The sequence below is a fragment of the Ligilactobacillus salivarius DSM 20555 = ATCC 11741 genome (assembly GCF_001435955.1).
GTDB classification, from domain to species: domain Bacteria; phylum Bacillota; class Bacilli; order Lactobacillales; family Lactobacillaceae; genus Ligilactobacillus; species Ligilactobacillus salivarius.
The window spans coordinates 1-115,343 of sequence record NZ_AYYT01000001.1 but is presented as its reverse complement, the minus strand read 5'-3'; the positions used below and the strand labels follow the sequence as shown (position 1 = coordinate 115,343).

The window sequence follows — 115,343 nt, the reverse complement described above, 5'->3', positions numbered from 1 at the left end:
AATTTGTTGTAAATGTGCCTCCATTTAGATGGGATATTAGCATTCCTGCAGATTTAATAGAAGAAGTAGCACGTATTTATGGTTATGATAATATTCCAGCTACTTTACCAGTAGGTCCAACTACTCCAGGACACTATACTTACGAACAACAAGTAATTCGTAATACACGCGCAATTCTTGAGGCTTCTGGATTAACACAAGCTATTTCTTATGGGCTTACAACTAAAGTTAAAGCTGAGAGATTTGCTTTTGAACCAGCAATGAAGTCAACAGAATTAGATTTCCCAATGAGTTCTGATCATACAACAGTTCGAATGAACCTAATTTCTGGATTATTAGATGATGTTTCATACAATAAGGCTAGAAAAGTTGAAAATGTAGCTCTCTACGAACAAGGGAGAGTATTCTTCAGAGATGAAGATTCAGAACGACCAAGAGAAGTGGAACATGTTGCTGCAGCTATGACTGGATTAATTGAAGATGCAACTTGGCATGATAAGAAACGTCCGGTTGACTTCTATGTAATTAAAGGAATTGTTCAAAATCTATTGGATAAAGTAGGGGTTGGTTCTAGAGTTGTTTATACAGCTACGGCAGAACATGAGGAAATGCATCCAGGACGTACAGCAAATATTTATATTGATGGTGAATTTATTGGATTTGTTGGTGAAGTTCATCCAACTTTAGCTAAAGAATACAATTTAGATAGAGTTTATGTATTTGAATTAGACTTACAAAAAGTTATGGAACTTTCTAAAGATCTTGAAGTTTATGAACCAGTATCTAAATTCCCTGCAATTAAGCGTGATATTGCTTTACTAGTTGCTGAAGATATTCAAAACAGTGATATCATTAAAACAATCAAAGAAAATGGCGGGGCTAACTTAGCATCTGTAAATATCTTTGATGTTTATGCTGGTGAAAAGATTGACTTAGGATTCAAGTCTTTAGCTTATACTTTAACTTTCGAAAATAAAGAACGTACATTAACGGATGATGAAGTAAATAAAGCATTTGATAAAGTAGTTAATAAATTACAAGAAAATTATAAAGCTGTAATTCGTTAAGATTAAGTACAGAGTGTCGTTGAATCAAGAATAGATTTGACGACATTTTTTGAGAGTTTAATAATAAGACAAAATTCTAAATATAGATGAAAAAACGTATTAATTTTAGTATAATCATTAAGTAAGACTGTATAGTCTAAGGAGGAAAAACCTTGAAAAATGATAATACGAATTATCCAAGCCGTTCTGAAAAATTGAAAAAGCAACGTGGAATAGTTGGTAAAATTGTTTCATGGATTGTTGGAATTTTAGTGGTATTAGTAGTTTTGATGGGAGTGATGGGATATCAGTATATTCATTCTTCTTTACAACCATTGAATGCTAATAGTACTAAAAAAGTAGAAGTGAAAATTCCAATAGGAAGTTCCAATAAGCAAATTGGAGATATTTTAGAGAAAAATAATATTATTAAGAGTGGTATTGTTTTTGATTATTATGTAAAGACTAACAAAGTAGGTAATTTCAAAGCTGGATATTATCAATTAAGTCCGTCAATGACTTTGGATGAAATTGCAAAGAAATTACAACAAGGTGGTCAAAGTAATCCCCATTCTAATGGTACAATTCTAATTAAAGAAGGTGCTAGCATAGATCAAGTTGCTGATGTAGTTCAAAAGAATACTAAGTTTAAAAAGCAAGACTTTCTAAAGCTAATGAATGATGCAAACTTTTTGAATGAGTTAAAGAACAAATATCCGCAATTGCTATCTTCTGCTGTTGATGCTAAAGATACAAGATATAAGTTGGAAGGATATTTGTATCCTGCAACGTATACAGTTGGAAAGCATGATAATTTGAAAGCAGTAGTTGAACAAATGGTAGCTAAGACTAATATGGAAATGAAACCATATTTTGATAAAATTTCAAAATCAAAATATTCAGTTCAACAAGTTTTAACATTGGCATCGCTAGTAGAAAAAGAATATGGTAGTGCTGATGATAGAGGTAAAATTGCTGGAGTATTTGAAAATCGTTTAGAACAAGATATGCCGTTACAATCTGATGTAGCTATCCATTATGCTTTAAATAACAGTAAATCAACTGTATCATATGATGATTTAGAAGTTGATTCTCCATATAATCTCTATAAAAATAAGGGATTAGGCCCAGGACCATTTAATAATCCAAGTATTGATTCTGTAAAGGCTGTTTTAAACCCTGTTGATAAAGACAAAGGATATTTATATTTCGTAGCGAATATTAAGACAAAGAAAGTATATTTCTCTAAGACATATGCTGAACATCAAAAGAATGTTAAAAAGTTGCAAAAAGCAAATGGATATGAAAATTAATTAGTAGAGGGAGAGAATAATAATGGCAAATAGGGAAAACAAACCAGTAATAATAGGTGTAACAGGTGGATCAGGTTCTGGTAAGACAACAGTTAGTCGAGCAATTTTTGAACAACTACATGGTCACTCATTATTGATGTTACAAGAAGATTCTTACTATAATGATCAAAGTGACATGCCTTTTGAAGAACGCATAAAAACAAACTATGATCATCCTAATGCATTTGATACTGAGTTGTTAGTTAAGCAATTAAAAGATTTATTAGATTGGAAAACCATTGAAAAACCTATTTATGATTATACAGAGCATACTAGAAGTTCAGAGGTTGAAAAGGTTGAGCCTAAGGAAGTAATCATTCTAGAAGGTATTCTAGTATTGAATGATCCAGCTTTGAGAGACTTGATGGATATTAAAATTTTTGTAGATACTGACGATGATATCCGTATTATCAGACGTATTCAAAGAGATATCGAAGAACGTGGTCGCTCATTGCAATCAGTTATTGATCAATATAAATCAACTGTAAAACCAATGTACCATCAATTTATCGAACCAACTAAGCGTTATGCTGATATTATTGTCCCTGAAGGTGGAGAAAACCAAGTTGCTATTGACTTGTTAGTTACTAAAGTTAGAGATATTTTAAGAAAACGAGAAAAATAATTTTGAGGTGAATAAAATGGCAGAAAAAACATTTCCTATGACTTTAGAAGGTAAAGAAAAATTAGAACAAGAATTAGAAGAATTACGTACTACTAAACGTGCAGAAATTATTGAACGTATTAAGATAGCTCGTTCATTCGGTGACTTATCTGAAAACTCAGAATATGAATCTGCAAAAGATGAACAAGCATTTATGGAAGCTAGAATTAAAGAAATTCAAAATATGCTAAACCATGCAGAAATTATCGACAATAAGTCAATTGATGAAAATGAAGTTGCAGTAGGTAAGACAGTTACATTCCAAGAAGATGATGATGAACCAGAAACATATCAAATCGTAGGTGCTGCAGAAGCAGATCCATTTGAAGGTAAAATTTCAAACGAATCTCCAATTGCAAGTGGTTTAATTGGACATAAGTTAGGCGATGTAGTATCCATCGACACACCAGGTGGAACTATGCAAGTAAAAATTATTGATGTTAAATAATAACAAGTAAAGAATTATGAAAATCATAGCCTCTATCAATTTTTAATAGATGGTTATGATTTTTATTTTATATAGAAAAAAATAAAGCCCAAGTATATCTTAATTAATATACTCTGGGCTTTATCACTTTTCTTATAGTAAGGAAAGTATCCAGCAAGAAATAACACTGACCAAAATACTAAGTGACATTAGAATTAAATTTTCTTTTACAGTACCGATACTTCTTTGAATGTTATGTATGAATAGTACTAAAAAGAATAAACTAGAAAATAGAAATAAAAAATAAATAAATTGTAAAGAAGCAAAATAAATTAATATACAAAATGATACTAATAAAATAATATTTCTAGCGTTTTTATACCAAGACAAACTTCCAAAAAAAGCTACCTGATATGAAAATGTAGGAGTCTGAGCCAAACTATTAATTTTTAGCAGTGTTATTAAGAGCCAAAAAATGTATAAAGCTAAGCCGAGAAATACCAAGTCTAGCCCTCCTTAATAAGTTATTAATTAGCTTCTGCAAATAATTTAGTTAATTTTTCCATGAATTCATCTAAAAACTTATCTTTGTTAACACCAATTGCGGCTTTACTTATAGGATTTGGGTTGTTTACTTTAGTTTCATCCCCAATTGTTCTTCCTGCATAAGGGCCTTCAGTATCAACCTTCATATCTAAAGCAAGTGTTGTAACTAAAGATGGTTCGACGGCTACACCTACAGCTAAAGGATCATGAAGAGCACAACCACCAAGGTGTGGACTTGTTACTTTATATGCGTCAATGTAGTAGTCGACGATATCAGCATATTTTTGACCAGCAAATGTACCTAAGTCACGCCATTTTTGAGTTTCTTTTGTAGTTAACAAGGTACGAGTTGTAACGTCTAAACCAACCATAGTAAGAGGAATACCACTTCTAAATACAAAATCTGCTGCTTCAGGATCTTGATTAATGTTAGCTTCAGTAACAGGGTTAACATTACCAGGAACTGTTAAAGCACCACCCATGAGTGTTACGCGACCAACTAAATTAATAATTTCAGGATCCTTTTTGATAGCTGCTGCTAGATTAGTTAATGGACCAGTTGGAACAATTAAAAGCTTTTTACCATATTTGTGAGCTGCTTCAATAAAGAAGTCAGGACCATTCATAGTTTCAACTTTTCTTTTAGCAGTAGGAATTTCAACTTCTCCAATACCATTTTTACCGTGGATTTGAGCACTAATTGGCATAACATCGAAATGATCAGTAGTTGATGAATGAGATAGTCCTTGATAAACAGGAACTTCAGTATGTCCCAACATTTCAAGTAAATCTAAACTATTTTGTACACCTTGTTCAACTAAGATATTTCCGTATGATCCAACAATACCAATTAAGTCACTTTCAGGTGTTGCTAAAGCATATGCGATTGCTAGTGCATCATCAATACCGGTATCTAAATCTAAAATCATTTTATATTCAGCCATAAATAAGACTCCTTAAATATTTATTATGTTAATATTCGTTTTATTGTTATATTATATCATTTTTATACTTCATAATACTATGCTTAATTACAGGTTTTGTAAGGAAAATAAAGGAAATTAAAATTTAAAAACGAAAATTAATAGTAAAAATAAGAAAAATATAGAGATAAAGCTTAGTAAAATACGAATAATACAATAAAAGTTGGATAATGATAATATTATAATGTATTATAGAAAGTAAATATAAATAGGGTATGGGGGAAGTAAAATTGGTAGAAGCAGCGGATTTAAATTCTTTCTTAAAAGAAACAGTGAAAACACTAGATTTTGACGGTGATATATTCGTTAATTGGAATAAGAAAGATAGACAATTTGAAATAGAACTAACTTTTTATGCTGAAAATAAAGAGGCAGCTTTATTAACTGATACTTTAGGTGTGGAGTCAACTGAGCCAGTAGTTACTTTTGTAGATGAAATATTAATCTATGATAAAAATCGTGAGAAAAATTTTGATGCAGATGACTATTTGGTATGTTTGCCTTATGATGGTAAGAATGGTTGGTCTTTAGCAGAAGCAAAAGCCTTTGTATCATATTTACAAATAGTATTGGATAATGGTGAGTCAGATTTATTAGATTTCCTAACAGATGATGAAAAAGAAATTTTTGAATTGGTCTGGTCTGAAGATGAGTATAAAAAGATTATTGATTCAAATATGCTAAGTTTACCTAATCCAAATAATAGGATTAAATACCCTAAGTTTTAGAAAGGATGAGCTGACGTTGGAATGGAACGAGTTAAATGTAACTACAACTAATGAAGCAATTGACGCAGTAGTTAACATATTAATGGAAAATGGTGCTGGTGGCGTTCAAATTGATGATAGTGAAGGCTTAGAAAAAGTAAAGGTAATTACTTATTTTCCTAGTAAATTAGGCTTAGTTGAATTAATTCCAGAATTAGAAGAAAAGATAAAGAAATTAAATAACTTTGGTCTGAATCCAGGAGAAGCCAAAGTGTCATTGACTAATTTACAAGATGATGCTTGGGTAGATTTATGGAAGAAATATTATCATCCGGTTAGATTGACTAAGTATCTAACAATTGTACCAAGCTGGGAAGAATATCAAAAAGAACAAGAAGATGAGATCTTAATAAGACTAGATCCAGGTAGAGCATTTGGAACAGGTACACATCCTACTACTCAACTGGCTTTACAGGCATTGGAAACATCTGTACGAGGTAATGAGAGTATGATTGATGTAGGAACAGGATCTGGTGTCTTAAGTATAGCAGCAAGACATTTTGGTGTTGATAAGGTATATGCTTATGATATTGATGATAATGCTGTCACAGCTGCTAAAGAAAATTTTGCACTAAATCCAGTTAGCAATAATATTGAAATTAAACCTAATAATTTATTAGAAGGTGTACATAAGAATGTAGATTTAATAGTAGCTAATATTCTAGCAGAAATTATAGTTCCATTAATTCCTCAAGCTAAGTCAAATCTTAAAGATGGTGGTATCTTCATTACATCTGGTATTATAAATGATAAGAAAGAATTAATCTTAACAGAATTAGAACAAAATGGTTTTGTTGTAGATGAAATTTTGAATAAAAAAGATTGGTACTCAATTATTGCACATAAACCAGTTAAGGGGGATATTTAATGCAACGATATTTTGCTGATTCTAAGATTACAACTGAATATCAACTCACACCGGAAATTTATAAACATGCAATTAAGGTTTTGAGAATGAAAGTTGGAGATATTTTTGAATTAGTTGATGATGTAGAAGTTGTTCATAAGATGGAAATTACAAAAATTGAAGATGGAAAAGCAAAAGCAACTTCAGTCGAGGTTATTCCGTCAGATGTAGAACTTCCAGCAGATGTTACTATCGCTTGTGGAATATCTAAAAATGATAAAGCTGATTGGATAGTACAAAAGGGTACTGAAATGGGTGCTACTAAATTTATCTTTTTTGTAGGTGATTATTCTGTTGCAAAATGGGATAAAAAAAGAAGTAGCAAGAAAGTACAAAGGTTACAAAAAATTGCAAGAAGTGCAGCTGAACAGTCTCATAGGACGAAAATTCCTGAAGTAACTTTTGTAGAAAAGTTGAAAGATATAGATTTTGAAAAAAATGATGCTAGAATTGTTGCATATGAAGAATCAGCTAAAAAAGGTGAAAGTGGAAACTTGTTTAAGATTTTAAATAAGAAACCTAGCAATATCATTGCTATTTTTGGTCCTGAAGGTGGAATTTCTCCAAAAGAGATAGAATTTTTAGAAGCAAATAGTTTTATTTTAGCTGGTTTAGGTCCAAGAATTATGCGAGCAGAAACTGCACCATTATATTTTTTAGCAAGTTTATCATTTGCTTTGGAGTTAAGTTGAGATTAGTTGAAAAAATTATTGGGTGTTGAGGTGAGATTTATGAAAAAAGAAACAATTTGGTCAGCTCAAGATGTAATTGATATGTGCAAAGGGTACATGAATGAAAATCATGTTAAATTTGTTGAAAAAGCGTGTGAATTTGCCACTTATGTTCATAGTGAGCAAGTTAGAAAATCTGGTGAACCTTATATAATCCATCCAATTCAAGTTGCCGGAATTTTAGCAAACTTAAAAATGGATCCAGAAACTGTTAGTGCTGGTTTCTTACACGATGTTGTTGAAGACACAAAGGTTACACTAGGAGATATTGGTGAATTATTTGGAAAAGATGTAGAAGTTATTGTAGATGGTGTAACAAAGTTAAGTAAAATAAGATATAAATCTCATCAAGAACAGTTAGCTGAAAATCATCGTAAATTATTGTTGGCGATGTCTAAAGATTTACGTGTAATTATTGTCAAACTAGCTGACAGGTTACATAATATGCGAACTTTGAGTCATTTAAGACCAGATAAGCAAAGAAGAATAGCAAATGAAACCCTTGAAATTTATGCTCCATTAGCTGATAGATTAGGTATTAGTACAATTAAATGGGAATTACAAGATATGTCTTTGCGTTATCTAAATCCTCAACAATATTATCGTATTGTACATTTGATGAACTCTAAACGTGAAGAAAGAGTTCATTATATTGATGAAGTGATTGTTGAAATTAAGAAAGCAATCGCAGAATTGAATATTGAATATGATATATATGGTAGACCTAAGCACATATATTCAATTTACCGAAAGATGAGAGATCAACATAAGCAATTCAGTCAAATATATGATCTTTCTGCAGTACGTGTAATTGTAAAGAGCATTAAAGATTGTTATGCAGTTTTAGGAGCTATCCATACTCGTTGGAAACCAATGCCAGGTCGTTTTAAAGACTATATTGCTATGCCTAAAGCTAATATGTATCAATCTTTGCATACAACAGTCATCGGCCCTAATGGTAGACCTTTTGAAGTTCAAATAAGAACTGAAGAAATGCATCGCGTGGCTGAATATGGTATTGCTGCACATTGGGCATATAAAGAAGGACGTAAAGATGCAGTTCCTCAAACAACTACTGGAACGAAATTGAACTTGTTTAAAGAAATTCTAGAATTACAAAAAGAGTCAAACGATGCTTCCGAATTTATGGAAAGTGTTAAAGGTGACTTGTTTAGTGATCGAGTTTATGTCTTTACTCCTAAAGGTGATGTATTTGAATTACCAAAAGGCTCAGGCCCATTGGATATGGCATATAGTATCCATACTGAAATTGGTGCTCATACAACTGGAGCAAAGGTCAATGGTAAGATTCGACCTCTTGACTATCAATTGAAGAACGGGGATATTGTAGACATTTTAACTTCACAAAATTCTGCAGGTCCTAGTCAAGACTGGTTAGATTTAGTACACACAAGCAAGGCTAGAAATAAAATTAAACACTTTTTCAAGAAACGCGATCGTGAAGAAAATATTGAAAAAGGTAGAGAAATACTAATTCAAGAATTAACCAATGCAGGATATAATGCTAAAGATGTTTTAATTGATAATATGGCTAAATGCTTAGAGAAAAAGCAATTTAAGAAAGCCGACGATTTGTATGCTTCCATTGGTTCTGGTGATACTGCACCAGTTGGAATTGTTAATATTTTAACAGCAGATCTTAGAAAGAAAGCCGACGATGATAGAAAACGCCAAGAAGAAAAGGCATTATTGGAAAATCATCAAGAAATTAATAATGATACAAAGGAAAATAAGAAGCCTAAGCAAGAAAGTGGTATCTTAATTGAAGGTATTGATAATTTACTTGTTAGATTAAGTCATTGTTGTAATCCAGTTCCAGGTGATGATATTGTTGGATATATTACTAAGGGTCGTGGAGTTTCTGTTCATCGAGTTGAATGTCCTAATGTGAAAGCAGCCGAAAGCCAAGGAACTAGATTAATAGATGTTTCTTGGAATATCTTACCTGACGATAGAGCTTACTATAATGCTGATTTAGAAGTTCAAGGATATAATAGAGATGGCTTGTTAAATGATATACTTCAAGCAATCAACAATAACACTAAGAGTCTGAATTCTGTAAATGGACGAATTGATCATAATAAGATGGCAAATATTTCTGCTACGATTGGTGTTAAAGATAAGGAACATCTCCAAAGAATTATTGATAGAATAAAGAATATTCCGGATGTTTATATGGTTAAACGTCCAATACATTAGAGGGTGTTGTTTAAATGAGAGTATTATTGCAAAGAGTAAAGCAAGCATCGGTTGAAATAGATGGAAACGTAAATGGTGAAATCGGACAAGGATTATTGTTATTAGTAGGTTTTACTGAAAATGATGGCGATAAGGAAATTGAATATTTAGCAAGAAAAGTTTTAAACGCTAGAATATTTAGTGATGCTGATGATAAGATGAATTTAAACTTACAGCAAGTATCAGGTAGTATTTTGTCTATTTCGCAATTTACTTTATATGCACAAACTCGTAAAGGAAACCGACCTAGCTTTACAAGAGCCCAAAATCCAGATATAGCTAGCAAGAATTATGATAAGTTTAACGAAAAGTTACGCGAATCAGGTGTACAAGTTGAAACTGGAATTTTTGGAGCTGATATGCAGGTATCATTAGTTAATGATGGACCTGTAACAATTATGTATGATACTGATGAGGAATAAGAGTATGGAGTATAAGAATTATTTTTGGGATTTTGATGGAACTTTATACAACAGCTATCCTGGTATGGTTCGAGCATTTGTAGAAACTTTGAAAACTCAAGAAATAGAGTTAGATAGTAAAGAAGTCTATAAAATTATGCGCGAAGCTTCTGTTAGAAAAGCTTTTAAGTTATATGGCGAAAATCTAGACATACCAAAGCTACGTCAAATGTATCATTCTTTTGAAGAACAATATCAAGATAAAATGCGTCTCTTTGATGATGCTGCAGATGTTTGTCGTAAGATAAAAGAAAATGGTGGTAGAAACTTTCTATTAACACATCGTGACAGTAGTGCCTTGAATATTTTAAAAAGAGATAATCTTTGGTCTTATTTTGATGATTTTGTAACTGCAGATAATGATTTTGCTCGTAAGCCAGATCCAGAATCTTTGTTATACTTGGTTAGTAAGTATAATTTAAAAGTTGAAGAATCAGTGATGGTTGGAGATAGAGAACTTGATATCGCAGCAGGCCATAATGCTGGAATGTCGGGAATTCTATTTGATCCGGATAAGCTACTTCATCAAGATTATAATGCAGATAGATTGGTATACAGTTTATCGGATATATTGAAGTAAATTAACTTGAGTCATATTACTTAGAGGTTATATGACTCATTTTTGATAGGAAAGGTGTAATCTACAATGTGGTTATATATACCGATGATTATTATTTTGATTATTGCAGACCAGGGTCTAAAGTTCTGGATTTCTGCAAATATTAAATTAGGAACCAGCCAAGTAATTTTACCTAATGTTTTAGCTTTAACAAATGTTAGAAATGATGGAGCTGCTTGGAGTGTTCTAAGTGGACAACAATGGTTCTTTACAGTCATTACAATAGTTGCTCTAGGTTTGATGGGATATTTCTTCTGGAAATTGAAAAATGATAATTTATATATGTTGGCAATTTCATTATTAATTGCTGGTACGTTGGGCAATTTTATTGATAGAATTCGTTTAGGTTACGTTGTTGATATGTTTGAAACATTATTTATGAATTTTCCAATTTTTAATGTAGCAGATATGTGTCTAACGTTTGGTGTAATTATAGTAATAATAGCATTAATAAAGGATGAAAAAGATGAGTGATTATAAAGTATTAGCAGATAAGACTGGTAGATTAGATAAAGTTGTTACTAATATTTTTACAGATTATACTCGATCTCAATTAAAAAAGATGATTGACGATGGAAATATCAAGGTAAATGGAGATGTGAAAAAAGCTAATTATAAAGTCAATTTAGGCGATGAAATAACTTTTGATAAGCCAGAAGTAAAGAAATTATCTTTAGAACCTGAAAATATTCCGTTAGATATTGTTTATGAAGATGATGATGTAATTGTTGTAAATAAGCCTCAAGGAATGGTTGTGCATCCATCTCCTGGACATTTTGAACATACTCTAGTAAATGCATTACTATACCATTCACCATTATCTACTATTAACGGTACTTATCGTCCAGGTATTGTTCATAGAATAGATAAGGATACTTCAGGATTATTGATGGTCGCTAAAAATGATATGGCACATCAAAGCTTAGCGAAGCAATTAAAAGATAAGACTAATACACGTGAGTATGTAGCTTTAGTTCACGGAAATATCAAAGAAGATAGTGGTACTATTGATGCACCGTTAGGAAGAAGTAAAGTTGATCGTAAGAAACAAGCAGTAGTTAAGGATGGAAGAAATGCAGTAACCCACTTTGAAGTTTTGAAACGTTATGGAGATTATACTTTAGTTAAATGTGTCTTAGAAACTGGACGAACACATCAGATTAGAGTTCATATGAAATATATAGGGCATCCTTTAGTTGGAGATCAATTGTATGGTCCAAGAAAGACATTAGGAAATAGTGGCCAATTTTTACATGCTGAGAAACTAGGCTTTATTCATCCAAGAACAAATGAATACTTAGAATTCACAGCACCACTACCAGAAAACTTCAAAAAGCTATTAGAATTGCTTGACAAACGGTAGCTTTTACAGTATCTTAGTTTAAGAAGAATAGAGTCCTTTAAACTAGTCCCGTGAGGCTGAAAAGGTATAATGCTTATTTAAGCTTATAGTGTATATTAATATAAAAATGAAATTAATACGCGGACTAGGACTAATTTGTTCTAGTCCTTTTATTTTTTCAGCTAAGCAATAGTTAATGGCTCGAATATTTAAGGAGGATGATTTTAATGGCAAAACAAATTTATGATTCAATGGCGATGAAGCGTGCGCTAACTAGAATGACTTATGAAATCATTGAAAAAAATAAAGGAATTGATGATTTAGTTCTAGTAGGGATCAAGACAAGAGGTGTTTATCTAGCACAAAGAATAGCTGATAGATTGAAACAATTGGAAAATGCTGAAGTTCCTGTTGGACAATTAGATATTACACTTTACCGTGATGATAGACATGATGCATCACTAGCACAAGATCCAGTAGTAAATGAAGCAGACTTAGGTTTTGATATTAAAGATAAACATGTAATTTTGGTCGATGATGTGTTATTTACAGGAAGAACAATTAGAGCTGCTTTAGATGCTTTAATGGATATTGGTAGACCTAAGAAGATCAATTTAGCTGTATTAGTAGATAGAGGACATCGTGAATTACCAATTAGAGCAGATTTTGTTGGTAAGAATATTCCAACTGCTATGGATGAACAAGTAGCAGTTTATGTAGACGAAGTTGATGGAAAAGATGGAATCGAATTAAAGAAACTATAAAATAAAGATATGAGGCTAATTTAATCATGAAAAACGAGAAATTCAGAAACCCTGAGGCAATTCTTGACGTTCAAGATAAACCAACTTTTCCTCAGTGGTTACTTCTATCAGTCCAACATTTATTTACAATGTTTGGTTCAACCGTTTTAGTACCTTTATTAATTGGTATGAATCCAAGTATCGCTTTGTTTAGTTCAGGGGTAGGTACTTTGGTATATATTCTTTGTACAAGAGCTAAGATTCCGGCATACTTAGGATCAAGTTTTGCCTTTATTATGACAATGCAGGCTTTGATGAAATCTGAAGGATATCCTGCAGTAGGTCAAGGTGCAATTGCAGCAGGTTTAGTTTATGTTATTGTTTCCTTGATTATAGGAAAGTTTGGTTCACAATGGGTAGATAAGGTTTTACCACCAGTTGTTGTAGGTCCTATCGTTATAGTTATTGGATTATCATTAGCTACAACTGCAGCTAACGATGCAATGTTCAATAATAACCATTATGATCTTAAATACTTTGGAGTAGCAATTTTCACTTTAGTTGCAACAATTATCTTTAACATGTTCTTACGTGGATTTTCAAGTATGATTCCGGTACTTTTAGGTATAATTGTAGGTTACATTTTCGCTGTTTTCATGGGAATTGTTGATTTATCTGGTGTGGCAGCAGCAAAATGGTTCTCTCTACCTGCATTTGACGTAATGTTTGTTAATTATGACTTTAAGTGGTATCCAGGAGCAATCATTGGAATGGCACCAATTGCCTTTGTTACTATGACTGAGCACATGGGACACGTTATGGTTTTGAATAAATTAACTAAGCGTAATTTCTTCAAGAATCCAGGATTACACCGTACATTGTTAGGTGACGGTTTATCTAGTGTAATTGCTGGTTTTGTTGGTGGTCCTCCAACAACATCTTACGGCGAAAACATTGGTGTGTTAGCTATGACAAAGATTCATAGTGTTTGGGTGCTTGCAGGAGCTGCTTTCTTCGCTATTTTATTCAGTTTCTGTGGTAAAATTGCTGCTTTGATTCAATCTATTCCAACTCCTGTAATTGGTGGTATTTCATTCCTATTATTCGGTATGATTGCTGCAAATGGATTACGAATTTTAGTTGATAATAAAATAAACTTTGAAGCAAAAAGAAATTTGATTATTACAGCTGTTATCTTGGTTGTCGGAATTGGTGGTACTTATTTGAAGTTAGGTAATTTCCAACTTACAAGTATTGCTTTATCAACAATCTTTGGAATTGTTTTAAACTTAATTTTACCAAAGAAAGCAGCTAGTGAAGCTGAACATGAGAAAAAGATAAGAATGGATATTTAACCTTTTTTATCGATACGCTATAATAATAGTTGTGAATAATATCATGTTGGGAGTGAGGCTTTTGAAACGATTACTTATTCTAGAAGATGGTAGTACATTTTTAGGAGAAGGTTTTGGTTCACAAATAAATTCAACTGGTGAGGTGGTATTAACCACTGCAATGACTGGTTATCAAAAGGTTGTCACATCCCCAACGTATGCAAATCAAATAATTGTTTTTACGACACCTGTACTGGGAACATATGGGACAAACATTGATGATTTAGAATCATTGCAACCAGTCTGTAAAGGTGTCGTTTGTCATACATACACTGATAGCATGAATGTGTCGAGTCCGCAGTCATTTTCAGATTACTTAAAGAATCAAGATATTCCTGGAATTTATGGCATTGATACACGAAAATTAGTAAGAATTTTATCAAAACATAATGGAATAACGAAAGGAAGTATTATTGATGCTGAAAACGATCTAGAACATGCTTTTGATCAATTACATGCAACTGTATTAACTGACCAATTAGTAGATATGGTTTCTACCAGTAAACCATATCCTAATCCTGATACCGGAAGAAATATAGTCTTAGTTGATTATGGAGTAAAACATAGTGTATTGCGTCAATTATCACGTATGAATTGCAATACAATTATTGTTCCATACACTGCGACATTTCAAGAAATTAAAAATCTTTGTCCGGATGGTGTGCTATTATCCAATGGACCTGGGAACCCATATACTTTAGAAGATTCATTTGAAACAATTAGACAAATTCAGGCTAATTATCCGACATTTGCAATAGGATTGGGACATCAATTATTGGCTATTGCAAATGGAGCTAAAGTAAAGGAATTACCACGTGCACATCGAGGATTGAATTTTCCAGTTATTGAAATTGCAACTGGTAGAATTATAACAGTTGCACAAAATCATAGTTACATAGTCGATGAAAGTTCCTTACCTAAAGATAACTTAATTGTAACTCACAAAGATTTAAATAGTGGGTGGATTGAAGGTATTAAGCATCGAAAATATCCAACTTTTTCTGTTCAATTTGAACCAGAAGGAGCTCCAGGTCCTAGTGATGGAACAGATGTATTCTATGATTTTATGCATTTAATTGACATAAGGAAGGATAAGATAAATGCTATTAGAGAGTCAAAATAAAAAAATTATTGTCTTAGGCTCATATAATAGTGGAGCTTTAAGTGCAATTTATACACTAAGCAAACAAGGATACAAACCGATTCTGGTTGCTCCTAGAATTAATGAAAGTCAGATGTCAGAACTATTAGATGAATTCTATAGTATGAAAATGACAGCTGATAATTTAGCAGACATAGTTACTAAAACTAGACCAGATGCTATTATTCCGATTTTTGGTGGGCAAACAGGAATAAATGCATGTATAAAGCTAGCAAAGGATGGTTTGCTAAGTGCCTTAAATGTGAAAATTTTAGGAACAGATTTAGCATCATTAAGTAGTATGTTTGATAGAGAAAAATTTAGTAATTTACTTAATGAGGAAAGAATTCCAACACCAATTTCTAAGAAAATAACAAATATAGAAGAAGCAATTGATTTTGCTAGTGAATATAATTATCCAGTAATTGTCAGAGCCTCAGCAACGACTAATAAACCTGGTGGAGATTTGTGTAATAATAGAAGAGAACTAATAGTTAATGTAAACCGTGCATTTGAAGAATCACCAATAAGTAATTGTTTGATAGAAGCAAGTGTAACTGGGTATAAGGAATTAGAATTAGAGGTTGTCAGGGATAGTTATGATAACTGTATCTTGGTTGGGGCATTTGAAAATATTGACGCTGTTGGGATACATTCAGCTGACTCAATGGTAGTAGCACCAATCCAAACATTAGATGATCAGGAATTTCAGAAGCTTCGAACTGTTTCATTGCGATTAGCAAGAATGTTTAATATAGTCGGAAGTTGCAATATTCGAATAGCGTTTGATTCATTGAGAGATACGTATTACATATTAGAAATGAACCCATCTTTTAACAGATCTTCAGTTTTGATCTCGGCGATTACAGCATATCCATTAGCTGATATTATTACTAAAATCTCACTTGGAATACGCTTAGATGCAATTAGAAGAACTGGATTTTCAAATCTTACAGCTGCTAGTGAACCAATAATGGATTATTTAGCCGTTAAGGTTCCAAATTGGTCCAAAGGTCAAGCTAAGAGATTAGGGACTAGAAGACAAGCAAAGGGACAAATAGTTGCTTTCGGTAGATCATTGGAAAGTGCACTAATGAAAGCTATTGAGTCAATGACTAACGAAAAAATTGATAGTATGCTAACCCAGTTTTTGAATATTGATGATTTTCAATTAGAAGAAAACTTAGTTCACCCTCAAGCAAATCGTTTATTCATAATTGCAGAAGCTTTTAGACGTGGATATACAATTGATGAAATTAGTGAGTTAACCAAGATTGATGCACAGTTCTTATATACAATATACAAATTAATTGATTTCATAGAAAATATAAAAAATGCTGAACCAAGTGAGAAAAGCATTCGACAAGCAAAGGAACTTGGAATCAGTGATAAAATGTTAGCTAAATTATGGAATATTCAGGTAGATAAAGTAGAACAAATTCGCAATGATTTGGCGATAAGACCAACATATAAGAAGATAGATGGAGTCGCAGGTACGCTAGATGCTAATGTGTCATACTTTTATGCAACATACGAAGAAGAGGATGAGTTGGAGAAAAGTAAAGCAGATATTTTACTAATTGATGGAATTGAAAGCTTATCCAATCGAAGTTTTGCCAATAATCAGCAACTATTGATATTAGCAAATTCTGGATTAGACGTAAGTTTAATTTCAAATTCTCCAGATACATTGGCTTTTAGTCTATCTTTGCCAATTACAACTTTCTTTGAACCGTTGTCATATGAAGTTATAACTGAAATTACAAGAAAATGTAATCCTGAAACTCTATGTCTGAAAAAACCAGAAGAATTATCTGAGGACTTAAAATCTGAATTAAACAATTTGAATATAAAAATAACAGAATGGAATTATACAGGAGGAAAATTATGAAATACGATAGACCAATAATAGCTTTGGATTTTCCGGATAAAGAGAAAACTTTTGAATTTTTGAAAAAGTTTCCTGAAGACGAAAAGTTATTTGTAAAAGTGGGGATGGAACTTTTCTATAGTGAAGGTTCTGATATGGTTAAAGAATTAATCAGTGAAGGACATGATGTATTTCTAGATTTGAAATTACATGATATTCCAAATACTGTTAAGCAAGCAATGAAAGTTATCGGAAAACTTGGTGTCAAACTTACAACAGTTCATATTTCTGGTGGTAGTGAAATGTTAATTGCTGCTAAAGAAGGATTGTTAGATGGAGCTAACGGTGATACTAATACTAAGATATTAGGTATTACACAATTAACTTCTACTGATGAAGAAATGGTAAAGAATGAACAAAAATTATCAATCTCACTTAAAGAAAGTGTAAAAAACTATGCTAAGATTGCTCAAAAATCTGGCCTAGATGGAGTTGTTTGTTCAGCAGAAGAATCTGATATGATCTATAAGTTAACAGGCGATGATTTCTTGAGAATAACTCCAGGAATTAGATTGGCAGGTGGCGATGTTGGTGATCAAAAACGTGTAATGACACCAGATGCTGCTGCACGTAATCATTCAAGTGGTATTGTTGTAGGACGTGCAATTACTAAAGCTGAAAATCCTTTAGATAGTTATAGATTAGTTACAAAATTATGGAGGGAAAAATAATGAAACAAGTAGCAAAAGATTTATTAAGTATTAAGGCTGTAACTTTATCACCAGAAGAACCTTTTACATGGGCAAGTGGAATTAAATCTCCAATCTATTGTGATAACAGATTAACGATTAGCTATCCAGAAGTAAGAAAGAGAATTGCTAAAGGAATTGCTGATATTATTAGAGAAAAATATCCAGAAACAGAAGTTATTGCAGGAACTGCAACTGCTGGTATTCCTCATGCTGCATGGATTGCTGAAGAATTAAATTTACCTATGATTTATGTACGTTCTAAGCCAAAGGATCATGGACGTGGGAAGCAAATTGAAGGTGTTTTAGCTGAAGGTCAAAAAGTAGTGTTAATTGACGATTTATTATCAACAGGTGGAAGTGTGTTAAAAGCAGTTGATGCAGCTAAAAACGAAGGTGCAGCTGTATTGGGAGTATGTGGTATTTTCAGTTATCAATTAGGTAAATTAGATGATAACTTTAAGGCATATAATTTATCATATGCTACATTGACAAATTATACAGAACTAATTGAAGTTGCAGAAGAAAATGACTACATTGAAGAAAAACAAAAAGAAATTTTGCATGCATGGAGAAAAGATCCTGAAAATTGGTTAAAATAATTATCAAATTCGCAAATAAAGGACTATATTTTTTTATATTTTAATGTATAATAAGGATAGGTATTAAATTATATGTTGATAAGTCCCGTATGGATTTGCGAAAGGATAATGATATGAAAACAAAACAAGAGAATATTTTTTCTTCTAAAACATTGAGTTATTTCTTGCAACTTGCTGAGACAATGAGTTACACACAAGCAGCTCAGATATTAGGGATTACCCAACCAGCACTTACTCAACAAATTAAAAAGTTAGAAAGAGCAGTAGGTGCACCATTATTTTACTCAGTAGGTAAGAAATTACATCTCTCTGATGCGGGTTACACAATGTTGGATGCTACACATCAAATTTATGAAACATTGAACCAGGCTACTGATGAGATACAAATGTCAACAAGTGCAACACAAGGCGAAATTAATATAGGTATTTTAGCTTCAATTGAAGATAGTGTTATTAGCCAGTTTGCTACAGCTTATTACCGTGAACATAATGGTATTAAGTTAACAACACATATGCTTACACGTAAGGAAATTTGGGAAAGATTAGAGAATAATACAATTGATTTGGCAGTTATGTATTTGCCTGATGAAAGTATTAAAAATTGGAAACCTTATGAATCTAAACGTATTTGCCAAGAAGATCTAATCTTTTTACATAACGATAATAAGATTAAACAAAAGAAAATTAATCTAAAAGATACGTTACAACATCCATGGGTTACATATCCACCTGAATATTATCTAAATGAAAGCATAAGTGAAGCCTATAAAAATGCAATGTTAGATGCACCAAATAGTGTTTCTTACTTTGCAACACCAGGTCAAATTTTTAATTTTGCAGCTCAAACTGGTGTATGTACTGCTTTGCCAATGTCATTTGTAGTAGCACATAATCAAGATGGTATTATGAAGCAAGCATTATTGGAACCAGGCATTAGCTTTGATTTGTCATTTGTCTTTAGAAAAGGAAAAGATCAAATACCAAGAATTTCTAATTTCTTAAAAGAGATTGACAATTATCTACGAGAAGAAGATTATATTAGTAGGTTAACAAAGATTAACAAAAAATAATTAAGTAACAAGGAGTTCTTTATTCATGAAAGAATTAGTTTTTGGACACAAGAATCCAGATACAGATGCTATTGTAGCAGCTAAAGCATACTCATATTTACAAAATAAATTAGGTGCTGATACTGAAGCAGTTGCTTTAGGCACACCTAACGAAGAAACAAAATTTGTGTTGGATTACTTCAAGGAAGAATATCCACGTGTAATTACAACTGCAAAAAATGAAGTAGAAGCTGTAATGTTAGTTGATCATAATGAAGCACAACAAAGTGTTGATGACATTAAGGAATTAACTGTAACACATGTTGTAGATCATCACCGTATTGCAAACTTTGAAACAGCTGCACCATTGTACTACCATGCAGAACCATTGGGATGCTCAAGTACTGTAATTTACAAAGAATTCAAAGCAAATAATGTAGAAGTTCCTGCTAAATTAGCTGGTTTAATGTTATCAGCTATCATTTCTGATACATTATTATTAAAATCACCAACAACAACTGATGAAGATGTTGCTGCTGTGAAAGAATTAGCTGAAATTGCAGGTGTAAACTATGAAGAATATGGTTTGGAAATGTTAAAAGCTGGAACAAACCTTTCAAGTAAAACAGAAGAAGAATTAATTTCTGCAGATGCTAAGTCATTTGAAATGGGTGGTAAGACAGTACGTGTAGACCAAGTTAACACAGTTGACTTAGATGAAGTATTTGCTAGAGAAGCTGCTTTGCGTGCAGCAATTGAAAAGCAAAATGCAGAAGAAGGCTACGACTTATTCTTATTAATGGTAACAAACATTTTAGATTCAAATACACGTTTATTAGTAGTAGGTGAACCTAAAGATGTAGTTGAAAAAGCATTCGATAAGAAGTTGGAAGACGACAAGATGGACTTACCAGGCGTAGTTTCACGTAAGAAACAAGTTGTTCCTCCATTGGAAGCTGCATTTTAATTAAATTAGATAAAATATATTTTTTAAAGTACCTTGTAGTTATTGGTTAGAGAGCTAATAGCTATAAGGTATTTTTTATTAGAATAAATTAATTGCAAATAAAGATATATCCTTATTGTAAGGGTTTAAATTACTTAAATATAGAGTTATAATTATATTGAAATAAATTGAATGGAGCGATGAAGTTGAGCCAAGAAAAAAGAATAGAGTTGATAAAACAACTTTTAGAAGAAAGACAAGAACTCTCAACTAGAGACATTATGACCGAATTTGGGGTTTCACAAGATACAGCTAGACGAGATATAGTGTTACTGACTAAAAAGGGAGAAGTTAAACGAACTCATGGGGGAATTTTACCTCTAGATTTTGGACGCAGTGTGCCTAATTACCAAAGTAGATTATCACGTTTTACTAAATCTAAAACAAAAATCGCAATGGAAGCAGGAAAATATTTTAAGCCACATCATGTATACTTTGTAGATTCATCTACTATTTTATTAAGGACATGTCAAAGTATTAATATGCCAGTAGCCATTGTAACTCACTCTTTAGACAATTGTATTGCATTGGCTGAGAACAGTAAGGTAACAGTTAAGATTTTGAGTGGTACTTTAAATCACGAAAATAGATATTTCTATTCTAATCTTGCAATGCAAGAATTGCATGATATTGCATTTGATACAGCATTTATTGCAGCATCTGGTATTGATGAAAATGGTGCTTATTTGTTAGATCAAGGCGATGCAGAGATTGTTGGTTTGGCAGTAAGTAGAGCTAGAAAAGTAATTTTAGTTGCTGAACATCAAAAATTTGTAAATAAGTCTTATTACAGAATTTGCCCACTAGACAAGATTTCAATGTTTATTACAGATAAGGCTCTTACTCCAGAACAAAGAGCAATGTTTACAGATAAAACAGAAATCATAGTTGCTAATTAAAAATAGTTTGTAATTATGGTATAATTTTTCTAATAATTCTATAAAGTTAGGTGATTTAATTGTCAAGAAGTTTTAACAGAGAAGTTGAGAAAATTGCTGTATCAGATATCCGCCAATTTGATTCAGATGTAAGTGGAATTCCGGGAATTATTAAGTTAACATTAGGAGAACCAGATTTTAATACGCCTGAACATGTAAAAAAAGCTGCAATTAAGGCAATTGAGGATAATAAATCTCACTATACTCCTAATGCTGGTTTTATGGAATTAAGAGAAGAAACAGCTAAGTATTTTAATAAAAAATATAATTTGAATTACAGTGGGACACAAGTTGTTACTACAGTTGGCGCAACTGAAGCTATTAATGCAAGTTTACAAGCTATTTTAAATCCAGATGATACTGTGTTAGTACCAACACCTATTTTTCCACTATATTTACCAATTAGTAATTTAAATCATGGTAATTATATTTTAATGGATACAAGTGAAGATAATTTTGTCTTGACTGCCGATAAATTACGCAAGGTTATTGCAGATAATAAGGATAAAAATATTAAATGCCTTGTTTTGAACTATCCTTCTAATCCAACAGGTGTTACATACAATAGAAAACAATTAGAAGAATTAGCAGAAGTGATTAAAGAAAATGATATTTGGGTATTAAGCGATGAAATTTATGCTGAATTAACATATACGGGCAAACACGTTTCTTTAGCTGAATTAATCCCTGATAATGTAATTTTAATTAGTGGATTATCCAAATCTCATGCGATGACAGGCTGGAGAATTGGCTTTATCTTAGGGCCTCAAGACTTTATTGATCAAGTAGTAAAATCTCATCAATACATGGTAACTGCACCTACTACTAATGCACAATATGCAGCATTAGAAGCTGTTACAAATGGCTTTGATGATGCAGTGCCTATGAAAGAAGAATATTTGAAGCGTAGAGATTTCATTATAGAAGAATTACAAAAAGTGGGCTTTGAAATTGCAAGTCCTGATGGTGCATTCTATATCTTTGCTAAAATTCCAGCTAATTGTCCTCAAAACTCATGGGACTTTGTTAGAGATTTGGCTAAAGAAGCTAAAGTAGCACTTATTCCGGGTGTATCTTTTGGACCAGGTGGAGAAGGATATGTAAGAATGAGCTATGCTGCAAGTATGGAAAACTTAGTAGAAGCCGTTAAAAGAATAAAAGATTACGTTCAAACTAGAAAGTAATACATCTATGTAATTTAGCCAGAGTGTGCTAAAATTAACTAGAACTTTTTTCTAGGAAGGTAGTTAATAATGACTAATAAAAAAGATGCCCCTATTGGAGTTTTTGACTCTGGTATGGGAGGAATTTCGGTATTACGTGAATTAGTTAAAATAATGCCGAATGAAGATTATATATTCTTTGGTGATTCTGCTAATGCACCTTATGGTATTAAGACGGTAGAAGAAGTCCAAAAATTATCATTTGAGAAAGTAGAGCATTTGCTATCATATAATTGTAAAGCAATTGTTGTGGCATGTAATACTGCTACGAGTGCGGCAATTAAGGAATTGAGAGCAGCATATCCGGATTTAATTATCGTTGGACTAGAGCCAGCTCTAAAGCCAGCAGTAGAACATAAAAAAGATTCTAAAGTAGGTGTTATGGCAACACCACTAACATTAAAAGAAAAGAAATTTAATGACTTGATGAATAAATATGTTACAAAGGCAGATATTCGAAAAATTCCTGCACCAGATTTAGTAGAGTTTATTGAATCAGGTGATGTGGATTCTCCTGAATTAGAAACATATTTACAAAAATTATTAAGTCCTTATAAAGATTCAGATTCCATTGTGCTTGGCTGCACACATTTTCCATTTGCCAAAAAGGTAATTCAAAAGATTATGGGCGATGATACGTTTATTGTTGATGGTGGAGAAGGTGCAGCTAGAGAAACTAAGCATTTATTGGAAAAGAGTAACTTACTAAGTGATAAGACAGAAAAGGGTTCTGTGAAGTTTGAAAATTCCAGAAATACTAAGGGAGAATTAGAACTTAGTCAGAAACTATTTAACTTGTAAAATAAAGATCGATTAGTGTAATTAATATAATTAACGCTAATCGATCTTTTAATTATTGTAACATTAAAGGGTTTACATTACTTTTATAAAATAAATATTACAAAAAGGTTTCATTATGTAGATAAATGAGTTACAATATACTTGTAAGATATTTATTAGAATTTATCCAATTATTAACAATCGTAATATACAGAATCGAGGGATGAGCTATGAAAAAAGTAATTTATTTAGGTATCACAATGTTAAGTGCAATGGTATTAGTGGGATGCAGTAATACAAGTAGTGCTCCTAACACAACTAGTCATTCGAGCAATGTAAAGACAGAAGTTAAGAGTAGTTCTACTAGCAAAAAAGAAAAGAAGATTACTGCTAAAGCAGTTGATGAAAGTAGCGTAGTAGCAGAAAGTTCTTCTGTAGATAGCAATAATAACAATAGTGTAAGTACAAATTCAAATGTTCAAACTGCTACTAATCAAGTTGCAAGTGCAAATAGTTCTGTAGCAAAAGAGAGCAGTAGTGTTGCTACTGGTAATACTAATGTTGCAGAAAATGCAGTAGCTCCAAGTGTAGCAACAGAATCTAGCCAAAAGGTACAAGAAGTAAATGAACAACTAACACCTGCTCAAATTGCTGCTTTGGCTGCTTACTATATGGGTAATGATGCTAATTCATTAACTGTTCATAATATGGGTAATTATAACGCTGTAAGTGGTACTGACGGTAAGTTGCTATTTGCTTATAGTGCAGATGGAAACAACTTAAAAGTTGGTGGCTTTGGTGATACTCCTTGGGACAGTGTTAATGCAAACGATGTAATGCAAAAGGCACAACAACAAGGTAATAAGGATTCAATTAACCAAGTTGCAAATAACACAACATTTGAAAAAGGTTATTAAATCTAAAATTTATGTAAAATAAAGTGCAATCAACTGAAAAGTGGTTGCATTTTTATTAATGTATGGTATGATAAAAACTGTTATGAGTTGAGTTTACTAAGTAGATGAGGTGCATTTTAATGGAAAATGTAAATCTTACACCTAAAGACATTGTTAATAAACATTTTAAACAAAAAATGCGTGGGTACGATTCAATTGAAGTTGATGAGTTCTTGGATGATGTTATTCAAGATTATGAAACTTATGCAAAAGAAAATCAACGTTTACAAATGGAAAATGATCGTTTATTGAAAAAGGTAGACGAATTAACTAAGCAAGTTGCGGTAGGTAAAACAGGAACAACTGCTAGACCTGCTTCTAATGCATCTACAAATATGGATATTCTTAAACGTCTATCCAATTTGGAACGACATGTTTTTGGTGCACAGCTTAACGATGATGTAAATCGTGGAAATCGATTTTAATTAATAAATTATATATGTAAATTTCTGGTAATCGCGGTCTATGTATATAGGCTGAGGAAAGTCCAAGCTTGCACAGGCTGAGATGCCTGTAGTGATCGTACTTGCTGAAAAAATAAGGCAAGGCACTGCTTTTAGTAGTGACGGCAGACAAAAGAGCTAAGGTTTCGGCTATGCTTGAGTAGTCTTGAAAAGTGCCACAGTGACGAAGTAATATAGGAAACTGTATTAGTGGAACGCGGTAAACCCTGCGAGCAGGTAACCCAAACTTTGGTAGGGGCGCTTCATGACGGAAATGAACTAATCATGGGGGCGAGTTTTTTAACTCGGAGATAGATGATTACCACCGATTCTAATTTTCCTGAATTAGATGACGTACAGAACGTGGCTTATAGAGATTTACATATCAGGGTGGCTAGGATATTAGGTAACTTCTATCCTAGCTTTTTTATTTTAGATAAATGTAAATTGAAAGGAATAAATTATGAACTTTAAATTAATTGCAACATGTGCTGCAGGTATAGAAAGTATCGTTGGTAACGAACTAAAGCATTTAGGTTATAAAGTGAATGTTGAAAATGGTCGAGTTAGATTTGATGGCGATGTAGCTGATATTGCTAAAACAAATCTATGGTTAAGAACAGCAGATAGAATAAAGATTGTAGTTGGTGAATTTACAGCTAAAACTTTTGAAGAGCTATTCCAAGGTGTTGAAGGTTTAAACTGGGAAGATTTTCTACCTTTAGATGCTGAATTTCCAGTAGCTGGTAAGTCTCAAAAATCTACTTTACATAATGTACCAAGTGTTCAAGCAATAACTAAAAAAGCAATTGTTACTAAAATGAGTACTGTCTATCATAGAAGAACTAAGTTACCTGAAACAGGGGCATTGTATCCAATTGAAGTGGCTATTAATAAGGACAAGGTCTTAATTACATTGGATACTACCGGTAGCAGTTTATTCAAACGTGGATACAGAGTAAATAAAGGTGGAGCCCCTCTAAAAGAAAATATGGCAGCTGCATTAGTTCTATTAGCTCGCTGGTATCCTGAAATGCCATTTGTAGATCCAGTATGTGGTTCTGGAACAATTCCAATTGAAGCTGCTTTGATTGGATGTAATATTGCACCTGGTTTGAAACGTAATTTTGCCTTTGAAGACTGGGATTGGGTTGATAAAGACATTATTAAACAAGCAAGAGAACAAGCACAAGCAGCAATCAAGAAAGATATTGATTTAGATATATCTGGATATGATATTGATGGAAGTATGATTGAAATTGCTAAAGAAAATGCTGTTCAAGCTGGAGTCCAAGATGTAGTTAACTTCAAGCAAATGGCAGTAAAAGACTTCAAAACAGATAAGATCAATGGTGTTATTGTAGCTAATCCGCCATATGGTGAGCGTTTAAGTGATAAAGAACATGTACATCAACTATATCAACAAATGGGTAAACTATACCAACCATTAACATCTTGGAGTAAGTACATTTTGACAAGTGACTTACAATTTGAACAATTTTATGGAACAAAAGCTACTAAACGTAGAAAATTATATAATGGTTCCTTACGTACAGATTTCTTCCAATACTGGGGAAAGAAGATAAGAAATTAATGCTCATGTAAAGCTTGAATAGCAAGTGTATGAGCCCCAGCGTTTTCTTTATCAGAAATCCAGTTATTTATGACAATTGGAAAATTTTCTTGAAGTGCTAATAGATCTGCTAGAGTTTGAGAATAACTTTTACTATATTGTTTTTCAAGACTATCAATTAAAATCTTGCTGTCAGAATAGAAAAAGACTAGATCTTCATCTGGAAAATTTTCAATAAGATAGTTAAAACCATGAATAGCGGCAATAAATTCTGCTTCGTGGTTATCAGTGGCAGAAATGTCATATTTTAATTGAGTTTGTTGCTGGTTCTTAACGATTAAGATTCCTGCAGCGAAAGTATGATTCTTTTGGTTTGTAGCAGCGTCTGTATATATTTTTAACATTATTATCAATCCTCGAGGTGTGTTTTATGAATAAGAAATATTTTTATCAACCAGATATTCCTGTATCAATATCTTGTTGGTCATTTACATTAATGATTTTGTTATTTTCTTTATTACTATGGTTAGAAATTACAGTCTTTCAAATTTGGACTGTTATTACTTTTATTATATTTGTACTAGTAGCGTTAATACAAGTGCTTTTACGAAAGGTAGAATTAAGTGATACAGAGCTCAGTTTTAGGGCAGTGATACCTTTTAATAACTTTAAAATAAAGAAAGTAGACATTAAAAAGATTGAAGTAAGAAAATATGGCTTGTTTATTAAAACTAAGTATCGGGATTACAGGTTGATAGTTTCAAAGAGATTTGTGGAAAATGCGTATAATAATATGGTTAAATAGGTGTATAATTCGTTATATACCTATTTTTATTTGCTGTAAAATATATTTTAGAAAAAAACAATGACAAAATCTTAATTATAGTATATACTTTAATTATTATTTGAAGGAGGAATCAGAAATTGAAAGATATTGAAATAGCACAAAAAAGTGAAATGTTACCAATAACTGAAGTTGCTCAAAAGGTGGGATTAACTGCTGATGAAATAGAACAATACGGTAAGTATAAAGCAAAAATCAGCTTACCTCTTTCTGCACGTGAACAAACAAAAAGAAAGTTGGTTTTAGTTACTGCAATTAACCCTACTCCAGCAGGTGAAGGTAAATCTACTGTAACAGTTGGTTTGGGCGATGCATTTAGTTTATTAAACAAAAAGGTAATGATTGCTTTACGTGAACCATCATTAGGACCTGTTATGGGAATGAAAGGTGGAGCTACTGGTGGTGGATATTCTCAAGTTGTTCCAATGGAAGATATAAACCTTCATTTTACAGGGGATATGCATGCATTAACAACTGCTAATAATACTTTAGCAGCTTTGATTGATAACCATATTTACCAAGGAAATAAATTAAACATCGATCAAAGACGTGTTATTTGGAAACGTGTATTAGATATTAATGATCGTGCATTACGTCATGTAGTAATCGGCTTAGGTGGAGCTACTCAAGGTATTCCAAGAGAAGATGGATTCGATATCACTGTAGCTTCAGAATTAATGGCTATTCTATGTCTTTCTAAAGATATTTCTGATTTAAAGAAACGTATCGGTCAAATTGTTATAGGATACAATTTTGATAAAGAACCAGTAACTGTAGATCAACTTGGAGTTACAGGTGCTATTACATTGTTATTAAAGGATGCTTGCAAGCCAAACTTGGTTCAAACACTAGCACATACTCCTGCAATTGTGCATGGTGGACCATTTGCTAATATTGCACATGGATGTAATAGTGTTCTTGCTACTCAAACAGCTTTGAATTTAGCTGATTACACAATTACAGAAGCAGGATTCGGTGCTGACTTAGGTGCTGAAAAATTCCTTGATATTAAAACTCCAGTGTTAGGAAAAACACCTGATACAATCGTAATTGTGGCAACTGCTCGTGCTTTGAAGATGAATGGTGGAGTAGCTAAGGATAATTTAGATGAAGAAAATGTTGCTGCAGTTGAACAAGGTTTTGCAAACTTGAAGAACCATATCCAAAGTATGAAACGTTATAATGTTCCTGTTGTAGTGGCAATTAATAAATTCACTCAAGATACTGATGCTGAATTAGCTAAGATTGTTGAACTTTGTGAACAAAATGATACTAGAGCAATTGTTGCTGACGTTTGGGCTAAAGGTGGAGAAGGTGCTACAGAATTAGCTAAAGCAGTTATTGAATCTTGTGATAATGATCAAGAATTTACAAGACTTTACAATAGCGATGATTCTGTTGAAGAAAAGATCAACAAGATTGTTACTGAAATTTACGGTGGCGATGGGGTTGAATTTAGTGCTAAAGCTAAGCGTCAATTAAGACAATTTGAAAAATTAGGTTGGAACCATCTACCTGTATGTATGGCTAAGACACAATATTCATTGTCTGATAATGCTAAAGTTTTAGGTGCTCCAAAAGGATTTAAGATTCATGTGCGTGAATTTGTACCAAAATTAGGTGCACAATTCCTTGTAGCATTAACAGGAAATATCTTAACTATGCCAGGTCTACCTAAAGTTCCAGCTGCAGATGGCATGGATGTTGATGAAAATGGAAAGATTAGTGGTTTATACTAATCAATCATTCGAATAAATTTGAAAATAATTTATAAAAGAGCTAGATGTTCGTTCTCAGCTCTTTTTTTATGTGATATAATAAAAACTGGGAAGATAATTGGTGCACCAAATCATCCCATATACCTCAACTACGTAAAGGCTCTGGTTGGTACATCACCAGAGCTTTTCATTTATAAAGGTGGAGTTAAATTGATTGAAAAAATTAGATTAAGAAAAAAGAAAAACGAAGTGGTTAAGGTTGGGGATGTTGTTAACTATCGTGGATCAATGTTTATTATTTTGAACGTCTTAGCTGTTCGCGTGATGATCAATCGTAAAAATGGAGAACTAATGACGATGAGTGATTGTTTAGGGCAGCAATATCGTACTCCTGATTTGTCTTCTGATTATATAACAACACAAGCTGAAATAACCTATGAACCAGAAGAATTTAGAAAAATATCGGTTGTTGGTGAATATATCTATGATCAAGAGACTGGAATTTGGGTTCAAATTAAAGCAATATTGGGCTATCACTTTGAAGGAAGAAACTTGGTGGTCAAGTATGAATTTGAACCGGTAATGGAACTACCAGCAGATGAAGTAGAAAAAGCCATAACTAAAAAGAGAAAATCTATTATGAAATTAGTAAAAAAGAATAGTTAATAATCCTGTTAGTTAGAGAACTAAGAGGATTTTTTATTTGGTCAAATAATAATTAAAATATAGAAAAATATTGACATAAATGCGAAAGAAAAGGTAAAATTAGCTTGTGAATAGTAGTAAAAAAGTGTTTATTGGAGTGGAAAATTTGAGAAAAGAAATTTTTGCAGCGGCAATATTAGCTGGAATTATTTTGACAGGTGCTAGGAGTCAAAGTGTTCAAGCTGAGGTGCTTTCAACTGATAGTAACAATGTAACCGAAGTTGAGACTTCAAAGGTAGCTAATAACAAGCAACTTACCCCAAATATAAGTATGTCTAAAGAAAATCAGACTCATGATTCAAGTAGCATGGTAAGTGCTGGGGAAACTTCTGATGTAAATGAAGTTCAAGAAAATAAGAGTGAAACTACATCAGATGATACATCTAATTTACGAGTACAATTAACTAGTTTATATGTTGATTTACAACCTAAACAAATGGCACTTAAAACAGTTGCTGCTACTAATGATACGCAAAGTATATTAGTTAGTACTAAATCAACCAAACAACAAGCTAAAAAAATCTTAGATGATAAGAAAAAAGACCTAGATACAGCAAAGCGTAACTTAGATAAAACAAATAAAGCTTTGGCTAATACTCAAATCAAGGTAACTGTTAATCAAGAAGTAGCTAAAAATGCACAAAAAGAATTGGATAGCTTGAATACTGATTTAACAGCAAAGCAAGCTGACTATGATAAAGCAGATAAAAAGCTGATGCTAAAGTTAATTACCAGGTAAAGAAAGCTATTCTAGCTAGCGCTAAGGAAGATAAAAGCAAGTTAAAAAAGGAACTAGCAAATGCTGAAGAGAAGCAAACTAGTGCCAAAAAAGTTTTTAAAACTTCTAAAAAGAAACTAACATCACTTAAAGAAAAAGTAGCACAAGCAAAAGAAGACTTAGATAAGGTATAAACTAAATTAGCTAAAGATCAAAAAAATGAACAAAAAGCTAAGGAAAACATAGCGAAATTAGAGGCAGATATTAAAACTAAACAGGCCGATTACGATAAAGCAAAACAAGAAATATCTATAAAACAAGAGGCTTTGAAGAAAGCACAAACTGAATTAGCGGAACAGAAAAAAGGTTAAAGCGCATGCCAAAAAGGTTTTAGATAAAGCTAATAAGGAATTGATTAAGGTTCAGGCAACAGTGCAAGATAAACAGGCTAAATTGAAGGAGTTACAAGATCAGTTTGGAAATTATGTGGGCGATGATGAGGAGCTAGCTGATACTAAAAAAGTATTAACCGAGGCTCAAACTAAATTGACCCAAGCTCAAAAAAATCAAGCAGATGCACAAAAAGATTATGACAAAACACAAGCTGATTATGAAACGAAAATAACTCAAAATAAGGAAGCTAAAGAAGCGTTAGCTGAATTTGTTACTCAAGAACAAGAGAAAAAGGCTGATAATGTCTAGAAGTCAATATTGAAATCTTAATTATTATTTTCAAACTATCAGATCCAATTCTAGTAGTTTTTTATTTGCTCAAAACCCATTACTATCAATATTTTTAAATGTTAAAAATGTTGACGGAAATATAGCGGGGGGGGGGGAGGTAGAATTAATTTGTAGTTAGTAATAAAAATTTAATTCGGGGTGAGAGAAAATGAAAAAGACAATCAAAACTATTGCTACAGCCACAGCAGTTGTTTCTGCTACAGCGTTAACAGTGAATGAAAAAGCTAAGGAAAATTAAGAAACTAAAGTTGCACAAGCAGAAAATGATGCTCAAGTAGCTCAACAAACTGCACAAAATGCTGTTAACCAAAAACAAAGTGAAGTTGATAAATTGAACAGTCAATTATCTAGTGTTAATACAATTACTTTGCCAGTAGGTTATGCAGATGCTATTAAAGCATAAAGCATATAGTAATTCACAAAATCCTGACGAATGGGCTACATTAAAAAATAAGATTCAACAAGTTGCTAATCCAGGTATGGAAATTAACACATACAAACATAATGAAAATGATGCAAAAATCCAAGTGGATTACAAGAACTTAACTCTAGAATAAAGAAAAGAATTGAGCTTATTTGTAGCAGACTTAATTAATCAAATTCGTCAACAATTTGGAACTCAAAAAACAATTATCACACCAAAATCATTAGAATATGCTAATAAAATAGTAGCAGGTTATAATGAAGAAAATTGGGATGCTTTTGGGGAACATATGACAGATGGTAAAAGTCATGATGATAATCTTATCGATAAAGTCGATAATAATATGCATACTTCTGGATTAGAAAATTTAGGTGGCTCATTGCAAGTATGGACATGGGACGATGATGGTAATTTATATAAGCTACCAATAGAAAAACAAACAATGGATTCAATGAAGAATAGCATTTATGAAACTATTTTAGCAATGATGTTTGATGATGCTTATTCAGGATGGGGACATGCACAAACGTTTATTGGCTATGGTGTGTATAATTTGGGGAAAACAAGTGTCGGTGTAGATTTTGTCATATTAACTATTAGGGAGCATTTGTTAGGGATTTTTATCTTATCTTTACTATGTGCCATAAATTCTCATTTAATGAGTAATAGTCGATACTTTAAAAAATATTTTGAAAAGTACTTTAAATAATTTTTCAAGAGAAGTATGTAAAAGTGCTTCTCTTTTTTATATAAATTACACGCTTACAAGTTATCCAATAATATACATTAGATATGAATAATTTTTATTTAAGTAAAACCTAACTGTACATCTTAATATTTTCTTAATAATTACGGAAATTACCTTATATAAAGGTAATATTGTATATAGAAACTTATTTTATAAAATTAAAAATAATGCTAGAAATTTGCAATAGTTTTAGAAATCATGATACGGTAGATATACAGAATTGCTCGAGTAAAATGAAAACAGCTGTAACTTTAGATGTTAAATTTACATCTAAAGAAACAAGGAGGAATCGGAAAGACATACTCGTACACTATGTCTTATATTTAATTTATGAAATATATCAAAAAAGAATTACAAAGTAAAAAGGATTACAAGAAGGCACCATTTTCAGATGTTCACTGGCGTGTCTACATTTCAATCTTGTTAGGACAGATTGCTTGTGGATATGCACTTGGAATAAGTGGTATTGCTTTAGATCAAGCAGGATCATATTTACCATTGACTAACTTTTGGACTGGTTTGATCGGTGCTGGTGGTCTTATTGGGTTATTCGGTAGTATTTTTATGGGACGTTTAGCTGATAAAGTCGGAAGAAAAGGGCTTTTGATGTTGAACATGTACATTTTTACAATCCTATCGTTAGCACACCTATTTGTAACAAATTTATTTTTAATTTTTCTTTTGCGATTAGGTTTAGGATTAATGATGGCTATTGATTATACAGTGGGTAATGCGTTGTTAATTGAATGGTTACCAACTGGTGAAAGTGGTAAAAAGCAAAGTAGATTATTAATTTACTGGTCAATAGGTTTCATTTTAGCGTACTTGATAGGTTCTTATTTAGGTGGATTTTCTCAAGGTTGGAAGTATAGTTTTGCCTCATCATTTATTTTTGGATTAATAGCTGCTGTATTCCGCTCATTTGCAAAGATTCCAGCTTCTCCAAGTTGGTTAGCAAGTCGTGGTAAAAATGCTAAAGCTCAAAAAGTAATTCAACGTAATTTAGGAAGTAAATGGGGATTATCAGAAAGACTTCTATCCATTAAAGTTAAAAACATTTCATGGCTACATCTTTTTAGTAAGAACTATCGTCGTCAAACATTAGTTGGTGGATTATTCTATGCTAGTCAGGCATTCTCATTTTTTGGTATAAGTATTTTCTTACCAATCTTGCTAAAGAGTATGGGAGTTACTAATGCCGATATGTCAGGTATTCTTTATAACGGAAGTATGTTAATTGGTGTAGTTATTGGGATCTGGATTTTTAACAAAATTAGTCGTCGCTCATTTTTAGTTGTCAGCTTTTTAAGTTCAGCGATTGCTTTAGCTGCAATGGTATTCTTAGATATATCAATGTGGGCTAAATTAGGTATCTTTTCTCTGTTTTCTGTGATCTTATCTTCATCATTGGTATTGGATTATCCATATCCTTCAGAGTTATTTGATGTTAAGGTTCGTGCAACAGGGATGGGTATCTGTATAGCTATCAGTCGAATTGGAGCTGCATGTGGTACATTCTTATTACCTATTTTAACTGATATGGGTGGCTCTCAATTAGCGATGTTAGTATGTGCTCTAGTCCTACTTATAGGAAGTATGATTTGTTTAGTATGGGCACCAGAAACATCACCTAAGTTTATGAAAAAGAATGAAATTCTTGAAAATGAAGTAACAGAATAAATTCAGAAGATTTGGCAATTCAACTGCCAAGTCTTTTTTTGTTGTAAAAAGCAAGAAAATATCAGTAAGTATAGATATATCTTTTTAAAGCCGGTATACTTAATATATAGAATTTAGATTAAGGGGTATCGTATGGACGGAAATAAATTATCATATCGTTTACAAAAAGTGGCAGAATATGTCCCTGCAGATAGTAGATTAGCGGACATCGGTTCTGATCATGCTTATTTACCAGCATATCTAGCATTAAAAGGTAAAATTAACTTTGGAATTGCTGGTGAAGTTGTTAAGGGACCTTTTCAAAATGCTCAAAATGAAATTAAAAAAGAAAACTTACAAGAGATAGTAGATGTTCGTTTGGCTGACGGATTAGCTGCAGTTGAACTTTCAGATGAGATTAACGTAGTTACAATCTGTGGTATGGGTGGTCCGTTAATTTGTCAGATTCTAGAAGAAGGAAAGGCTAAGTTAGCTAATCATCCTCGTTTAGTTTTACAACCTAATGTAGGTGAGAAAAATGTCAGAGAATGGTTAATAGCTAACAACTATCAAATAATTGCCGAAGATGTTTTAGAAGAAGACAGACATATCTATGAAATTATCGTAGCGGAATTTGTTGATGCAAAGGCCGAGTTGACAGCTAAAGAATTAGAATTTGGGCCTTACTTAATGAAAGAAAAGAACGAAGTCTTTAAGCATAAATGGCAAAAAGAATTGGATAAGATTGAAACAGTTAAAGTTCAGCTGGAAAAAGCCAAGGAAAAGCCAGTTGCTAAGTTAGAATATCTAGACGAACAAGTAAAACTAATAGAAGGTGTATTAAATGACTAAAGTTATAGATATTGTAAATAAATTTGAAGAATTTGCGCCTAAAAGAATCGCTGAAGATGGCGATCCAATTGGCTTGCAATTAGGTTCTTTACATAATGATGTACATAAAATGATGGTGACTTTAGATGTAAGACCTGAAACTGTCGATGAAGCTATTGAAAATAATGTTGATTTTATTTTTGCACATCATCCTGCAATGTTCGTTCCAGTTAAGAAATTTGATTTAGATGTTCCACAAAACGCGATGTATGCTAAGTTAATCAAACATGATATTACAGTGTATGGTGCGCATACAAACTTGGATAATGCTAATGGTGGAATGAATGATTGGTTAGCTGAACAATTAGGATTAGAAAATACAGAATTCTTACTACCTACTAAGGTAGATCCTGTTTCAAACGAAAAATATTCTATGGGCCGCGTAGGAGAGTTAAAAGATAGTTTAACAGCTATGGAATTTGCAGAATATTGCAAGAAAGTATTAAATTTACGTGGCTTACGTTTAATAGCAGCAGACAACCAAAAGCCAGTTAAACGTGTAGCAGTCCTTGGTGGTAGTGGTGGTCGGTTCTTTAACGCTGCTTTACTACATAAGGCGGATGCATACGTTACAGGTGATATCTCATACCATACAGGTCATGATATGATTGCTGCGGGCTTAACAGTGGTTGATGCAGGGCATCATATTGAATCTATTTGCAAACCAAAGTTGACAGATAAATTCAAAAAGTGGAATAATGAGAATGATTGGGAAATCGATATTTATCAATCCAAATTAAATACTGATCCATTTCAGTTCATTTAAGCGAAAGGTGTGTCGAAAATGGCAAAATATGAAAATTTAGTTACTAGATTTTTGAAATATGTAAAAACAGAAACTCGTTCAAATGAGGATTCAACAACAATCCCTTCAACTCAAACACAAGTTGAATTTATTAAGGAACTTGCTAATGAGCTTAAAGGATTAGGACTACAAAATGTTCATATTTCTGATGAAAGTGGATATGTATTTGCTACTTTACCAAGTAATCTAGAAGATGATGCTAATACTAAAGTAGTAGGTTTCATTTCTCATGTTGATACAGCAGACTTTAATGCACATAATGTTCAACCCCAAATAGTAGAAAATTACGATGGAGAATCTGATATTAAGTTAGATGAAGCAGGTAATTTTGTGCTAACAACAGCAGAATTTCCTAACCTAAAGAATTATAAAGGTCATGATTTGATAACAACAGATGGTTCAACTTTATTGGGTGCTGACGATAAATCTGGTGTAGCCGAAATTATGTCTGCAATGGAATATTTGCAAGCACATCCAGAAATTAAACACGGCGAAATTAAAGTTGGTTTTGGTCCTGATGAAGAAATTGGTACAGGTGCTGATAATTTCAATGTTGAAGACTTCGGTGCTGATATTGCCTACACAGTAGACGGTGGTCCTTTGGGTGAATTAGAATATGAAACTTTCAATGCTGCTCAAGCTAAGTTGACATTCAAAGGAAAAGATGTGCACACAGGTACTGCTAAGAATGTAATGGTAAATGCTATTCAATTAGCAATTAATTACCAAAATTCACTTCCAGCAGATGAAGTTCCAGAAAAGACTGAAGGTAGAGAAGGATTCTTCCATTTATTTAAATTTGATGGATCTGTTGAAGAAGCACATACAACTTACATCATTCGTGATCATGATAGAAAGCATTTTGAAGAACGTAAGCAATTGATGTTAGACATTGCCGAAAGAATGAATACTGAACTAGGTGAAGAACGTGTAGTTATTGATTTACAAGACCAATACTACAATATGCGTGAAGTATTAGAAAAAGACATGACAGCAGTTGACATTGCTAAGGAAGCTATGGAAGATTTAGGAATAACTCCTGAAATTTATCCAGTTCGTGGTGGTACAGATGGTTCCAAGATTTCATTCATGGGATTGCCAACACCAAATCTTTTTGCTGGTGGCGAAAATATGCATGGACGTTATGAATATGTATCTACACAAGTAATGGAAAAAGCTACAGATGTAATTTTAGAAATCGTTAAGTTGTTAGCAAAATAATTGAGTATGAATCTATCAGATTTCGGTCTGGTAGATTTTTTTAAGGAGAAAAATCATGGCAAGTGTTCAATGGGTTGAAAATGAATTTGAAAAACATAGAAATCTAGATAATGCTTTACATATGGCAAAATACATGCGCAACCAATTTGATTTTTATGGGATAAAAACACCTGAGCGTAGGAGTATATATAAGGATATTATAAGAGAAGCAAAGAAAGCTGAAAGTGTAGATTGGCAATTGTTAAATGAATGCTGGAATAATGATTATCGAGAATTCCAATATTTTGTGTGTGATTACCTTAAAGCGTTGCAAAAGTTTTTAGTTTTTGATGATATCGATAAAATTAGACCTTTTATTGAAACTAAACAGTGGTGGGACACGATAGATAGTTTAGATACTGTTATCGGCAATATTAATGATTCAAGGGTTAATGACTTAATGCTTAAATGGTCTGTGAGCGATGATATTTGGTTTAGAAGAATTGCAATTAATCATCAACGAGGTAGAAAAGATAAAACCGATACTGTACTTCTAGAGAAGATATTAATTAATAACTTAAATAATAATGAGTTTTTTATTAATAAATCAATAGGTTGGGCATTAAGAGATTATTCTAAGACAAATACGGATTGGGTTAAGAATTTCATTACTAAACATAAGTCAGGATTAAGTACTTTAAGCATTAGAGAAGCTAGTAAATACCTTAAATGAATGATAAAAAAGTTAATACAATTAGAGAAATATAATTGAAAAATATAAGTTTCTTACTATATAATTAATTAGTTATAACAATTTATGAGGTGATTATTTTATGAAGTCTTCATCAAAAGTTATGAAGGGTATCTTCTGGTCAGCTGTCGCTTCAGCAACATGGGGTATTTCAGGGACCACAATCCAATTTATCTCACAGAATCAACATATTCCGACAGATTGGTTTCTTTCGACACGTACATTAGGTTCAGGAACCATTCTTCTAATAATTAGTTTTATTTTATATGGTAAGAAAACATTTAATGTATTTTCAACATGGAAAAGTTTTGGTCACTTGTTTGCTTATGCAACTTTAGGATTAATGGCAAACTTATTGACATTCTACTTAGCAATTCAAAGTGGTAATGCTTCTGCAGCAACAATCTTACAATATTTAAGTCCACTTTTCATAGTTCTAGGTGGTATTTTTATTAAACATCAAAGACCTTTATCAACAGACTTGATAGCATTTATCATTTCACTGTTAGGTGTTTTACTGGCAATTACAAAGGGTGATTTAACCCAAATGTCTATCCCAATGAATTCATTTTTATGGGGACTAGGTTCAGGCATTACTGCTGCTTTCTATGTTGTTTTACCTAGACCAATTGCTCAAGACAATCCACCATTGGTAGTATTGGGCTGGGGTACATTCATCGCTGGAGTGTTATTCAATATATACCATCCAGTTTGGATAAACACACCACACATTACATCAACTGTGGTCTTATCTATTTCCACTGTTATTTTAGTAGGAACAATCATTCCATTTGGATTACTTTTATATAGTTCTAGATTTGCTCCTTCTGATGTTATTAGTATTATGGATGCCTTACAACCAGTAACAACTTCAATCTTGAGTGTGATTTTCTTAGGATTAGAAATGAACTGGGTAGAAATAGTAGGTATTATCTTGGTAATTGTTGCGATTTATATTTTGCAACGTGGCCGTCGAAATATGGAAAAAATCAATTATCGTGAAGATGAATTTTAAAGTGTAGAGTAAATCTACACTTTTTTTATAGGATTTATGCTATAATTTTATTCGACAATTTTGAAAGGGGTACGTGTATTAATGACTTATGCTGAAAAGGTATTAGATGAAATTGAAAAAGGAAATTATGAAGAAGCACGTAAACATTTTGGCTGGTCTTTAAGAAAAGATTCAGATGATATGATATATAGTTTGGCAGAAGAATTATATTCTTTGGGATTTTCTAATATGGCCAAACGTGCCTACCAAACCTTATTGGAACGTTATCCTGACGAAGATAGTTTGAAAACAGCTTTGGCAGACATTGCCATTAGTGAAGGTGAAGATGATGAAGCTTTAGAATATCTAAGCAGTATTACACCAGACTCTGAAGCATATCTTCAAGCTTTATTAGTTTCAGCAGATTTATATCAAACACAAGGAATGTTTGAAGTAAGTGAACAAAAATTATTGCAAGCATTAGATCTAGCTCCAGATGAAGAAATTATACGTTTTGCCTTAGCAGAATTGTACTACAATATCAAACAATATAAACAAGCAATTCCTATTTACCTAGATCTTATCAAACAAGGTAATTTCTCAATTTCGCAAGTAAATCTGGTACAAAGATTGGGAATGTCATATGCTTTATCAGGACAATTTGAAAAAGCTTTGGCATACTTGGAACAAATTCATAGTGAAGAAAGAGACGATGATACACAGTTCCAATTAGGAATTACTCAATATGAATTGGGACATATTGAAGATGCAATCAGTAGTTTTGAAAAGTTAAGGGATACTTCTCCAGATTATGCTACAACTTACTCATATTTAGCAGTGGCTTATGAAAAAGAAGGACAACTTCAAAAGGCATTAACAACCTTACAAGAAGGAATTGCAGTAGATGAATACAATATTAAGTTGTATCAAAAGGCTAGTGAGTTAGCTGCTAAATTAGGTCAACGTGATGAAGCTGAGCGTTATTTACTAATAGCTTTAGATCAAGAACCTGATAATTTGACAATTGTAATTATGTTGAGTAATTTACTCATTGAGTACGGAAAATTCGAACAAAATATTGAATTACTAACAGATTATCTAGATCAAGATGAAATCGACCCTCAACTATATTGGAACTTAGGTCGTTCATATGCTAATTTAGATAACTATGATGATGCTATTAAGTATTATGATGCGGCTTCTGAACAAATTTCATCGTTAGAATTCTTAAAAGATGCTGCTATTTTTTATCGTAATGCTGGCGATAGACAAAAAGCTAAGATGTTCGTTGATGAATATCTAGCAAGTCAACCTAATGATAGTGAAATGTTAGAATTACAAGATGAACTGTTATATTAGGTAAAGTTTTGTACTAACGATTATGATTTTAGGATATAAAAGTCATTGTTTCTATGTTATAATATACCGGTATTAATTAATAATTATGACTATAGATATTGACAAAATTAATTTTTGTCAGTATTCTCTAATTTAGATTTAAAGCCGAATGAAAGAAGAGTATCTAAACAATTGTTGACAGAGAATGGATGATTGGTGAAAATTCCAGCTATGATTTTTAGAGAAAGACACTTTTTAGGTATATATGTAATGTATATCGTTAGCCGCGTTAACGCTAGAGAGCATAAAATCAAGGTGGTACCGTGCAACTAGCACCCTTGTTGTCTATCAAACTAGGTAGATAACAGGGGTGCTTTTCGGTTTAATAAGGGAGGAAATTTTAATGAAGTATCAACGTCCTAAAGGAACAGCTGATATTTTGCCAAGTGAATCTGCAAAATGGCAATATGTAGAAGAAAAAGCTCGAGAATTGTTTAAAAAATATCGCTATGAAGAAATGAGAACACCAATTTTCGAAAGCTTCGAAGTTTTTTCACGCACATCTGGTGAAACTTCAGATATCGTTACTAAAGAAATGTATGATTTCTACGATAAAGGTGATCGTCATATAACTCTACGTCCAGAAGGAACAGCTGGGGTTGTAAGAAGTTTTGTAGAAAATAAATTATATGGTCCAGAAGTTCAAAAACCATTCAAAACTTATTATATGGGACCTATGTTCCGTTATGAACGTCCACAATCTGGTCGTTTACGTGAATTCCATCAAATCGGTGTAGAAGCATTTGGTGTTGATAATCCAACATTAGATGTTGAAGTTATGGCAATGGCAGTAGATTTACTAAAGAGTTTTGGCTTAAATAGTTTACGTGTAGCTGTAAACACATTAGGAGATCTTGAAACTCGTAACAACTATCGTCAAGCTTTAATTGACTATCTAGAACCATTTGAAGCTGAATTATCAGACGATTCCAAGGAAAGATTACATAAGAATCCTTTACGTGTACTAGATAGTAAAGATGAAAAGGATAAAGAAATTGTTGCTAATGCACCTTCTATTTTAGATTACTTAACAGAAGATGCACAAAAACATTTTGAAACTGTAAAGAGTCTATTGAATGATTTAGGTATTGAATACGTAATCGATAGTAACATGGTACGTGGTTTAGACTACTACAACCATACTATTTTTGAAATTATGAGTGACTCCAAAGCATTCAATGGTAAATGGACTACAGTTTGTGCTGGTGGTCATTACAGTGGCTTAGTAGAACAATTAGGTGGCCCACAAACACCAGGTGTCGGTTTTGGATTAGGTGTTGAAAGATTACTATTAATCTTAGATGCAGAAGAAGATGCTTTACCAATTGAAAATCCACTAGATGTTTATGTAGTAGGAATTGGTGATGTAACTAATGCAGTAACTTTGAAATTAGTTCAAAATCTTCGCCATCAAGGATTTACAGCAGACAGAGATTACCTTAATCGAAAACCTAAAGGACAATTTAAGTCTGCAAACCGTTTAAATGCAAGATTCACTTTAACTATCGGTGAAACTGAGCTTCAAGAACAAGAAGCAAATCTCAAATTTATGGAAAATGGTAATGAAATTTCTGTAAAACTTGAGGATGTAGAAAATGATTTTGCAAGTCTAGAAAAATTAGCAGTAGAAGGGGAATAAGAATGAGAAGAACAACTTATGCAGGATTAGTTGATGAAAAATATCTTGATCAAGAAGTTTGCCTAAAAGGTTGGGTACAAAAGCGTAGAAATTTAGGTAACTTAATTTTTATTGACTTACGTGATATTGAAGGGATTGTTCAATTAGTATTTAGCCAAGAATTCAATCCTGAAGCTTTAAAGGTTGCTGAACAATTACGTAGTGAATATGTCATTGAAGTTAAGGGTAAAGTAGTGGCTAGAGGAGAAAAAGCTATTAACCCTAACATGAGAACAGGTAAAGTTGAAGTTGAAGTTTCAGATATTGAAATTTTAAACAAGGCTAAGACAACGCCGTTTGATATTGCAGATGATATTAATGCATCAGATGATTTACGTTTACAATATCGTTATCTTGATTTACGTCGTCCGGAAATGCAAAAAGCTTTGATGATACGTAATCGTATTACTCAAACTGTTCATAGCTACTTGGATGAAAATCACTTTTTAGATATTGAAACACCATACTTGACACGTTCAACTCCAGAAGGTGCACGTGATTACCTTGTACCTTCACGTGTATATCCAGGTCATTTCTATGCTTTACCACAATCACCACAATTGTTCAAGCAATTATTAATGGGTGCAGGTTATGATCGTTATTACCAAATTGCACGTTGCTTCCGCGATGAAGATTTACGTGGTGACCGTCAACCTGAATTTACACAAATTGATATTGAAACTTCCTTTATGTCTGCTGAAGAAATTCAAGAAATGACAGAAGGATTATTGAAGCGTGTTATGAAGGAAACTTTAGATGTTGATATCAAGACACCAATTCAAAGAATTACTTGGAATGAAGCAATGGACAGATTTGGTTCTGACAAGCCAGATATTAGATTTGGTATGGAATTAAAAGATATGTCTGGTGCAGTTCAAAATGCTGGTTTCAAAGTCTTTGATATGACACTTGAAAATGGTGGTCAAGTAAAAGCTATCACTGTTCCAGGTGGTGCTGATAAGTATTCACGTAAACAAATTGAAGAAAAGCAAGAATACATTAAGCGTTTTGGAGCTAAAGGATTAGCTTGGGTAAAAGTTACTGATGATGGATTAACTGGACCAATTGCTAAATTCTTTACTGAAAGAGCTGAAGACATTAAAGCAGCAGCAGAAGCTAAGAGTGGAGACTTAATTTTATTCGTAGCATCTAACCGTAAAGTAGTAGCAGATTCTTTAGGTTACTTGCGTGTAGCAATTGCTAAAGAAATGGATATGATTAATAAAGATGAATTTGCATTTATCTGGGTTGTAGACTGGCCATTATTTGAATATAGTGAAGAGTTTGATAGATATATCGCTGCACACCATCCATTTACAATGCCTAATGAAGAAGATTTAGATTTATTAGAAACTGATCCTCACAAATGCCATGCTCAAAGTTATGATATTGTACTTAATGGTTATGAATTGGGTGGTGGATCAATCCGTATCCACAGACGTGATATTCAAGAAGCGATGTTTAAGGCTTTAGGATTCACAAAAGAAAAAGCAGAAGAACAATTTGGTTGGTTCATGGATGCATTAGACTTTGGTTTCCCTCCACATGGTGGTTTAGCTTTAGGTTTAGATAGATTTGCGATGTTACTTGCAGGTAAAGATAATATTCGTGAAGTTATCGCATTCCCTAAGAATTCCAAGGCTTCTGAACCATTGACACATGCCCCAAGTACTGTAGCTCCAAAACAATTGGATGAACTATACTTGAAGACAGATGTTCCTGAAGAAGATGAATAATTAATTAAGAGTATGAATTTGACGATGTTCAGATTCATACTCTTTTTTCAATAATTACTTGTAGTAAACATAATAGTAAGGTAATATTATCAAGTATGGTATTTAGATATATAAAAAGATGAGGTGAGAGAATGATAACGCGTCAAGAAATAAATGGAAAGTCACCATTAAATTATAGTTGGTACGATATTAAAAATATTGATGATAATGATATTATAAAATTGAAGAAAAGGTTTCATTTTACGCCGACTATTATTTCATATGTTGCCGATAGAAACGAACGTCCTCACTATGATCACGATAGCTTAACTCATAGTGAATTAATAGTATACGATGTTCCTGTTTGGCCAGAAGAAAAATCTGATCATTTTACGACTCGTCCTCTAATTTTTCTATTACAAGGAACTACAGTATATACTTTTCACACTAATGCTACTGAGGATATATTTGAAGAGTTTAAAGAAGAACGCGCTCATGAAGCACAAGATGCTACGGAATTTATCATGCTATTCTTACTTCATGTAACTCAATATTTCCAACGAGCTCTAACACAATTAAATCATCAATTAAATGAGTTAGATAGAAGATTGAATACTAAAATTAAAAATAAAGATTTATTGGAATTAGCACAAATGGAAAGAAGTTTAGTTTTTGTTTCAAGTAGTGCTAGAACTAATTTGATGATGTTAGAAGATTTGAAGAACACACCGATGTCTTGGCAAATTACTAAGTCAGCTCAAGAAAGATTAGATGATGTTTTGATTGAAGCTGAGCAGGCCTCAAGAACGGTTGAAATTTCTAATGAAGTGACAGAAAAAATTTCTAAGACATCAAATAATATCTTGAATAATAACTTGAACGATACAATGAAGTTCTTAACAGTGTGGTCCTTGATTTTAACTATTCCAACCATTATTACAGGTTTCTTTGGAATGAACGTTAAATTACCAATTTTAAACAACGGATTTGACTGGATTTTAGTAGTTTTCGTTAACTTTTTATTGATGGGTGGATTATATCTCTACTTGAAAAAGAATGATTTTATTTAAAAAATATTTGACAAGAAATTTATCTATGTTAAACTAACTTTATCTTATTAATGATTTAATTAGACTTTAATCTGGGTGTCAGAAAGCTAATGGGTGATGCGAATTAGTCAGGATTAAATGTTCGAAATACATATAAGTTCGGTTAGTAGGACCGTTATTGCCTACATGGAGTGGAACTTTAACAGTTCAATGTGGGTGGTACCACGGTTATTTAGATCGTCCCAGTTATACATTATTGTATGACTGGGATTTTTTTATGGAAGGATTGATCGAAATGGGCAACAAAAATTGCGGAGGCATTATCCGATATTGGAAGCTAGATTAATAATTTAATTTAGTTACTAATGGAGGAATGTAAAATGAAAAAATTTAGTTTAAAAGAGTCAGTAGGAATTTTACTATTATTACTAATTATTTTAGCAGGTGGAGTAAATCAAGGCCTATCTCCAGAAACTCCTGTATTAACAGTTATTGCAATTTTAATTTTAATCGCTAAACTACATGGTGCTGACTGGGAAAAAATTCACAAAGGAATTAAAGAAGGCATCAGTACTGCATTAATCCCAATCTTTATCTTTATACTAATTGGGATCCTAATAGCTGTGTGGATTAAAGCAGGAATTATCCCAGCATTAATGGTTGTTGGTTTTAAATTAATAAGCGTTAAGTTCTTTGTGCCTTCTGTTTTTCTTGTATGTGCTTTAGTTGGTGCTTCAATTGGGAGTGGGTTTACAACGATTTCTACAATTGGAATTGCTCTTTTTGGAATGGGAATCACAATGAACATGAACCCAGCATTAGTTGCAGGAGCAATTTTATCTGGTGCGATATTCGGTGATAAGACATCGCCATTATCTGACTCAACTAACTTAGCTTCAGCAATTTCTGGAACAGATTTATTTGCTCATATCAAAAATTTAATGTGGACTACGATTCCAGCTTTATTAATTTCTTTAGTAGTTTTTGTATTTATTGGTCAAGGAAAAACAGAACCTGACTTTGCTAAAATAGATGCAACTATGAAAATTCTTAGTCAAAACTTCTCAATTTCATGGGTTGCTGCTATCCCTGTAATCTTAATGTTTTTATGTGCATGGTTTAAAATCCCAGCAATTCCAACTTTATTTATAAATATTGCTGTTTCAACCGGAATTATTTTAGTAAATGATCCTCATATCTCACTAAAAGGTTTAGCTGCTTTAATGGAAACAGGATATGTAGCTCATACTAAGAATGAAGCAGTAAATGCATTGCTGACTAGAGGTGGAATCTCTAATATGATGGGAACTGTTTCTTTGATTATAACAACATTAGCACTTGGTGGTTTACTAATGGAATTAGGAATCATTCAAACTGCGATGGAACCACTAATTCAAAGATTAAATAGACCAGGGAAATTGGTTCTAAGTACTATCTTTGCAGGAATTGGAATAAATCTTTTTGTTGGGGAACAATACTTATCTGTTATTCTTCCAGGTAGAGCATTCAAGGATGCATTTGATAGGGTAGGTTTAGCCCCATTAGCACTTGGACGTGTCTTGGAAGATGGTGGTAGTGTAATCAACTACCTTATTCCTTGGGGTGTTGCAGGATCTTTTGCAGCCTCAACCTTAGGTGTTCCAGTACTAGAATTTTTACCGTTTACTTTATTTGCATTACTATCACCAATTCTTTCAGTAATTAGTGGATATACTGGAATTGGTTTAAAGATGAAGAAAGAAAATTAATTTTATATAATTCTGATAGCCGTCTATAGTTAGTTTCAAACTAATAATAGATGGTTTTTCTTTCGCAAATTAACGTAAAGTCTGGTATGATAAACTTAAAATGCACATTTTATGGAGGAAAGTAGAATGGAAATGCTTAAAGTACATGGTTCTGGTAATGATTTTTTCATTCTTGATGAAGATAATCTTGAAGAGCCTTTAACAGAAGAAGAACTTATCCAATTAGCACAAAAGGTTTGTGATCGCGATACAGGATTACATGGTGGTGCTGACGGTGTCTTATATGTCCAAGCTGGTCATGAAGGCACAGATGGCAGAATGCGTGTTATAAATGCTGATGGTAGTGAAGCAAGTATGTGTGGAAATGGTATTAGAACTGTTGCTCGCTACTTAAGCGAAAAGAAAAATTTAGCAGAATTTAAAATTCAAACGATGCATGCTGATCTTGAAGTGAAGAAAGCTGATAAACTAGCAGAAAAGGTTCCAGCATTTGATGCGGAAATTTCCCCAGTTAGTTTCGATGCACAAGATTTACTAATGCACGTAGGTAAAGAAAAATTAATTGATGATTATATTCCAGAGTTATCAAAAGCAATTAAATTTTCTGCAGTAGCAGTTCCTAATCCACATTTGATTGCATTTGTTGATCATGAAACATTGATGGGTGAAGAATTAGGAAGAATTGCTAGTTATTTAAATAACGGAAATAATCCAATTTTCCCTGATGGCGTAAATGTAAGTTTTGTTGAAATTCTAGAACCAGGTAAGATCTTTGTTCGTACATTCGAACGTGGGGTAGGTTTCACAAATGCGTGTGGTACGGCGATGTCAGCTTCAAGTTTGATGTACGTCCTACTACATTCTGACCAAATTGACTTTGAAAAGTTGATTACAGTTATTAATCCTGGTGGTATGGTAAGAACAATGGTTCACAAACGTGAAAATGGTGACTATTGGATGTCATTGATTGGTAATGCGACAGAAGTGGCTAAGGTTAATATTTCTCAAGCAGATGCAATCAATGGTAACTTTGATAATTTCACATGGAATGAAACTGGTGAGCAAGCGGCTTATGAAGCATTTATTGCTCAACTTCACAGATAGAAGGAAAAATTATGGAATTTGAAGAAAAAGTAAAAAAAGTAGAACATGTTTTTGATGGTAAAATAATTGATTTAGATATTGAAACGATAGAACTTCCAAATGGTAAAGAAGCCAAACGAGAAATTATCCGTCATCAAGGTGCGGTTGCTATTATTGCAATTACTGACGAAAATAAAATGGTATTCATCAAACAATGGCGAGCACCTTTAGGCCAGGTAACTCTGGAAGTACCTGCTGGTAAAATAGAACCTGGTGAGGATCCAAATGTAACGGCAGTTAGAGAATTAAATGAAGAAACCCGCTTTGAAGCTGATAAACTAGAATTTATCAATACTTTCTATACATCGCCAGGTTTTGCAGATGAAAAGATGTACATGTATCATGCTGTAAATCTAAAACCAGTTAAGGATGAACTACCACAAGATAGTGATGAATTTCTTGAATTAGTAGAATTATCACTACCTGAAGTAGAACAAGCAATTGCGAAAGGCTTAATCTGTGACAGTAAAACATTAATTGCAGTTATGTACTGGAAATTAATGCAATAGAGGTGGAAAATGGACGAAAAGCCACAATTAAGGCGTAGTAATAAAGTAGATGATGTTCGGGAAGATTCTGAATTAGAAGGTCTAAGTCGAACAGGTTCTAGGAAACTACGCGAATCAAATGAAGAAAATTATAAGAAAAACCGATTAAAAGCAAGACTAAATATGATAATTGCGGGGTTAATTTTGGCAATTATTATAGTATACTTGATAATGTTTTTCGTTAATTTTTAGTAAAGGAATGAATTTTTTTAATGAAGTATGGAATAATTTGTGCAATGGAAGAAGAAATAAAATCTTTAGTGGCACAATTAGAAGATAAAAAACAAGATACAATTGGTGGAATTGATTTTTACAGTGGTACGATCAACGGAAAAGAAGTAGTACTTACTCGCTCCGGAATTGGTAAGGTTCAAGCTGGTGTGACAACTGGTTTGTTAATTGCTAATTATAAAGTAGATGCTGTTATCAATTCTGGTTCTGCTGGTGGTATTGGCGAAGGATTACATGTTGGTGATGTAGTTCTTTCTACAGGTGCTGCTTATCATGATGCAGATGCAACTGCTTTTGGTTATAAACCAGGACAATTACCACAACAACCTCAAATTTATACTGCAGATAAAGATTTATTAGAAGCAATATCTAAAGCAGCCAAAGAATCTAATTTGGTGGCTAAAGAAGGTTTAATTGTTACTGGTGATCAATTTGTATCTTCTAGCGAAAAAATTACAGCAATTAAAGAAATTTATCCGGAAGCTTTGTCTTGTGAAATGGAAGGAGCAGCAATCGCTCAGGTTGCTTATCAATTCTCAGTACCATTCTTAATTATTCGTGCGATGTCTGATGTTGGCGATGAAGATGCTGGGCAAAGCTTTGATGAATTTATCATAGAAGCTGGTAAAAAGTCAGCAAATATGATTTTAAACTTTTTAAAAAAATAATGTAAGGTGAGAAAGTTGAAGTATATTTACTTAGATAATGCAGGCACAACTCCAATGGCTACAAAAGTTATTGAGAAGATGACTGAAACTATGACCAATACTTTCGGCAACGCTTCTGCCGTAAATTATTATGGTCGTCAAGCACGTGCTATCTTAGATAATAGTCGTCACGTAATAGCTGAGTCGATTAACGCTAAAAATGACAATGAAATTGTATTTACTAGTGGCGGTACAGAAAGTGACAACACTGCTATTATCCAAACAGCGATGGCTAGAAAAAATGAAGGTCGTCATTTGATTACTACAGCAATTGAACATGAAGCAGTTCTAAAACCAATGGCATATTTAGAACAAGAAGGCTTTGAAGTTACTTATCTTCCAGTTGATGAGTATGGTCAAATTAATTTAGATGATCTAAAACAAGCTATTAGATCAGATACAATTTTAGTATCTATTATGATGGGAAATAATGAAGTTGGAAGTCATCTCCCTATTAAAGAAATAGGTGAAATTGTAGCCCCAACTAATGCTTGGTTCCATACAGATTCAGTTCAAACTTATGGTGCACTTGATATAGATGTTCAAGATTTAAAAGTTGATTTATTATCAGTGTCTGCACATAAATTGAATGGCCCTAAAATGTTAGGATTTCTATATCGCAGAGATGGAATTAATTTCCCATCCTTAATCAAAGGTGGCGATCAAGAATTAAAGCGTCGTGCAGGAACTGAGAATGTACCAGCAATTACAGGTTTTGCAGAAGCTGTTAGTTTATTACCAGCAGAAGTAAAAGAAGAACATCGCCAAAAATACTTATCTTTTAAACATCAATTGGTGGATGGATTAAAGGAAAATGGAATTGACTTTGAGATTAATGGGCATCTTGAAGAAAATCAATTACCTCAAATTATTAGTATCTGGTTTAAAGGCTTTGCTAGTGATAGTTTACTAACTAACCTTGATTTAAGTGGGATTTCAGCAGCTGCTGGTTCAGCATGTACAGCTGGCTCATTGGAACCTTCTCATGTTTTGGCAGCAATGTATGGTGAAGATAGTCCAAGAGTTGCTGAATCCTTACGTTTTAGTTTTGGAATCAATAATACTAGTGAGGACATTGATTACTTGATTAAGACGTTAGTAAAAATTGTTAAGAAATAGAGGGGATTTATTATGGCATATGGCACAACAGCAAAAATATTAGGAGATACAAAGACATACAAACTTTCTACTAATGTTAAGAGATTTCCACTACGCGATGCAGGCTTTATAGAGTCTAAGGGTGGTAAATTTCAATTAGAACGTTCATTAGATCCATATTCTCCTTTCAATCAAGGATATAAATTAAAAGTCGCAATTCAAGCTGACATGAAGAACTTTAAGATGGTTACTTTAACAGCTAATGGAATGCGCGAAGTAAATATTTTTAAAGGTAATGACAACCAAGGTAATATTGAACAATTAGAATTTATCATTAATGATTTAAAGGAAAGGAAAATCCTAGAAGAAGTTTAGGATGTATTTATGCTTGATATTAATGGTAATAATAGCTATAATGTAGCTTACTGAACAAAAACGACCTTCAAATCGTGAAATTCAGAATATATTGAAATGATGGTGATTTTTTGTGAAAGACAAGAGTCAAATTCGTGTCGTTGTGGGAATGAGTGGTGGAGTTGATTCTTCAGTTTCTGCTTACTTATTGAAACAACAAGGATATGACGTTGTTGGTGTATTTATGAAGAACTGGGATGATAAGAATGATAGTGGTGTCTGTACAGTAACAGAAGACTATCAAGACGTAGCTAAAGTTGCTAGTCAAATTGGTATTCCTTATTACTCAGTTAACTTTGAAAAGGAATATTGGGATAGAGTATTCACATATTTCCTTGATGAATATAAAGATGGACGTACTCCAAATCCTGATATTATGTGTAACAAAGAAGTTAAGTTTAAAGCTTTCTTAGATTACGCAATGTCTATTGATGCAGATTATATTGCAATGGGACACTATGCACAATTGCGTCGTGATGAAGATGGTAGAGTGCATTTACTACGTGGAGCAGATGATAACAAGGATCAAACTTATTTCTTGAGTCAGCTTTCACAAGAACAATTACAAAAAGTAATGTTCCCAATTGGACACTTACAAAAATCAGAAGTAAGAAGAATTGCTGAAGAAGCAGGTTTAGCAACTGCTAAAAAGAAAGATTCAACTGGAATTTGCTTTATCGGTGAACGTAACTTTAGTAAATTCTTAGGTGAGTTCTTACCTGCACAACCAGGTGAAATGGTAACTCTTGATGGTGAAGTAAAGGGAAATCATTTTGGCTTAATGAACTATACTATTGGTCAACGCAAAGGCTTAGGTATTGGTGGCGATGGTAAGAGTAATGAACCATGGTTTGTTATCGGTAAAGATTTGAAGACAAATACTTTATTAGTAGGACAAGGCTACCACAATGAACATTTATATGCTAATAGTTTAGATGCTTCAAAGTTAAGTTTTGTTGACGATATTTCTGATCGCGGTGATGAATTCCATTGTACAGCTAAGTTCCGTTATCGCCAAAAGGACACAGGCGTTACAGTTAAATTTAATGAAGATCGTACAAAGGTTGAAGTTATTTTTGACGAACCTGTACGTGCTATTACTCCTGGACAAGAAGTTGTATTTTATGATGGTGAAGAATGTCTAGGTAGTGGAACTATTGACCACGCATATAAGGAAAGTAAATTATTACAATACGTATAATTTTGATAAAGAGGATTGCTATTAAGTGATCCTCTTTATTTTTAAATAAAAGGTCAAACTTAGTCAAAGTTTAAAAAAGATGATATAATATAGGAGATGAAATATATTATAAGGACTGATAAGTATGGATAACGAAAATTATACAACTGAAGTTCAAAAAAGTTTGGCAGAAGCGCAAAAGGTAGCAATTAATCGAAAGCATCAAGAAATTGGAATTAATGAATTATTTAAAGTGTTAGTCCAACCTGGAGAAATAGCTGCCGAGATTTATAAAAAAGCAGGTTTAGACATACAGGCCTTCGAAAACTTTATTGATGGCGAATTAGATAAAGTTAGTGTTGTTGAAGGTGGTAATGTTCAATATGGACAATCAATAAGTCAGCAACTTTTTTCATTATTGCAAAAAGCACAAGAAATAGCTAAAGGCAATCAAGATACTTATGTGTCTGTAGATACCTTAATGTTAGCTTTAATGGAATTAGAGTATAATCCTCTAACAGAATATTTAAAGCAAACTGGATTAACAAAAGATCAGTTAGGCAAAATTGTAGCTGATTATCGAGGAGGAGAAAGAGTGACAAGTCAAGATCAGGAAAAAGGCTATAAATCACTTGAAAAGTACGGAGTAAATTTAAACAAAGAAGTTAGAAATGGTAATCAAGATCCTATTATTGGACGTGATGAAGAAATTCGCGATGTTATTCGAATTTTATCAAGAAAAGCTAAGAATAATCCAGTTTTGATAGGTGAACCTGGTGTTGGTAAAACTGCCATTGTTGAAGGGTTAGCACAGAGAATTGTTCGAAATGACGTTCCAGATAACTTAAAAGATAAGACTATAATTTCTTTGGACATGGGTTCCTTAATTGCTGGAGCTAAATATCGTGGAGAATTTGAAGAACGATTAAAGAATGTATTAAAAGAAGTGAAGAAAAGCGAAGGAAAGATCCTACTTTTCATTGATGAAATTCATAATATAGTTGGAGCAGGTAAGACTGAAGGTTCGATGGATGCTGGAAACTTATTGAAGCCAATGTTAGCTAGAGGCGAATTACATTTAATTGGTGCCACTACTTTAGATGAGTATCGAGAATACATTGAAAAAGATAAAGCTCTTGAAAGACGTTTCCAAAAAGTACTTGTTAAAGAGCCAACTGTTGAAGATACCATTTCAATTTTGCGTGGTTTAAAAGAACGTTATGAAATTCATCACGGAGTTCGTATTCATGATAATGCTTTAGTAGCAGCAGCAACTTTATCCAATCGCTATATTACGGATAGATTCTTACCAGATAAAGCCCTTGATTTAATTGATGAGGCTTGTGCTGAAATACGTGTAGAAATGAATTCTGTTCCTAATGAATTAGATCAAGTAACTCGCGAGTTAATGCGTGAAGAAGTTGAAGAAGCTGCTTTGAAGAAAGAGACAGATGCTGCATCTAAGAAACGTTTAGAGGAGTTACAAGCCGAATTATCCAATTTACGTGAAAAAGCTAATAAACTTCGTCAACGTTGGGAAGATGAAAAGCTAGACATCCAAAAAGTATCTGATAAGAAATCTGAATTAGATAAAGCTCGTCACCAATTAGAAGAAGCTGAAAATAATTACGATTTAGAAAAAGCCGCTAAGTTACAACATGCAACGATTCCACAACTAGAAAAAGAACTACAACAATTGGAAAATAGTGAACGTCCTAAAGAATGGATGGTTGAAGAGTCTGTCACTGATAAGGAAATTGCAGAAGTAATTAGTAGAATGACTGGTATTCCAATTAGTAAATTGGTTGAAGGAGAACGTGAAAAGCTTTTACATTTAGCAGACAATTTGCATAAGCGTGTAATAGGACAAGATGAAGCTGTAGATGCAGTCTCTGATGCGGTCTTAAGATCTAGAGCTGGTTTACAAAATCCTAACAAGCCATTGGGATCTTTCTTGTTCTTGGGGCCAACAGGTGTCGGTAAAACAGAACTAGCTAAGGCTTTAGCAGAGAATTTATTTGATTCTGAAAGTCATATGGTAAGAATAGATATGTCAGAATATATGGAAAAATATTCAGTTTCAAGATTAGTTGGTGCTGCTCCTGGTTATGTAGGATACGAAGAAGGTGGACAACTTACAGAAGCTGTTCGTCGCAACCCTTATACTATTATTTTATTAGATGAAGTTGAAAAAGCTCATCCAGATGTTTTCAACATTTTATTACAGGTTCTAGATGATGGACGTTTAACTGATGGTCAAGGAAGGACAGTTAACTTTAAGAACACAATTTTAATCATGACATCTAATTTAGGTTCAGAGTTCTTGCTAGAAAATGATTCTACAGATGGTACAATTTCTCCTGAAATAAAGAAGAAAGTCATGCAACTAACACAGGCGCACTTCAAACCAGAATTCTTAAACCGTATTGATGATATTTTGATGTTTACACCATTAACAATGGATTCTGTACAAAAGATTGTTGAAAAATTCATTCATCAATTGTCAGATAGATTAGAAAGTCAAGAGATTACGTTAGGTATTGATGAAGATGCTCAGAAGTGGATTGCTAAAGAAGGATATAACCCAGCTTATGGTGCAAGACCACTGCAAAGATTTATAACTAATAACGTTGAAACGCCGCTAGCTAAGGAAATCATTGCTGGGAAAATTCTACCTCATTCTAAAGTGACGGTAACTTTAGTAGATAACCAATTAAAATTTATAACTCAAGCATAATAAAAAAGTGTGTGAATTTTACGTTCACACACTTTTTGTTTGATATAAACTATTTTGAAGCTTTTTTATCGCTGATAAAGTAGTTCAAGCAGTTAATACCGATTAAACCACCAATCATGCAAATTACACCACTTGCTAACCAGTCAAATTGAACACCAGTTAAAGCAGAAATGATATAACCAATAACTTCACCATAGATAAAGCCCCAAAATAGGACTGTAAGTTGTTTACCCATTTTCAACACCTCATATCTATACTAAGTTATTCTATCACAATTTTAAAGAACTTACATGTAATATTTGTGTATCTTATCTATAATTTTGTAAAGTTGATATCTTTTAAGTATAATGAAATTGTATTTTGTAGGAAAGGAGAGATATTATATGTATGCTCCCTTACAAGTTTTAAGTTCATATAGTTTGTTGCAAAGTCCATTGAGAATTTCAGAGTATGTAAAGTTAGGAAAAGAATTGGGATACAGTGCTCTGGTATTGACAGATATAAATTCAATGTATGGCGTTTTGGACTTCTATCATGAATGTGTTAAAGCAGGAATTAAGCCAATTATTGGTATTACATTACAATCTAGCGATGATGAGTATATTTTTATTGCTAAGAACAGTAATGGTTATCAAAATTTGATGAATATTTCTTCAAAGAGACTAACTGCAGTAGATGAGAACTATAAAAATATTTTTAAATTAACAGATATTACAGAGTATTTACAGGATGTAATTGTTGTATTGAATCCATCGTATCTAACGGTAAATGACATAATAAGTGATCAAGTGACAGAATTACAAACATTAGTGTCAGCTGCCGAGACAATTTATTATGGTGTTAACCCTAATGATAGAGATGCTATAAATAATGATTTAATGGCTGCTGAGAAGTTACAATTAGAGACGATTTTATTAACACCAGTTAAATACTTAAAAGAACGTGATTATTTTAGTACTAAGGTATTACAAGCCATAGGAACTGGTGAAAATGTTAATCCGAATTGGAATTTTAAAAATGATGGAAATTATCTACATACACCTGAGGAATATGAGCGCTTAGGTACAGATTATTTAAGTAGTGCATATCAAAATGCAATTAATGTGATTGCTCAATGTAACTTAACATTAAACTTTCCTAAAACACAGTTACCCCATTTTAAAGAAACTAATGGCTTAAATTCAGAAGATTTCTTAAGAAAATTATGTCAAGAAGGATTAGCTAAAAGAATAGCGGAAGAAAATATAAAGAACCAAGAAGAATATCAAAATAGATTAGATTATGAATTATCAGTTATTCATCGCATGGGATTTGATGATTACTTCTTAATTGTTTGGGACGTGACAAATTTTGCTCATGAAAATAATATTTTAACCGGTCCAGGTAGAGGATCAGCAGCTGGTTCTTTAGTTTCATATACCTTATATATTACTGATATTGATCCTATTAAGTATGACTTGATTTTTGAACGTTTTTTGAATGAAGAACGTGCTCAAATGCCAGATATTGACTTAGATATTCCTGATATAAAAAGAGATACTATCATTGAATACTTACATCAGAAATATGGGCAGCAACATATGGCACAGATCATAACCTTTGGAACATTAAAAACAAAACAGGTATTGCGCGATGTTGCCAGGGTATTTGATTTAAAAACTTATGAAGCAGATGCGTGGAGTAAGGCGATACCTAAAGAATATGGAATTACTCTAAAAGAAGCGTATGCTAGTAGCCAATCTTTGAAGAACTTAGTTGCAGATAACTCTAAGAATCGACTATTATTCGAAACAGCCATTGCACTTGAAGGACTACCACGACATTATTCTACACATGCAGCTGGGATTATCTTAAGTGATGATGATTTAGTAGATCACGTACCAGTTCAGATTGGTGGCGATGGTATTTTAATGAGTCAATTTGCTAAAAATCAAGTTGAAGAAGTTGGATTGTTAAAAATGGATTTTCTAGGATTGAGAAATTTATCAATTTTGGAAAATACAATTACACTAATAAAAAAGGGTTATCATATTGATTTTGATATAAGAAAAATTAATTTGGATGATCCTGAAACTTTAAAGATCTATCAAAATGCAGAAACAAGTGGTATTTTTCAATTTGAATCAGCTGGTATCAGAGGGGTACTAACAAAATTAAAGCCTACTTCATTTGAAGATGTAGCAGCGGTAAATGCCTTATATCGTCCAGGACCTATTCAAAATATTGACGAATTCATTGCAAGAAAGCATGGTGAAAGACCAATAACTTATCCTTCAAAAGAACTGGAAGGTATTTTGAAGCAAACTTATGGAATTATGGTTTACCAAGAACAAGTTATGCAAGTTGCTTCTACTATGGGAGGCTTTACTTTAGGACAAGCGGATTCGCTTAGAAGAGCGATGAGTAAAAAGAAACATGATATCATTTCGCGAATGGAAGTTATGTTTATTAATGGTGCGATGAAAAAAGGATACACGCATGAAGTTGCTAAAAAAGTGTATGCTTACATCATGGAATTTGGAGATTATGGTTTTAACCGGTCACATGCAGTTGCTTATTCAAAAATGTCATTTGAATTAGCATATATAAAAGCACATTATCCAGCAGCTTTCTTTGCAGCTTTATTAAATTCAGTAATTGGAAATCCACGTAAAACTAAAGATTATGTTTTAGAAGCTAAGAATAAGGGAGTAAAAGTTCATCATCCAGACATCAATATTAGCCAATCTCTATATATCTTACGTAATGGGGAAATCTACTTTGGTTTAAGTTGTATTAAGTCATTGAGAAAGAACTTTCTTCAAGATATTTTGCAAGAAAGAAAACGAAGTGGTATTTTCAAAAACATGGAGGATTTCTTGCAAAGAATCAATAAAAGATACTTAAAAAGAGAATTAATAGAGATTTTAATTTATTCAGGTGTCTTTGATACATTTGGTCAATCTAGAAAAGAATTGTTGGCGATGTTACCACGCTTACTAAGCAATATTGAACTTAGTGGAAATAATGTTGAACTATTTTCAATATTAGCACCCAAGAAAACGACTGTAGAAAAGATAGAGATTTCAAATGATGAACTCTTAGAAAAAGAAAATTATTATCTAGGAGCTTATTTATCAGGTCATCCAGTCGAAAAATATGTAGAGTTAATCTATTTAACCAATTCAACTAGAGTTTCTCAAATAAACGAGTCTAATAAAGATAAGTATGTTTCAATGATTTTGCAGATAAAAGTTATAAAAATCATTAGAACTAAAAATGGTTCTCAAATGGCGTTTGTAACTGCAGCTGATCAAACTGGAAACATGGATTTAACGTTTTTCCCTAATGCATATAAGAGATTTTCATCAGTTTTGGAAGACGGAAATATTATCTTAATTGAAGGTAGAGTTGATACAACAAGAGGATTGGCCATAACAATTAGTAAAGCGATGTTAGCAAACGATGTAAGAATAAAAACTTATTATCTACGCTTATCAAAAGCCTTCGATACAAGTAAAAGAAGAAATCTTGAAAAGTTAATGCTCCAAAACAGTGGTAATGTACCTGTTATTATAGTTGATGAAAAATCGGGGAAAAAGAAACTTCTTAATAAAAAATTATGGCTATCACAGGATAAAATAGTTTACAATAGACTTGTAGAGTTGTTAGGAGTTGAAAATGTAGTTTTGAAATAAATTAAGTTACTTTTTCAAAAAAATTATTGGTTTTGACGGCTTTTTTACAAAAAAATCAGAATTTTTACTTAATTTTTCATATTTTTACAAGACAATTGCTTATAAAAGTGGTAATATTACTTGTGGAGAATGTAGTTCTACTGAAATATATACTTGAGGTGAAAAAATGAAACGCATTGGTATTTTAACTAGTGGTGGCGATGCAGCTGGTATGAACGCAGCTGTACGTGCGATTGCTCGTTCTGCAATGAATGCAGGTCTTGAAGCTTACGGTATCAACTACGGATATAAAGGACTTGTAGAAGGTAACATCTTTAAGATGGAATCTACAAAACTTGATGAAATTATCAATCGTGGTGGTACTATCTTATATTCTGCACGTTTCCCAGAATTTGCAGAAACAGAAACACAATTGAAAGGTATCGAACAATTAAAGAAATTTGGTATTGAAGCATTGGTTGTTATCGGTGGCGATGGTTCATACCATGGTGCAGAAAAATTAACTATGCACGGATACAATTCAATTGGTGTACCAGGAACTATTGATAATGACATTCCAGGTACAGACTTTACAATTGGTTTCGATACTGCTGCTAATGTTGCAATGGAAGCATTAGATCGTATCAACGATACTGCAACTTCACACCAACGTGTATTCGTTGTTGAAGTTATGGGTCGTGGCGCAGGTGATATTGCATTATGGTCTGGTATTGCTACTGGTGCAGATGCAATTGTTATTCCTGAACGTGAATACGATATTGAAGCTATCGCAAATAAAATTTCCGAAAACCGTAAGAACGGTAAAGATCATGGCTTAATTGTTTTAGCAGAAGGTGTAATGGGCGCTGCTGAATTCAAAGAAAAGCTTGATCAATACGGTGATTTTGATAGTCGTGCTATTACTTTGGGACATATCCAACGTGGTGGTAACCCAACTGTTAAAGATCGTGTTTTAGCTACAAGACTTGGTGATTATGCTATTCGCTTGTTACTTGAAGGTAAAGGTGGTTTAGCTATTGGTATTCATGATAATCAATTGGTTGCAACTGATATCATTGATACACTTGAAAATCACAAACATCAAACAGATGTATCATTACAAGATTTGAATGATCGTGTTCGTTTCTAATTTTGTATCGATAAAGTATTTATTTTAACTTTCGGCAAAGATAGACATGAAAGTCATCTTTTAATATTTTCAAAGGAGAGGTTTTATTCATGAAAAAGACCAAGATCGTAAGTACCCTTGGACCAGCTAGTTCTGACCTAGATACAATTGTTAAGTTAATCGAAGCAGGTGCAAATGTTTTCCGTTTTAATTTCTCACACGGTGATCATGAAGAACACTTAGGCCGCATGAATTTAGTTCATGAAGCTGAAAAAATTACTGGTAAAACAGTAGGTTTCTTATTAGATACAAAGGGTGCAGAAATCCGTACAACTGTTCAAAAAGAAGGCAAGATTCATTTTGCAATCGGTGATGAAGTACGTATTTCTATGGACGATTCTATTGAAGGTACAAAAGAAAAAATCGCTGTAACATACCCTGGTTTATACGATGACGTTCACGAAGGTGGACATGTATTGTTTGACGACGGTTTGATTGATATGCAAATCGAAAAGAAAGACGATGCAAACAAAGAACTTGTATGTAAAGTATTAAACGAAGGTACACTTGGTTCTCGTAAAGGTGTTAATGCTCCTGGTGTTTCTATCAACTTACCTGGTATTACAGAAAAAGACTCTGATGATATCCGCTTTGGTTTAGACCAAGACATTAACTACATTGCTGCTTCCTTCGTACGTAAGCCACAAGATATCTTAGATATCCGTGAATTACTTGAAGAAAAGCACATGGAACATGTACAAATCTTCCCTAAGATTGAATCTCAAGAAGGTATCAACAACTTTGATGAAATCTTGAAAGTTTCTGATGGTTTGATGATTGCTCGTGGTGACATGGGTGTTGAAATCCCAGCTGAAAATGTTCCATTGGTACAAAAATCATTAATCAAGAAGTGTAACTTAGCTGGTAAGCCAGTTATTACAGCTACACAAATGCTTGATTCTATGCAAGAAAACCCACGTCCTACACGTGCTGAAGCTTCTGACGTTGCTAACGCTGTATTTGATGGTACAGATGCAACAATGCTTTCTGGTGAATCTGCAAATGGTGACTACCCTGTAGAATCTGTTGCTACAATGGCACGTATCGACATCAAGTCTGAAAATGCATTACGTCAACACAAAGCATTGACATTAGATGCATTTGATAAGACAGATGTTACAGAAGCAATTGGTCGTTCAGTTGCTGAAACAGCAGAAAACTTGAACATTAAGACAATTGTTGCTGCTACAAAATCTGGTCATACAGCACGTATGATTTCTAAGTACCGTCCAAATGCTGACATTTTAGCTGTTACATTTGATGACCGTACACGTCGTGGTTTAACAGTTAACTGGGGTGTACAACCTGTATTGGCTGATGCTCCTTCATCAACTGATGAAATGTTCCAATTAGCTACAGAAGAAGCTAAGAAGGCTGGTTTAGCTAAGGAAGGCGACTTGATCTTAATCGTTGCTGGTGTTCCTGTAGGTGAAAAGGGTACTACAAACATCATGAAGATCCAATTAATTGGTTCTAAGTTAGTTTCAGGTCAAGGTGTTGGTGATGAAACTGTTATCGGTAAGACAGTTGTTGCAACATCTGCTGATGAAGCAAACAAGAACGCTGTTGAAGGTGGAATCCTTGTAACAAAGACAACTGACAAAGATTACTTACCAGCTATTGAAAAATCATCTGCTTTAATCGTTGAAAATGGTGGTTTAACATCTCATGCAGCTGTAGTAGGTATCTCTATGGGTATTCCTGTAGTTGTTGGTGCTAAGGATGCAACATCATTGATCAAGAGCGGTGAAGTTGTAACAGTTGATAGCCGTCGTGGTATTGTATACCATGGTGCATCAAACGCTCTTTAATCCTGTTACGATAAGATTTTAGAGTTTCGCAACTTGTGAGATTTTATTAAAAATATAATTGAGTAGCTCATTTCGTTTTTACGAAATGGGCTACTTTTTATTTTTATCAAAAAACAAGGTACAACAGTTGTATTTCGATATTATAATGTACTTAAGAAAGAAATGAAATGAGGTATAAGTAGTATGGAATATAGCAAGAAAGAAACAGAAGAGTGGCTTCGTGGAGGAGAATTACCTGATAAAAGTACTAAACTGGGTATAAAGGAATATATTTTCGATGATGTGACGCTAACTTTAGATAAAAATCTACATCCAACAATTAAAAGTAGTAAGAGTATTAAATTAAAGTTGTTAGAATTTAAATATGAATATCACTCTTCGAAGGGAGAAAATGTAGTATTGTTGAGGTTATCTTATCAACAAGGAAAAGAAGTTGTCAGAGTAACAAAGGAAATAATTGAGAAATAATTGTATGAATTTCAAAGTAGATATTAAAATAAAAAGATGCTGTAGTTTACGATTTGAATTAGTAAGCTGCAGCATTTTTTTGTTGAAAATGTATTATTTAAAAATAATTAATGATAATAAAGCTAATATTGCTGGTGTACCTTGTAAAAGCAAAATTTTGATGTTTTTAGCACTAAGCCATCCATAAATTGCGGCAATAATAACAAAGATAACAAACATTGTAGTACCTATAAATTGAGAATTTACAGGGAAAAAGAAACGAGAGAATAGCAAACCAACACCAATAAAACCATTGTATAGACCTTGATTTTTCATTGAAACTCTAGCTTCTTCCATTGATAAGTATTCTTTACTTAATCCAAAGACATTTTCTAATTTTTCTTTAGAAGCAAACATTTCTAACTGCATGATATATAAAGCTTCTAAAGCAACTAAAGAGGCTAAGATAGTAGAAAAAATACTCATTAAATTTTCCTCCTTTAAAATTATGTAGCGTTACTAGTATAGCGAAAAAAATGATATTATTGCAAATTAAAAACCTTTGGAAATAAAGATTTTTAATCCCAAAGGTTTATTTTGTATTTTTTTGTCGTCTTCGATATCCTAAACCGAAAGGAACCATATTTTCAGTTCCGTTTTTAATTCTTTCGATATTTTTCCAATGTCTAGCAAAAACGAATATAGTTAACACAATGGCTACGATAGTTAAAACTCGATCATTGAAAAATAAGGAAATGATAGAAACAAGTGTGAAGCCTAACATACTAGCAACACTTACCATACTACTAATATATAAAGTAATGATAAAAATGGCCCATGCAATTGTGAAGAATAAAGGATTATATACAAGTAATACGCCTACACTTGTAGCAACCGCCTTACCACCTCTAAAGCCAGCAAAAATAGGAAATACATGCCCTAAAATTGCAGATAATCCAATCAATAGCACACTAACATTTACGTGGAAAATAAATGGTAAACAAGCTGTTATAGTTCCTTTTAACATGTCCATTAATAATACAACGATACCAGCTTTCTTTCCCAGAACTCTAAAAGTATTAGTAGTACCCATGTTACCACTACCATAGTTACGAATATCTTTATTATAAAATATCTTTCCTATCCAAACACCAGATGGAATAGATCCTAAAAGGTATCCTATAATAAGCATTAAGATAATTTTTATATCCACTAAAAAATTCCTCCTAAAGTAGTCACTCATACACTATATTAACATTAAAGAAACTATTTTTCATTAATTAAAATTAAAATTTATCCATATAATTGCTTGATATGAGATAGAAAAATGCGATATGATATTAAAGACGTGACTTTTAAAGTCAGAAAGGAGAAGAGCATGCCAAAGAATAATTATAATGATGACTCAATTCAAGTTCTAAAAGGCCTAGAAGCTGTTAGAAAGCGTCCTGGGATGTACATAGGTTCTACAGATTCACGTGGATTACATCACTTAGTATATGAAATATTTGATAACGCAGTTGATGAAGCACTATCTGGTTATGGCAAAGAAATTAACGTTATTATTCATAAAGATGATTCAATAACAGTAGTCGATAACGGACGTGGAATGCCAGTTGGAATGCATTCAATGGGAATTCCAACAGTAGAAGTAATTTTTACTGTTTTACATGCAGGTGGTAAATTTGGCCAAGGCGACTATAAAACTTCAGGCGGATTACACGGCGTTGGTGCTTCCGTCGTTAACGCACTCTCCTCAAAGTTAACTGTAAATACTGTTCGAGATGGCATTGAATATGAAGAAGATTTTGTTAACGGTGGGCAACCTGTAGGAACTTTACGTAAAATTGGTAAAGCTAAACGTAAAAGTGGTACAAAAGTAACTTTTAAACCTGATGCTAATATTTTTTCAACAACAAAATATAATTTTAATACTTTAGCAGAAAGATTAAGAGAATCTGCTTTCTTATTAAAGGGTGTAAAGATTACTTTAACAGATGAAAGAACCGATCCATATACTGAAGAAGAATTCTTATATGCGGAAGGAATTAAAGAATTCGTAGAATATTTAAATGAAGATAAAGATGTATTAGGTCCTGTCATGTACTTTGAAGGTAAAAAAGATGGTATCGAAGTTGAAGTTGCGGGCCAATATAATGATGGATATTCTGAAACTATAATGTCATTTGTTAATAATGTCCGTACTAAAGATGGTGGAACACACGAAGCTGGAATGAAAGCTGCATGGACTAAGGCTTTTAATGAGTATGCTAGAAAAATTAACCTTCTTAAAGACAAAGATAAGAATCTTGAAGGTAGTGACGTTCGTGAAGGACTTTCAGCAGTTGTTTCTGTTCGCATTCCTGAAGAATTACTACAGTTTGAAGGACAAACTAAAGGAAAATTAGGAACTCCTGAAGCTCGTCAAATTGTTGATAGTGTTGTTAATGAGCAATTAGGTTATTTCTTAATGGAAAATGGTGATTTTGCTCAAGAGTTAGTTCGAAAATCTATTAAGGCACGCGAAGCACGTGAAGCAGCACGTAAAGCACGTGATGAAAGTAGAAATGGCAAAAAGAGACGTAAAAGCGAACGCCTATTATCAGGTAAGTTAACTCCTGCGCAATCTAAGAATGCTAAGCGTAATGAATTGTTCCTAGTCGAAGGTGATTCTGCTGGTGGTTCAGCAAAACAAGGAAGAGATAGAAAATTCCAAGCAATCCTACCATTACGAGGAAAAGTATTAAATACACAAAAAGCCAAATTACAAGATATCATGAAAAATGAAGAAATCAATACCATGATTTATACTATTGGTGCTGGAGTAGGTGCAGAATTTAACATCGATGATGCAAATTATGATAAGGTTATTATCATGACTGATGCTGATACTGATGGTGCACATATCCAGACATTGTTATTAACGTTCTTCTATAAGTATATGCGACCAATGATTAATGCAGGGAGAGTATACATCGCATTACCACCATTATATAAGATTGAAAAAACTGTTAAGAAAAAGCGCGTTATTAAGTATGCATGGACTGATGCTGAATTAGAAAGTGCTACTAAAGAACTAAAAAAAGGATACACTTTACAAAGATATAAAGGGTTAGGAGAAATGAACGCTGATCAGCTTTGGGAAACAACTATGAATCCGGAAACAAGAACGTTGGTTCGTGTGAGAATAGATGATGATACAATAGCTGAAAAACGTGTTACAACTCTAATGGGGGATAAAGTAGAACCTCGTCGTAAGTGGATTGAAAAAAATGTTAAATTTACTTTAGAAGAAGATGGAAGCTTGTTAGATACAGTTGTCGCTGAAGGAGCTCATGGCGAAATTTCTGACGATAAGTTAAAGGATACAGAGGCTTTATTTGATAAAAATGATTATTAAAAACGGTAAGGAGCGTGGTAATTAATGCCGACTGAAAGAAAAATTCAAGAATTATCACTAGAAGCTGTTATGGGAGAGCGTTTTGGTAGATATTCTAAATATATTATTCAGGAACGTGCTTTACCTGATATTCGTGACGGACTAAAACCTGTTCAAAGACGTATTTTATTTGCAATGAACGAAGACGGAAATACCTATGATAAAGCATTTAGAAAATCTGCTAAGTCTGTAGGTAATGTTATGGGTAATTTCCACCCTCATGGTGATACCTCTATTTATGAAGCTATGGTTCGTTTGAGTCAAAGTTGGAAATTACGTGAACCGTTAATTGAAATGCACGGGAATAACGGTTCTATGGACGGAGATTCTCCAGCTGCTATGCGTTATACAGAAGCTAGATTATCTCAAATTGCTTCTGAAATGTTGCAAGATATTGATAAAAAGACTGTTGATATGGTACTTAATTTTGATGATACAGAGTATGAACCAACCGTCTTGCCAGCACGTTTCCCTAATTTATTAGTAAATGGGGCTACAGGAATTTCTGCTGGTTACGCAACTGAAATTCCTCCTCATAATTTGAGCGAAACAATTGAAGCTGCAATTTATTTGATAAATCATCCTAATGCTAGTTTAGACGATTTGATGCAATTTATTAAAGGACCGGATTTCCCAACCGGCGGTATTTTGCAAGGGATAGATGGAATTAAGAAAGCTTATGAAACAGGACGTGGTAGAGCGGTTTTACGTTCAAAAACTAAGATTGAAGATATCAGAGGTAATAAGCAACAAATTATTGTTACTGAAATTCCATATGAAGTTAATAAATCAGCTTTAGTCAAACGAATTGATGAATTGAGAATATTGAAAAAAGTAGAAGGCATTTCTGAAGTAAGGGACGAAAGTGATAGAGAAGGTCTTCGAGTAGTAATTGAGTTAAAGAAAAATGCCAATGCACAAGGTATTCTAAACTATCTATTTAAGAATACAGATTTACAAGTTTCCTATAACTTTAATATGGTAGCAATCAATAATAAGCGACCTGAACATGTAGGACTAAAAACAATTTTAGAAGCTTATTTAGAACATCAACGTGAAGTAACAACTAGAAGAACAAAATTCGATTTGGAAAAAGCTAAAGCTAGAGAACATATAGTTAAAGGATTAATTAAGGCTTTATCTATTCTAGATGATGTTATTAAAACAATTCGTGCATCTAAGAATAAGTCTGATGCTAAAAAGAATTTGGTATCTGAATTTTCATTTACTGAAGCTCAAGCAGAAGCAATTGTTTCTTTGCAATTATACAGATTAACAAATACTGATGTTACTGCACTTCAAAAAGAAGCAGAAGAATTGCAAAAAGCTATTGCTAATTTTGAGAATATCCTTGCTAATCCAAAAGAACTTGATAAAGTAATTCGTAAGGAATTAAATGCTATTAATAAAAAATATGGTTCAGAACGCTTAACTGTTATTCAAGATGAAATTTCATCATTAAAGATCGAAACTGAAGTAATGGTTGCTCAAGAAGATGTAATGCTACTTGTTTCTCATGATGGTTATGTTAAACGTTCATCGCTTCGATCATTCAATGCATCTGATAATGATGAGAACGGTTTGAAAGATGAAGACTATCCAATTTTACAAAGTGTTGTTAATACTTTATCACATCTGTTTATTTTCACTAATAAAGGTAACCTAATTTATCGTCCTATTCACGAAGTTATAGAATCTCGTTGGAAAGATACAGGGGAACATTTATCTCAAACTGTAGGTCTAGGAAATGATGAGTATGTTTTAAATGCTTTTGTTTTTGAAAGTATAGATCAAGATGCAAAGTTCTTAATAGCTACAAAAGAGGGCTATATAAAACAAGTAAAATTGGCTGATTTAAAACCAGGACGAACATATAAGACACGTGCTAGTCGATATGTTAAATTAAAGACTGATGCTGATGAAGTGATTTCAGTATCTCAAGTTGAATCTGATAAATCTCAAGTCTTTTGTGCATCATATACAGGGTATGGATTGAGATATAGTCTAGATGAAGTCCCTACTAATGGAGCTTTAGCTGCTGGTGTAAAATGTATGGATTTAAGAGATGATACATTAGCAAATGTTATTTTAGTATCTGAAAGTGACGAAGTTTCTATCTTAACTCAACGCGGTAGTTATAAAAAGATGAAAGTAGCTGACGTACCATTGACTACAAGAGCAAGACGTGGTGTTCAAATTTTAAGAGAATTAAAGACTAAGCCACATCGTATAATTTTTGCTGAATTAGTTCAAACAAACCAAGAGTTAGTATTATTATTGTCAGATGGTAAGCAAGAAACTGTAAAACCTGAAGATCACCAATTAAATGACAGATATTCCAATGGATCATTTATAGTTGATGCTGAAACTGACACAATTGAAAATATCTATACTAAAATTATTGAAGACTAAAAAAGTAGGATTATTATCCCAATTAGAATTTTGGAATAATAATTCCTACTTTTTATTTTGTCTAAATTCCAATACAAAGTCTTCGGTTGGCGTAACAGTCAACGTTTTTTGACCTTCATAAATAACAAACCCAGGTTTACTTCCATTAGGTTTACGAATATTTTTAACTTGAACATAGTCGATAGGAACATTAGCAGAACTTCTAAATTTAGAAAAGTACGCTGCTAACATCGCTGCCTCAAATAAAGTTTCATCGCTAGGATTATTAGATTTTATAATAACATGAGAGCCAGGAATATTTTTTGCATGTAACCAAATATCAGTCTTCTTAGCAGTATGCAAGGTAAGTTTTTCATTTTGTAAATTATTTTTACCAACTAGAATCTCAGTTCCATCGCTTGCTATAAAAGTTTCAGGCTTATTAATTTTTACTCTACTACTACGCTTACTTTTTTGTTGCTTTTTCTTAATATAACCTTCTTGTTGTAACTCTGTTTTAATATCATCTAAATCAGCAGGGGTTGCTAATTCAATTTGAGTTTGTATTTCTTCTAGATAAGCAACTTCTTTTTTAGTAAGCTCTATTTGCTCATTAACAAAAGTAACAGCAATTTTAAGTTTTTGATACTTTTTGAAGTACTTTTGTGCATTTTGAGAAGGGGACAGTTGGTTAGATAACGAGATTGTAATTTCTTTATTATTATCATAAAAATTAGGAAGAGTTATTTTAGTCATACCACGTTTAATTTGATACAAATATGTTGTTAAAACTTCTCCTTTAATACGATACTCATCAGCGTTTTCTGTAGCTTTTAATTCATTAGAGAGTTTCTTTAACTTTTTCTTGTTTCGCTGCAAATTTTTTCTAATAACGTGTAGTAGTTGTCCACCTTGTTGCTGTACTCTATCTCTATTAGCTTTAGTATGATAGAAAACATCCAACATTTCACTTAAAGTAGAAAATTTTTTATCGTTAGGATTATCAGTGAAAATTGAGAAGTTATTACTATTCATTGTAGGAATAGGATTTTCTGTCATTGCAAGAAAATCATTGAAAGTTTGGACATAATTATTTGAAGCATGCAATTTATCTGCTAAAGCAAGTGCATTATCTCTAGAAATACCTTGATATTGCTTTAATAAGTTGTCAGCTAAAACTTCGCGATTAGGGTATTTTTGTATAAGTTCTTCAAATGTATTTGAATCTTGTTCAAAAGGATTCTCTTTATTTTGGGTAGGTGGTTGACGATAAGTAGCACCTGGTAATAAAGTTCGATATCTATTTTGATCCATTCCAACATGTTTGATAGTATCAATAATCTTGTTTGTTGATTGATTGATTAAAATAACATTGCTATATCTCCCCATGATTTCAGCACTTAATAATAAAGGAAGTTTATCTCCTAATTCATTACGAGTTAGAAATTCAAAATATACAACTCTATCATTATCTAATTGCTTAATTTCTAGCAATTTTGCACTTTCCAAGTATTTTCTTAACATCATAGTAAAATTAGTTGGAACTGCTGGATTAGTATAAGGGATTTGTGTAATTTGAAATCTAGCATAACGAGGATTAGCAGATAGTAGCACAGGATAATTAGTCCTATTAGCTCTAATTGTTAAAATTACCTCATTTGGATAAGGTTGAGATATTTTAGTAACTCTACCATTTTGTAAAGTTTGATTTAATTCATGAATCATTGCATGAGTGAATAAACCATCAAAAGTCAATGATATCAGCTCCGTTCTAATTTGGTATTCACACTAATATTGATATTATACCAGATATTCATTTTTTGCATGTACTTTGCATTTTATATTTTCAAATATTTTTTGATAGTACCAAAAAACATTTGAAATTTACTGATCTATGTAGCATAATATTTTACAGGATTACTGTGAAGTGAGGTTAGGACTATGAAAAGTACAAAAGAGAACCTTTTGATAGTAAGTAAAAGTTATCAAGCTTTATTACAAAAAAGAGCTAAACAAGTTAATTTAACGGTAGCTGAATGGCAACTATTAAGATTAATTGTTGAAGGCTACAATACACAACAACTTTTAGCTGAAAATACTAATTTAGATGTATCTACATTGAGTCGACAATTATCTAGACTTGATGCCAAGCGTTTAATTAAAAAAGAAGTAATAAGAACAGAAGAAAAGATTCGTTCTCGTCCAGCATCCTCATATTCACTAAATGAGGCAGGACAAGCAAGTTTAGATAAAATGAATCAAAAATTTGAAGAATTAAATCAACAAATTTTTGAACATTGGACAGATGAAGAAGATAACTTGCTAAAAATCTTACTAAATAGATTAGCAACACGCTTACAACAAATTAATTAGTTAGGTATTTTTAAAATTTATCTTATCCTAGATAGTAAGTAGATATAATCTATGGTATGATAATAAATGTTATTATAAAAAAAGTAGGTGTACACTTTATGAAAATCGCTGTTGTTACTGATAGTACAGCTTATTTAGAACCTGAAGTGGCAGAACAATATGGAATTAAAGTTGTTCCTATTCCATTTATTATAGATAACAAGGTTTATAATGAAGGTATTGATATTACCACAGAAGAATTTTACAGCAAGTTAAAAACTACAGAATCATTTCCAAGTACATCTCAACCTGCAATCGGAGAACTTATTAATTTATATACATCATTAGGAAATGAAGGTTATGATGCTGTAATTAGTATTCATTTAGCCGGAACAATTTCTGGCTTGGTTCAAACAATTGAAAATATCAGAGAGCAAGTTACGAATATTGATGTAATACCATTTGATTCGAAAATTACAGTTCGTTTGATGGGAAATCTTGCTATTGCTGCTGCTAAGATGGCACAAGCTGGAAAAGATGTTGATGAAATTATTTCAACTTTAGAATCACTATGAAGTACCATTAAAGAATATTTTGTTGTTGATGATTTACAAAACTTGGTTCGTGGTGGACGTTTATCAAATGCTTCAGCTTTTATTGGTAGTGTTTTAAAAATAAAACCAATCTTAACTTTTGATGATGAATCAGATAAAATTGTAGCTTTTGATAAAGTTCGCTCAACTAAGCGTGCTTTAAAGCGTGTAGAGGACTTATTTGAAGAAAATATCAAAGATCGTTCTTATCCTTTGAGACTAATAGTTTTTCATGCTAATAACGAAGAAATGGCTATGGAATGGAAAGCTAAATTACAAGAGAAATATCCGGATTATCCAATTGACGTTAGTTACTTTGGACCAGTTATCGGAACTCATTTAGGTGAAAAGGCGCTTGCTTTAGGTTGGATGAAAGATATTGAAAAATTAGATTTTTAATATTCGAAAGCTAGGGCAGATGCTTTAGCTTTTTTATATATCATAAAAAGGTTAAATTATGTTTTAAGTTATATGAACTTTTTTATTAATACGATATACTATATACTCTAGGTATCAGATTAACGTTAAAACAGAAAGGTGAGTTAGAAGTGAAAATATTGAAAGGTTGGGTTCTTCCCATCGCAATCGGCTTATTAGTTGGATTACTAATAAAAACTTTTGTATTTACAGTTGTTCGAGTAGACGGTATCTCGATGTTTCCTAATTTACAAGACAAAGAATTAGTTATGGAAATTCATCATGCTAAAATAAAACGAGATTCAGTGATTGTATTTGATGCGTATGGGGTAGATAAACGTCCAGATGTTGCTAAAAACGCACGTTATGTTAAAAGAGTTATTGCTTTACCTGGAGATAAGGTAGAATACAAGAATGACGGTACATTATATGTAAATGGTAAAAAAGAATCTCAAAGCTACATATCTAAGAAACAGCAAAAACAAGGTACATTAAACATTCAAGAAGCTGCTGTTGAAGAACAAGGTGTAGCATTGGGTACAGGAAAAATAATTATAGTTCCTAAAAATTCATATTTTGTCTTAGGCGATAATCGAGCTGTTTCAAATGACAGTCGTTATTATGGATTTGTTCCTAAAGATAAAGTTAATGGTGTTGCAAAAGTTCCGTTTTGGAATGACAAAAAAGATTTGATAAATTCGTATGATAAAAATGATTAATTTTATGGATAACGATTTTCTAGTTTGAAAATCGTTATTTTTTATCTGGGGCGGTTTCGGGGGACCTTTTTTCTTTTAATTACACTTTTGATAATGTATATTATGTAAACTAGATAAATAAAAAAATAACAGGGAGCCCCCTATTATTATGTAATTATTTGATTTCAAGTATTTGGTGATATTACGCTAAAAATAGCGTTAATTAAGCAAAATTAACAGCATAATTTTATTTTATGAGTTCAAAAACTTCACAAACAATTGGCGAAGAATCTGTAAAAACTTTGTTAGCAGATTTAAATTCTGCATTAAAAAACTTAACATGTGCATTATGCCAATATTCATATGAACGATTTCCTTCGCCTTCATGATATGCGTGTTCAACCATAATTTGATTAAATGGTACAATTTCAACAACTTTAGTCTGTGTGACGCAAATTGGTAAATTTTGGCTATCAAGAATTACATTATAATCACCAACTTGTGGGATTCGTTCATTTTCTTCATATAATTCTAAAGCTGAAGATGTTGCTGTTTTTATGCCATTTTTGACTAAATCAGCTATATAATCTGCTGATTCTGGATCACCAAAGCTATATGCTTCATAATGACTAGATTTGCTAATACCATGATTATTACAGAAATCTGTCCAAAACTTTTCTATTAAACTACTATTCATAGTTTTTCTCCTTATAAATAAAGATGTACATTGGAATAACGTACATCTCTTTAATTAATTATCTAATTGAATCTTCAGCATAAATTGGATGTGCATCTGTCAATTCTTTAACTTGACGTTTTACATCAGCTAAAACTTGTTCATCATCTTTATTTGCAAGAACTGTAAGAATTAATTTAGCAACTTGATATGAATCTTCCTCATTAAAGCCACGACTAGTAATTGCTGGTGTACCGATACGAATACCACTTGTTTTAAATGGACTAAGTGTTTCGAAAGGAATTGAATTTTTATTAACTGTAATATTTACTTGATCAAGTAATTTTTCAGCTTCTTTACCATTTAAACCAAAGTTTCTAACATCTAATAGTAAAAGATGATTATCTGAACCATTAGATACTAAACGAGCTTTTTCATTATCAGCAAAGCATAGTGCCATTTCTTGAGTATTTCTGATAATTTGTTCACCATATTCTTTGAATTCAGGTGTTAAAGCTTCACCAAAAGCAGCTGCTTTACCGGCTATAACGTGTTCTAATGGCCCTCCTTGAGTTCCTGGGAAAACATTGCTGTTTATTTTTTTAGCTAAATTTTCATCATTAGTTAAAATCATTCCTCCACGTGGACCACGGAGTGTCTTATGTGTAGTAGTTGTTGTAATATCAGCATAAGGAACAGGATTTGGATGAAGACCAACCGCAACTAAACCGGCAATATGAGCCATATCAACCATCAATTTTGCCCCTACTTCATCAGCAATTTCTCTGAATTTAGAAAAATCAATAATTCGAGAATAAGCACTGGCTCCTGCAACAATTAATTTAGGCTGATGTTCACGTGCTAATCTAGCTATTTCATCGTAGTCTAGCATTTCAGTTTTTTTATCGACACCATAACTAACAAAGTTATATGTCTTTCCACTAAAGTTAACTGGAGAACCATGAGTTAAATGACCACCAGCAGCTAAGTCCATGCCCATGATGGTATCGCCAGGCTCTACCAAACTCATATAAGCAGCAGCGTTTGCTTGAGAACCTGAATGAGGTTGAACATTGACATATTTAGCACCAAAAAGTTGTTTCGCACGATCGGTTGCTAAATTTTCTACAACATCAATAAACTGGCATCCGCCATAATAACGGCGTCCAGGATAACCTTCAGCATATTTATTAGTCAATACACTTCCTTGAGCGTCTAAAACGTTCTTTGAAACAATATTTTCAGAAGCAATTAACTCTATGTTGTTTTGTTGACGTTGTTCTTCGTTTGCAATGGCTTGCCATAATTCAGGGTCTAATTTCTTAAAATCCATGTGGCAATCCCCCTTCTTAACTTGATAAGTTAATTTTAGCATAAAAATTATATATTATCATTTGCTTTTTATCTAAATTACACCTATAATCTAGCTATTATTCAAATAGGAGAATGCTAATTATGAAAATTGCAATTTCTAGTGATAACCATTTAGATGTAAATCGACAAGATCCTGATGAAATTGTGTCCTTACAAGCTAATTATTTAAATAAACAGAATGTGGAATATTATCTTTTTGCTGGAGATATGTTTAATGATTTTCAAAAGACAAAGAATTATCTTGAAAAACTAAATACCTTAATTACTGGGAAAGTTTATTTTATTGCTGGTAATCATGATATGCTGAAAAATATAACTTTTACAGAACTAGAAAATAATAATATCTCTGATTTTTATCTGCATAATGCTTACATTGACATTCCTAATACTGATTGGCGTATCATTGGAAACAATGGATGGTATGATTATAGTTTCTCCCCTACTTTGACTGAGGATGAGATTAAGCGTTGGAAAAATACTTATTGGATTGATGCTGGTATAAAACAACCAATGTCGGATAATGAACGTGAGCAATTAGCTTTACAGCAATCCAAGCAACAATTTGATTTAGCAAAACAAGCTAAAAAGAAAGTGATATTTGTAACGCATTTTGTACCTAATAGTAAAGCTTTATGGTCAAAACCTGCTACTTTAAAGAGTGACAAAGAAATTCGTATTTTTGAAATGGTAAATGCTCTTTTAGGTAGTCGACATTTAGGCAAGTTAATTCAAGATTATCCTGAAATTAAATATGTATTTTATGGACATGTACACGGTTGGCATGAACCTTTCCAAATAGCAGGTACGTCTTATCTTAACCAAGCTGTTGGTGTAAGAAAGAAAAAACGCAAATATCATGAATGGCAAAAAGATACTTTTATGGATCAATGGAAGTATCGGATGAACATTATTAATATCTAAAATAATGATGAACTAGTGAAAGTATTTTGAGATACTAATTTATATTTGAAATAATATTTAGTTAATTGAATTTTAATTGTTTATTCAAGTATTTTCCGTGTATAATAAGTGAGTATGTTTTTAGGAAGGAAATTTTTATCCATGGAAAATAAAAAAAAGTTTTGGACGATAATGATTATTATTTCCTGTACTTTCTGGGGAATATCTGGAATTTTTGCTAAATTCATTTTTAACCTGGATAGAAGTAATACACCTATATTTGTAAGTCAAATAAGAATGATTATAAGTGGTTTAGTGATACTATTTTTCAGTTGGTTAAATAAGGATAAGCCTATGGAAATTTGGAAAACTAAAAAAAGTAGTTTTACAATTATTATGTTTGGACTATTAGGTTTAATTCCAGTTCAATACTGTTATTTTGAAGCAATAAAATATGGTGATGCTTCAATAGCTACTATTCTTCAATTTATAGGTCCTTTTTTTATACTGTTTTACTTAACAATTGTAAAACGTCAAGCACCTAGAAGAATTGAAGTTATTTGTACGATTATTGCATTTATTGGTGTATTTATTCTTGCTACACATGGAAATATAAATCATTTAGCAATAACTCCACAAGTTTTGTTTTGGGGGCTTTTGTCAGCGATTGGAGTAGCTACTAATACTCTGATTCCCAAGTCATTAATTCATGAATTTTCTCCAACTGCCGTCACAGGCTGGGGATTACTAATTGCAGGAGTTGGATTGTTTATTATCCATCCTCACGTTAGTGCTAGCATTTTAGCACCACAAGCTATTGTGCCATTATTATGTGTATTAGTAATTGGAACAATTATTCCATTTCAATTATTTACTAGTGCTTTACGCTATGTTAAGGCAACAACTGCAAGTATGTTAGATGCCTTTGAACCTATTTCAGCCACAATTGGTTCTATTTTAGTTTTTAATATGCATTTCTATTTAGCTGATATGATAGGTTCAGTTCTAATAATTTTGGCTGTTATCTTATTAAACTGGCAACCAAAAGGAAAAATCCAGTAAAAAAGACATTTTCTTTTTATCGAAAATGTCTTTTTTTTACTATTTAAATTTCAATCCCCGTCTAAAATTCTTCCAGATTCCTACATCATCACTTTGAAGAATCAATCCAAAATATATTTTACTAATATAACTAGTCATTAGAGCTGTTGTAGCAAATAGAATTGCTAAAGAAATGCTGATTTCTATAATAGATACACTATTATCAATTACTCTAATTGGCATAAAGAATGATGATAGGAATGGTACATAAGATAATACTTTTACGATCATACTTGAAGGATTATTAATAAATACCATTGAACTCAAGAAAGATGCGATGATTAGGATAGTAATTGGTTGAATTGCCTTACTTGTGTCCTCAACTCTAACTACTAAAGCACCAAAGAATGCAGCTAAGATAGTATAGATAACAATTCCTAAAACAACATATATGAGATTGACAGAAACAAGATTTAATAAAATATCTCCAATCATATCTTTGAACTTAGATACCATGTCTAAATTGATAATAAATGGGTAGATAGCTATTCCACCAAGTAAGTAAATTCCTATATGAGTTAAAATAACTCCTAAAATACCTAAAATTTTACCATAGAAGTATTTAGTTGCTGACATACTTGAAAAAATAACTTCCATAATTTTGGTTCCCTTCTCAGCAGCGATCTCTTGAGCTGTAGTTGCTGCATAAGTAAGGATAACTATGTACATTAAAAAACTCAGTATCATATATGAAATAGATTGAACTGTTTTTTTATCAACTGCTTTTTTTGCTATGTGTTTCTTATATTGAGGCTGAATACTTAGCTGTTGAAGTTGCTGCTTATCAAGTCCAGCATTAATAATGTTTAAAGTAGCTTGTTTACTTTGAAGAATCTGCCTAATTTTAACTTCATCAGTAGAAGACATTTCATCATTTCCGTAGTAATTGGCAGAAATTTTCTGGCTATCAGATTTAATATAAACGTAGCCAACTATTTTGTCATCTTTCATAGCTTTCTTAGCGTCATCAACTGACTTATATTTCCAAGTAAACGTGTCATGATGTTTTAATTGAGACTGTATCGTTTTATCAGTGGAAACAATAGCAATTTGATCATCAGGTGTCATCTTTGCGCCAAAGTAGCTAATAGTTGCTGATAAACCAATAAAAATGAATGGAGACAATACTAAGAATAAAAACGACCATGATTTAACTTGACGAATATAAGTTTCTTTAGCTACTAATAATAATTTATGCAATAGTCTCACCTACTTTCATTTTAAAAATTTCATCTAAAGTAGGTGCTTCTTGATTGAAAGTTCTAATGTATTCACCTTTAGTTAATAAAGAATACAATTCTTTTCCTGCTTGTTCATCATCAATTACTAAACGATAACTTCCATTTTTGGTTAGATTTACGGAAATAACATGTGGTAGATTTGCTAATTCTGTTTCAGTCATTGGAGTTCGTACGAAAATTCTCGTTAATCCAAAACTTTCTCTAACATCTTGAATCGATCCATCTAGAACTTTAAGGCCATTATTTATCATAATTACGTTATCGCAAAGTTCTTCAACGTTATTCATAGAATGATCAGAAAAAATAATTGTTGCTCCGCGCTCTTGTTCAGCAAGAATTACTTGCTTTAACAAATCTGTATTAACTGGATCTAAGCCACTGAATGGTTCATCTAGAATAATTAGCTTGGGTTTATGTATTAATGTTGCAATTAACTGAATTTTTTGTTGGTTTCCTTTTGATAAACTTTTAATTTTATCGTTCATTTTACCAACTACTTGAAGTCTATCTAACCATTTTGGTAGTTCAGATTTTACTTCAGCAGTAGACATACCCTTCAAATTTGCCAAATATTTAACCTGGGAATAAACCGTTAATTTAGGAATTAGGCTACGTTCTTCCGGTAAATATCCGATATTAGCATAACTATTTTCATCAATACGTTTATTATTGAAAGTAATATTACCACTGTAATCTATAAAATTTAGAATAGAATGGAAGGTTGTCGTTTTTCCTGAACCGTTTTTGCCAATAAATCCAGTTATCTTACCAGCAGGAGCAGAAAATGAAATGTTTTTTAGTACATTTTTGCTACCAAAACTTTTATTAAGATTAGTGATTTTAAGCATATTTTAATACCTCCTTAAGTTAAATTTTACTCTAAAAATAGATATAAATAAATAAAAAAAGCTTTCTAATCAAAGAAAACTTTTTAAATATATTATACATTACCATAGATGAAGAAAGTCACAGGCTTATGATCTTTTATTGCATAAAAACAAGATGATTTCTTCATAGCTTTTCGTTTTAATCCTTTATGTTCATAAAATTTATATGCACAACCAGTATCTGTATGCAAAAAGAAGGATTTTAAATGTTGCTTCTTCAAGTATATTTCAAACTGACGATATAACTTGCTACCTATACCATATCCACGAAATTCTGGACTGACAACAAATAAATTCAATTCAGCGTCATAATCTTTGGGAAGTTTTTCTTCAAGTGTTTGTAAAATTTGCTCTTCACCTTCCCAATTTTGTGCAACTTCTTCTTGAGAAATAAAAAATTGCTTCATTTTTAGCCAGATACTACGCATAATTACGTTCCAATTGCGATGTTCTTCTTGTAAATTTGCTGCTATAAGAACTCCAGCAACCTTTCCATCAACTGTAGCAACACGAGCGTAACTTGCATTAGTCATACATTCTAGAAAATACATTCTACTTTCTAGTAGTTCATCATTCTCGCCATCAAAATTCCAAGTCTTATTCAATATCTGGGCTATATCACCTTCATCAGACTCATTTAATGGACGAATTTTTATCATTATAAATCTCTCCTTACCCTTGAATAATATTACTCTAACATTGATAACGTTTTTAATTCAAGAATAAGAAATACTTTTATTTAATTTCTTTAGGAATTCTTTTAATTTTGACTATACTTTGTTTACAATTTTTATGTATGCTATACTTATAGCAAGAAAGGGATGATTAATATGCTACTTAATTTATTAGGCTTTGTATTATTACTTATGACTAGTGTCGTTTTAGGAATTTTGGTATGGAATACTCGTATAAATCAACCAAGTCAAGTGACTGTGCGCATTAAGGATAATAATTATGATTCTAAAAAGTAAATATTATATAAAAAAACAGGTAATGAGTTAAAAATCATTACCTGTTTCTTATTTAATCTTATTTAACAGCGTCTTTCAAAGATTTACCTGGCTTAAATGCAGGAACTTTGCTTGCTGGAATTTCGATTTCTTCTCCTGTTTGTGGGTTGCGACCCTTACGAGCTGCACGTTCACGTACTTCGAAGTTACCAAAACCGATTAATTGTACTTTTTCACCGTCAACTAATGCGTCTTGAATTGTTTCAAAAACTGCGTCAACAGCAACTGTTGCATCTTTCTTAGTTAAACCTGTCTTTTCTGCAACGCGTTCAATCAATGCTGCTTTGTTTGCCATGTATTCCACCTCCTCAGAGAATGTCATACTCAAATCACAAAATGTAATTTAGTATCCTTTACTAGGATAGCATAGAAAGCCTATGATATCAATGTTTTCGAATTATTTGTATAATAATAATTATTTTCTTCTGCGTTCAATGATATGAATTGGAGTACCTTCAAAGTCAAAAGCTTCACGAATTTGATTTTCTAAGAATCGTTCATATGAAAAATGCATTAATTCTGGATCATTTACGAAAATTACAAATGTAGGTGGCTTAATTGCTACTTGAGTTGCATAGTAAATTCTTAATCTCTTACCATTATCTGTTGGTGTTGGATTATGTGCAATTGCATCCATTACAACATCATTTAGGACAGCAGATGAGATACGTTGTTCATGATTATCATTTACACGCTTAATTAACTCAGGAAGTTTATCAAGTCGTTGCTTTGTTTTAGCAGATACAAAAACAATTGGAGCATAACTTAGGTATTGGAATTCTTGTCTAATAAGATTTTCAAAGTCAGACATTGTTTTGTTGTCTTTCTTCAAAGTATCCCATTTATTAACAACAATAACAATTGCTCGTCCAGCTTCATGAGCATATCCAGCTACGTGTTTATCTTGTTCACGAATACCTTCTTCAGCATTTAATACCACACATACCACATCAGATCTATCAATAGCACGCATAGCACGTAAAACTGAATATTTTTCAGTATTTTCGTAAACTTTACCTTTCTTTCGAATACCAGCTGTATCAATCATAGTATACTTTGTACCATCTTCAGTTTCAAAGCGAGTGTCAATTGCATCTCGAGTTGTACCTTCAATGTTTGAAACAATAACTCGATTTTCACCTAAAATGGCATTAACTAATGAAGATTTACCAACATTTGGACGTCCAATAAAACTAAATTTAATGGAATCATCTTCTTCATTAGTTGCATCTTTAGGAAATTCTTTAATAATTTTATCAAGTAAATCACCAGTACCAATACCGTGAGTACCAGCAACTGGAATTGGTTCACCAAAACCAAGTGAGTAAAAATCGTAGATATCAGCTCTTAATTCAGGATTATCTACCTTATTAACGGCTAGAACTACTGGTTTATCGGTACGATATAAAATCCTTGCAACCTTTTCGTCTGCATCTGTAACTCCTTCTTTAACACTAACTACAAAGATAATTACATCAGCTTCTTCGATTGCGATTTCTGCTTGCTCAGTAATTTGAGTTAAAAATGGTTCATCACCAATATCGATACCACCTGTATCAATTAAGTTGAAAGGATGTCCCAACCATTCAGTGCGAGCATAAATTCTATCTCTTGTAACACCAGGTGTATCTTCAACAATAGAAATTCTTTCCCCGGCTAATCGATTAAAAATTGTTGATTTCCCAACGTTAGGTCTACCAACAATTGCTACTACTGGATTTGCCATCTAATTCGCCTCCTATATTCTATAATCATTAAAAAAGAGCGGAAAGTAATTCCACTCTCTAAGTTAAAAGTTAATTTTTAACAAATTATTGTTCGTCTTTTAATTGGTCACCAACAATGTCACCCAAAGTAAATCCTGTATCTTCTTCAGGAATTTCTACTTTTTCTTCCTTCTTAGGAGCTGCTTCTTTCTTTTCAACTGCTGGTTTTTCTTGTAATGCTTTAATAGATAAAGCTAGACGATGATCTGCTGCGTCAACGCTCAATACTTTAACTTGAACTTTTTCGCCAGAAGTTAATACTTCGTTAGGTGTAGCAATGTGCTTGTGTGAGATTTGAGAAATGTGTACTAAACCTTCAACACCTGGTAATACTTCAACAAATGCACCGAAACTTGTAAGACGCTTAACTGTACCTTCAAGAACATCACCTTCAGCAACTTGTTCAGGAACTTGTTCCCATGGTTCAGGTAATGTTTGTTTGATAGATAGAGAAATTCTACCTTTTTCTGCGTCTACAGAAAGAACCTTAACTTTAACTTCTTGTCCAACTTTCAATGCATCAGCAGGTTTGTTTACACGTTCGTAAGAAATTTCAGAAACGTGAACTAAACCATCAACACCACCAAGGTCAATAAATGCACCAAAGTTTGTTAAACGAGCTACCTTACCTTCAACTACGTCACCAGCAACAAGTTTTTCCATAACAGCTTGACGCTTAGCTTCACGTTCAGCTTGTACTAATTCTTTACGAGATAAGATTAAGCGGTTATCACTTGGTTCGATTTCAACAATCTTAAGTTCAAGTTCTTGACCTTTGAATTGGTTTAAATCTTCAACAAAGTGGTCAGATACCATTGATGCAGGTACAAAACCACGAACACCAGCATCAACAACTAAACCACCCTTTACAACTTGTGTAACAGGAGCCTTGATAGTTTCGCCAGCTTTGAACTTATCTTCAATTTCGTTCCACACTCTACGTGCTTCTAAACGACGTTGAGACAATAAGTAGCTTCCACCTTCTTTATCTGACCCAATGCGAGCAATAACAACTAAATCTAACATGTCACCAGCTTTGTATGTGTCAGCAACTTTATCAGCATTTACGCTTAATTCACGTACAGGTACAACACCTTCTACACCAGTGTTTTCGATACCAACGATAACTTGGTTAGATTCATCAATTGTTAATACTTCACCTTTAACAACGTCTCCAACTTTAACTTCTTTAACGCTGTTCAAAGCTTCTTCTAATAAGTTTGCTTCTGTTTCACTCATGGACAATGTCCTCCTTAACGACTATAACTATACATGTTATTTTAACTTAAATTAATAGTAAATTCCAGTCAAAATACACGATTTGTGACGTTTTGTTACCCCAAAACATCTTTACTTATTATTATATCACTATCTTGTAATTTGAAAAATATAAAATTTAATAATTTTAAAACAAAATTGATACATTAGATTATTAATTAATATCAGTTATATCTTTGTAAAAATTTCACACATTGAGTATATACAATCTGTTATTATTTAACTAAAAAATTCATTTTTGGAAATTCTTTCTGATAAATTAAGTATATTATCATGGATAAGGTGGATTGTTTTTAGAAATTCAGCATCCTCTTTACCAGTAGGATCATCTAGTCCCCAATCTTCCCTGTATTTGCATGGTATTACGGGACAATTAACATTGCAGCCCATTGTAATTATTATATCTACTTGTGGTAGTTCAGATAATAACTTGGAAGACTGTGTTTCTTCCATATTAATTTGATATATTTCCTTTATTAAACGAACTGCATCCTGGTTAATTTGAGGTACTGTCTCAGTTCCAGCAGAAAAACTTTCAAAAACATCTGCAGCGAGATATTTACCTAAAGCTTCTGCTATTTGACTACGACAAGAATTATGAACACATATAAATGCTACTTTAGGTTTCTTCATAGTAAATACCACCTTTCAATAATATTTTACAATAAAAAATAGAGAACTTGAAATAGTTTATTCAAGTCCTCCAATTTTTATTATTTAATAATATTGTTTAATTCTTGACCTTCAGCTTTTTGCCATTGATCACTGTAGAAATAGTTATTAATTTTGTAATTATTATTCTTATTAACTTTATCTTTGCCATCTAAAAATGGTTTAACTGATTTATCCACGGTTAACCAACCATGCCAACCTAAGTGGATAGTATCTTGCATAAAGTATGGCTTGCCGCCATCATTACTTAAATCAAGGATATTATTAAATCCTTGTTCACGTAATTGGTAAGTAACTTTCTTATCAAATTGACGAAGCATACTCTTTGATAATCCTGTATAGTTAGACCATTTTTCATTAACTGGTGGGATTATAAAGAGAACATCATTATTATTTTCAGCGAATTGGTTCAATACCAATTGGAAATCTCCAAATTCTGGTGAAGATACGTAGTCAAAGTTACTTTGTTCACCCTTTAAACGTTTATACTTATCTTTTAGCTCTCGATTCCAAAACTTATTAGAAATACCAAAATCATTGTTAGTAGTTGCTTTCTCACCTAACTTAGTTGCTAAAGATTCAAGCTCTGCGTTGTCTTCTTTAGCTGGTAGTTTCTTACTAGCTTTCTTAATTTTCTTAACCCTATTTTTTAAAGAAAGAGTTGAGAAAAATTGATCTTCATGAGTTAACTGATTATATTTCAAATCAAGATAAGTTTTTTGAGTAGCTGAAAGTTTTTTACCATTAGCAATTTGTTCAATACAATCTTTCAAAAAAGAATCTGAATGATTTTTTTGTATTTTTAACAATCTTTGCGCAGCATATCTATCCATTTTAGAATTATTTGCTTGTCTTAACCAAGTAACAGCTTCTAAATTTGAATAGTACATAGAGAAAGCAGCAGGATTTATTCCTTGCTTAACAAACCATTGTGGAGAAATAATGAAAACAACTTTTTTATTTTTTAATTCATTATTAACACCTTGCATTCCCCAGAATTGTGTTAATGATTGTGAACCAGCTGCTCCCAGTAAAAATGGTTGATAATCTCGATGATATCTCAAAGCCATTGATGCTGGATGGAAGGCATCCATACGGGATAACTCTGAAGAACCCATAAAAGGTACATAATTTTGTTCAAAGGCTGCTTTTTTTACAGCAGTTCCTTTGAAAATATTATTTGATTGTGACAAAGAAGCTTCATGAATTTCTTCAGAATCTGGTTTGGTAAAGTTAAATGGTGTTACTAAAACTACTGCCAATAAGACTGCTGCTAATACTAGTGGTCCAAATATTAGAAATAGTTTTTTCTTCATGATTAGTTATTTTCAACCTTTGCAATAATTTTATTAGGTGTATCCCATTCGCTACGTTCAAATTCAGAAACAGGTACATCAACACCTAATTGTGTTTGCAATTCTAACAACAATTGAACAGTTGCCATTGAATCTAATAAACCTGTTTCAAACAAGTTTACATCTAAGTCTTTCTTTACTTCGTTACTACCTGTTAAGTCTTCTAAAATATCTAAAACTGTATCTTTCATTTTTAAAAACCTCTTTCAAATTATTTATTCATAAAAAATAGTTCATTTAAAAATCCTGAGAAAATCAAGAAACTAAAACAAACAACATTGAATGTTAAGAACGTTGCAAAGTATTCAGTGAATTTATTACTTGGAATTAACTTGCGATGTTTCTTTTTAAATCTTAGCCAAGCATCATTAATAATGATTGCACACGCATGGAAAATACCATAAACAATATAGTACCAAGTTACACCATGCCAGAATCCCATAATTAAGAATAAAGTTAAGTAGCCAATGTTAGCCATTGCTATTCTACTTTTAACAAGTTTATTCTTCATCATGAAGAAAACTAGTCTCATATAAATGTAATCACGGAACCAAAATGATAAAGTCATATGCCATCTATTCCAGAAATCTTTAATATTCTTAGATTTAAATGGTTGATTAAAGTTCATTGGAGTCTCGTATCCCATGATGTAACTTGTACCAACTGCAAATAAACTGTATCCTGCAAAGTCAAAGAATAAGTCCATGGAATATACATAAGTATAAGCAACTAACCACCAAGAAATGCCACCATGTCCTAAAGCGTGAATTCTTACTATTGGTAATAAGTATGATCCCCAGAAATAAGCTAACAAGAATTTATATAGGAATCCTAAAAAGATATAATGCACACCTTTTTCTAAAAGTGATAGGTATTTATCTCTTTCTGGAACGGCATCGTAATCCTTTTTAAATCTTCTAAAACGATCAATAGGACCTGAAGAGATTGTTGGGAAAAATAAAAGAAAATGCAATGTTTCCCATAACCCTAATTCTTTGATAATTCCATCTCTGATTTCCATAATCATACCAACAGTTTTAAAGGTTAAGTAACTAATACCTAAAAATCCAATGATCGATTCCTTACCTGCATCTATTGCAGGTGTTATTTTTACAATAACTAATGGCAAAATAGATAAAATAACTGCTAAAACAAAGATAACACCACTATTTTTCTTTTTTCGATAATTGAAATAACCAAAAGTTAGTATCATTTCATAAATGATGTAACAGATCAACATTAACCCTTGCCACCATTTATCACCGCCAAAGGTTAATACTAGAAAAGCAAGTGTTACCAGAGTTTCATACCATCTAAAGCGACGACCATATAATATGCCTATCATTATTGGTAATAAAGCAACTGCTAAGTAACCAAAATAAGTTGGATTTTGATATGGTTGCAAATTTAACATTATTTATTGACCTCTTTCATTAAAGACTTACGATCGATTTTACCATTATTTGTTAATGGCAATGAATCTACATAGATAAATCTTTGAGGCATCATATAGCTCATCATTGTTTCATTTAATTCTTTTTTGATTGCTTGAGTTAATTTGAATTCATCTTCAAAATTATTTTCTTTAGCTACGACATAAGCAATCAATTGTTGAACTTTATGATTTTTATCGTATTTTGGAACAGTTGTTGCTTGAGAGACCAAGCTAACTCTATCGAGATGATGATCAACATCTTCAAGTTCGATACGGAATCCATGTAACTTAACTTGGAAATCAATACGACCCTTGTATAACAATTGACCATTATCATCAAATTGTCCTAAATCTCCAGTGCGATAAGCTTTTTGACCTTGGAAGTCAATAAATGCTGCTTGAGTTTTTTCAGGATTATTGATATATCCTTTAGATACACTTGGTCCTAAAATAACAATTTCTCCAGCTTCTCCTGCAGCAACTTCTTTTAAGTTATCATCTAGCAATACAATTTTTGTATCATCTTTTGTTATACCAATTGGTAAACGTGGATAATCATTTAAAACTTGTTCTGTTATCTCAACTTGTGTAACAGCGACTGTAGTTTCAGTTGGCCCATAAGTATTAAAGATATGCCCCTTAGGGAAACGTGTATGCAAATTTTGTGCTGTTTGATGTGTTAATTCTTCACCACAGAATAAAAAGTGTGTTAGTTCTGGTAAATTTTCTTCATTAAATGCTGGATTTAACAAGCATAGATCCATGAAAGAAGGTGTTGAAACCCATTCATTAGCATGCAACTTTGGTAAAGTAGCAAATAATTCTTTAAAATTATCGGTTGTTTCTTTAGGAAGGACTGATAATTTTCCACCTCTAGTAAGAGTTGGATATAAGTCCATTACTGATAAATCAAAGGAATATGGAGGTTGAGAAATACAATTTACATCTTCTTTAATTCCAAAATCTTTTTCCATCCAATCTAAGAAACTTAACAAATTATCATGACTAATTTGTACACCCTTAGGTACACCAGTTGTTCCAGATGTGAAGATAATATAGAAATTATCATCTCCACTAACATATTTATCTTCATTTATTATTACGTCGCCATTTGAAAAGATATCTTCTAACTTAGCTCGATCTACAATAGGTAAGCTTTCAAGACCGTTAAAACCTTCAGGAAGTTCTTCAACAGCAATACATGCAGCTGGTTTGGCGATGTCATTGATAACATTTAGTCTTTCTACTGGTGAATGTGTATCAACAGGAATATAAGCATAACCAGCTTTAACAATTCCTAAAAATGTAGCAATCATATTAAAGTCTTGTCCACCAAAAACCATAATTGGATTTTTAGTATCTAAGTTTAACTGATTTAAATATGTAGCTAATTTATCAGAATAATTTTTTAAATCAGCATAAGTATTTGTAGTGCCTAGATAGTCATAGGCGATTTTATTGGGAGAGGTAGTTCCCCAATTATCAATCTTTTTAATAATATTCATTAATATATCTCCTAACTAAAATTCGTTATAGATGAAGTGTGGTTGATCGATACCACTATAACTGTATAGGTAAACTAATGCTGCTAAAATTAAAAAGTAAAAGATGGTTCTACCTACAAATTTAACTGCATCTTTTTGCATCAGCTCTCCTAATCTCTCTCGCATTCCCCTCATACCTCCCTAGAATTAAAGATAAGACAAATTTTGACTTTTGTCTTTTCAACTAATAAGATTACAACTTTTACAGAAATATTACAATACTATAATTCTTAAAATTATATTATGTTTATAGGATAGTATTTATAATATTGACAATCAATTAATAATTGTTAACTTAATCTTTTTTCAATAAATTATTCTCGACTTTTGTCATTTTATCAATGAAACTTCGTGCTTTTACATAGATACCTACTTGGTTATCATAAATCTCATTTAATGTTAATTTTAACCTTTTTTTAGTATCTGCATTAACTTTAATTGAGTTAAGATAGTTTAAATCTACAATACTAAATTTGCGTAAATAATACATTGTCCTTTGATCTAAATTTAACCTGTTCTTATCCATATACCAGTGTTTTCGGCATAGAATACCACCATAACTTTCAGAATAATCAAACTGGCTCTGAGTCTCTCCGCAAATAACGCAAGATCGCCAATTAGGTTGCACACCAAATTTCCCTAATAATTGAACTTCTATAATATTAGTAATAATTTGAGCATCAAATCCATCATTGATTAAACTTAAAGCTTTCAATACTTTCTCAAACCATAAAGTGTTGGTTACATCAATAGAATCTTCAAAAGCAGCTTTAACAAGTTCTAAAATATAAGTTGCATAGGCATTTAAAATAATATCCTGGTTAATACTTTGAAATTGATCAATACCCTTTGTTGCTGTTATAAAAGATAGTCCTTCACTATTAATACTTCCTATATATGTTCCATGAGTAAATGGCAAAATTGCTGCTCCCAATTTAAATCCACGCTTCCTAACGCCTCTAACAAAGAAAGTTTTGAATCCATACTTATCGGTAAACATGGTAACAAGCATATCCCGTTCGCGATAATTTTTTCTTTTAGTAACAATTGCCGAAAATTCCACATTCTTGTAAATCATATTTTCATGCACCTACTTACAAAAAAAGCGAAGAAGATTTTCTTCAACGCTTTATTATGTTAATTATTAATAATCATCTTGTTTATAGCCAAGTGCTTGTAAATCTACTTGTCTATCTTTCCAGTTGGGTTGTACTTTAACCCATAATTCTAAATAGACTTTATCACCAAGCATTAATTCAATATCTTTACGTGCTTTAACACCAATTTGTTTAAGCATCTTGCCACCTTTTCCGATGATAATACCCTTTTGACTGTTTCTTTCTACTACAATTGTAGCTTGAACTAAAACTTTCTCATCATCTTCGCGATGGATTCTATCTACAACAACAGCTACTGAGTGAGGTACTTCTTCACGTGTCAATTCTAAGACTTTTTCACGAATCAATTCACCAGCGATAAATCTTTCAGGATGATCAGTAATTTGATCAGCAGGATAGTACTGTGGACCTTCAGGCAAAGTATTTACCAAAGATTCAATTAATTCTGGACAGTTATTTCCTTCCAAAGCAGAAATAGGAAATACTTCTGCATAGTCCAAAGTATTGCGATAATCATCCATTATCTGTAATAACTTATCTGGATGAATTTGATCAATCTTATTTATTACTAAATAAATAGGTTTTTTAACATTCCTCAAACGTTCAATGATGAAATCATCACCACGACCACGTTTTTGAGTTGCATTTACCATAAATAATACCGCATCAACTTCATTTAAAGTGGATAATGCAGATTCTACCATGAAATCACCTAAACGACTGTGTGGCTTATGAATACCAGGTGTATCAATGAAAACGATTTGTGCATCGTCTTCTGTATAGATTCCTTGAATTTTATTTCTAGTTGTTTGAGCTTTATCACTCATAATTGCAATCTTTTGCCCAACTACTCGATTTAAAAAGGTAGATTTACCAACATTAGGTCTACCTAAAATTGCTACAAAGCCAGAATGAAAATTATTTTGCATTAATTAAAAGTCCTTTCAAAATGTTAATATCCAAAAATATATTCGCGGTAGAAAGATCATAGCTGCTACTAAAGTCGCAAAAATAGCTATTATCAAAACAGCTGCTGCTCCCATATCCTTAGCTTTTTTGGCTAACTTATTGGGTTTTAGATCAGTAGCTAAATCTACTACATTTTCAATCGCAGAATTAATAATTTCTGCTGTCAAAACTAGAGTGGCGCTAAGTAGTAACCACAACCACTCTACAATTGAAACTTTGAAAAACAAGCCTCCAATAATAACCATACATAAAGCAAAAACATCAAATCTGAAGTTACGTTCTTCATTAAAGACGGTTTGAACCCCTTTAATGGCATAAGTTAGTGATTTGATAAAACGACGATTCTTCCATTTAGTTACGTATTTCTTTTTATCTTTTGAGACCATAGGCATCTAAAATATCTCTCTGTAATTTGAACATAACTTTTTCGTCTTCAGCTTTCATATGATCATATCCATTTAAATGGAGGAAACCATGGACAGTTAAGAAACCAAGTTCACGATCTTCTGAATGATCTAAATATTCAGCTTGTTCTTTCACTTTATCCATTGAGATCATCATATCACCGATGTTTTTAGGCTCTTCAAAATCTACATCGTCTGGTAAAATAATTGGAAGTTCATCAGGATCATCTTCCTCGATTGCAAAACTAATTACGTCTGTTGCTTTATCTACACCACGATATTTTAGATTTATCTCATGAATTTGTTCATTATTCATAAGAGTTACAGACATTTCTGTATCTTCTGGAAGTTCAAGATATTTTCCAGAAAACTCTAAAACATCCTTAACCAACTGAATTTTTTCAGCAGGTACACTATTAGTATCATCAAAAATTTCTAAATCCATTTATACCTTCCTTAGTTAATTATTGTTTTCATATGCACGGATAATTTCGGACACTACTGGGTGACGAACAACGTCATTAGCGTCAAAATTAACAAAAGCGATATGTGGTAAACCTTTTAAGCGATTCTCTGCATCTACTAAACCACTTTGACTATGTCCCTTTGGTAAATCGATTTGAGAAGCATCACCATTGACAATCATTTTAGAACCAAAACCTAAACGTGTTAAGAACATTTTCATTTGTGCTCTAGTAGTATTTTGAGCTTCGTCTAAAATTACAAATGCTTTATCTAAAGTACGACCACGCATGTAAGCTAGGGGTGCAATTTCAATAACGCCTCTTTCTATAAGACGTTCAACATGTTCTGCACCTAAAATTGAATTCAACGCATCATATATTGGGCGAAGATAAGGATCAACTTTTTCTTTTAAATCTCCAGGCAAGAAACCGAGTGATTCTCCTGCTTCCACAGCTGGTCTAGTTAAAATTAACCTATCTACTTCACGACGTTTTAATGCTGCTACTGCCATTACAACAGCTAAGTAAGTTTTACCAGTTCCGGCTGGTCCAATACCAAAGGTTAAATCATTATTTTTAATCATTTGTACATACTGACGTTGACTATAATTCTTTACCCTAATAGGTCGTCCAGAACGATCTTTCAATAGTGTATTACTATATAAATCTTGGAAATATTCTAATGTTCCTTTTTCAGCCATTTTTACTGCAGAAACAATATCAGCTTCACTTAGATTTATCCCTTGATTTAATAATTTCACTAGCTCACTTAATATTTCTTGAGTTTCAATAACATCTTCTTGATTACCAGAAATTTTTATATAATCACCAAACGGGTTAATGGTTACATTTTTACTTTCTTCAAGGAGTTTTAAATAGCTATCATTTATCCCAAATAAAGCAGGTGCAATATTGGCATTTTTAAGATAAAAATCTTTTTCTACAACTTGTGATTCAGCCAAGCCAAATCCCCCTTATAAAAAACATATATATCGTTAATATAGCATACATTAAAGATTAGGGCTAGATATTTATTCTTATAAAATTTTACTAAAGATAGACTATGTATTTATTATTTTTAACTAATCTGTAATTTATCATTGTCCAATCTTATCGTATAATTACTAACATACGAAACTTTATGGGAGTTAATGAACTATGAAAGATTATAAAAAAATTCTATTATCTCGAATAGATTTAAAAATCCTATACCTTATAATTATTATCCTATTTTCAATATTAACATTCAGAACTGTTCACTATATTCGTCAGGTACCGTTGATTAATAAAGCAATTATATATCAATCTTATAACACGTCTAGCAAAAACCTAGGTACTTTAAATATGGGCGATCGTGTTACAGTTCTTTCAACTAAATATCATTGGAAAAAGGTCAAAACTTCAGAGGGAGAAGTTGGTTGGATTCAAGATTGGAACTTTCGACAACAAAATAAAATTACTAGTTTATCAGATGCTACTATCGTAATCGATGCTGGACATGGTGGCTCTGATTCGGGTGCCCTATCTCGTACAAATAAAAATGAAAAGACATATACGCTTATCTATGCTAAAAAATTAGCAGAAAGATTGAGAAAGGCTGGAGCGATGGTCTATATGACTCGAGATGATGATAGCTTTGTGAGTTTAAATAGTCGACCACAACTAGCAGAAAATCTACATGCGGATGCTTTTATTAGTATTCATTTTGACTCTGCACCTGAAAATAACATGGGGTCAGGATATACCACTTACTATTACCATAAGAAGACATCTTTAAGATTAGCACAAGACATCAACAGTAAGTTAAAATACTTAAAATTAGAAAATCGTGGGGTTGAATTTGGTGATTTTCTTGTAATTCGTGAAAATACTGTACCAGCAGTTTTACTTGAAATGGGATATATTAATTCAGATAGAGATTTCGAAAGAATTACTTCTACTAGTTATCAAGATAGTGTTGCTGATGATATTAAACAAGGATTAGATACATATTTTAATCAAAACTAAAAAGTCAAAGAATATCAAAATTGGTATTCTTTGACTTTTATTTTTACATTATTAATGATTACGTTCTTCAATAATATTCATAATTTCATTAACAACTTCATCAATTGTTAATGGTGTTGTGTCAACCTTAACAGCATCTTTAGCTTGAACTAATGGAGAAATCTTGCGATGAGAATCCTTATAATCTCTTTCAGCAATTTCTTTTTCAAGCACTTCTAACGGTGTATCAATACCTTTAGCGATGTTTTCTTTATATCTTCTTAATGCTCTTTGTTCAACACTAGCAACTAAGAAGATTTTTACTTCAGCATTTGGTAATACTGTTGTACCAATATCACGACCGTCCATAACAATACCGCCGTTATCGGCAATTTCTTGTTGGCGATGTGTCAAATCTTGTCTAACGCTTGGTTGTGCCGAAACTAATGATACATTATTAGTAATGTCTGGAGTACGAATAATTTGTGTAACTTCTTCTCCATTAACAAAGACTTTTTGTTCAGGTTCAGCTGGTACAAATTCCAATTTGAAATCTTGTAATAAATTCTTTAAAGCTTCGTCATCATCTAATGAAATATTTGCTTTTAATGCAGCATAAGTCACAGCACGATACATAGCTCCAGTATCACAATAAATATATCCTAATTTCTTAGCTACTAATTTAGCTACAGTACTCTTACCAGCAGAGGCAGGCCCATCAATTGCTATTTGTAGTTTCTTAACCACTTAATTCCAACTCCAATATTTGTTCTTTTTATTATTTAACACGTACTTGTTGTCCAGGGTTTAAATTTGAACCCATGCCTGGATTTAATTGTAATAATTGATCAACAGTTAGACCATTATTAACAGCTACTCGATAAATTCCTTGTCCAGAAGAAACTGTTACGTATTTAGCTTCGCTATTGCTAGAGCTAGAAGAACTACTAGATTCACTAACAGTACCTTCTTGACTATCAGTAGTAGTTGTATCTTCAGTTGCATCTACGCTTTTAACAGATGATTTATCTTTGGTATTACTTTTCTTTTTCTTACTAGTAGCAGTTTTTTCTTTCACACTAGCCTTTTTACTTGTAACCACTGTATTAATTTGAGAGCTACTAGCAGGCTTAGATTCAGATTTCTGTGATATAAAATACAATGCAATTGTTCCAACAATTATCACTATAAAAATGATTAGAAGTGACGTTGTTAACATTGTATTATTTTTGGCATTTCTACGATTTGCTGTTCGTGAATAGTTACCCTGTTCATCACGATCTTCTTCAAATGTCTTTTCCCAAGGTTTTTCATCATTTTTATTATTCATTCATCCCGCCTCCTCACATATACCAACAATCATTTTACCATAACTTATCAATAAAAATGCTTTAAGTTCTAAAAATTTCATCAATTATTTTATAAAATTCTTCAATCTTTAGAGATTTTTGTTCATTTTCATCAAAAATTAACCCTAGTTCTTTTAATGGTAAATCATCATTTAGTTTTTGGCAACATAATTCATGATGGTCAATTTTTTTATTATCTTCAAAATAATCTAAAATATACTGCCTTCTACATTTATTAGTATCAACATACTGTAGCATTTGCTGCAATGAATTAAATTTTTGTCGTTTCCTTTGCAAGAAAAAAGATTGTAATTCTTCTTTAGATGAATATAAGTTACTTATTTTATTAAGTAATTGGATGCTTTCATTATCTGTTTCAGCAAATTGCTGTTTATTATTTATGTAATAATCTATCATTTGATTATCTGGAATATTATTAAGGGATAATTGTTGTTGAATCCCTTCGTCTCCTTTTTGATAGAGCAAAATAGCTATACTTTGTTTACCATCTCGTCCTGCTCTACCAATTTCTTGAATATACGATTCTAGTTCTCCTGGCAAGTGATAATGAATAACATATCTGATATTTTCCTTATTTATCCCCATCCCAAAAGCACTAGTTGCACAAATCAAATCTAACTTATTATCCAAAAATTGATGTTGAATAATGAATCTATCATTCATATCTAAATCAGCATGATATGCTGCTACTTTTAATGAAGTTTTCGCTTTTATCTTTTCAGTTATCTCATTGGCTTTCTTTTTACTAGAAAAATAGATCAATCCTGGACCTTTTATCGTATTTAATAAATCAAATAACTTCTCTAACTTATCTTGTTCATTATTAAATTTAAAAGCACTTAAAAAAATATTTTCCCTATCTACAGACTTTCGAACAACTTTAGTTGCTGATTGATCCAACTCTAGTCCTGACATGATTGCATTAATTGTTTGTTGCGATGCTGTTGCTGTTAAAGCTAATGTCAGTGGATTACCTAATTTTTCACGTATCTTACCTAACTCTAAATAATCTGGCCTAAAGTCTGGCCCCCATTGTGAAATACAGTGAGCTTCGTCAACTACAAACAAACTGATCTTTTGTTGTTGTAATCTTGCTAGTACTTCATTATTTTGAAGCATTTCTGGAGCCAAATAAATGTACTTATATGTATGCAAATTCTGTAAAGCGTAATTTTTTTCAGAATAGGTTAAATTAGAAGTTAAAGCTAAGACTCTACGTTCACCTTGAAATCGTAATTGCTCTACTTGATCTTGGATTAATGAAAGTAACGGTGAAACAATTATAACTGTTCCATCAAGAAGTTTCCCTGTTAATTGATAACACATTGATTTACCAGTTCCAGTAGGTAAAATGGCAACTGCATCTTTTTGATCAATTAAAGCTTTAATAACTTCTTCTTGTCCTTCTTTAAAGGAAGAATATCCAAAATATTTCTTTAAATAAAATTTTAAATCATGTTCTATCATTATTTAATTTGCTCCGTTGCACTTGATATATACGAAATTTATAAAAAGGCATTTGGTGCCCTGACAATTCTAAATCCTGATATTTCCAATCATCAAGATCATCATCAGAATATATGTTTTGTAAAATACGATAGTCTTCAGAGGTAAGTACTTGATGATAATCAAAATTATGCGACAAGATTGAGGCAATGATTAAATGTTCTTGTATAGTACTTTCCTTAAGTCGTCTTATTTGCTTTATTTTTTCTACAGTAAAGCCCTTTTGTAATAGAGTGTAAGTCTCCTCTACACTAGTCGGCAATCCCTGAGACCTTGCTACCAGATTGACAATTTTTGAAAAATTACCACCTTTTTGATTAAGGTAGTCAGCGAATTTTAAGGATAGATCAGCGATGACAATTTGAATATCAGCAGTTGCTAGCCCTGTAAATTCACTTAATTGTTCAATAGTATATCCTGGTAATCCATGTCCAACAAAGGAATTCATGAAAATATCACTTTTATCTTTAGGTTGAGATTCCAAAAAATCTAATAAGTATTCTTTAAATTGTGGTATTAATACTTTCTTTTTTTCTTGGTAGAGCCACTTTTTAATGTAAAATTGAGCCTTTAAATTCTGAGATACTACATAATATCGGCGATTTTCAAAACTTAATTCTGATAAAACTTGTATCATAAGTCGTAGAATTTCTTTCCATAGTTTCAAATCATATTTATTAAACAATTGCGGCTTATCAATAAAATAGTGTTGTTGCTTAAATTCATCTAAAGCATGTTGTCCTTTAATGGTTAAAAGTAATTTGTTATCTTTTTTACTTAGATAATTTTCTTCTATTAACTGTGCAATTGCTCGATCATAGTTTTTTTCATCTAATTCAGGAAAAACATTTAGATAGGATAAATAATTATATCTCAATCCCCAGTATATTGAAGAACTTGTTACTTTATTTTTAAGAATCTGGCGTAATACTGCCTGTCTCCTGGGTTGATCGATTGAAAAGAAATCCAATAATCGTAATTCTACCATCTAAAAATCACCCCTCGTATTAATATAATACGCTAAATTTTAAAATTTCCCAACTAAAATGAAAATTAGTAAATTCCATTTACAATAATAAAAGTTAAGGTAGACCTAAAAATATCTTTTAAAGTGTAAAAAAATGGTGTATACTACCATTGTAATGAAAAGAAAGGTGGTTTTTCACTGTGGTAAACAATGAAAATAATCATAAAAAGCATAAGATGATTCAATATGCTAACGGTAAATCACTTGAAGAAGTCAATGGTACCGTAGAAATTCCTAAAGGCAAGGGTTTCTGGAAAACTTTATTTGCATATTCCGGACCTGGTGCCTTAGTCGCTGTAGGTTATATGGATCCAGGTAACTGGTCAACATCTATTACTGGTGGTCAAAACTTTCAATATCTATTGATGTCTGTTATCTTACTATCAAGTTTAATTGCCATGTTGTTACAATATATGGCTGCTAAACTGGGTATTGTAAGCCAAATGGACTTGGCCCAAGCTATTCGTGCTAGAACTAGTAAAGCATTAGGTATTGTACTTTGGATTTTAACTGAGTTGGCTATCATGGCTACTGATATTGCTGAAGTTATCGGTGCGGCAATTGCCTTGTATTTATTATTTGATATTCCGTTAATTATTGCCGTATTTATTACTGTTTTTGACGTATTACTCCTTTTATTACTTACTAAAGTCGGATTTAGAAAAATCGAAGCTATTGTTGTTTGTTTGATTTTTGTTATTCTTTTTGTTTTTGTTTATCAAGTTGCTTTATCAAATCCTGACTGGGGTGGCGTATTTAAAGGATTAATTCCAACATCTGAAACTTTTGCTAAACATCCAGTTGTACATGACATGTCTCCATTAAATGGTGCTTTAGGTATTATCGGAGCAACAGTTATGCCTCATAACTTATATCTTCACTCTGCAATTTCTCAAACACGTAAGTTTGATCGTAATAATGAAGATGACATTGCTAACGCTGTTCGTTTTACAGCTTGGGATTCCAACATTCAATTAGGTTTAGCTTTTGTTGTAAATTCCCTTCTTCTTATCATGGGGGTTGCTGTTTTCAAATCTGGTGCTGTTGAAGATCCTTCATTCTTTGGATTATATCAAGCATTATCCGATACAAGCGTTATGAGTAATGGCCTTTTAGCTGCTGCTGCTAGAACTGGTATTTTATCTACTTTATTCGCAGTTGCCTTATTAGCTTCAGGTCAAAACTCCACTATTACTGGTACTTTAACTGGACAAGTTATTATGGAAGGATTTATCCATTTGAGAATGCCACTTTGGGCTAGAAGATTAATTACTCGTTTATTATCTGTAATCCCAGTACTTATCTGTGTAGCCTTAACTAGTGGTAAGAGTACAATTGAAGAACATGAAGCATTAAATAATTTAATGAACAACTCACAAGTATTCTTAGCCTTTGCCCTTCCATTCTCAATGTTACCTCTTGTTATTATGACCGGTAGTAAAGTTGAAATGGGTGAAAGATTTAAGAATAGATTATGGATCAATATCCTTGGTTGGATTTCAGTTATTTCTCTAACTTACTTAAATATGATTGGTTTGCCACAAAACCTTGAACCTTTCTTCCCAGCTGACAAAGTTGGCTTAGCACACACAGTAGCTTACATATTAATTGTGCTTATTATTGCTTTACTAATTTGGACATTAGTTGAATTACATTTAGGTAATAAACGCTTTGCAGCTGAACAAGCTAAAAAACATAATAAATAGAATCAATTAAATTAAAAGGAACCTCCAATCTCAACTCGAAATTGGAGGTTCCTTTTTACTATATTATTCATTATTTACTACATAAAAACGTGTTGGTGATTCACCTATTTCTAATTGATGTAAGTAACAATTAATTTCATGCAATTGTAGATTTATTTCATCAAAGAAATAATCCCCTAAATTTTCTAGAGAAGGATTTGTTTTATCAAATGGAGCAAGTGTATTCAAAAATTGATTTTGTAATGGCTCAATAATCTTTTGAATTTGATCTTCAATGTCATTAAATCTAATAAAATGATTTTGCTCTTTCTTCATAACTTGGCAAATGATTTCCCAAGTATGCGGATGTTCTTCTCCGATTTGATCACTCCACCGCATAGCGTGAGTAGCATTTAAATAAAATTTTAGTCGATAACTATAAATTTTTCCCATTAGTACGCTTTCCTCTCTTTAGATCTTGTTTAATAACTTTTTTAGCGGCTAAATATTCAGATTTAAAATTATCTGTTTGCCATTTTCCAGATTTTAGCATGGTATTAATAACGCCCATAACTCTAAAGAAACTAACAATAAGGTTGTAAATAGGCATCATAAACGTTACCCACCAATGATTTCTGAAATATTTTCTTTCAATAGGATCAAATTTCAAATAATGCATAACATTAGTGAAATTTAAAAAGCCGATGAATAAGTATAACAGATACATTAACAATAGCGACATTACAATTAAAATTGGTGAATAGCCAAATGGAATTAAAACGAAGATTGCAAATAGCCAGATTACTTTCAGAAAAGCTACGGTATGATCAACTAAAAGTCTTCGAACAATGAAATTACTCCAAATTCTTTTTAAATTAAGCTTTTCACTCAAAAAAGTACGGATAACTTCAATTTCTCCGCGTTGCCATCTTTGACGTTGGACGTATAACTCGTCCCAGTCTGAAATAGGTTCAACATAGAAAATAGCATTAGGACATAACATAACTCTTCCCTTTAAATAATAACGTATTTGGAAGGTCATATCTGTATCTTCACCAACAGTTTCTACATTATACAAGCGTGATTGCATTAAAGCAGAACGCCTAAAAGCTGAAAATGCTCCAGACATTGTAAAAATTTGATCATCTTTAGATTCTACTGTTCTCCCTGCTAAAAATGCGATTGCATATTCATAATATTCTTCTAGGCGAAGGAGACGATGCTTTTTAGAATTTTTGATTAATTCATTATTACTCAAGATTGTCCCCGTTTGTGCCATAACTTCTGGATGTTTATTGAAGTTAACAGCCATATTAAGTAATGCATCTTTGGAAAGAGTACCATCACTATCAATGGTAAAAACATAATCCCCTGTACTGCCATAAATTGCAGTATTTAAGGCCTTAGCTTTCCCTTGATTTGCTTCAAGCCACTGCATACGAACATTTCTAAAATCCATTTGAGCTTGTTTGTATACTTCAAAACTATTATCTGTACTTTTATTATTTGCACAAATAATACTAATTAAATGCTTAGGATAATTTGATTCAGCAATAGATTTTAAACAATCATATAAGGTGTCCCCAGAATTATATATAGGTACAATAACTGTTAATTGTGGCATTCTTCCAGGATGGTATTCTTGCTTTGAGGAAATTTTACTGAAATGATTTCTAAAAAAAGCAACAATTGCTGGTGATAATTCGAATATTGCCGGTATCACTAGCCAGGCTGTCCAAAATCCCATTTGAATTACTACTTGATTAAACATTAATTTCGACCCCCATAATTAAATCTAGCCGTTCCTTTTTCTTCAAGTTGGGAGCGAGTAAATACATTATAGTAAAGAATAATTACAAGAACATAGAAAATAATTCTTCCTAAAATTGAGTGGACCCAGAAAAATGCACCACTTCCGGTATAATAAATAATTGTTGAAATCAATGATAAACGGAAAACATTAGACATGAAAATCCAAGCTATTCCAATGAAAGTTAACCTTATTTTTTCCATCTTCTGATACATAGGATAGAACCACAATAAACTTAGATAAGCTAAAGTTTCGATAATACCAGAACATTCGTAATCTACAAATAACATAATTAAGCCATGAGAATTATGAATGCTGATTAAATTATTAATATAGGAACTACTATATAAACCTGTTAAAGTCCCCCACCAACCAGTTACTTGTGTAATACATGCTGATAAAAACCAGACGAAATAAGCTCGACTAATAAAAGCCATAATCGCAAATAGTCCTACACTTCCCACCCAAAAGTGAAATCCAATTAAATTTGCACGATTAAGTACAGATAGAAGATATAGCCATAAAATTATGCCAATAATTATTGGTCCATTAAGCATTTTGCGACACCTCCATCTTCTTTAATCCTGTAGCTAGTAATATTTTGGCAATAGTTTCTTTGCTAGTTTGCCATACAATCGGAATCAAAATCATGATATTAGGTAAAAATTGTATTAAATAACGACTTCTCCCACCTTCAAAAATTAAGAGAAATAGAAATCCCCCAATAAGAGAAAGACGTAATCCATCACTAACAAGATCGTGATATTTCCATCCGAAAAATAAAATTCCTATCAAGGAAATCCAGATTAATTGATTTATGAAACGAAATACAGATACATTTTTCCCAGCAGGATAGGTAAAAGTTTGAGCCCACCATTTCCAATTAGATGCCGGTGTTTTAGTAAAGATAAACGTACCTTCACCTAGCCAACCAAATGTTCCATCAGCTGTATTGTATCCCTGTTTCCTAATTAAAAAGGAAATGTATCCCAAAAGTCCACGTTGTTTTAATCTCTTACGTATCATTTTCTTAGAATATGCAATTTTATCTTGTTTCTTTGGAAGTTTAGCCATCATTAGTGCATCATGTGGATTATATGCACCGGTTGTCCCTGACATTCCCATATTTACAAAATGAATTGAAGGAATTTCCAAACTTTTATCAATGGATACATACTTTTGATTAGAAATAATATTTTGTCCTAAAACAAATGTAGTAGCTCCACTTCCAAATAGAAATACTAGCAAACAAAATGCTCTTAATAAGCTTTTTTTATCTGGTTTATTACACAAATAAACTATGCCTACTATTATAAAAGCAATAGCTGGAATAATACCTGAAGGCTTGATGTAGTAAGTAATAACTGTAGCTACTCCGGCCATTACTGAAAATAATATTCTATAAATTAAATTGAAACTATGGCTACTCATACCTACAAATCCTAATAATATTAAGGAAACAGACGGTAACACCCATGTATCTGTATAAGGAATAATAATCATGGGAAAGAAAGCTAGAAAAATAATTTGTAAATACCATAATAGTCTTACTTTGTCTTTAGAAACTAGATACATTGTGACTATATTGATTAATGCAGATAAATTGACTAAAAATAGCGTCACAGAATCTATAACCAACCAAGATGTGCTGTGAAACTTAGTTAATATCCAATTTTGAAGCAATAAAATTGGCAAGTTATTATAATTTTGGCTGAAATATCCTCTAACCTTTGCTTGATTAGGATTAATCCAAGCTTGATGTAACATGTTAACATCAAATCCTATCGCTGGATGTGTCGCAACTATAAAGAATATCTGCCAAATTAATAATAATATTCCCAAAACTAACATACCTAACCAACCACTTTGGTATACAGAACGCGCAAATCTTTTAACAAAGTTGTCAGTTATCATAATGATGATTATACCCACTAATCCTAGTAGCATTACCATTGTTACCCAAGTTGTTGTTTGAGAATTTAGCAGTAAATTACTCGAAGTTAGGGTAAAATAGAAAGTCAAACCAATAAATATTGTAAATAGTATATTTATTATTGAACGACTACTTTTAAATAAATAATTAAAAAAATTCATACTAATATTGTATAAAAAATAAGCCAAACAACTTTAGCTTATTTTTATACGAACGTCCTTTCCAAGTTAATTAATTTTAACTTTTCTCAAATTCGATAAATATTTTTTGTTTTTACGTAACCCAATACCTACAAAAATTACAGCAAATACAACCGGAATTATAGCTAAAGTACTTGCTCCTTCAAAGTCAATTCCGTCACCATAATTGTCTTTTTGATTGAAGTTCCATGTAGTAGATCGATTAACATCTTCGCCATATTCTCCAAAATCATTAAATGGTACCGCAAATTCTAGATAAACCTTACCACTGTAAGGACTCTTGTAAAGATAGCCGCCATCAACAACGTAAGTATGATACTTAGTATTTTTGCTTCTTACTTCTAGAGTTACATAATGCCGTTCACCATAATCTAACCAACTAGTATCAATTGGAGAAAATAGAATTTTGTTTTTATTCTTAAATGAAGCATCTCCAATGCTAACGGAGTATTGATGTCCATTTACCGTAATGAAATAGTTTTCTGAAGGAATATATCCATTGCTATTACTTTGAACATAGCCATATGCATTTCTATCATCAACTGTAAACTTAGTTTTATAGCTATCAAAGCCTGAATACCAGTAGTTAGCTGGATAATCATTCCAATCTTGAAAGTGACTGTTACCTATTCTTATAGCATCATCTTCATTAGTTTTGAAATAATCTTCAATAGACCAACGAGCTCCATTGTTGTAGCTCCAGTCCCAATCACCGCCCTCTTTCCACCAAGGATCTGCTTGAACTGCTTGAATTGATAATACGAATAGGCAAATAAGTGCTAAAAGTGATACTGTCACTTTTTTAATATGATATTTATGTTTCAATAAATCTCCCCCCCTTGTTTACGATTTCAAGATAGACTAATTATATACCTGTCTTAAGAAAAAATGAACATATTTTTAATATTTTGTACAGTTTTTTATAAACTCTAACTAATAGATATTTAAGATATATAATTATTTTATAGATATTAATTAATAAAGTTGTTGTTGTGTTTGTATGATAGAAATATTTTATTTTTAATTAATTTATAGTTGCATTGTTTTTTTAATCTATTTTGTTATATGTTTTCCACCTTTTAACAAACAAAAACTCCCTTCAGAATAGACGACTAAGTTTGTTACATTAATGTGTCTATTCCAAAGAGAGTCTACAATTTATCTATATCTGTTATTTAGTTTTTATTCTAAGAAGTCCTTTAATTGCTTAGAACGAGATGGATGACGTAATTTTCTTAATGCTTTAGCTTCAATTTGACGGATACGTTCACGAGTAACACCAAACACTTTACCTACTTCTTCAAGTGTTCTTGTGCGTCCATCATCTAAACCAAAGCGTAGACGTAAAACATTCTCTTCTCTATCTGTTAATGTGTCTAATACACTTTCAAGTTGTTCTTTTAACAATTCATAAGCTGCATGTTCAGCTGGACTTGTTGCATCTTGATCTTCAATGAAATCTCCCAAGTGAGAATCATCCTCTTCACCAATAGGAGTTTCTAATGATACTGGTTCTTGAGCAATTTTTAGGATTTCACGTACCTTTTCAGTTGGCATGTCCATTTCAGCACCAATTTCTTCAGGCATTGGTTCACGACCCAAGTCTTGTAACATTTGGCGTTGAATTCTAATTAACTTATTGATTGTTTCAACCATGTGTACTGGAATACGAATTGTACGTGCTTGATCAGCGATAGCACGAGTAATTGCTTGTCTGATCCACCATGTTGCATATGTTGAAAATTTAAATCCTTTGCGATAATCAAACTTTTCAACAGCTTTCATAAGCCCCATGTTACCTTCTTGAATTAAATCTAAGAAGGACATACCACGACCTACATAACGCTTAGCAATAGAAACTACCAAACGTAAGTTAGCTTCTGCCAAACGTTGCTTAGCTTCTTGATCTCCTTCTTCAATCTTTAAAGCTAAAGCTACTTCTTCGTCAGCAGTCAACAAGTTTACTCGTCCAATTTCTTTTAAGTACATACGTACAGGGTCATTAATCTTAACGCCAGATGGTGCGGAAACATCTTTGTCATTTTCTGCCTTTTCTGCTTCTTTTGTAGCTGCCTTCAAACTGTGAGCACTTGGTTCACCATTTTCATCAACAACAGAAATCCCTCTATCTTCAATAGAACCAATCAATTGATCCATTTGATCTGCATTCAACTTAAATGGTGTAACTAACTTATCTGTAAGTACCTTATAATTAACTTGTTTTTGTGGCTTATATTCACGAATTAAATCACGTAAAGCTTTTGTGAATGCAGGGTTATTTTTTAAAATTTCTTTTGCCAAGATAAATTCCTCCTATATTGTTAATGACTTAGCATTTTGTTGTTCTTTTAATAAAGAAATCAAGTCCATTGTTAGCTTGGTTATTTTTGCCGTGTCATTTTGACGTTTTGCTTCTAACATTTCAGTTTGAACTTTTTCTATTTTATCCTCTAATGGTGTTTGGCTCATTATCAAACTCAAACAATCATTAATTTCTTGCTCGCTTACCTCATCAGCATAGTCACCCATCTCCAATGTAACTACAACTTGGCGTAATCCATCTTCATTGATAAAATCTAAGAAATCGGCAACCTCATACTCATCATGTGTGTCAAAATATGCCTCACTCAGATTATAGATGACTTGATAGTTTTCATGAATAAAATTGAAATCTGGTATACCATTAATTCTCAACCAAACATTTTTATCATGTAACATTCGATATAATAATAAGCGCTCTGCTTTCTCTGCCTTTGAAAAATGTTGTACTTCATTTTTCTGGATGACTGTCCTAGGTATTTGCTGAGCCTGATAACTTTGTTCTTCTTGCTTTTCAGCTCTTTGAGCAAATATTCTCTCACGAATTTGTCTAAGTTGTGAGTCTAGATTTTCTTTGGCGACGTTGAATCTTTGTGCTAAACGATTCAGATATAAATCTTGTTCCAAAGGATCTCTAACTTTTGCGATTTCTTGCAAAATATCACGAATGTATTCTAGTTGATCATTTTCATTATTTAGATTCCTATCTTGTTCGTAATAACTTAGATAAAATTCTAATGGGCTTTTACGATCATTTCGAGCTAATTCAACGAACTTTTCACTACCATACTTTTTTGTAAATTCATCAGGATCCAATTTTTCAGGAATTTTAATAACTTCTAAGCTAAATTTCCCAGTTGGTTCAATAATTTCTAGGGCGCGTTTGGTTGCATTTTGTCCTGCATTATCGCCGTCATAGCAAATTACTAAATGCGAAGTTACTCGATCTAAAGCATAGATTTGTTCATCAGTTAAGCTTGTTCCCATAGATGCTATCCCATTTTTAACACCAGATCGATAAGCTGCTATTACATCCATAAAACCTTCAAATAAAATTGCTTCTTTTTCACGTCGAATAATACCTTTTGCTTTATCAAAATTGAATAAAACTTTACGTTTATTAAAAATAGCAGTTTCTGGAGAATTCAAATATTTAGGAGCATCATCTCTTTTCTCTAACAATCTCCCTGAATAAGCAATCGTTTGTCCAGATGTATCTCGAATAGGAAACATTACCCTACCATTAAATCTTTCTACAAGCTCTGTACTTTGTCTTTCAATAAAAAGACCTGATTTTCGTAAAATCTGATAATCATATAATTTTTGCTCCTTAAAAAAGGCTTCTAAAATATCATTTTCAGGGGCAAATCCTATCTCAAATTCTTCGATTAAATCATCATTAATACCACGTTTATGCAGATATTCTAAAGCAGGTTCTCCCAACACTGTATTAACTAAAATATGGTGATATAGCTTGGTTGTTTCCTTATATAATTTCCTAATTTTACCATTTTCAGAAGTTTCATTTTGATTTTCAGAATTATCTATGGAAATTCCTAAATCATAATTTGCTAATTCAGCAACTCTTTGAACTGATTCAGGAAAAGATAATCCCTCTAATTCCATAATGAATTTAAATACATTCCCACCACGGTGACAAGAGAAACAATGAAAAATTTGCTTTTGCTCATTTACCGAGAATGATGGTGTCTTTTCTGAATGGAAAGGACAGATTCCAAACCAATTTTTACCGGATTTATGCAATTGTACATACTGACTAATAACATCTAAAATATTGACATTACTTCTTAGTTCGTCAATCGTTGCTTCTGGAATTAATCTCGCCAATCTAACTCACCTCACTTCAACAAAAAAGTGCGCACTACACCCGCTGCGTATAGTCAAGATATATAATAAACTATTTTTATGTAAATGTAAAGCAAAATACTTTCATTAATAAAAAAGTTGAAAGGCACATAAAATCCTTTCAACTCTTATATATCATATTTATGAAAATCGTTAAGTGTATTATTTTACAATTAATTTATCTAATGATCCGAAATCTTCTGTTAACTCAGCAATCTTAACTAATTGCAATAATCTATTATTCTTAACTTTTTCATCATCTGCCATAATCATAGTAGCATCAAAGTAAGCTGTAATGCTGTCTTTCAATGAACTTAAAATAGCAAATTTTTCATTCATTTCTGCATCGCCATAACCGGCTTTAACCTTAGCGAACTCATCAGCAAGAACTTTTTCAGTATCATTTTCAAACAAAGTACTGTCAATTACAGCATCGCTACCAAATTCTGGAGCTTTCTTAGCCAAACGAGTAACACGAGTTAGAGCTTCAATAACTTCTTTAAAGTTATCATCTTCTGCATGTTTACTTAAAACTTGTGCAGCTTGTAATGCTTGAATAAATGGCATATCAGCTCTGGCTACTACTGCATCTAGAATATCGCGACGGAATTTATTTCCACTTAATACTTGTGCTAATCTGTCAATTACAAATGAATCTGTTTCTGAAACATTAGTAATTGGTTGAGTATTCTTATATAAGTCTTCACGTTCAGCATAAGCATAGTTAATTGCTTCATGTAGTAATGGTAAGGAAATATCCCAACCTTTATCTAAAGCAATTCTGATAATACCTAAAGCTTGACGACGTAATGCATATGGGTCATTAGAACCACTTGGGATCATGTTAGCAGCAAAGAATGATTGAATACTGTCTAATTTGTCAGCAATTGACAATACTGCACCTACATTACTTTGAGGTAGTTCGCCTTCAGAGCTTGTTGGCATGTATTCTTCACGGATTGCAGTACTTACATTATCATCTTCACCTTGTAAACGAGCGTAAATTTCACCCATGATACCTTGAAGTTCAGAGAATTCACCAACCATACCTGTTACTAAGTCGAACTTATAAATCATAGATGCTCTGTCTAAATCTTTTAATTCAGTTTCAGATAAGCCTAACTTGTTTCCAAGGAATTTAGCTAATAGATTTACACGTTCCATCTTTTCATAGATAGTACCGATCTTATCATGGAACATAACTTTCTTTAATCTTTCAACATAGTCAGCAATTGTATGTTGTTGATCTTCTTCATAGAAGAACTTAGCATCTTCTAGACGAGCAGTTAACACTTTTTCATTGCCGGCTACAACATTTTCTAAGTAATCCTTGTTACCGTTTCTAACAGATACAAAGTTTGGCAATAAGTTACCGTCTTTATCTGTTACGTAGAAGAAACGTTGATGATCTTTCATGGAAGTAATTAAAACTTCATTTGGCACTTGCAAGTATTCTTCTTTGAATTTGCCAGCAAAAACTGTTGGATATTCTACTAAGTTGTTAACTTCTTCTAATAAGTCTTCATCAACAACAATGTTCCAATTATTTTCAGTTGCTAAAGCATCAATTTGTTTACGAATTTCTGCTTTTCTAACCCCAGCATCAGCAATTACTTTTTGTGTTTCTAATGTTTCTAAGTACTTGTCAGCTGATGGAACGTCAACTGCTTCACCTAAGAAACGATGTCCTTGAGTTGTACGACCTGTTTTAATATCTAAAATTTCAAATGGTACTACTTCATCATCTAATAAAGCTACTAACCACTTAATTGGACGAACATATTCAAAATCATTAGATCCCCAACGCATCATTGTAGGGAATTTTAAGTCCATCGCTACATCTTTCATTCCTGTTAAAACTTCGGAAACTGGCTTACCAGGAATAAATTTCTTAACATATACGTATTCTGTACCTTTTAATTCTTTAAAGAAGATATCGTCAACTGTTACGCCTTGGCCTCTAACGAAACCTTGAGCAGCTTTGGACCAATTGCCTTCATCATCCAAAGCGATTTTCTTTGAAGGTCCCTTAGCTTCTTCTTCAATGTCAGCTTGTTTATCAGCTAAGCCTGTTACTTTTACTGTCAAACGACGTGGAGTTGAATATGGGATAACTTCATCAAAATCTATTCTTTGTTCTTTTAAGAATTTTGTTGTCTTTTGTACTAATTGGTTAACACTAGGAGTAACAACATGTGCTGGTATTTCTTCTAGTCCGATTTCTAGTAAAAATGTATGAGCCATTATTTTTCCTCCTTTAGTAACTCTTGTCTTAGTTTTTCATCTTTAATTAATGGGTAACCTAGTTTCTTTCTTTCAGCTACGAATACTTTAGCTACAGATTTAGCCATATTTCTAATTCTTGATAAGTAACCCGCTCTTTCTGTTACAGATACTGCACCACGAGCATCAAGTAAGTTGAAAGTATGACTACATTTCAAAATATAATCGTAAGCTGGATGAACTAGTCCATTTGCAAGTTGCTTCTTAGCTTCTGTTTCAAATGTATCAAATAAGTTTAGTAACATTTCTTGGTTACTTTCTTCAAATGAATACTTAGAATGTTCATATTCAGGTTCTTTGAAAATATCACCGTACTTAACACCGTCTGCCCATTCTAGATCATAAACAGAATCTACGTCTTGAATATATGATGATAGACGTTCCAAACCATATGTTACTTCGGCAGCAACTGGTTTAACTTCTAAACCACCAACTTGTTGGAAGTAAGTAAATTGAGTGATTTCCATTCCATCTAACCATACTTCCCAACCAACACCGGCACAACCCATAGATGGATTTTCCCAGTTATCTTCAACGAAACGAATATCATGTTCTTTAGGTTCAATACCTAAGGCACGTAAACTATCAAGGTAAAGTTCTTGAATGTTACTTGGAGATGGCTTCATCAAAACTTGGAATTGGTGATGTTGATATAAACGGTTAGGGTTATCACCATAACGACCATCAGCAGGACGACGTGATGGTTCTACATAGGCAACATTCCATGGTTCTGGTCCAATAGCTCTTAAGAATGTATAAGGACTCATTGTTCCGGCACCTTTTTCAGTATCATATGATTGCATCAACATACAGCCTTGTTTAGCCCAAAATTGTTGCAACGTTAAAATAATATCTTGCAATGCTAATTTCTTTGTCATTACAATACTCCTTTGAATAAATGATTCGAAAGCTAATCAAACTCGTTGCATAAGAAAAAGACCGTTCCTATGCAACGCCTCTGGTTAACATAGGGACGATCTTTCGTCATCGCGGTTCCACCCTACTTCTAGTTAAACTAGCAACTTAATTCGTATAAACTCCGAAAACGCCAAACTATTCAGAATAGCATCTGCTTACACTATCCAGACTCGCTGTATCTATCCTTATGAATAGTCCCTTTTTCATCAATGTTTACTTTATTCAATGCTTAGAGTATAGCATATTTGAAATAAAATTCAATAACTTTTGTTATGCATTATTCAAAATTTGTTTTTGCTCGTTGTAATCTAGTTTGTCTTTATTTTTCAAAATCATTTAAAAAGTTATTATTTCTAAAAAAAGATAGTTATACCAGTTTTTAACCGGCATAACTATCTTTTTTTTATCTTGTTTTTGTAAGTTATCTTGTGGATTCTTTCCTTTTCGATTCATTCCTTGATTTTGATTATCAAGCATGTAACGTTCAATCAAACTTACAACTTCATCGTTTTGTGGCAAGTCAGAGTGTTCTGCATCTTCTCCTGTAACAGTTATTTCAGTAAAATGCTTAACTTGCTTTTGATAAATATATTTACCAGCTGAAACACTACTTTCCGGTACTAATCGATCAGAATCATAGGTTTCAGTCCCTGCCACCGAATAAACGGTAAGATTGGTTGGAATACTTTCTCTATTTGCAATAAAGTCTGCTAACATTTCTGTTTTATTAGAAATAGACGTTTCATCAAAATTATACGGTGTACCAATTGTCATTAGTCGTTTAATCTCAACTTGACTATACTCATTGAAATACTGTTCCAAGAAGTCAGTATATATTAATCCACCATTAGAGTGCCCAATCCCTTTAAAATTATTAAACTTATAACGAGCTTGCAACGCTGCAAATGCTTGATTAAACATGCGTGCTTGTTTCTTTATATTGCTATAACCATCTTTATTATTTTCAAATCCCACTACAATAATTGGTTCATTGTCATTAGCCCTAATTTTACCCTTATAGGTAATTTTTCCATTATTCCAAACTTTAACCTTCAACAAGCTATGTTTATTTCTAGTATGTTGATTGAGTTTTGTTACCAAAGTATCAAATCTATTCTCTGTGGCTGAACTTCCTGGAATCATAATTACCGGCGAAAGTTTAGAGTTATAGAAAGCATTTAACTCTTTGATATTACTCTTAGTCCAAAAATAAGAAGGAATTGCGAGTAGAATGATAAAAATTAAGGTCACAAATAAGATAATTCTTGTTCGTTTTTTAGTCATTTACTCGCCCTCCTTTTCTTCTTGCAAGTAAATATATTGCATTTTCAACCATATTTGTTCGTTCAGTCTAACAAAAGGAATATAGACTATAATGTCGATAAAAAAGACAATAACTCCAATTATTAGAGCTACAAAATTTCCTCCAGTACCAATAAAAGCTACTAAAGGTCCAGGTGTCCCCATTGGTACTGGATAAACAACTGGTGGCATAATATGTGCAATAATAGCTAGAGCTGCAATTACTATATTCAATATCGGAGTAAGAATAAACGGTATTAAATATAAAGGATTAAACATCACTGGGAGTCCTATCATAACAGAAGTCCCACTATTAAATAGTGTTGGTATTAGGCCAGACACACCAACGCGACGATAGCTTCCTGCCCCAGAAACAATTAAGATCGCTACAATCAGAGCTAAAATTGAGCCAATTCCACCAAAAGTTCCAAAACTGTGGTAGAGCGAATATTCTGAGAATGGATGTGGTACACCCCAAACAGAGTGATATTTCAATGCATAATTAAGATTTTCAACAGAAGTATTATCATCTACAAATGAACGATATTGATAAGGCCCACTAAATCCTAACCAGGCAAAAATTGTTGTTACAAAAGTTCCAAATAGCGTCATTGAAAAATTGCTATGTTTAAGGGAAATGTTTGTTACATAATCAGCGATTGCATCGTATATACCATATCTAAAGAATAGATATAATAATCCATTAATGACAATTGCTACTAAAAAAGAAAGTATAATTGCTAAAAGTGAATTAAATGCTTTCTCTAACACATTTGGCGAATGACTTTTAGCCTTTTTTAAATCAATGCCTCCGAACTTTCGGAAAATTTGTCCTGTTATGTAACCAACCAATAGGCCCAAAAGAATTCCGTTTGCTCCTAACATCATCGCGTCTACTGGTAAATTAATAATACCGTCTCCATTTTCAGAAATATTTACCATACATACGAATAAATAAGAGATCAAACCTGTAATACCTGCTACTTGCTGATCTTTTCGGTAAAATTCAGCCGTATATTTGGCACAATAGTATGCCGCTAGCAAAGCTAAAATGCCAATTGTAAAGGTCGCAAAGTTATTGAATAATAGCTTTACTAAACGGAAATCCGGAAACCATTTAGGCATCGCGAGAATACTGTTAATAAACCCCTTGTCTGATAAAAATGAAATTGAAACAACTCTGGCGATGCTTCCTAAAAGAGCAAAAGGAAACAAGGATAGTAAGGTTCGTTGCACTGCTCTTACAATAACACGCCGCCGAAGCCAAACTAACTTGTTGACCCATTTATTTTGGATTGCCAAAATGTCATACATTAAACCACCTACATTCATCTCTTTATGTTAAGTCTAATTATAGTTATTCGTTGGGCAATTGCAATCTAAAAAATGACAACAATAAAATAACCGTCAAAAAGACGGCCAATAATAAAGTTATACTTAGATAGTTGTGCAGATCGTACGGAAATTACTATATATGCATATAAGTTAATTTATAATTTTAATTTGCTTTATTTCACTTTCTGATATCGCTAAACCTGTTTCAAAACCAGGATCGGGCACTTCTACATCTAGCCACCATTGATTATCATCTGAATCAGCAGGAGACTCAATCCCTACTACATAACCTATCCATTTTCTATCATCAATATCAACTATTTCAACGTCTCTTCCCCAAAATTTATTAAACATCAATCAAACTCCACTTCCCAATTCGGATCATTATAAGCACGAAAACACATTTTTACCTGTTCTTCATTATTCTTAGCAAGAGCAAGATTAGGGATTTCATTTTCAGCAAAATATTCAAAACCTGTCGTCTCGATATTCTTTACAAATTCTCCACCATGAACTCGGCATAAAACGAAAATCTTGCAGACACCATATACATATTCAGGAACATTATGCTTATTTCTGTCATGTATAGCGATTATTTTCTCTGCAGTTGCCTCTAATCCTGTTTCTTCACGAATTTCTTTTATCGTATTTTCCTTTATTGATAGATTAAATTCAACCCAACCACCAGGTAAAGACCAAGTACCATCGCTCTCATGTACAAGTAATATCTTGTTATCTTTAAAAATAACCGCTCTTGTATCCACTTTAGGCGTTTGATAACCAGTTTCACCACAAAACAAATCAGTCACTTTTTCCAATGAAAGTCCAGTTTTGGCTGCCATCATTTCAGCAGTGATTTCTCTAATACGTTGATAACGTTCACGATCATAAACATCTTTACCATAAGTTAAACCAGCTTGTGCGATACTTTGTAATTCTGCAATCCAATTTACTAACTTATCATCCATATAATAAACCCCTTTCATAATTATTTACCATTATTCAAAAAAATATTACTTCCTACTATTATTTTACCATATAAGCAATTCCAAAAATTATCATGCAAACATTAAGGCCAAAATAAAAAGGATCCCAAGAAAAATTTTTTCTTAGGATCCTTAAAAATATACCCTGAATTAAATTTCTAATTTCTCATAAAAATCTTGGGATATAACGCCATATTCAACCATAACCAAGCAAGTGAGAAACTTACGCCACCTAGGACATCGCCAAAGTGATGAGCTGCAAAGTATAGTCTAGAGAATAAGATTAATACCCACAATAAGACTAACAACCAACCAACAATTCTACGAACATTTTCCTTCTTGATTAAGGGAAGAACAACGAAGATGATTGCCCAAATCAATAAAGTACTTGCTAGAGAATGTCCACTTGGGAATGAATATCCATCATCAATTGGAAGATGATGAAGTGGACGTGGACGCTTGATCAAAGCTTTTAAAACTAACCCTATAATGCCACCACTTGCTACAACATACATCAACCAAATACCTATTTTGATTTGGCGTCTTAAAATCAATACAATTCCCACTACAATTGTGATTGCAATAATTGGCTTAGTATCAAAATAAGATGCCACAAATGTCATGATATCGTTTAATAATCCACCACTATAATCCATTTTTGGCAAACCAAACATAGATTGGAAAGTAGCGGTAATATTATCTTCAAAATTAACAAATACCTTTACATTAAATATCACTAGTAATAATGTTAATAAGAAGACTGCTCCACTAATCCCAAAAGCATCGCCATACCAACGACGCACAGGAAAATCTGAGCTATTTTTTCTTGTATTCAAAATTATCTCTCCTCGAATTCTTTTTTCTTTCTATAATATGTATCTTTCATTCGTTCCCACTTTGCCTTATCGGCTTCCCCTATTTCACGAATAACTCTAGCTGGATTGCCACCAACGATTACATTGTCAGGTACATCTTTTGTAACTACCGCACCAGCAGCGACAATCGAATTTTTACCGATTGTTACTCCTGGTAGAATTACAACATTTCCACCTATCCAGACATTATTTTTTACAGTAATTGGTAATCCAAATTCTAACGCTTCATTTCTGATTTCTGCATCAGTTGGATGACCAGCTGTATAGAAACTCACTCTTGGTCCAACCATAACATTGTCACCAATTGTAATTTTATTAACATCAAGGAAAATGCAATCCAGATTACAATAAAAATTGCTGCCCACAGTGATATGCTTCCCATAATCAACATATACAGGTGGTGTTATCCAGTAATTATTATCTTTGTGTGCTACAATCTTTCCTACTAAACGCTTGATTTTCTCCCTTTCATTGCGATCAGTTTGATTAATTTGCCTTGTAATTTCACGTCCTTCGCGAGGATCACATACTTCAGCAACATCACGAGCTATGTAAAGTTCTCCAGCCAACATTTGTAAATAATCGAAGTTTTCCAAAAGCAGCACCTCTCAAAATAATTTAACATAAGCAAAAAGGCGAGCCAGATCGCTAGTCAACCTGCCCCATTCTCAAAGTATTAACGATCATTATCTGCAATACTTTAAACTATTGCTCAGGCATAATTATACTATTAAAGTTATGTATATTAAAGGTTTCAATTAATTCTTTAAAAGTTTATGCACACTTAAAGTATAATATCAAATTATTTTGTAATAGTCAAACTCATTAAATAGTCAATAAATGAGTACGTTATAATAATTGTACACTAACAGTTTCTACTATAAAGAATGATGCAAATGTTGATTTATAAGCAAAACAATCTGATAATCTATTATATAGAAAATTTTGCAATCAAAATATTAAGTTTCAAATTACAGACACAGAAAGATTCAGAAAGGATACGAAAATTATGAAAGAACAAACTATGCAAAAGGTTCACTCCCTATTTACTGGATGGGATCAAACAATAATTTGGTCATGTTTAGATGGGACTATGGGACAAATTATTGTTGATGATAATTCTAATCCTCAATCAGCATTAGCAATACTAGGCATCAATTCAGCATTTTCTTTTTTTGCTGGAAAACCTAATTTGAACCTTATTACTACTGCCGTTGACGCTTGCTCTGATTTAATTATGGTACCCCAAAATACAGAATGGGCTAACATGATTGAGAGATATTGTGGTGATCAAGTCAGAAAATTTACGCGTTATGCAACCCTCAAGGATACTAATTTTGATACACCCAAACTCCAATTAAACATTGAAAAACTATCACCAGAATTTCAAATGCACTCAATTGATGCTAGTTTATATGATCAATGTTTACAAAAAGAATGGTCAACTGACTTGGTAGGAAATTATAGTAACTATGATGAGTTTAAAAAATTAGGACTTGGTTATGTAATTATTAATGACCAAAGTATCGTTGCGGGAGCTAGTTCTTTTTCATCATATCAAAATGGAATTGAAATTGAAGTTGCCACACATCCAGATTTTCAAAGACGAGGATTAGCAACAATTGCTTGTTCTCAATTAATAATAACTTGCCTTGACCAAGGCCTATATCCAAGCTGGGATGCTCATACTGAAATATCTTTGCGTTTAGCACAAAAACTAGGATACCAATTTGCTTATAAATACTTAGCCTATGAAATAGAAGAATAGTATCTCTTGTTAATAAAGATTATTTTTAAGTAGCCTTACTCTATTATAGTAGAGCTGCTTTTTATTTATACCAAAATTACTGATAATAAAAAAATAGCCAGTAAGAAGATCTTACTAACTATACTCACATATACAAGCGGGTGACGAGAATCGAACTCGCGACAACAGCTTGGAAGGCTGTGGTTTTACCACTAAACTACACCCGCATCAACAAAGACTATTATAGCATACGTTTTTGCTGATTGAAAGATATATTTTAAAATAGTTTGCATTTTCAAGTTCTCGGTGGCCCAGTAAATCATCATCTAAATCGATTTATAATAAAATATTAGGAATTAATATTTTTAGTAACATAAATATCTAGCAATTTTTAAGTCTTGAGACTTTTTTATCCCCAAGATATTTTTTTATTATTATTTCTCGATAAGTTCTAAATAACTTATTCATTTCCAGTAAATTCAGAAAATAATTCTTAAGAAAGATTTTCAAGCTACACTATCAATTTTCTTTTCTATTATAATCTCAGTGTAGTTAAATAATCGCTTTTTGCATATACTAAGCGATATACT

Annotated in this window: 110 protein-coding genes, 1 tRNA gene, 1 other RNA gene and 1 pseudogene (1 of these 113 running past the window's edge); 68 read left to right on the top strand and 45 right to left on the bottom strand. The window is 32.4% G+C overall.

All coding sequences use genetic code 11. The features are described 5' to 3' along the window. The 4 genes from pheT to greA all read left to right on the top strand — a co-directional run. Nucleotides 1–1,067, top strand: the end of a protein-coding gene (pheT, locus tag FC55_RS00565; RefSeq protein ID WP_003700138.1) for a phenylalanine--tRNA ligase subunit beta. Its footprint begins 1,351 nt before the window's first position; 1,067 of the gene's 2,418 nt are visible here — the last part of the coding sequence; its start codon lies off the left edge, out of view; its stop codon occupies nucleotides 1,065–1,067. 152 nt (nucleotides 1,068–1,219) lie between these two features. Continuing rightward, complete coding sequence (mltG, locus tag FC55_RS00560) at nucleotides 1,220–2,359, top strand: endolytic transglycosylase MltG (protein WP_003700140.1); 1,140 nt, start codon at nucleotides 1,220–1,222, stop codon at nucleotides 2,357–2,359. 22 nt (nucleotides 2,360–2,381) lie between these two features. After that, nucleotides 2,382–3,023 (top strand): uridine kinase, encoded by a 642-nt coding sequence (udk, locus tag FC55_RS00555; RefSeq protein ID WP_003700143.1) that lies wholly within the window; start codon nucleotides 2,382–2,384, stop codon nucleotides 3,021–3,023. 16 nt (nucleotides 3,024–3,039) lie between these two features. Beyond that, nucleotides 3,040–3,510 carry a transcription elongation factor GreA gene (gene greA / locus FC55_RS00550; RefSeq protein ID WP_003700144.1) on the top strand — a complete coding sequence of 157 codons (471 nt, stop codon included), beginning with the start codon at nucleotides 3,040–3,042 and terminating at the stop codon, nucleotides 3,508–3,510. A gap of 506 nt (nucleotides 3,511–4,016) precedes the next feature. Here the strand turns inward: greA and FC55_RS00540 are convergent. Then, nucleotides 4,017–4,979 (bottom strand): nucleoside hydrolase, encoded by a 963-nt coding sequence (locus FC55_RS00540; RefSeq protein ID WP_003700146.1) that lies wholly within the window; start codon nucleotides 4,977–4,979, stop codon nucleotides 4,017–4,019. A gap of 254 nt (nucleotides 4,980–5,233) precedes the next feature. Between FC55_RS00540 and FC55_RS00535 the strand changes: the two genes are divergently transcribed. The 23 genes from FC55_RS00535 to FC55_RS00430 all read left to right on the top strand — a co-directional run bounded on the left by FC55_RS00535 (nucleotide 5,234) and on the right by FC55_RS00430 (nucleotide 26,592). Then, nucleotides 5,234–5,746, top strand: coding sequence for a DUF3013 family protein (locus FC55_RS00535; RefSeq protein ID WP_003700147.1), 513 nt, complete (start codon nucleotides 5,234–5,236; stop codon nucleotides 5,744–5,746). Nucleotides 5,747–5,762: 16 nt separating this feature from the next. After that, nucleotides 5,763–6,653 carry a 50S ribosomal protein L11 methyltransferase gene (prmA, locus tag FC55_RS00530; protein WP_003700148.1) on the top strand — a complete coding sequence of 297 codons (891 nt, stop codon included), beginning with the start codon at nucleotides 5,763–5,765 and terminating at the stop codon, nucleotides 6,651–6,653. Further along, nucleotides 6,653–7,384, top strand: coding sequence for an RsmE family RNA methyltransferase (locus FC55_RS00525; protein ID WP_003700150.1), 732 nt, complete (start codon nucleotides 6,653–6,655; stop codon nucleotides 7,382–7,384). Before prmA ends, FC55_RS00525 begins: the two co-directional genes overlap by 1 nt. Nucleotides 7,385–7,423: 39 nt before the next feature. Beyond that, nucleotides 7,424–9,643, top strand: a complete 2,220-nt coding sequence (locus FC55_RS00520; protein ID WP_003700151.1) for a RelA/SpoT family protein — start codon at nucleotides 7,424–7,426, stop codon at nucleotides 9,641–9,643. A 14-nt stretch (nucleotides 9,644–9,657) separates the two neighbouring features. Further along, nucleotides 9,658–10,104 carry a D-aminoacyl-tRNA deacylase gene (gene dtd, locus FC55_RS00515; protein ID WP_003700152.1) on the top strand — a complete coding sequence of 149 codons (447 nt, stop codon included), beginning with the start codon at nucleotides 9,658–9,660 and terminating at the stop codon, nucleotides 10,102–10,104. 4 nt (nucleotides 10,105–10,108) lie between these two features. After that, nucleotides 10,109–10,723, top strand: a complete 615-nt coding sequence (locus FC55_RS00510; RefSeq protein WP_035149752.1) for an HAD family hydrolase — start codon at nucleotides 10,109–10,111, stop codon at nucleotides 10,721–10,723. Nucleotides 10,724–10,789: 66 nt separating this feature from the next. After that, entirely contained in the window at nucleotides 10,790–11,236 is a 447-nt protein-coding gene (gene lspA, locus FC55_RS00505; RefSeq protein WP_003700154.1) for a signal peptidase II, read from the top strand. Next, nucleotides 11,229–12,125 (top strand): RluA family pseudouridine synthase, encoded by an 897-nt coding sequence (locus FC55_RS00500; protein WP_035149755.1) that lies wholly within the window; start codon nucleotides 11,229–11,231, stop codon nucleotides 12,123–12,125. The genes lspA and FC55_RS00500 overlap by 8 nt, the downstream gene beginning before the upstream one ends. Nucleotides 12,126–12,331: 206 nt before the next feature. After that, nucleotides 12,332–12,868, top strand: a complete 537-nt coding sequence (gene pyrR / locus FC55_RS00495) for a bifunctional pyr operon transcriptional regulator/uracil phosphoribosyltransferase PyrR (RefSeq protein WP_003704375.1) — start codon at nucleotides 12,332–12,334, stop codon at nucleotides 12,866–12,868. Nucleotides 12,869–12,894: 26 nt separating this feature from the next. Then, nucleotides 12,895–14,202: a uracil-xanthine permease family protein gene (locus tag FC55_RS00490; protein WP_003700158.1), complete on the top strand. Its 1,308-nt coding sequence runs from the start codon at nucleotides 12,895–12,897 to the stop codon at nucleotides 14,200–14,202. Nucleotides 14,203–14,263: 61 nt separating this feature from the next. After that, nucleotides 14,264–15,364, top strand: a complete 1,101-nt coding sequence (locus FC55_RS00485) for a carbamoyl phosphate synthase small subunit (RefSeq protein WP_035149758.1) — start codon at nucleotides 14,264–14,266, stop codon at nucleotides 15,362–15,364. Beyond that, nucleotides 15,342–17,273, top strand: coding sequence for an ATP-binding protein (locus tag FC55_RS00480; RefSeq protein WP_003700160.1), 1,932 nt, complete (start codon nucleotides 15,342–15,344; stop codon nucleotides 17,271–17,273). The genes FC55_RS00485 and FC55_RS00480 overlap by 23 nt, the downstream gene beginning before the upstream one ends. Beyond that, the gene (gene pyrF, locus FC55_RS00475) at nucleotides 17,270–17,983 is read left to right on the top strand and encodes an orotidine-5'-phosphate decarboxylase (protein ID WP_003704381.1); all 714 of its coding nucleotides are present in this window, start codon (nucleotides 17,270–17,272) and stop codon (nucleotides 17,981–17,983) included. Before FC55_RS00480 ends, pyrF begins: the two co-directional genes overlap by 4 nt. After that, nucleotides 17,983–18,603 (top strand): orotate phosphoribosyltransferase, encoded by a 621-nt coding sequence (gene pyrE / locus FC55_RS00470; RefSeq protein WP_003706228.1) that lies wholly within the window; start codon nucleotides 17,983–17,985, stop codon nucleotides 18,601–18,603. Before pyrF ends, pyrE begins: the two co-directional genes overlap by 1 nt. Nucleotides 18,604–18,716: 113 nt before the next feature. Continuing rightward, nucleotides 18,717–19,673, top strand: coding sequence for a LysR family transcriptional regulator (locus FC55_RS00465; RefSeq protein ID WP_003706230.1), 957 nt, complete (start codon nucleotides 18,717–18,719; stop codon nucleotides 19,671–19,673). A gap of 25 nt (nucleotides 19,674–19,698) precedes the next feature. Continuing rightward, entirely contained in the window at nucleotides 19,699–20,619 is a 921-nt protein-coding gene (locus tag FC55_RS00460; RefSeq protein WP_003700164.1) for a manganese-dependent inorganic pyrophosphatase, read from the top strand. Nucleotides 20,620–20,804: 185 nt separating this feature from the next. Beyond that, nucleotides 20,805–21,557 (top strand): DeoR/GlpR family DNA-binding transcription regulator, encoded by a 753-nt coding sequence (locus FC55_RS00455; protein WP_035149763.1) that lies wholly within the window; start codon nucleotides 20,805–20,807, stop codon nucleotides 21,555–21,557. A gap of 59 nt (nucleotides 21,558–21,616) precedes the next feature. After that, nucleotides 21,617–22,780 (top strand): pyridoxal phosphate-dependent aminotransferase, encoded by a 1,164-nt coding sequence (locus FC55_RS00450; protein WP_003700167.1) that lies wholly within the window; start codon nucleotides 21,617–21,619, stop codon nucleotides 22,778–22,780. 69 nt (nucleotides 22,781–22,849) lie between these two features. After that, entirely contained in the window at nucleotides 22,850–23,620 is a 771-nt protein-coding gene (gene murI, locus FC55_RS00445; protein ID WP_003700169.1) for a glutamate racemase, read from the top strand. 209 nt (nucleotides 23,621–23,829) lie between these two features. Further along, complete coding sequence (locus tag FC55_RS00440) at nucleotides 23,830–24,516, top strand: hypothetical protein (protein ID WP_003700171.1); 687 nt, start codon at nucleotides 23,830–23,832, stop codon at nucleotides 24,514–24,516. Between the two features lie 119 nt (nucleotides 24,517–24,635). After that, nucleotides 24,636–24,980, top strand: coding sequence for a cell division regulator GpsB (gene gpsB, locus FC55_RS00435; protein ID WP_003700172.1), 345 nt, complete (start codon nucleotides 24,636–24,638; stop codon nucleotides 24,978–24,980). Between the two features lie 19 nt (nucleotides 24,981–24,999). Then, nucleotides 25,000–25,374, top strand: an RNA gene (rnpB, locus tag FC55_RS09725) — RNase P RNA component class B. A gap of 87 nt (nucleotides 25,375–25,461) precedes the next feature. Further along, nucleotides 25,462–26,592, top strand: a complete 1,131-nt coding sequence (locus FC55_RS00430; RefSeq protein ID WP_003700174.1) for a THUMP domain-containing class I SAM-dependent RNA methyltransferase — start codon at nucleotides 25,462–25,464, stop codon at nucleotides 26,590–26,592. Here FC55_RS00430 and FC55_RS00425 read toward each other — a convergent pair. After that, a complete protein-coding gene (locus tag FC55_RS00425) occupies nucleotides 26,589–26,975 on the bottom strand; it encodes an RNase H family protein (protein ID WP_003700175.1) in 387 nt (128 codons plus the stop codon). The genes FC55_RS00430 and FC55_RS00425 overlap by 4 nt on opposite strands. Before the next feature lie 26 nt (nucleotides 26,976–27,001). Here FC55_RS00425 and FC55_RS00420 point away from each other — a divergent pair, with 26 nt between their 5' ends. The 26 genes from FC55_RS00420 (at nucleotide 27,002) to clpB (ending at nucleotide 54,418) form a co-directional block, all read left to right on the top strand. Continuing rightward, nucleotides 27,002–27,376 carry an EbsA family protein gene (locus tag FC55_RS00420; RefSeq protein ID WP_003700176.1) on the top strand — a complete coding sequence of 125 codons (375 nt, stop codon included), beginning with the start codon at nucleotides 27,002–27,004 and terminating at the stop codon, nucleotides 27,374–27,376. A gap of 119 nt (nucleotides 27,377–27,495) precedes the next feature. Next, the gene (locus tag FC55_RS00415; protein WP_003700177.1) at nucleotides 27,496–29,154 is read left to right on the top strand and encodes a formate--tetrahydrofolate ligase; all 1,659 of its coding nucleotides are present in this window, start codon (nucleotides 27,496–27,498) and stop codon (nucleotides 29,152–29,154) included. 189 nt (nucleotides 29,155–29,343) lie between these two features. Next, nucleotides 29,344–29,799: a hypothetical protein gene (locus tag FC55_RS00410; protein WP_003706241.1), complete on the top strand. Its 456-nt coding sequence runs from the start codon at nucleotides 29,344–29,346 to the stop codon at nucleotides 29,797–29,799. 136 nt (nucleotides 29,800–29,935) lie between these two features. Then, nucleotides 29,936–30,577, top strand: coding sequence for a hypothetical protein (locus tag FC55_RS00405; protein WP_225355442.1), 642 nt, complete (start codon nucleotides 29,936–29,938; stop codon nucleotides 30,575–30,577). 390 nt (nucleotides 30,578–30,967) lie between these two features. Next, nucleotides 30,968–31,258 carry a hypothetical protein gene (locus FC55_RS00400; RefSeq protein ID WP_162853576.1) on the top strand — a complete coding sequence of 97 codons (291 nt, stop codon included), beginning with the start codon at nucleotides 30,968–30,970 and terminating at the stop codon, nucleotides 31,256–31,258. A gap of 428 nt (nucleotides 31,259–31,686) precedes the next feature. Beyond that, a complete protein-coding gene (locus FC55_RS09855; RefSeq protein WP_153232377.1) occupies nucleotides 31,687–31,857 on the top strand; it encodes a hypothetical protein in 171 nt (56 codons plus the stop codon). 9 nt (nucleotides 31,858–31,866) lie between these two features. Then, nucleotides 31,867–32,433 carry an SEC10/PgrA surface exclusion domain-containing protein gene (locus FC55_RS00395; protein WP_003700182.1) on the top strand — a complete coding sequence of 189 codons (567 nt, stop codon included), beginning with the start codon at nucleotides 31,867–31,869 and terminating at the stop codon, nucleotides 32,431–32,433. Between the two features lie 369 nt (nucleotides 32,434–32,802). Next, nucleotides 32,803–34,152: an MFS transporter gene (locus FC55_RS00385; protein ID WP_003700184.1), complete on the top strand. Its 1,350-nt coding sequence runs from the start codon at nucleotides 32,803–32,805 to the stop codon at nucleotides 34,150–34,152. Between the two features lie 132 nt (nucleotides 34,153–34,284). Then, on the top strand, nucleotides 34,285–34,983 hold the full coding sequence (locus tag FC55_RS00380; protein WP_003700185.1) for a tRNA (adenine(22)-N(1))-methyltransferase: 699 nt from the start codon (nucleotides 34,285–34,287) through the stop codon (nucleotides 34,981–34,983). Beyond that, on the top strand, nucleotides 34,976–35,788 hold the full coding sequence (locus FC55_RS00375) for a Nif3-like dinuclear metal center hexameric protein (RefSeq protein WP_003700186.1): 813 nt from the start codon (nucleotides 34,976–34,978) through the stop codon (nucleotides 35,786–35,788). Before FC55_RS00380 ends, FC55_RS00375 begins: the two co-directional genes overlap by 8 nt. An 18-nt stretch (nucleotides 35,789–35,806) precedes the next feature. Further along, entirely contained in the window at nucleotides 35,807–37,048 is a 1,242-nt protein-coding gene (gene pepT, locus FC55_RS00370; RefSeq protein ID WP_003700187.1) for a peptidase T, read from the top strand. Between the two features lie 55 nt (nucleotides 37,049–37,103). Beyond that, nucleotides 37,104–37,760 carry a DNA alkylation repair protein gene (locus tag FC55_RS00365; protein ID WP_003700188.1) on the top strand — a complete coding sequence of 219 codons (657 nt, stop codon included), beginning with the start codon at nucleotides 37,104–37,106 and terminating at the stop codon, nucleotides 37,758–37,760. A 100-nt stretch (nucleotides 37,761–37,860) separates the two neighbouring features. After that, a complete protein-coding gene (locus FC55_RS00360) occupies nucleotides 37,861–38,793 on the top strand; it encodes a DMT family transporter (RefSeq protein ID WP_003700189.1) in 933 nt (310 codons plus the stop codon). A gap of 81 nt (nucleotides 38,794–38,874) precedes the next feature. Further along, complete coding sequence (locus FC55_RS00355) at nucleotides 38,875–40,131, top strand: tetratricopeptide repeat protein (RefSeq protein WP_003700190.1); 1,257 nt, start codon at nucleotides 38,875–38,877, stop codon at nucleotides 40,129–40,131. 382 nt (nucleotides 40,132–40,513) lie between these two features. Further along, nucleotides 40,514–41,809 carry a histidine--tRNA ligase gene (gene hisS, locus FC55_RS00350; protein WP_003700191.1) on the top strand — a complete coding sequence of 432 codons (1,296 nt, stop codon included), beginning with the start codon at nucleotides 40,514–40,516 and terminating at the stop codon, nucleotides 41,807–41,809. Between the two features lie 2 nt (nucleotides 41,810–41,811). Beyond that, complete coding sequence (aspS, locus tag FC55_RS00345; protein ID WP_003700192.1) at nucleotides 41,812–43,584, top strand: aspartate--tRNA ligase; 1,773 nt, start codon at nucleotides 41,812–41,814, stop codon at nucleotides 43,582–43,584. Nucleotides 43,585–43,715: 131 nt separating this feature from the next. Then, complete coding sequence (locus FC55_RS00340) at nucleotides 43,716–44,633, top strand: magnesium transporter CorA family protein (RefSeq protein ID WP_003700194.1); 918 nt, start codon at nucleotides 43,716–43,718, stop codon at nucleotides 44,631–44,633. Between the two features lie 359 nt (nucleotides 44,634–44,992). Then, the gene (locus FC55_RS00335) at nucleotides 44,993–46,360 is read left to right on the top strand and encodes a Na+/H+ antiporter NhaC family protein (protein WP_035149770.1); all 1,368 of its coding nucleotides are present in this window, start codon (nucleotides 44,993–44,995) and stop codon (nucleotides 46,358–46,360) included. Between the two features lie 126 nt (nucleotides 46,361–46,486). After that, a complete protein-coding gene (gene dapF, locus FC55_RS00330) occupies nucleotides 46,487–47,464 on the top strand; it encodes a diaminopimelate epimerase (RefSeq protein ID WP_003704372.1) in 978 nt (325 codons plus the stop codon). 11 nt (nucleotides 47,465–47,475) lie between these two features. Continuing rightward, nucleotides 47,476–48,012 carry an NUDIX hydrolase gene (locus FC55_RS00325; RefSeq protein ID WP_003700197.1) on the top strand — a complete coding sequence of 179 codons (537 nt, stop codon included), beginning with the start codon at nucleotides 47,476–47,478 and terminating at the stop codon, nucleotides 48,010–48,012. Between the two features lie 9 nt (nucleotides 48,013–48,021). Continuing rightward, nucleotides 48,022–48,243 carry a hypothetical protein gene (locus FC55_RS00320; RefSeq protein ID WP_003700198.1) on the top strand — a complete coding sequence of 74 codons (222 nt, stop codon included), beginning with the start codon at nucleotides 48,022–48,024 and terminating at the stop codon, nucleotides 48,241–48,243. A gap of 20 nt (nucleotides 48,244–48,263) precedes the next feature. Then, nucleotides 48,264–48,950 carry a 5'-methylthioadenosine/adenosylhomocysteine nucleosidase gene (locus FC55_RS00315; RefSeq protein ID WP_003700199.1) on the top strand — a complete coding sequence of 229 codons (687 nt, stop codon included), beginning with the start codon at nucleotides 48,264–48,266 and terminating at the stop codon, nucleotides 48,948–48,950. 15 nt (nucleotides 48,951–48,965) lie between these two features. Continuing rightward, nucleotides 48,966–50,108 (top strand): cysteine desulfurase family protein, encoded by a 1,143-nt coding sequence (locus FC55_RS00310; RefSeq protein WP_035149772.1) that lies wholly within the window; start codon nucleotides 48,966–48,968, stop codon nucleotides 50,106–50,108. Nucleotides 50,109–50,120: 12 nt separating this feature from the next. After that, nucleotides 50,121–50,462, top strand: coding sequence for a DUF1831 domain-containing protein (locus FC55_RS00305; RefSeq protein WP_003700201.1), 342 nt, complete (start codon nucleotides 50,121–50,123; stop codon nucleotides 50,460–50,462). Between the two features lie 112 nt (nucleotides 50,463–50,574). After that, the gene (gene mnmA / locus FC55_RS00300) at nucleotides 50,575–51,702 is read left to right on the top strand and encodes a tRNA 2-thiouridine(34) synthase MnmA (RefSeq protein ID WP_003700202.1); all 1,128 of its coding nucleotides are present in this window, start codon (nucleotides 50,575–50,577) and stop codon (nucleotides 51,700–51,702) included. 124 nt (nucleotides 51,703–51,826) lie between these two features. Next, nucleotides 51,827–54,418: an ATP-dependent chaperone ClpB gene (gene clpB / locus FC55_RS00295; protein ID WP_003700203.1), complete on the top strand. Its 2,592-nt coding sequence runs from the start codon at nucleotides 51,827–51,829 to the stop codon at nucleotides 54,416–54,418. Nucleotides 54,419–54,467: 49 nt separating this feature from the next. Here clpB and FC55_RS00290 read toward each other — a convergent pair whose 3' ends face one another. Continuing rightward, on the bottom strand, nucleotides 54,468–54,653 hold the full coding sequence (locus FC55_RS00290) for a YjzD family protein (protein WP_003700204.1): 186 nt from the start codon (nucleotides 54,651–54,653) through the stop codon (nucleotides 54,468–54,470). Nucleotides 54,654–54,801: 148 nt separating this feature from the next. Here FC55_RS00290 and dnaE point away from each other — a divergent pair, with 148 nt between their 5' ends. The 4 genes from dnaE (at nucleotide 54,802) to FC55_RS00270 (ending at nucleotide 61,542) form a co-directional block, all read left to right on the top strand. Continuing rightward, a complete protein-coding gene (gene dnaE, locus FC55_RS00285) occupies nucleotides 54,802–58,095 on the top strand; it encodes a DNA polymerase III subunit alpha (RefSeq protein WP_035149776.1) in 3,294 nt (1,097 codons plus the stop codon). 166 nt (nucleotides 58,096–58,261) lie between these two features. Then, the gene (gene pfkA, locus FC55_RS00280; RefSeq protein WP_003700206.1) at nucleotides 58,262–59,224 is read left to right on the top strand and encodes a 6-phosphofructokinase; all 963 of its coding nucleotides are present in this window, start codon (nucleotides 58,262–58,264) and stop codon (nucleotides 59,222–59,224) included. An 89-nt stretch (nucleotides 59,225–59,313) separates the two neighbouring features. Then, nucleotides 59,314–61,074 (top strand): pyruvate kinase, encoded by a 1,761-nt coding sequence (gene pyk, locus FC55_RS00275; RefSeq protein ID WP_003700208.1) that lies wholly within the window; start codon nucleotides 59,314–59,316, stop codon nucleotides 61,072–61,074. Between the two features lie 183 nt (nucleotides 61,075–61,257). Continuing rightward, a complete protein-coding gene (locus tag FC55_RS00270) occupies nucleotides 61,258–61,542 on the top strand; it encodes a hypothetical protein (RefSeq protein WP_003700210.1) in 285 nt (94 codons plus the stop codon). Between the two features lie 93 nt (nucleotides 61,543–61,635). Here the strand turns inward: FC55_RS00270 and FC55_RS00265 are convergent, their stop codons facing one another. Together FC55_RS00265 and plsY are read right to left on the bottom strand one after the other, a co-directional pair. Next, complete coding sequence (locus FC55_RS00265; RefSeq protein ID WP_003700212.1) at nucleotides 61,636–62,007, bottom strand: DUF1304 domain-containing protein; 372 nt, start codon at nucleotides 62,005–62,007, stop codon at nucleotides 61,636–61,638. Between the two features lie 106 nt (nucleotides 62,008–62,113). Beyond that, on the bottom strand, nucleotides 62,114–62,734 hold the full coding sequence (plsY, locus tag FC55_RS00260; RefSeq protein WP_003703540.1) for a glycerol-3-phosphate 1-O-acyltransferase PlsY: 621 nt from the start codon (nucleotides 62,732–62,734) through the stop codon (nucleotides 62,114–62,116). A 165-nt stretch (nucleotides 62,735–62,899) separates the two neighbouring features. On the opposite strand from plsY, the gene parE reads away from it, so the two are divergent. Both parE and parC read left to right on the top strand, forming a co-directional pair. After that, nucleotides 62,900–64,921 (top strand): DNA topoisomerase IV subunit B, encoded by a 2,022-nt coding sequence (parE, locus tag FC55_RS00255; RefSeq protein WP_003710138.1) that lies wholly within the window; start codon nucleotides 62,900–62,902, stop codon nucleotides 64,919–64,921. A 24-nt stretch (nucleotides 64,922–64,945) separates the two neighbouring features. Continuing rightward, the gene (parC, locus tag FC55_RS00250) at nucleotides 64,946–67,372 is read left to right on the top strand and encodes a DNA topoisomerase IV subunit A (protein ID WP_003700217.1); all 2,427 of its coding nucleotides are present in this window, start codon (nucleotides 64,946–64,948) and stop codon (nucleotides 67,370–67,372) included. A gap of 45 nt (nucleotides 67,373–67,417) precedes the next feature. Here parC and FC55_RS00245 read toward each other — a convergent pair whose 3' ends face one another. After that, on the bottom strand, nucleotides 67,418–69,106 hold the full coding sequence (locus FC55_RS00245; protein WP_003700218.1) for an NFACT RNA binding domain-containing protein: 1,689 nt from the start codon (nucleotides 69,104–69,106) through the stop codon (nucleotides 67,418–67,420). Between the two features lie 186 nt (nucleotides 69,107–69,292). Between FC55_RS00245 and FC55_RS00240 the strand changes: the two genes are divergently transcribed. The 3 genes and pseudogenes from FC55_RS00240 (at nucleotide 69,293) to lepB (ending at nucleotide 71,432) form a co-directional block, all read left to right on the top strand. Beyond that, a complete protein-coding gene (locus tag FC55_RS00240; RefSeq protein ID WP_003700220.1) occupies nucleotides 69,293–69,724 on the top strand; it encodes a MarR family winged helix-turn-helix transcriptional regulator in 432 nt (143 codons plus the stop codon). A 98-nt stretch (nucleotides 69,725–69,822) separates the two neighbouring features. Continuing rightward, nucleotides 69,823–70,695, top strand: a pseudogene (locus FC55_RS00235) (DegV family protein). A 149-nt stretch (nucleotides 70,696–70,844) separates the two neighbouring features. Further along, nucleotides 70,845–71,432: a signal peptidase I gene (lepB, locus tag FC55_RS00230; RefSeq protein WP_003700224.1), complete on the top strand. Its 588-nt coding sequence runs from the start codon at nucleotides 70,845–70,847 to the stop codon at nucleotides 71,430–71,432. A gap of 226 nt (nucleotides 71,433–71,658) precedes the next feature. On the opposite strand, the gene FC55_RS00225 is transcribed toward lepB, so the two are convergent. Then, on the bottom strand, nucleotides 71,659–72,108 hold the full coding sequence (locus FC55_RS00225; RefSeq protein WP_003700226.1) for an ASCH domain-containing protein: 450 nt from the start codon (nucleotides 72,106–72,108) through the stop codon (nucleotides 71,659–71,661). Between the two features lie 58 nt (nucleotides 72,109–72,166). Further along, on the bottom strand, nucleotides 72,167–73,420 hold the full coding sequence (gene glyA, locus FC55_RS00220; protein ID WP_035149781.1) for a serine hydroxymethyltransferase: 1,254 nt from the start codon (nucleotides 73,418–73,420) through the stop codon (nucleotides 72,167–72,169). A gap of 122 nt (nucleotides 73,421–73,542) precedes the next feature. Between glyA and FC55_RS00215 the strand changes: the two genes are divergently transcribed. Then, nucleotides 73,543–74,382, top strand: a complete 840-nt coding sequence (locus FC55_RS00215) for a metallophosphoesterase (RefSeq protein ID WP_035149784.1) — start codon at nucleotides 73,543–73,545, stop codon at nucleotides 74,380–74,382. A 141-nt stretch (nucleotides 74,383–74,523) separates the two neighbouring features. Beyond that, nucleotides 74,524–75,423: a DMT family transporter gene (locus FC55_RS00210; RefSeq protein WP_003704634.1), complete on the top strand. Its 900-nt coding sequence runs from the start codon at nucleotides 74,524–74,526 to the stop codon at nucleotides 75,421–75,423. A 39-nt stretch (nucleotides 75,424–75,462) separates the two neighbouring features. On the opposite strand, the gene FC55_RS00205 is transcribed toward FC55_RS00210, so the two are convergent. The 3 genes from FC55_RS00205 to FC55_RS00195 form a co-directional block, all read right to left on the bottom strand. Next, a complete protein-coding gene (locus FC55_RS00205) occupies nucleotides 75,463–76,671 on the bottom strand; it encodes an ABC transporter permease (protein ID WP_003700233.1) in 1,209 nt (402 codons plus the stop codon). Further along, nucleotides 76,655–77,551: an ABC transporter ATP-binding protein gene (locus tag FC55_RS00200; protein WP_003700234.1), complete on the bottom strand. Its 897-nt coding sequence runs from the start codon at nucleotides 77,549–77,551 to the stop codon at nucleotides 76,655–76,657. Before FC55_RS00200 ends, FC55_RS00205 begins: the two co-directional genes overlap by 17 nt. A 92-nt stretch (nucleotides 77,552–77,643) precedes the next feature. Continuing rightward, nucleotides 77,644–78,249 (bottom strand): GNAT family N-acetyltransferase, encoded by a 606-nt coding sequence (locus tag FC55_RS00195; RefSeq protein WP_003700235.1) that lies wholly within the window; start codon nucleotides 78,247–78,249, stop codon nucleotides 77,644–77,646. A gap of 171 nt (nucleotides 78,250–78,420) precedes the next feature. Here FC55_RS00195 and FC55_RS10005 point away from each other — a divergent pair, with 171 nt between their 5' ends. Next, nucleotides 78,421–78,561, top strand: coding sequence for a hypothetical protein (locus FC55_RS10005; protein ID WP_003700236.1), 141 nt, complete (start codon nucleotides 78,421–78,423; stop codon nucleotides 78,559–78,561). Nucleotides 78,562–78,619: 58 nt separating this feature from the next. Here the strand turns inward: FC55_RS10005 and FC55_RS00185 are convergent, their stop codons facing one another. The 14 genes from FC55_RS00185 to FC55_RS00120 form a co-directional block, all read right to left on the bottom strand. Next, nucleotides 78,620–78,895, bottom strand: coding sequence for an HU family DNA-binding protein (locus FC55_RS00185; protein WP_003701976.1), 276 nt, complete (start codon nucleotides 78,893–78,895; stop codon nucleotides 78,620–78,622). A gap of 120 nt (nucleotides 78,896–79,015) precedes the next feature. Continuing rightward, entirely contained in the window at nucleotides 79,016–80,326 is a 1,311-nt protein-coding gene (der, locus tag FC55_RS00180) for a ribosome biogenesis GTPase Der (protein WP_003700239.1), read from the bottom strand. Between the two features lie 85 nt (nucleotides 80,327–80,411). Continuing rightward, nucleotides 80,412–81,605, bottom strand: a complete 1,194-nt coding sequence (rpsA, locus tag FC55_RS00175; RefSeq protein ID WP_003700241.1) for a 30S ribosomal protein S1 — start codon at nucleotides 81,603–81,605, stop codon at nucleotides 80,412–80,414. Between the two features lie 258 nt (nucleotides 81,606–81,863). Further along, entirely contained in the window at nucleotides 81,864–82,277 is a 414-nt protein-coding gene (locus FC55_RS00170) for an arsenate reductase ArsC (protein ID WP_003700242.1), read from the bottom strand. An 80-nt stretch (nucleotides 82,278–82,357) separates the two neighbouring features. Continuing rightward, complete coding sequence (dltD, locus tag FC55_RS00165; protein WP_003700243.1) at nucleotides 82,358–83,632, bottom strand: D-alanyl-lipoteichoic acid biosynthesis protein DltD; 1,275 nt, start codon at nucleotides 83,630–83,632, stop codon at nucleotides 82,358–82,360. Nucleotides 83,633–83,634: 2 nt separating this feature from the next. Further along, a complete protein-coding gene (dltC, locus tag FC55_RS00160) occupies nucleotides 83,635–83,862 on the bottom strand; it encodes a D-alanine--poly(phosphoribitol) ligase subunit 2 (protein ID WP_003700244.1) in 228 nt (75 codons plus the stop codon). A gap of 20 nt (nucleotides 83,863–83,882) precedes the next feature. After that, nucleotides 83,883–85,085 carry a D-alanyl-lipoteichoic acid biosynthesis protein DltB gene (gene dltB, locus FC55_RS00155; RefSeq protein ID WP_003700245.1) on the bottom strand — a complete coding sequence of 401 codons (1,203 nt, stop codon included), beginning with the start codon at nucleotides 85,083–85,085 and terminating at the stop codon, nucleotides 83,883–83,885. Continuing rightward, complete coding sequence (gene dltA / locus FC55_RS00150; RefSeq protein ID WP_003700246.1) at nucleotides 85,085–86,611, bottom strand: D-alanine--poly(phosphoribitol) ligase subunit DltA; 1,527 nt, start codon at nucleotides 86,609–86,611, stop codon at nucleotides 85,085–85,087. The genes dltB and dltA overlap by 1 nt, the downstream gene beginning before the upstream one ends. A 15-nt stretch (nucleotides 86,612–86,626) precedes the next feature. Then, on the bottom strand, nucleotides 86,627–86,776 hold the full coding sequence (locus FC55_RS00145; RefSeq protein ID WP_003706303.1) for a teichoic acid D-Ala incorporation-associated protein DltX: 150 nt from the start codon (nucleotides 86,774–86,776) through the stop codon (nucleotides 86,627–86,629). Between the two features lie 169 nt (nucleotides 86,777–86,945). Beyond that, the gene (gene recO / locus FC55_RS00140; protein ID WP_003700249.1) at nucleotides 86,946–87,728 is read right to left on the bottom strand and encodes a DNA repair protein RecO; all 783 of its coding nucleotides are present in this window, start codon (nucleotides 87,726–87,728) and stop codon (nucleotides 86,946–86,948) included. 66 nt (nucleotides 87,729–87,794) lie between these two features. Next, on the bottom strand, nucleotides 87,795–88,697 hold the full coding sequence (gene era, locus FC55_RS00135) for a GTPase Era (RefSeq protein ID WP_003700251.1): 903 nt from the start codon (nucleotides 88,695–88,697) through the stop codon (nucleotides 87,795–87,797). A gap of 15 nt (nucleotides 88,698–88,712) precedes the next feature. Next, nucleotides 88,713–89,129: a diacylglycerol kinase gene (locus tag FC55_RS00130; RefSeq protein WP_003700252.1), complete on the bottom strand. Its 417-nt coding sequence runs from the start codon at nucleotides 89,127–89,129 to the stop codon at nucleotides 88,713–88,715. Beyond that, nucleotides 89,107–89,586, bottom strand: a complete 480-nt coding sequence (ybeY, locus tag FC55_RS00125; protein WP_003700254.1) for an rRNA maturation RNase YbeY — start codon at nucleotides 89,584–89,586, stop codon at nucleotides 89,107–89,109. The genes FC55_RS00130 and ybeY overlap by 23 nt, the downstream gene beginning before the upstream one ends. Before the next feature lie 15 nt (nucleotides 89,587–89,601). Beyond that, nucleotides 89,602–90,567 (bottom strand): PhoH family protein, encoded by a 966-nt coding sequence (locus FC55_RS00120; RefSeq protein ID WP_003700255.1) that lies wholly within the window; start codon nucleotides 90,565–90,567, stop codon nucleotides 89,602–89,604. A gap of 196 nt (nucleotides 90,568–90,763) precedes the next feature. Here FC55_RS00120 and FC55_RS00115 point away from each other — a divergent pair, with 196 nt between their 5' ends. Beyond that, a complete protein-coding gene (locus FC55_RS00115; protein WP_003700256.1) occupies nucleotides 90,764–91,612 on the top strand; it encodes an N-acetylmuramoyl-L-alanine amidase in 849 nt (282 codons plus the stop codon). Nucleotides 91,613–91,663: 51 nt separating this feature from the next. On the opposite strand, the gene cmk is transcribed toward FC55_RS00115, so the two are convergent. The 4 genes from cmk to FC55_RS00095 form a co-directional block, all read right to left on the bottom strand. Then, complete coding sequence (gene cmk / locus FC55_RS00110) at nucleotides 91,664–92,338, bottom strand: (d)CMP kinase (protein WP_003700259.1); 675 nt, start codon at nucleotides 92,336–92,338, stop codon at nucleotides 91,664–91,666. Between the two features lie 31 nt (nucleotides 92,339–92,369). After that, the gene (locus FC55_RS00105) at nucleotides 92,370–92,921 is read right to left on the bottom strand and encodes an SAG1386/EF1546 family surface-associated protein (RefSeq protein WP_003700261.1); all 552 of its coding nucleotides are present in this window, start codon (nucleotides 92,919–92,921) and stop codon (nucleotides 92,370–92,372) included. 61 nt (nucleotides 92,922–92,982) lie between these two features. Further along, nucleotides 92,983–94,428, bottom strand: a complete 1,446-nt coding sequence (locus FC55_RS00100; RefSeq protein WP_003700263.1) for a RecQ family ATP-dependent DNA helicase — start codon at nucleotides 94,426–94,428, stop codon at nucleotides 92,983–92,985. After that, entirely contained in the window at nucleotides 94,415–95,455 is a 1,041-nt protein-coding gene (locus tag FC55_RS00095; RefSeq protein ID WP_003700264.1) for a helix-turn-helix domain-containing protein, read from the bottom strand. Before FC55_RS00095 ends, FC55_RS00100 begins: the two co-directional genes overlap by 14 nt. A 179-nt stretch (nucleotides 95,456–95,634) precedes the next feature. Between FC55_RS00095 and FC55_RS00090 the strand changes: the two genes are divergently transcribed. Further along, nucleotides 95,635–97,200 (top strand): Nramp family divalent metal transporter, encoded by a 1,566-nt coding sequence (locus tag FC55_RS00090; RefSeq protein ID WP_003700265.1) that lies wholly within the window; start codon nucleotides 95,635–95,637, stop codon nucleotides 97,198–97,200. Nucleotides 97,201–97,263: 63 nt separating this feature from the next. On the opposite strand, the gene FC55_RS00085 is transcribed toward FC55_RS00090, so the two are convergent. The 15 genes from FC55_RS00085 to FC55_RS00015 all read right to left on the bottom strand — a co-directional run bounded on the left by FC55_RS00085 (nucleotide 97,264) and on the right by FC55_RS00015 (nucleotide 113,602). Next, nucleotides 97,264–97,632 (bottom strand): 6-carboxytetrahydropterin synthase, encoded by a 369-nt coding sequence (locus FC55_RS00085; protein ID WP_003700266.1) that lies wholly within the window; start codon nucleotides 97,630–97,632, stop codon nucleotides 97,264–97,266. After that, nucleotides 97,616–98,950, bottom strand: coding sequence for a TIGR03111 family XrtG-associated glycosyltransferase (locus FC55_RS00080; RefSeq protein WP_003700267.1), 1,335 nt, complete (start codon nucleotides 98,948–98,950; stop codon nucleotides 97,616–97,618). The genes FC55_RS00085 and FC55_RS00080 overlap by 17 nt, the downstream gene beginning before the upstream one ends. After that, nucleotides 98,950–99,546, bottom strand: a complete 597-nt coding sequence (gene xrtG, locus FC55_RS00075) for an exosortase family protein XrtG (RefSeq protein ID WP_003700269.1) — start codon at nucleotides 99,544–99,546, stop codon at nucleotides 98,950–98,952. The genes FC55_RS00080 and xrtG overlap by 1 nt, the downstream gene beginning before the upstream one ends. Further along, nucleotides 99,539–101,083 (bottom strand): TIGR03766 family XrtG-associated glycosyltransferase, encoded by a 1,545-nt coding sequence (locus tag FC55_RS00070; RefSeq protein ID WP_003700271.1) that lies wholly within the window; start codon nucleotides 101,081–101,083, stop codon nucleotides 99,539–99,541. The genes xrtG and FC55_RS00070 overlap by 8 nt, the downstream gene beginning before the upstream one ends. Nucleotides 101,084–101,149: 66 nt before the next feature. Beyond that, nucleotides 101,150–101,947, bottom strand: coding sequence for a Firmicu-CTERM sorting domain-containing protein (locus FC55_RS00065; RefSeq protein WP_003700272.1), 798 nt, complete (start codon nucleotides 101,945–101,947; stop codon nucleotides 101,150–101,152). 357 nt (nucleotides 101,948–102,304) lie between these two features. Then, complete coding sequence (rpoD, locus tag FC55_RS00060) at nucleotides 102,305–103,411, bottom strand: RNA polymerase sigma factor RpoD (protein WP_035149914.1); 1,107 nt, start codon at nucleotides 103,409–103,411, stop codon at nucleotides 102,305–102,307. A 24-nt stretch (nucleotides 103,412–103,435) separates the two neighbouring features. Then, nucleotides 103,436–105,289 (bottom strand): DNA primase, encoded by a 1,854-nt coding sequence (gene dnaG, locus FC55_RS00055; protein ID WP_003700275.1) that lies wholly within the window; start codon nucleotides 105,287–105,289, stop codon nucleotides 103,436–103,438. Nucleotides 105,290–105,469: 180 nt separating this feature from the next. After that, a complete protein-coding gene (gene glyS / locus FC55_RS00050; RefSeq protein WP_003700276.1) occupies nucleotides 105,470–107,551 on the bottom strand; it encodes a glycine--tRNA ligase subunit beta in 2,082 nt (693 codons plus the stop codon). Next, complete coding sequence (glyQ, locus tag FC55_RS00045; RefSeq protein WP_003700278.1) at nucleotides 107,551–108,468, bottom strand: glycine--tRNA ligase subunit alpha; 918 nt, start codon at nucleotides 108,466–108,468, stop codon at nucleotides 107,551–107,553. The genes glyS and glyQ overlap by 1 nt, the downstream gene beginning before the upstream one ends. A gap of 376 nt (nucleotides 108,469–108,844) precedes the next feature. After that, entirely contained in the window at nucleotides 108,845–109,792 is a 948-nt protein-coding gene (locus tag FC55_RS00040) for an alpha/beta hydrolase (protein WP_003700280.1), read from the bottom strand. Beyond that, complete coding sequence (locus tag FC55_RS00035; RefSeq protein ID WP_035149789.1) at nucleotides 109,793–111,124, bottom strand: PTS transporter subunit EIIC; 1,332 nt, start codon at nucleotides 111,122–111,124, stop codon at nucleotides 109,793–109,795. Between the two features lie 171 nt (nucleotides 111,125–111,295). Beyond that, complete coding sequence (locus tag FC55_RS00030) at nucleotides 111,296–111,499, bottom strand: hypothetical protein (protein WP_003700283.1); 204 nt, start codon at nucleotides 111,497–111,499, stop codon at nucleotides 111,296–111,298. Next, nucleotides 111,499–112,113, bottom strand: a complete 615-nt coding sequence (locus FC55_RS00025; protein WP_035149793.1) for an NUDIX hydrolase N-terminal domain-containing protein — start codon at nucleotides 112,111–112,113, stop codon at nucleotides 111,499–111,501. The genes FC55_RS00030 and FC55_RS00025 overlap by 1 nt, the downstream gene beginning before the upstream one ends. A 176-nt stretch (nucleotides 112,114–112,289) precedes the next feature. Beyond that, the gene (locus tag FC55_RS00020) at nucleotides 112,290–112,967 is read right to left on the bottom strand and encodes a phosphatase PAP2 family protein (RefSeq protein ID WP_003700286.1); all 678 of its coding nucleotides are present in this window, start codon (nucleotides 112,965–112,967) and stop codon (nucleotides 112,290–112,292) included. Nucleotides 112,968–112,969: 2 nt separating this feature from the next. Next, complete coding sequence (locus FC55_RS00015) at nucleotides 112,970–113,602, bottom strand: sugar O-acetyltransferase (RefSeq protein WP_003700287.1); 633 nt, start codon at nucleotides 113,600–113,602, stop codon at nucleotides 112,970–112,972. Between the two features lie 413 nt (nucleotides 113,603–114,015). Here FC55_RS00015 and FC55_RS00010 point away from each other — a divergent pair, with 413 nt between their 5' ends. Next, nucleotides 114,016–114,774 (top strand): GNAT family N-acetyltransferase, encoded by a 759-nt coding sequence (locus tag FC55_RS00010; protein WP_003700289.1) that lies wholly within the window; start codon nucleotides 114,016–114,018, stop codon nucleotides 114,772–114,774. Nucleotides 114,775–114,909: 135 nt separating this feature from the next. Here the strand turns inward: FC55_RS00010 and FC55_RS00005 are convergent. Continuing rightward, nucleotides 114,910–114,980: transfer RNA gene (locus FC55_RS00005), tRNA-Gly, on the bottom strand. Nucleotides 114,981–115,343 lie beyond the last annotated feature (363 nt).

Coding starts and splice junctions, on each gene's coding strand:
- FC55_RS00365 (WP_003700188.1), top strand. CDS start 37,104: ATGGCAAGTGTTCAATGGGTTGAAAATGAATTTGAAAAACATAGAAAT.
- FC55_RS00425 (WP_003700175.1), bottom strand. CDS start 26,975: ATGTTAAAAATATATACAGACGCTGCTACAAACCAAAAGAATCATACT.
- pyrE (WP_003706228.1), top strand. CDS start 17,983: ATGAAACAAGTAGCAAAAGATTTATTAAGTATTAAGGCTGTAACTTTA.
- FC55_RS00305 (WP_003700201.1), top strand. CDS start 50,121: ATGGCATATGGCACAACAGCAAAAATATTAGGAGATACAAAGACATAC.
- dtd (WP_003700152.1), top strand. CDS start 9,658: ATGAGAGTATTATTGCAAAGAGTAAAGCAAGCATCGGTTGAAATAGAT.
- FC55_RS00270 (WP_003700210.1), top strand. CDS start 61,258: ATGGAATATAGCAAGAAAGAAACAGAAGAGTGGCTTCGTGGAGGAGAA.
- rpsA (WP_003700241.1), bottom strand. CDS start 81,605: ATGAGTGAAACAGAAGCAAACTTATTAGAAGAAGCTTTGAACAGCGTT.
- FC55_RS00170 (WP_003700242.1), bottom strand. CDS start 82,277: ATGAAGAAACCTAAAGTAGCATTTATATGTGTTCATAATTCTTGTCGT.
- FC55_RS00200 (WP_003700234.1), bottom strand. CDS start 77,551: ATGCTTAAAATCACTAATCTTAATAAAAGTTTTGGTAGCAAAAATGTA.
- FC55_RS00035 (WP_035149789.1), bottom strand. CDS start 111,124: ATGTATGACATTTTGGCAATCCAAAATAAATGGGTCAACAAGTTAGTT.
- glyA (WP_035149781.1), bottom strand. CDS start 73,420: ATGGATTTTAAGAAATTAGACCCTGAATTATGGCAAGCCATTGCAAAC.
- pyk (WP_003700208.1), top strand. CDS start 59,314: ATGAAAAAGACCAAGATCGTAAGTACCCTTGGACCAGCTAGTTCTGAC.
- xrtG (WP_003700269.1), bottom strand. CDS start 99,546: ATGCTTAATGGACCAATAATTATTGGCATAATTTTATGGCTATATCTT.
- murI (WP_003700169.1), top strand. CDS start 22,850: ATGACTAATAAAAAAGATGCCCCTATTGGAGTTTTTGACTCTGGTATG.
- FC55_RS00030 (WP_003700283.1), bottom strand. CDS start 111,499: ATGTTTAATAAATTTTGGGGAAGAGACGTTGAAATAGTTGATATTGAT.
- FC55_RS00265 (WP_003700212.1), bottom strand. CDS start 62,007: ATGAGTATTTTTTCTACTATCTTAGCCTCTTTAGTTGCTTTAGAAGCT.
- FC55_RS00105 (WP_003700261.1), bottom strand. CDS start 92,921: ATGAATAATAAAAATGATGAAAAACCTTGGGAAAAGACATTTGAAGAA.
- FC55_RS00185 (WP_003701976.1), bottom strand. CDS start 78,895: ATGGCAAACAAAGCAGCATTGATTGAACGCGTTGCAGAAAAGACAGGT.
- FC55_RS00360 (WP_003700189.1), top strand. CDS start 37,861: ATGAAGTCTTCATCAAAAGTTATGAAGGGTATCTTCTGGTCAGCTGTC.
- dltD (WP_003700243.1), bottom strand. CDS start 83,632: ATGAAGAAAAAACTATTTCTAATATTTGGACCACTAGTATTAGCAGCA.
- FC55_RS00535 (WP_003700147.1), top strand. CDS start 5,234: ATGGGGGAAGTAAAATTGGTAGAAGCAGCGGATTTAAATTCTTTCTTA.
- FC55_RS00340 (WP_003700194.1), top strand. CDS start 43,716: ATGATAACGCGTCAAGAAATAAATGGAAAGTCACCATTAAATTATAGT.
- greA (WP_003700144.1), top strand. CDS start 3,040: ATGGCAGAAAAAACATTTCCTATGACTTTAGAAGGTAAAGAAAAATTA.
- lspA (WP_003700154.1), top strand. CDS start 10,790: ATGTGGTTATATATACCGATGATTATTATTTTGATTATTGCAGACCAG.
- FC55_RS00510 (WP_035149752.1), top strand. CDS start 10,109: ATGGAGTATAAGAATTATTTTTGGGATTTTGATGGAACTTTATACAAC.
- parC (WP_003700217.1), top strand. CDS start 64,946: ATGCCGACTGAAAGAAAAATTCAAGAATTATCACTAGAAGCTGTTATG.
- FC55_RS00325 (WP_003700197.1), top strand. CDS start 47,476: ATGGAATTTGAAGAAAAAGTAAAAAAAGTAGAACATGTTTTTGATGGT.
- FC55_RS00100 (WP_003700263.1), bottom strand. CDS start 94,428: ATGATAGAACATGATTTAAAATTTTATTTAAAGAAATATTTTGGATAT.
- FC55_RS00115 (WP_003700256.1), top strand. CDS start 90,764: ATGAAAGATTATAAAAAAATTCTATTATCTCGAATAGATTTAAAAATC.
- FC55_RS00145 (WP_003706303.1), bottom strand. CDS start 86,776: ATGCGAGAGAGATTAGGAGAGCTGATGCAAAAAGATGCAGTTAAATTT.
- pfkA (WP_003700206.1), top strand. CDS start 58,262: ATGAAACGCATTGGTATTTTAACTAGTGGTGGCGATGCAGCTGGTATG.
- FC55_RS00375 (WP_003700186.1), top strand. CDS start 34,976: ATGACTAAAGTTATAGATATTGTAAATAAATTTGAAGAATTTGCGCCT.
- dltC (WP_003700244.1), bottom strand. CDS start 83,862: ATGAAAGATACAGTTTTAGATATTTTAGAAGACTTAACAGGTAGTAAC.
- FC55_RS00420 (WP_003700176.1), top strand. CDS start 27,002: ATGAATAAGAAATATTTTTATCAACCAGATATTCCTGTATCAATATCT.
- FC55_RS00225 (WP_003700226.1), bottom strand. CDS start 72,108: ATGAATAGTAGTTTAATAGAAAAGTTTTGGACAGATTTCTGTAATAAT.
- glyS (WP_003700276.1), bottom strand. CDS start 107,551: ATGGCTCATACATTTTTACTAGAAATCGGACTAGAAGAAATACCAGCA.
- FC55_RS00085 (WP_003700266.1), bottom strand. CDS start 97,632: ATGGGAAAAATTTATAGTTATCGACTAAAATTTTATTTAAATGCTACT.
- FC55_RS00480 (WP_003700160.1), top strand. CDS start 15,342: ATGCTATTAGAGAGTCAAAATAAAAAAATTATTGTCTTAGGCTCATAT.
- dltA (WP_003700246.1), bottom strand. CDS start 86,611: ATGAATATTATTAAAAAGATTGATAATTGGGGAACTACCTCTCCCAAT.
- der (WP_003700239.1), bottom strand. CDS start 80,326: ATGGCAAATCCAGTAGTAGCAATTGTTGGTAGACCTAACGTTGGGAAA.
- glyQ (WP_003700278.1), bottom strand. CDS start 108,468: ATGACAAAGAAATTAGCATTGCAAGATATTATTTTAACGTTGCAACAA.
- FC55_RS00355 (WP_003700190.1), top strand. CDS start 38,875: ATGACTTATGCTGAAAAGGTATTAGATGAAATTGAAAAAGGAAATTAT.
- FC55_RS00195 (WP_003700235.1), bottom strand. CDS start 78,249: ATGATAAAAATTCGTCCATTAAATGAGTCTGATGAAGGTGATATAGCC.
- ybeY (WP_003700254.1), bottom strand. CDS start 89,586: ATGGATTTAGAAATTTTTGATGATACTAATAGTGTACCTGCTGAAAAA.
- udk (WP_003700143.1), top strand. CDS start 2,382: ATGGCAAATAGGGAAAACAAACCAGTAATAATAGGTGTAACAGGTGGA.
- FC55_RS00025 (WP_035149793.1), bottom strand. CDS start 112,113: ATGGATGATAAGTTAGTAAATTGGATTGCAGAATTACAAAGTATCGCA.
- FC55_RS00465 (WP_003706230.1), top strand. CDS start 18,717: ATGAAAACAAAACAAGAGAATATTTTTTCTTCTAAAACATTGAGTTAT.
- clpB (WP_003700203.1), top strand. CDS start 51,827: ATGGATAACGAAAATTATACAACTGAAGTTCAAAAAAGTTTGGCAGAA.
- FC55_RS00520 (WP_003700151.1), top strand. CDS start 7,424: ATGAAAAAAGAAACAATTTGGTCAGCTCAAGATGTAATTGATATGTGC.
- FC55_RS00385 (WP_003700184.1), top strand. CDS start 32,803: ATGAAATATATCAAAAAAGAATTACAAAGTAAAAAGGATTACAAGAAG.
- FC55_RS10005 (WP_003700236.1), top strand. CDS start 78,421: ATGCTACTTAATTTATTAGGCTTTGTATTATTACTTATGACTAGTGTC.
- FC55_RS00290 (WP_003700204.1), bottom strand. CDS start 54,653: ATGGGTAAACAACTTACAGTCCTATTTTGGGGCTTTATCTATGGTGAA.
- dnaE (WP_035149776.1), top strand. CDS start 54,802: ATGTATGCTCCCTTACAAGTTTTAAGTTCATATAGTTTGTTGCAAAGT.
- FC55_RS00430 (WP_003700174.1), top strand. CDS start 25,462: ATGAACTTTAAATTAATTGCAACATGTGCTGCAGGTATAGAAAGTATC.
- pyrF (WP_003704381.1), top strand. CDS start 17,270: ATGAAATACGATAGACCAATAATAGCTTTGGATTTTCCGGATAAAGAG.
- FC55_RS00380 (WP_003700185.1), top strand. CDS start 34,285: ATGGACGGAAATAAATTATCATATCGTTTACAAAAAGTGGCAGAATAT.
- FC55_RS00210 (WP_003704634.1), top strand. CDS start 74,524: ATGGAAAATAAAAAAAAGTTTTGGACGATAATGATTATTATTTCCTGT.
- FC55_RS00240 (WP_003700220.1), top strand. CDS start 69,293: ATGAAAAGTACAAAAGAGAACCTTTTGATAGTAAGTAAAAGTTATCAA.
- FC55_RS00440 (WP_003700171.1), top strand. CDS start 23,830: ATGAAAAAAGTAATTTATTTAGGTATCACAATGTTAAGTGCAATGGTA.
- FC55_RS00080 (WP_003700267.1), bottom strand. CDS start 98,950: ATGTTTAATCAAGTAGTAATTCAAATGGGATTTTGGACAGCCTGGCTA.
- pyrR (WP_003704375.1), top strand. CDS start 12,332: ATGGCAAAACAAATTTATGATTCAATGGCGATGAAGCGTGCGCTAACT.
- dapF (WP_003704372.1), top strand. CDS start 46,487: ATGGAAATGCTTAAAGTACATGGTTCTGGTAATGATTTTTTCATTCTT.
- era (WP_003700251.1), bottom strand. CDS start 88,697: ATGCAAAATAATTTTCATTCTGGCTTTGTAGCAATTTTAGGTAGACCT.
- FC55_RS09855 (WP_153232377.1), top strand. CDS start 31,687: ATGCTATTAAAGCATAAAGCATATAGTAATTCACAAAATCCTGACGAA.
- parE (WP_003710138.1), top strand. CDS start 62,900: ATGCCAAAGAATAATTATAATGATGACTCAATTCAAGTTCTAAAAGGC.
- FC55_RS00130 (WP_003700252.1), bottom strand. CDS start 89,129: ATGCCTATGGTCTCAAAAGATAAAAAGAAATACGTAACTAAATGGAAG.
- FC55_RS00215 (WP_035149784.1), top strand. CDS start 73,543: ATGAAAATTGCAATTTCTAGTGATAACCATTTAGATGTAAATCGACAA.
- FC55_RS00095 (WP_003700264.1), bottom strand. CDS start 95,455: ATGGTAGAATTACGATTATTGGATTTCTTTTCAATCGATCAACCCAGG.
- FC55_RS00540 (WP_003700146.1), bottom strand. CDS start 4,979: ATGGCTGAATATAAAATGATTTTAGATTTAGATACCGGTATTGATGAT.
- FC55_RS00315 (WP_003700199.1), top strand. CDS start 48,264: ATGAAGTATGGAATAATTTGTGCAATGGAAGAAGAAATAAAATCTTTA.
- FC55_RS00500 (WP_035149755.1), top strand. CDS start 11,229: ATGAGTGATTATAAAGTATTAGCAGATAAGACTGGTAGATTAGATAAA.
- FC55_RS00070 (WP_003700271.1), bottom strand. CDS start 101,083: ATGAATTTTTTTAATTATTTATTTAAAAGTAGTCGTTCAATAATAAAT.
- dltB (WP_003700245.1), bottom strand. CDS start 85,085: ATGTTAAATTTGCAACCATATCAAAATCCAACTTATTTTGGTTACTTA.
- aspS (WP_003700192.1), top strand. CDS start 41,812: ATGAGAAGAACAACTTATGCAGGATTAGTTGATGAAAAATATCTTGAT.
- FC55_RS00525 (WP_003700150.1), top strand. CDS start 6,653: ATGCAACGATATTTTGCTGATTCTAAGATTACAACTGAATATCAACTC.
- FC55_RS00320 (WP_003700198.1), top strand. CDS start 48,022: ATGGACGAAAAGCCACAATTAAGGCGTAGTAATAAAGTAGATGATGTT.
- FC55_RS00460 (WP_003700164.1), top strand. CDS start 19,699: ATGAAAGAATTAGTTTTTGGACACAAGAATCCAGATACAGATGCTATT.
- FC55_RS00040 (WP_003700280.1), bottom strand. CDS start 109,792: ATGACTAAAAAACGAACAAGAATTATCTTATTTGTGACCTTAATTTTT.
- FC55_RS00490 (WP_003700158.1), top strand. CDS start 12,895: ATGAAAAACGAGAAATTCAGAAACCCTGAGGCAATTCTTGACGTTCAA.
- gpsB (WP_003700172.1), top strand. CDS start 24,636: ATGGAAAATGTAAATCTTACACCTAAAGACATTGTTAATAAACATTTT.
- recO (WP_003700249.1), bottom strand. CDS start 87,728: ATGATTTACAAGAATGTGGAATTTTCGGCAATTGTTACTAAAAGAAAA.
- FC55_RS00335 (WP_035149770.1), top strand. CDS start 44,993: ATGAAAAAATTTAGTTTAAAAGAGTCAGTAGGAATTTTACTATTATTA.
- hisS (WP_003700191.1), top strand. CDS start 40,514: ATGAAGTATCAACGTCCTAAAGGAACAGCTGATATTTTGCCAAGTGAA.
- FC55_RS00010 (WP_003700289.1), top strand. CDS start 114,016: ATGAAAGAACAAACTATGCAAAAGGTTCACTCCCTATTTACTGGATGG.
- pepT (WP_003700187.1), top strand. CDS start 35,807: ATGGCAAAATATGAAAATTTAGTTACTAGATTTTTGAAATATGTAAAA.